The organism is Kitasatospora sp. YST-16, assembly GCF_026802215.1.
GTDB lineage: Bacteria > Actinomycetota > Actinomycetes > Streptomycetales > Streptomycetaceae > Kitasatospora > Kitasatospora cineracea.
The window spans coordinates 112,521-224,614 of sequence record NZ_CP113837.1 but is presented as its reverse complement, the minus strand read 5'-3'; the positions used below and the strand labels follow the sequence as shown (position 1 = coordinate 224,614).

Sequence of the window (112,094 nt, the reverse complement as noted above, 5' to 3'; positions counted from 1 at the left end):
CCGGCCGCAGCGGCACACCGCTGCGGCGTGGCACTTCGTCGAGGAGCTGTACGGGCGGTTGGTCTGAGCCGCCAGTCTGCCCGTCAGTCGGCTCCCGCGCCGGCCGGTGCCGAGGGCGCCGCATCGAGGAGGGACCACCTCAGCAATTGCGGTTGGACCTTGAAGCCGTCCGGCTGCTGGATGGCGGCGTTGACGAGTGGGTACCGGTCCACTGCGGCCCGGCAGCGTTCCTGCCACCACCTCTGGCGCTCTGGTCCAACCTCCAGGGTCTGCAGCGTCTGCTGCCAGGACATCAGCACGGCCGTGTTGTGCTGCGCTGCCGACCTGGCGTCGCGGTTGCTCGGGAAGCTGTCCAACGTCCGATGCCCGTAGGCAGCGCACTCGCACACGGGTGCGTGCGTCGCGGCGAAACGGCGTGCGAGGGTTTTGCCGAGGAACAGGGCCATCAACTCGGGAAACAGTACGGCCGGGGAGTCGGCGAACCCCGAACTCTTCGCAGGCTCACCGGGCGGGACGACGTGCCGGAAGCGTCCCGACAGCCCGTAGGCGGCGAACACTGCGCCTCGTGCCAGTGCTCCGAATGCCGCGAGATCGGCCCGCAGCACCGCAGTTCCCGGTACTTGGGCCAGTACCCGCGCCAGCCCGGCCAACGCGTCGGGAAAACTCGCCAGCGGGTCCAACTGGCCACCGAGCATGATGGCTTTCATACCCGGTGCCGCGCTCGCTTCTTCGATGAAGCTGCCGACCAGGTCGTCGTGCAGCCAGCCGACGTCGATTGGGAGGGTGAGTACGATCCGGGGGTCCTCCCGCGCCGCCACATCGCGTACAGCAGCTCGTACAGCGGCTGTGTCCCCGGCTCGGAGGTATCCAGTCGGCGCGAGCGCCGCCGTCGCGCCTGCGGCGAGCTGTTCCTGGACTGCTTGGCCGAGCGGATCCGCTGTGGGCAGCTCGTCAGTTCGCGAGAAGAATGGCTCGCTCGCCGTCGCGACGGTGTTCTCGTAAAACGCCGGGTCGGCGATGAGTACGCCTTCGTAGTCGTTGCCCCGTAGCTCCGACGCCTTTCTGAGGGCCTTCGGTCCACTGATCACGAGCCCGCTGCGGGCGGGGTCCAGCTGGTTCCGCACAAACCCCACTCGGGAGGCGTCCACCTGGATCAGCAGCCGGTCGGTGAGCAACTCCGGCCGACCAAAACGGTTTTGGTTGACAATGTGGGACCTCGAACGTCGGGAAGACCTACGAGGGCGGGGGAGTGGAACAGAGGAGTCGGACATGGCCTCGCCTTCAAATCGGCGGAAACACTCGACGACGTACTCGTGGTTCTACTGTACGGAGCTGACTGACACTCCGTGGTTCGTGGCTGCACCAATGACCATGGAAAAAACCGGAGTTGGTCGATGATCGGCTGGCTGCGGCCTGGACGACATCATGTTCTGCGAGGTGCAGGAGACGTCGTGCGGTTGGTGTTGTGACCTCATCGCTGTCCACCAGGCGCGATACGCCGGGTAGTGGTCAGTCCAGGCGACTCGACTCAAGATCGTTAAGGACGGCGAGGACCGGTCCCCAGCACATCATGACAGTGTCGTGATCGGGATCGATCCCGCGTTCCCGCTGTTGACGAAGGTGGACGAAGTTGCGGTACTCGCGGACGATTTTCATGAAGTCGTGAGCGTCGACCTGAATCCAACCCCGGGACCGGGCGGTGTCCAGTAGTAGTGCCAGGCCGGCCTTGGCCGCCAGCACCGGCCTTCCTCCGTTGGGATTCGGGAACCCCTGGGCCAGGCCCGGGTCGCGTTTGATCAGTACATCGAGCAGGAGACCTTCGGTGAAGCTTCCGATGCCGATGAGAGCGAAAACGTGTGCTCCGTTGTCCGCGCAGATACGGGTCTCGTTCACCCGCTGCATCAGCTGACGCGTGATTTCGTCACTGCTGGCCAGTCGTCGGACTCGCGCTTCCAAGTCCTCGGGCGGACTGAAGGTGGTCGACCGGCCGTCCTGGCCGAGTGCGCCCACCATCGGGCGGCCGCCAACGTAAGTGATCGACAGTTGCTCTGCGGCGAGGACCTGGTTGAGACCCTGCCGGAGTAGATCGGCGGACGCCATGCCGTCGTCGTACTCCAGCGGATCGCAGATACGGCCCAGGAGGCGGCTGACGGCGGCTTCGTCACCGGCCGAGTCCATGATCGTGTCGGTCAGCCAGGACACCCGCGCCGTGCCGTCGTACTCGACGGATACCGGCCATGCCGCTCGTTTCAGCAGCTCGGCGAGCTGGTAACCGGGGCGTTCGAAGGGGCCGTCCACGTCCACGACGAGTCGCGCGATGCGTTGGATGGTCATGGGGTCGAGCGGGGCCATCAGATGTGCTCCTTGTCTGCGAACTGTTGAGAGTGATCGAAGGCCTGGTTGAGGCGTTCGACGATGACCCGTCCTCGCTTCTGGAAGCCGAGTTCGGCCATGGCCTGACCGATCCGGGCGTCACGGTCGAGTTGGTAGCCGTCGCTGAGAATCCAGCCGGCGAGCGCCCGGAGATCCGTGTCGGAGTAGGTGCCGATGCTGCCACCGGGCGTCAACGGCGGTCTGTGTCCTCGCCGCGTCGACGCCTCTTCTGCCCGGCGCGGAGCGGGGACCGAGGCCTGAGGTGCTGTGCGGTTGGGCGGATCGTCGGCCGCACGGACGACGTCCTGCCAGACACCGACAAGTCGGGCCGTCTCGGCCTGGGGGGCGGCGAACCAGTCCGCGGCCCAGATCCGGTGGAACTGCCATCCGAGCCGTTCCAGGTGCGCCTGGCGGAGCCGGTCACGGTCTCGTGCGCTTGCTGTGCGGTGGTAGCGGTCGCCGTCCGTCTCCACGGCGAGCAGCATCTGGCCGGGCCGTTCGGGATGAGCCAGCGCGAAGTCGATGCGGTAGCCGGAGACACCCCATTGTGGGACGGCGGGAACGCCTGAGGACCGCAGCGCCTCCAGCACCTGCTGTTCGAAAGGGTTCAGCTCGTACGTTTCCTGGCGTCCACCCGACCGGGTGAGGTCCCCCTGGACAGAGCAGTACTCGAGGAAGAGGCGCAGCAGTTCAGGGCCGCGGTTCTTCGTTTCGGCACGCGGGCCGAAGTCGTGGTGGGAGAACGAGCTGACGACTGTCATGCAGTTGCGTGCACGTGTGATGGCGACGTTGAGCCGACGCTCTCCGCCTTCGTTGTTGAGCGGCCCGAAGCGTTGGGCAAGCCGGCCGTTGGCGGCCTTGGCGTATCCGATGCTGAGGATGATGGCGTCGCGTTCGTCACCCTGCACGCGTTCGAGGTTCTTGATGAAGAAGCGGCGGCCGGGGCCCGCCTCGGGGCTGAAGTAGTCCTGCAGGTCCGGCTGAGCTTCGAGGGCTCTGCGCAGGGCGAGATCGATGCGGTCGGCGTGCCGTTGGCCCATGGTGATGATGCCGAGACTGAGGTCGGGGGTGCGGGAGGCATGGTCGAGGGCCAACTCCACCACTCGCTCGACCTCTTGAGGTGCGGATCCGTCCTGGCCGGGCAGCGCGTGCCCGTCGACGACCTCCAGACGGATCGGACTTTCGACGGCGGTCCCGGGGAACGTGACGAGCTGGTCGCGGTAGATCTCGCGGTTGGAGAAGGCGATCAGCCTCTCGTCACTGCTCCGGTAGTGCCAGCGGAGGGTGTGGACGTGGGGCAGCCGACTGCTGAGCAAATCCAGGAGCGATTCGAAGACGCCAGGATCGTTCCCGTCCTCGTCGTCAGTGTCCTCCTGGCTGTCCGTGCCGCTCAGCACGCGGCTGAAGAACGAGGTGGGCGGCAACTGGTTCCGGTCGCCCGCGACGACGACCTGGCGACCCCGCATGATCGACGTCATGGCGTCGTGCGGCAAGATCTGGCTGGCCTCGTCGAAGACCACCACGTCGAACAGCCGGGTGGCCGGTAGTACCCGGCTGACCACGAGCGGCGACATGGCCCAACAGGGTTTGGCTGCCAACAGCACGTCGGGGGCCTTGGCGACCAGTTTGCGCAGGGGCAGGTGGCGCGTCTTGCGAGCGGCCTGGTCGCGGACTACGGCGTTCTGGTCACGGTGGGTATCGCGGGTCTTGCGCAGCCGGGCCGCCACGGAGTAGCGCACGCGACCGGCATTGGCGGTCATGTGGTCGCTGTCGGCGCGGCGGAACTGTGTGACGGCGTGGTCGTGTTCCCGCCCGGTGAAGGTGCGAACGTGCTGGGAATGCATCTTGATCTCGTCGAGAACGGATGACCACCAGGCGTACTGGAACCGATCGACCACCGCCTCTGGCACAGGGAGGCTCTGAGCCACCTCGTCAAGCAGCGGGCCAAGACCGGCAGCCTCCAGACGGTCGGTCAGTTGGTTGAGTTCGGGCATCTGGTACAGCGTTCCGCGGTCGGCGTCGAGTTCTCGTACGATCTCGGCTACCTCATCGGCAGGCTTCTTCGCCCAGTCGTCGACACCCGCACAGAGGGCCACTGCGGCGAGCCGGTCGCGAAGCTCGATGAAGTCCTTCAGGGCGGTGCCGAGCTCGGGGACTGCGGAAGGCGGTGCGCCGTTCACCGACACGTTCTGCCAACGGGTTCGTTGCTCCTGGGCCTGGAGCAGCCGAGTGTGGAGAACCTTGCGGTCGCGCAGTCCGTCCCGATGGATGGCCGCGGCCTCACGGACCAAGGAACGTCGCTGCCACCAGCCGATGGACTGCCCATGCTGCTTGCGCCAAGCCCGGTCAGCGGTAGCGGCGACGAGCCGGTCGAGCTGCGGTCCGAAGACCTCCGGGGTGAACTCTTCGAAGGTGCCGGACACGGCCTGCAAGAGATCCAGTAGCTGCTGCCAGCCGTGGACATCCTGTGCCTGGCACAACCCTGCTGCGGTGATGAGCGCCTCGATCTCCCGGCGGGTGTCCAGGAACGCCGTGCCCGCCAACTGGTCGAGTCGTTCCAGGACCGGACGGAGTTCCGCGACGTCCCGTACGCGGGTGCGAGCCCAGGGAGACTGGCCGCGCCGAATCTGCAGTCCCTTCCGGCTGACGAATTTGTGCAAGTCCTGCTCCACCTGTTGCCGTGAAGCCAGGTCCAGTTGCTTCAAGACACCGCCGCGCAGACGCCAGCGTGTCTGGCGCTCGGGCGGAATTCCCGATAGCGCAGCCATGACCTGGTAAGCGCTGACTCCCCAGGGGGACCGAGGCTGGTGGAACTCGGCGACGTGACGGCCGGTCTGACCACGGAAGTGCTCGAGTGAAGCGTGCAACTGCTCAGGGCGCGGCGGCGGCTCCTGGCCGGACCGGTCGAGGGTCTCAAGAAGCTGTTGGGCCAGTTGGCGACGGTTCAGCTTGTTCCCATGGAGATCGAGAACGAGTCCATCGAGGTCGACCTGGGCGAGTCGGTCGGTAACGGCCTCGATTGCGGCACGCTTCTCCGCGACGAAGAGGATGCGTTGTCCCTCAGCAGCCAACGCGGCGATGAGGTTGGCGATGGTCTGGCTCTTCCCCGTTCCGGGAGGACCCTCAATGACCACATGTCGGCCGGCTAGTACGGCGCGGATCGCCTGTTGCTGAGAGTCGTCGGCATCGTGGACGAGGAACTCCTGCCGTGGTGGGATCTCGCCCCCCGCGGGAGGATCCCCCACGTCCTCCAGCAACGAGTGCGCCGCCTTGCTGTCACCGGCGATGGCGGCGATGACGGGGTGTTCGGCGAGCAATGGGGCAGATTTCTTCAGGTCGTTGACCATGGGCAGCCGGTCGAAACTGAAGGCCCCGACCACAAGGCGTTCCTCGAACGACCCGGACAGCCCGCTCCGGCGAAGGGCCTTGGCGAGGAGGTCGTACACAGCACGTACCCGGGTACCCGGATCCGTCTGTTCCTCAAGCGTGGCGGACGCCTGGTCGGCCAGTTGGTCGAGGTCGGTGTCCAAGCCGTACTGGCGGTTCAGCGCGTACAGCAGGACCGGATTGATCTCCGGCTCGCCGTCGACCTGGAGGACGAAGTCACTCTCGGTGGCCGTGCGCGGCTGGATCGTCAGGGGAAGCAGTACGAGGGGGGCGCGTAGCGGGAGGACGATGGTTGTGCCACGTGTCTTCGGCGGGTCCACGTTCAGCAGCCCGCAGGCCAGGCGACCCGCCTCGACACCCTGTTCCTCGTCCAACTCCAGGATCCGGCGCCGCAGGTAGCGTGCGCGAAGGCAGGCGGATTTGTGATCGGACGGATCGGGGACGAGGCTCGCAAGCCGGACCTTTCGGCCAGTCAGTAGCGCGTGCTGCTGCTCGACGGAGGTGGCGGTCAGGTCGAGACTGCCAGTCTTCGTGTCCTTGAAGTGCAGCAGTGTGTTGCGCGGTCCGAGATCAATGAGTTCGTCGGCCCATCGCTGAGCCTGGGAGGCCACGGCCTCCTCACGCGCGCGAGTGGCGGTGCCGTTCACTTTGCTACCCCTCTGGTCCGATCCTCTTCGTGAGCCCGCCTGGTCGGTAGGCGAACGCACCAGAGTACGAGCTTTGTTGAGAGGAGGAGAGGAAATCGGAGCTTGATCGCAGATCACAGGGAGCGCATAGGAGTGTCGCTTGCGTGTAGCCGTGCGCCCCGTGCGCGGCGTCGCGAAACTGGTGTTTTGTGGGCAAACGCGGCCAGGGGTGGGCTCAACGGTGCACGCGCTGGCCGAGCCCACGTCGACTTCGCCACCCAACTGTGCATCCTGAAGGCGTCGTTCGCCTGGTGTGGCGACTCGATCGCCGCCCACGGTGCCCGCTGTCTGCAGTAGTCGGCCTCCTGTTACGGCAGGCCGGGACGGCCTCTCGACAGCTGTCGGGAGGCCGTCCGGACGGCGCGGTTCTGCCTGCGCCGGAAACGGTTGGCCGTGGTGTTCGAGCGGACCACCGGCGCTCCGGTGGTCGGTCAGGGACCCGGCAGCTCGAACCCGACGGCGGTCAGGGCTTCCTCGGCGGGTGAGGAAGGGAGCGTCGTCGGCCTGGTCGAACGCCTTCAGGTGGGGCCCCTGGTCGGTAACCGCGATGGTGGCCGGGAATCCGATCCGGGCAGCGGCGGCGCGTACCGCCGTGATGAGTGCGCCGGCGGGCGACCTAGGCAGTTTCGTTTGGATCAGCGGGCGGACCAGAGGAAGATGCCTGCGATGTGGAGTCCGGCCAGGTAGATGGTGGCGGTCTTCTCGTAGCGGGTAGCAATGCCGCGCCACTGTTTGAGGCGGTTGATGCACCGCTCGACGGTGTTGCGCTGCCTGTAGGCCTCGAGGTCGAAGGAGGGCGGCCTACCTCCACGGCTGCCGCGCCGCAGCCGGTTCGCCCGTTGGTCCGCTGGGACCGGGATCGCCATGCGGATCCCGCGTGCGCGCAGGTGCTCGCGAATGGCGCGTGAGGAGTACGCCTTGTCGGCCAGGACCACGTCGGGCCTGGTGCGCGGCCGTCCGCGCGGCCGGGGGACGCGCAGGCGGGCCATCACCGCGGTGAAGACGGGAGCGCAGCCGGCCTGGCCCGCGGTCAGCACGAAGGCCAACGGTCGGCACCGGCCGTCCGCGGCGAGGTGGATCTTCGTGGTCAGCCCGCCGCGGGAGCGTCCGATGGCGTGGTCGGCGGGCTCGCCGGACGGGGGCCCCTTTTACGGGCCCCGGCCGCGTGCTGGTGCGCGCGAACGATCGTGGAGTCCACCGACACCGCCCAGTCGAGGTCCTCAACGGCGTCCGCCTGGGCCATGAGAGCGGTGAACACCCGCTCCCACGTGCCGTCGACGGCCCACATCCGTAGCCGGTTGTAGACGCCCTGCCAGTTGCCGTACTTCTCCGGCAGGTACACCCACTGCGAACCGGTCTGGAACTTGAACGCGATCGCGTCGATCACCTCACGGTGATCACGCCACCGGCCACCGCGTCTCGGCGTCCGGTCCGGCAGCAACGGCTCAATCCGCGCCCACTGCGCGTCAGTCAACGACACACCCAGACCAACGAGCAGCAGATCTAAGTGGAACTACCTAACTGGGCGGTCCGGCGGCACCGGCGTTGTTCGCGATATTTCGGGAGCTCAGCTGCCAGACGGGTAACCGATTTCCGCGACGTCCCCGGCGAGGGCAGCAAGTTCCAGCTGCGGGTTCAATGCGTGCACGACTTCCTGGGTGAGCGGACGCAGGGCGTACACGTGGCGGACGGCGTCGAGGTCGACGTCCGCCTCGTAGTACTTCTCGGCGAAGCTTCGGTAAGCCTCGGGGCTGCCGTCCAGCAGCACGTCGAACAGCCAGGCGGCGCCACCATCGTCCTCGTGGCCGTCCGGGTCGGGTGCGGGGTTCCCGGTGCGCCAAGTCGAGTCAGTGGCCTCGCGCCAGAAGCACGTCGTGGCCTCCGGCACGCCGTCCTCGTCGCAGAAGGCGGGCTCCGCCAGCTGCGCCTGGAACGCCTCCGGTACCCCGTCGAACAGCCCGGGCCAAGCTTGCTCCGGGAACTGTAGGTAGGGGCTCAGTGCGGACTCGTGGTCGAACCCGGTGGCGAAGGCGCCCCCAGCGGAGAAGACGATCCGGTACGCGTTGCCGTAGCCGTCCCGCATCGAGGCCATCACCTCGCCGGGTGCCCAACGGGAGTCGCACGAGTAGTACCGGTTTGCCCAGATCGGGCTGAGGACGGCGTCCAGCATTGCCATGGCGCGGCAGCGGTCCAGGACCGCCGGGAGGTCTGGCAGTCGGCTGATCAGTTGGGAAACGGACATGCGGTCATCCAAGCACCTCCCTCCGATACCCGACCGCCCTGACCACTGTCCCGACCAGCTCGCCTCGGCGCCAACGGCTGCTGCTCACTCGCCTTCCATCTCACGCCCGCTGATCCAAACGAAACCACCTGGGCGACCGACGAGGCGAGGGTCGACTTCCGCAGGGCGTCGGAGCTCGTGGGGGTTCCTTCGCCGGAGTGGGGGAACGGGTGGGCGGGTGGTGAGTGGTGGTGACGGGCAGCGGCCGGGACCGGGTCACCGCAGGGGCGAAGCCGGGGTGGGGACCGCGCGGGTGACGACGGACTCCTCGGGGATCAGCAGGCCGCGGACGGCCGGGCCGATCTCGTTCTTCCAGCGGTCGTGCTGGTAGACGGCCGTGTACAGGGCCTCGCTCTGGGCCTCGTCCTCGAACCGGCGCATCCACACGTAGCCGTCCTCGTCCTGGGCGTCGACGAAGGAGGCGGTCACATCCATGCCCAGCGAAGCCTGGAACGGGATGACCACGTCCTCCATGTAGCGCACCCACTCCTCGCGGCGTCCGGGCCGGGCCCGGTAGTGGCGGATCTCGTAGTACATGCTGCTGCTCCGTGCTCCTCCCGAAGGCGGTCAGTCGGTGACGGTCAGGACGATCTTGCCGCGGGTGCGGCCGGTCTCGACGCGGGTGTGTGCCGCGGCGACCTGTTCCAGCGGGAAGGTCTCCTCCACCTCGACGTCCACTTCACCGGCGTCGATCAGGCCGGCGATCGTGGCCAGTGCCGCGCCGTCCGGCTCGACCAGGTACGGGGTGACCCGCACGCCGGCGGACTCGGCGGCCCGGGCCAGTTCCGGGGAGACGCCGGCCGGGACGGCCACCAGCAGGCCGCCCGGGCGCAGGACCTCCAGCGAGCGGGTGGCGGTCCGGTCGTGCGCGTCGCCCACCAGGTCGATGACGACGTCGACGTCGGCGGCGGCGTCCTCGAAGCGGGTGGTGGTGTAGTCGATGGTCTCGGCGGCGCCGAGTCCCCTGAGCCAGGGGTGGCGGGCGGCGCCGGCGACGGCGATCACGTGGGCGCCCAGGTGCCGGGCGAACTGGACCGCGAAGTGGCCCACCCCGCCCGCGGCGGCCGTGATCAGGACGCGCTGACCTGCCCGCACGCGGGCGGTGTCGACCACGGTCTGCCACGCGGTCAGCGCCGCCAGCGGCACGGCGGCCGCGTGCGCGTGGTCGAGGGTGGCCGGCTTGCGGGCCCACTGGCGGGCCGGTGCGGTCACGTACTCCGCGTAGGCGTTCGCGGCGCGCGGGAACCACGGCATCCCGTACACCTCGTCGCCGGGCGCGAGCGTGGTGACGCCGAAGCCGACCTCCTCGACGACGCCGGAGACGTCCCAGCCCAGGGCCGGCGGGAACGCCTGCAGCCTCGCCATGCCCTGGCCCTCGCGGGTCTTCCAGTCCACCGGGTTGACGCCGGCGGCGTGCACGCGCACCAGCACCTCGGTCGGCAGGGGCTCGGGGCGCGCGACCTCCTCGACGGCCAGCACCTCCGGTCCGCCGAACTCCCGCACGGTGACAGCCCGCATGGTGCGCTTGCTCATGTCGTCCTCGCTCATGTCCGTTCCGGTCCTCCTTCCGTCGGAGCTGCGGCCCCGACGGAAGAAAGACTGGCGTGCGTCCGCGGCGGCGGGTGAGTGGCCGGAAGGCCACCTGTCGTACCATTCCGGCCATGCCGCACCGTGTCGTCGTTCTCGCCCTGGACGGAGTCCTGCCACTGGACCTGGGCATCCCGGCCCGGGTGTTCAACGAGGCGTGCGAACCGGACGGGACCCGCCTGTACTCCGTCACCACCTGCTCCCTCGGGGGCCGGCCGGTCCGCACGCACGAGGACTACCGGATCGTCGTCGACCACGACGAGTCGGTGCTGGAGAGCGCGGACACCGTGGTGCTCGCCACCCAGGAGCCGGACGGGCACCTGCTGGCGACCGGCACGCTCCCCGGGGAACTCGCCGCGGCGCTGGGCCGGATCGGGCCGCGGACCCGCATCGTCAGCCTGTGCACCTCGGCCTTCCTGCTCGCGGCGGCCGGTCTGCTCGACGGTCGGCGGGCCACCACGCACTGGGCGCTGTGCGACGCGCTGGCACGGCTGTTCCCCGAGGTCGAGGTCGATCCGGACGTGCTGTTCGTCGACAACGGACGCATCCTGACGTCCGCGGGCGGAGCGGCCGGCATCGACCTGTGCCTGCACCTGGTCCGTCTGGACCACGGGGCGGCGGTGGCCTCGGCGGCCGCGCGGCGCTGCGTGGTGGCGCCGTGGCGCGAGGGCGGGCAGGCGCAGTTCATCGAGCACCCGGTCCCGCCGGACACCGACCGCTCCACGTCGGCGACGCGGCAGTGGGCGGTGGACCGGTTGGCCGAGCCGGTCACGCTGGAGGACATGGCCCGGCACGCGCACATGAGCGTGCGCACCTTCACCCGGCGGTTCCGCAGCGAAGTGGGCAGCAGCCCGCTGAAGTGGCTGGCGCAGCGGCGGCTGGCCCACGCACGCCTGCTGCTGGAGTCCACCGACCTGACCGTCGCGCGGGTCGCCGCCCTCTGCGGCTTCGGCGACCCTGTCGCCCTGCGCAAGCACTTCCACGCGTACGTGGGCCTGTCGCCCCTGGCCTACCGCCGCGCCCACCGTGCCCGGGAACCCGCGGCGGCACGGTGAGCGCGCGCGGGAACGCGGGAACGCGCGGGGCGCCCGTGGCGGAGGCCGCTCGGGGGCCTTTCAGGCGGGGGTCATCCGAGTTTCCACTGCTGGTTGCCCTGGCCGTTGCAGGCCCACAACTGGACCGGGGCGCCGTTCGCCGTCGACGCTCCGCTGACGTCCAGGCAGAGTCCGGACTGGGCGCCGGTGATGGTGCCGTTGGCGTTGCGGACCCACTGCTGGTTGGGCTGTCCGTTGCAGGGCCAGACGATCGCCTTGGTGCCGTTGGCGGTGCCCTTGTCGTTGGCGTCGAGGCACAGCCGGGTGCTGCCGGAGTACACCGTCAGCTGGCCCGAGGAGGTGGCGGTCCAGGTCTGGTTCGCCCCGCCGGAGCAGGAGTAGATCTGGGTCTGGGTGCCGCCGGTGGTACTGGAGTTGGGAACGTCCAGGCACTTTCCGGCGCCGACGGCGTGCAGCGGGCCGGTCGTGGTGCCGGTCCCGGTGCCGGTGCTGTAGCCCGCTGCGGCGATGTTGGCCTGGACGGCGTCGTCGGTGGCGTCGGACGGGTAGCCGCTGACCACGGCGCCCTCGTAGAAGGTCCCCAGGCTCTGGTTGGTGTTGCCGTTGCAGCAGTCGCCGCCGCTGCCGAGGATGACGGCGCCCTGCTGCTTCATCGGGCTGTAACCGGGCGGGAGCGCGCCGTTCCAGAGCGTGGTGAGGCCGCCGGACTGGGCGTCGCCTCCCTTCAGCGCGAAGCGGGTGGTGCCGTTGTTCTTCAGCATCGCGGTGACGTAGCGGCTGGTGAAGGCCCGCTGGTTCTGGTTCCAGGACTGGCTGCCGCCGGAGTACAGGCCGTACTCGAGGTCGGCCTGCACCCACGGGCCGGTCCCGGAGCAGCCGCCGAACCAGCAACTGGTGCCGAAGTAGATGGCGTTCATGGCGCCCGCACCGTCCGCCTTGCGGTCGGTCTCGCTGTTCCCGTAGTCGAAGCAGCAGCCGCCGTTGACGTGCGTCCCGCTGGTCACCATGTACGCGCCCTGGGGGGCGCTGCCCAGCGGCATCCCGGAGGAGGACCCGTCGTGCCAGTAGCTGTTCCCGGGGTTGATGTAGAGCGAGTACGCCTTGGCGCCGCCGAGGCTGAGGGCCTCGCTGGTCGCGCTGGCCGGGGTGTCGCTGCCGCCGGCGCCGCCGGGGCCCTGGTAGGCGAGGTCGTTGCCGTGTCCGGACTGGTCGAAGACGATCGTGACCACGCACGCGGTGCCGGCGCAGAAGGCGTCCTGGGCGGCCGCGTCGGCGACGCCCCCGGCGGCGAGGGGGGCGATGTTCTGGGTCCTGCCGTCCGAGGCCCGGCGGACCTGGTAGAGCGCGCCGCCGTACGCCGCGTAGAGCGCGCGGGTGGTGGAGTGCGCGGCGACGCAGGGCGTGCCGCCCGCCGCGTAGAGGTCGCAGGGGCCGCTGGTGGCGGCCTGCGCGGTGGTGGCGAGTCCTCCCGTTCCGGTCACGGTGCCGACGACCAGCAGGACCGTGGCGAACGCGCGGACCAGCGTGCGGAGTCGGGCGCGGAGCGGGGGCGGGGGCGGGGGTGCGGGCGTCGGGTGGTCCGGACGGCGGCTGTCACGCATGGGGGCTCCCTGCGGCTGGTCGGGTGGGCGTGGGACGGGGGGCGGGGGTGAGGGCGGCGGTGGGCCCGGGATGCGCGCCGGGCCGCCGCGGGGACCTCACAGGGTCCACTGCTGGTTGCTCTGGCCGTTGCAGGTCCACAGGTCGATCAGGGCGCCGTTGGCGGTGGACCTCCCGGTGACGTCGAGGCAGAGTCCGGACTGGACGCTGGTGATCGTGCCGTCGGCGTTCACCTTCCACTGCTGGTTCGTCTGGTTGTTGCAGGTCCAGATCTCCACCTTGGTGCCGGGCGCGGTCTGGTTGTCGTACGCGTCGAGGCACATCTGCGTGCCGCCGGAGGAGACGGTCAGCTGGTTGGAGGCGGTGTGCGTCCACTGCTGGTTGGCCTGGTTGTTGCAGTCCCAGATCTGCACCTGGGTGCCTGCGGTGGTGGTCGAGTTCGGCACGTCCAGGCACTTGTTCGCGCCCACGGCGCGCACCGGTCCGCTGGTGGCCGCTCCGCCGCTGGTGCCGCCGCTGACCCGGAACACGGTGGTGCCGTGGGCCGGGACGGCGGCGCTGATGGTGCCCGTGGTGGTCGAGGTCGCGCCGGACCACAGGTCGGTGAGGCCGTAGCTCGCGGCCCCGGTCTTGCCGATCGCGGCGGCGGAGGTGCTGATCGTCGCGGTCGACCCGGTCTCGTTGAACAGGACCACGGAGACGTCGCCGTTGGCCAGCGGCTTGGCCAGCACGTCGAGACCGCCGACGGAGGAGACCAGGGTGCCCTGCTTGCCCAGCGGGTCCTGGTCCACCGCGATCACCCGGGCGTTGGTGAGCGTGGACAGGGTGTTCGCACTGGCCGAGGCGATGTTGGTGCCGGCGATCAGCGGAGCGGCCATCTCCGCCCACAGGGTGAACTCCGAGCGGCTCTCGGTGTCGGTGAGCGGGCCGTTGCCGACCTCCAGCATGTCCGGGTCGTTCCAGTGGCCGGGACCGGCGTAGGCCGCCAGCTTCACGTTGCTGTGGAAGATCGACAGCATGCTGGAGTAACTCGCGTTGATGTCACCGGTGGTGCGCCAGCTGTTGCCGACGCCGGCGCCCCAGGTCCACACGCTGTCCTCGCCCCAGTTGCACAGGCTGAACAGGATGGGCCGCCCCGTCGCGGCCAGGGCGTCGCGCATCGTGGTGTAGCGGGTCTGCGCGGGGGCCTTGCTGCCGTTGGGGCAGGAGTTCAGCGCGCAGCCCGGCCCGGCGTAGCAGTTGTCGTACTTCAGGTAGTCCACGCCCCAGGCGGCGAAGGTCTGCGCGTCCGTGGTCTCGTGGCCCAGGCTGCCCGGGAAGCCGGCGCAGGTCTGCAGCCCGGCGTCCTCGTAGATGCCCAGCTTCAGCCCCAGCGAGTGGACGTAGTCGGCGGTGCCCTTGATCCCGTCCGGGAACTTGGCCGGATCGGGGACCAGGCGTCCGTCGGAGCCCCGGGTGCGGGTCATCCAGCAGTCGTCGATGTTGACGTACTGGTACCCGGCGCTCTGCATGCCGTTGTCGTGCATGGCCAGCGCCGTGCTCTTGATCAGCGACTCGGAGACGTTGCAGCCGTAGGCGTTCCAGTCGTTGAAGCCCATCGGCGGCGTGGCCGCCGTGCCGTTGCCCAGGGCCGCGGCCGGCGCGGCCGCGCCCAGGGAGAGCAGCGGGACCGCCAGCGACAGGAGCAGGGCCGAGAACGCGCAGGCGAGCGCCCTGCGCAGTCGTGCGCGCGCCGGTGGCCGGGTGGCGGGCGGGTTCGCGTGGAGCATGGGGTCGCCTCCTGGGGGAGTGGTGGGAGTGGTGGCTGTTCCGTGCGGCTCGGCACGCGTGCGCGGCTTCTTTTTGTGCATGACAAACGTGTGCCGGTGGATGGTCCCGTGGGTGCGGGGCGGGGCGGGGCGCCGGAAGGTCCGATCGGGGAGCGGAATTGCCGAGCGGGAAACGGGGGGAGGCTGCGCGCCGGTCATTCCGGTCGGATTCCCGGTCGGATTGCCGATCGGCCGGTGGCGGCGAATTCGAGCCGGATCTCCGGTGGGCGCCGGAAGAGGTGGGCGGGGCGACCGGCTCCTCGCCCGCTGCACGGCCGTGCGGCGCCTCGGGGCGGCCCGCAGAGTCTGCCGGTGGCCGGTTCCGGAGCTCAGGTCCGCATGTCGGCCCCCTTTCGGCGGTGGGTCCGGCGATTCACTGTTAGCGCTAACAATCAATCGCCAAAAAAGATCACCGAGGTGAATTCCCCGGCGTCGGCCAAGGGGAGCTTCCAGTACCCCGCGCGCAGTGTCAACCCTTCCTGCGCGCGGACGCGGACGCTCGCCGCCGAAGGCGCGGCCACGGGCGAGGCCGCGGCCGCGCGCGGGCGTACGGTGACCGGCTACGAAGCCCCGCGGGCGGCCAGTGCGGTTCGCGCCGACGCACGGAGCCAGGCGTGGGCGTGGTCGGTGTCGTAGCGCTGGTGCCACGAAAGGTACACCGGCGCCGGGGGAGTTCGAGCGACAGGGGCAGTACGGCCGGGCCGGGGCCGGCGGCCGCGGCGCGTGCGGTGATCTCGGGAACGGTGACCAGGAGGTCGGTGCCGCGAGCGAACTCCGGCGCGGCCGCTTCGGTGGGGACGGCCGCCACCGCGCGGCGGGCGAGGCCCAGGCGTGCGAGGACGTCGTCGAGGGCGTTGCCGAGGTTCCCGCGCCGCGAGACGGTGAGGTGCTCGGCCGCGGCGTTCTGCTGCGCGGTGACGGTCCGGGTCCCGGGTGAGGGGTGTCCCCGCCGCACGACGGCGACGAGGCGGGTCTCGCCCACCTGCTCGGCGCGGATGTCGGGCGCGCCCGGGCGGTTGGCGTTCGCCGCCAAGTCGACCTCGCCGCAGCGTAGTTCGGGGATTGCGGTGCTCGATTCCGCGACGAAGCGCAGTCGCACGCCCGGCGCCTGCCCGCGGACGGCGATCGCGTACGGCGTCGGGGTCATGGGGCGGCCGGCGCGTACCAGGATCCGGTCCCCGGTGGTGCGCCGGATCCGGCCCGGGCTCCGGCTCATCGCGGGGGCGGTCACGTGCAGCCGGGCGGCCGCCCGGCCACGCTGCCCTCCTCCAGCAGCGCGTCGAGCACGGTGAGCAGGTTCAAATCCAGTTGCGTGGGAGTAATCCCAGCCGTTCCTGACATGCATTTGATGGTAATGCCGGGGGTGGATAACGTCGTCACCACGGCGCCGGACAGAACGTCCTCCCGGCCCGGGATTCTCCAACCTCCTTCACCTGCAAGGGAGTTCCACCATGTCCGAATCGGTTCAGACGGCCGACATCGCTGTGACCGCCGACTCTGTGTCCGACGCCGATCTGCTCGACCTGACCGCCGATGCCGTGCGTGCGGCGGGCTCGGTGCTGCGGGAGCGTTTCGGGGAGGTGGCCGCTTACCGGACCCGTGAGGAGTTGATGGGTGCGCTCGCCGCCAACGACGACGCGGCCCTGGCCGTCCTGCGCCCCCGGCTGACGGGCCTGCGCCCGGGCGCGGGCTGGGTGGAGGACGAGCTGGACGGTGGGGCGCTGCCACCGGGTGAGTGGTGGGTCGTGGATCCGGCCGAGGGCAACGTCAACCACCTGCACGCCCTGCCCGAGTGGGCGGTGACCGCCACTCTCGTGCGGGACAACCGGCCGCAGCTCACCGCGGTCCACCTGCCGCTGACCGGCGAGACCTACACGGCGCTGGCCGGTGCGGGCGCCCGCCTCGACGGCCGCCCGCTGCACGTCTCCCCGACCGCGGACCTCGGCCTGGGCCTGGTCGCCACCAGCCAGGCCCGGCCCGACGAGGACGAGGACGTCGTGCGGCGCATCGGCTCCTCGATCACCGCGATGCTCCTTGACGCGCTCGTCGTGCGTGTCGCCGTGCCCGCGACCCTGCACCTGCTGAACGTGGCCGCCGGCCGGCTCGACGCCTTCTGGCAGTTCGCCGGCGCCCGCGCGGACCTGCTGCCCGGCGCGCTGCTCGTCACCGAGGCCGGCGGACGGATCACCGACACCGACGGCCGCCCCTGGACCCCGAAGAGCGAGAGCTTCCTGGCTGCCGCGCCCGGCGTCCACGCCCAGGCCGTCACCACGCTCTCCCGCTGACCACCCATCACCCACCCGCACCCACCTGCCCAAGGAACGGAACGCCATGACCACCATCGCAGTCCTCGGAAACGGCCGCGTCGGCGGCAACCTCGCCCAGGCCCTCACCCGCGCCGGTCACCACGTCACGGCGGTGGACCGCACGCCGGGCGCCGCCGCCGAGGCCGCCGCCGCGGCACGGATCGTCATCAACGCCACCCCCGGCGCCGGCTCGCTGGAGCGCCTCACCGCCCTGCGCGACGAACTGCGGGGCAAGATCCTCGTTGACGTCTCCAACGCCACCCTCGACGGACCGGACGGACTGCCCGCCGACCTGATCTACCCCGGCTCCAGCCTGGCCGAGCAACTCCAGGAAGCGCTCCCCGAAACGCACGTCGTCAAGACCCTCAACACCATGCTCTTCCCCGTGATGACCGCGCCCGCCGCCCTCGCCCAGGCGCCGACCGCCTTCCTGTCCGGCGAGGACCCGCAGGCCAAGCAGGCCGTCCGCGAACTGCTCACCGACCTCGGCTGGCAGCAGGAATGGATCACGGACCTCGGCGGGATCCGGACCGCCCGCGCCACCGAGGCCGCCATCCTGTTCGTCCCCCACGTCATCCGAGCCAGCGGCTTCACCCCCTTCGCCATCTCGATCACCCGCTGAGAACCCGGGACGGTGCACGGACAGGGCCGTGGCAGAGCCGTCCGGTGCTGTCGCCGGTGCTGTCGCCGGTTGCCGAGCAGGACCGGACGGTCGGGTGAACGTCCGTCAGGCATCCGACGGTCGAACGCCCGTCAGACGTCCGGCAGTTGACTCCCCGGCTGCTGGAGTCCGGCGCCGACCCGGGCGGCGGTCCCGCGCAGCCACTGGTGGGCGGCGTCCTGGGCGTGGGCGGGGTGCCACCACAGGGCCTCGGTGAGGGGGACGGGGTCGAACGGGCAGGGGAGGGTGCGGACGCCGCCGTGCGGGACGAGGAGGGTGGCGAGGCGTTCCTGGATCAGGGCGATCCGGCGGGTGCCGGCCACCATGGCGGGCAGCAGCTGGAAGGTCCCGACGGAGACCTCCACCCGCGGTTCGACGCCGAGCAGGGCGAGTTGGCGGGTGGCGGGGGTGTCGTGGGTGCGCTGGTAGACGGCCCAGGGGAGGCGGGACAGGTCGTCCAGGGACAGGGCGTCGGCGACCTCGGGGTGGTCGTCGGCGACCAGACAGACCCAGCGGTCGGTGTACAGGTCGAGGAAGGGGTAGCCGGTGATCACGCCGTGCGGCAGCAGGAGCCCGTCGGCGGCGCCGAGGAAGTCGGTGATGGAGTCGACCAGGGTGGGGCCGACCTGCTGGAAGCGCAGCCGGATGCCGGGGGCCTCGGCGTGCAGGGCGCGGGCGAGGCCGGTGCCGAAGACGGCGGCGGCGTAGTCGGAGGAGAGCAGGGTGAACTCGCGCTCGGCGGTGGCCGGGTCGAAGGACGCCTGGCAGGTGAAGACCCGTTCCAGCAGGTCGCAGGCGGGGCCGGTCATGGTGAGCAGCGCGGCGCCGAGCGGGGTCAGGGTGTAGCTGTTGCCGGAGCGGGTGAGCAGTTGGTCGCCGAAGTGCTTGCGCAGGCGGGCCAGGGCGGCGCTCATCGCGGGCTGGCTGAGCCCGACGCGCGCTCCGGCCCGGGTGACGTTGCGTTCCTCCAGCAGGGCGCGCAGGGCGGGGACCAGGTTGAGGTCGAGGGTCGCGAGGTTCATCGGGGGCCGCCCCGCCTTATCCGTCCGGTGGATGCCTGTCATCAGCACAATCGATTTCCATGATTGCCGTGCCGGGGCCAGATTAGTCGCAACGCATCGAGAGGAGACCTCGTGGCAACACCGGCGCGACCCTGCGGCCCCTTCGCCCTCGGCACCTTCGCCGACGGCGGCGGCGCGCCCTTCCCCGGCCTGGTCGCCGACGGCCGGGTCCTGGACCTCCGCGACCACCCCGCCCTCGGCCGCCCCGCCACCACCCGCGACCTGCTGGAGCGCTGGGACGAGGCGCTGCCCGTCCTGCACGGCCTGGCGGCCCGGACGGACGGCGCCCGGCGCCCCGTCGAGGAGCTGCGCACCCTCGCCCCGGTCGAGCCCCGGCAGTTGCTGCAGTCCGGCGCCAACTACCGGCAGCACGTGATCGACCTGGCGGTCGCGCACCGCCCCGCCGACGACCCGCGCCCCGTCGAGCAGGCCCGCGCCGAGATCGGCGCGATGATGGACCGCCGGGCCGCCGAGGACCAGCCGTACGTGTTCATCGGCCTGCCGTCCTCGATCACCGGCCCCTACGACGACGTGCTGCTGCCGCACTGGTGCACCAAGCCGGACTGGGAGTTGGAGCTCGCCGCCGTGATCGGCGCCCCCGCCTACCGGGTCACCCCCGAGCAGGCGCTCGGGCACGTCGCCGCGTACACCATCGCCAACGACCTGACCGCCCGCGAACTGGTCTTCCGCCGCGACATGCCGGAGATCGGCACCGACTGGCTGCGCTGCAAGAACGCCCCCGGCTTCACCCCGCTCGGCCCCTACCTGGTGCCCGCCGCGTTCGTCGGCGACCCCGCCGACCTGCGGGTCACGCTCAAGCTCAACGGCGAGACCATGCAGGACGAGTCCACCGCCGACATGCTCTTCGACGTGGCGCGGATGGTCTCCTACGCCTCGCAGACCACCCGGCTGCTGCCCGGCGACGTGGTCCTCACCGGCAGCCCGGCCGGCAACGGCATGCACTGGGGCCGCTTCCTCGCCGACGGCGACGTCATGGACGGCGCCATCACCGGCCTCGGCGCCCAACGCACCCGCTGCGTAAGGGAGTCGGCGTGAACGACCTGGACCGCACCGACCTGGACCGCTCCGACCTGGACCGCTCCGATCCCGAGGGCGCGATAGCCGCGGCCGCGAAGGCGTACTCCAACTGGGGCCGCTGGGGCGCCGACGACCGGCTCGGCACCCTCAACTTCCTCGGCGAGGACGAGCGCAGGGCCGCCGCCGGGCTGATCCGGCAGGGCGTCAGCTTCTCGCTCTCCCAGCGCTTCGACATGGACGGCCCGCAGCGCGGCTGGCGGCGGCGCACCAACCCCGTGCACACCATGCTCGACACCGGCACCGACGCGGCCGCCGGACTGCAGGGATTCCCGCACGGCATCGGCGGCGCGGACGACGTGATCGCGATGCCGCTGCAGTGCTCCACCCAGTGGGACGGCCTCGGCCACATCTTCGACCACGGCAGGGCGTGGAACGGCCGCGACGCCGCCACCACCGTCACCGCCGCGGGCGACCAGGTCACCGGCATCGAGCACATGGCCCACCAGATCGCCGGACGCGGCGTGCTCCTGGACGTCGGCCGGGCGGTCGGCACCGACGGCGAACTGCCCGACGGCTTCGCGGTCACCGAGGCGCACCTGCGCGCCACCGTCGAGGCCCAGGGCCCGAGTTCGGCCGTCGGCCGCGGCGACCTCGTCGTGGTCCGCACCGGGCAGCTCAGCCGGGCGCGGCGCGAGGGCTGGGGCGAGTACGCGGGCGGAGCGGCGCCCGGCCTGTCGTTCACCACCGCCGGGTGGCTGCACCGCAGCGAGATCGCCGCGATCGCCACCGACACCTGGGGCTTCGAGGTCCGCCCCAACGAGTTCGACCACGCCTTCCAGCCGCTGCACCAGGTCGCCATCCCCCACCTCGGCCTGCTGATCGGCGAGATGTGGGACCCGGACGCCCTCGCCGCGCACTGTGCCGCCGACGGCGTGTACGAGTTCTGGCTGACCGCCGCCCCGCTGCCGATCACCGGCGCGGTCGGCTCCCCGGTCAACCCGATCGCCGTCAAGTAGCCTCCCCGCCCGGCCGGTTCGGCCCGCCCGCCACCCGGACCGCCGTTGACCGGACCCATTCCTTCTCCTCCCCCCGTTCGCCGCGCGACGAGGCGCGGCCCACCCGCCAGGGAGCACCCCCCATGACCACCCCCAGCGTCCGTTCGGTCCTGGTGATCGGCGGCGGCACCGCCGGCAACGGCCTCACCGTGCTGCTGCGCCGGGCCGACATCGCCGTCGACCTGATCGAGGCCACACCCGACTGGAACGTCTCCGGCTCCGGAATCACCTTGCAGGGCAACGCACTTCGCGCTCTGCGCGAGATCGGCATCTGGCCGCAGGTCTGCGAGTCCGGCTTCGCGTTCGACTCGGTCGGCCTCACCGCGCCCGACGGCACCGTGCTGCACGTCGCCCGCGACGTGCGCACCGGCGGCGAGGACCTGCCCGCCACCGTCGGCATGCAGCGCCCCCGGCTGCAGGAGATCCTGATCGACGCGGTCCGGGCGTCCGGCGCGCACGTCCGGCTCGGCATCACCGCCACCGCCCTGCACGGCGACGCCGACGGCGTGAACGCCGAGTTCTCCGACGGGAGTTCGGGCCGCTACGACCTGGTGGTCGGCGCGGACGGCATCTCCTCCGCGACCCGCGCGATGATCGGCATCACCGAGCGCCCCGAGCCGACCGGTATGGCGATCTGGCGCACCCCCGCCCCGCGTCCCGCCGGCGTGGAGCGCACCGACCTGAGCTACGGCGGCCCCGCGTACATCGCCGGGTACTGCCCGACCGGCCCCGACACCGTCTACGCCTACCTGGTCGAGCCCAAGCGCGACCGCGCCACCATCGACCCCGCCGCCTACGCCGAGGAGATGCGCCGCCTCGCGGCCGGGTACGGCGGCCACTGGGAGCAGATCGCCGCGTCCATCACCGACCCGGCGCAGGTCAACTACACCTGGTTCGACCGGCACTTGGTCGAAGGCCCGTGGCACCGGGGCCGCGTGGTGCTGGTCGGCGACGCCGCCCACGCCTGCCCGCCCACCCTCGCCCAGGGCGCCGCGATGTCCCTGGAGGACGCCCTCGTCCTCGCCGAACTCCTCGCCGGGGACGAGGAGTTCAGCGAACAACTGCTGCTCGACTACCACGCCCGCCGGCTGCCGCGGGTGCGGATGGTGGTGGAGAACTCCTGCCGGTTGGGCCAGTGGCTGATGGACGGCGTCCGCGATGCCGACGTCCCCGGCCTGATGGCCCGCACCACCGCCGTCCTGAAGGAACTCCCTTGACCCACAAGACCGTCGATGTCCACGCCCACCTGCTGCTGCCCGAGGTCGAGGCCCTGGTCGCCGGACAGCCCGGCCTCGCGCACGCCAAGGCACTGGACGCCCGCCGCAACGGCCCCAAGGCGCTGTCCGTCAACGGCCCGATGGTCGCCGCCCGGATCCCGCTGCTCACCGACCCGGCCGCCCGGCTCGCCGCCATGGACGCCCAGGGTGTCGACGTGCAACTGGTCTCCCCGTCGCCCTCCCACTACCACTACTGGGCCCACGAGTTGACGGCCCGTCAGCTCTGGGTGGCGGCGCACACCGCCACCGCCGCGCACTGCGCCGCCGCCCCCGACCGGCTGCGCGGCCTCGGCCTGGCCCCGCTCCAGCACCCGCACCTGGCCGTCGAAGCCCTCGACCACGCGCTGTCCCTCGGCCTGCTCGGCGTCGAACTCTCCAGCCACGCACCCGGAGTGGAACTCTCCGACCCGGCCCTCGAACCGTTCTGGGCCCGGGCCGCCGAGACCGGCGCGGTGCTGTTCCTGCACCCCTTCGGCTGCACCCTCGACGAGCGCCTCGACCGCTGGTACCTGTCCAACACCGTCGGCCAGCCCACCGAGAACGCCGTCGCCCTCTCCCACCTGATCTTCTCCGGCGTCCTCGACCGCCACCCCGCCCTGAAGATCCTCGCCGCGCACGGCGGCGGCTACCTGCCCACCCACATCGGCCGCTCCGACCACGCCTGGCGCGCCCGCCCCGACGCCCGCGGCTGCGCGCACGAACCCAGCTCCTACCTACGCCGGCTGTACTTCGACTCGCTGGTCCACGACCCTTGCGTGCTGAGGGAGTTGGTCCGGGCCGCCGGAGCCGACCGGGTGCTGCTCGGCTCCGACTTCCCGTTCGACATGGGCACCGAGGACCCGCTCGCCGCCCTCGCCGCGGCCGAACTCCCCGATGCCGAGCTGGCCGCCGTCCGCGGCGCCAACGCCGTTGCCCTGCTGGGACTTTGACGCCCCCCACCGAGGAGGACCACCCATGAACCGCCTGCTCACCCACCTGCGGCACGTCGACCTCGCCGTGCCCGACTTCGAGAAGCAGCTCGACTTCTACTCCGGCGTCTGGGGCCTGACCGAGACCGCCTCCGACAGCGGGATCTCCTTCCTGGCCGCCGAGGGCTCGCCCGAGCAGTACGTGGTGCGCCTGCGCCGGGCGGAGGAGAAGCGCCTCGACCTGGTCTCCTACGGCGCCGCCACCCCCGCCGACGTCGACACCCTCGCCGAGCAACTCCTCGGCCAGGGCGTCCAGTTGATCACCCAGCCGGGCGGCGTCGACACCCCCGGCGGCGGCTACGGCTTCCGCTTCTTCGACTGCGACGGCCGCACGATCGAGGTCTCCGCCGACGTCGCCGCCCGGCAGCACCGCCGGATCGAGGCCCAGGAGTCGATCCCCGTCCGGCTCTCCCACGTCGTCCTCAACTCGCCCGACCTGGACCGCACCCGCCTCTGGTACGAGCAGCACCTCGGCTTCCGGCTCTCCGACACGCTCAGCTCCCCGCACCTGGGCGAGGTGATGCACTTCCTGCGGATCAGCAACCAGCACCACTCGATGGCTCTCGCCAAGGGCCCGCACACCTCGCTGCACCACGTCTCGTTCGAACTGCGCGGCCTGGACGAGTACATGTACGGCACCGGCCGGGTGCTGCGGGCGGGCGTCCGCAAGATCTGGGGCCCCGGCCGGCACCTGGCGGGCAACAACACCTTCTCGTACTTCCTCGACCCGCACGGCAACACGGTGGAGTACACCACCGAGCTGGAGTCGCTGGACGAGGACACCTGGCACCCGCACGTCTACGACTTCTCGCAGCCCGAGGTCACCGACCAGTGGGGCACCGCCAACCCGATGAGCGAGATCGTCGCCAAGGAGTCCTTCAACGACGTCGACCGCGGCGTCTTCGTCGCACCGCCCGTGTGACATAAAGGCTTTGACGCCCGATCACCGACCAACCCCGGGGACGCGGCACGGCACTCATCCAGCCCTGACACCGCGCCGCGTCCCCGGTCCGAGGGGACCACGCCATGCGCTTCGCCACCTACGAGCACGAGGGCCGCCGCCGCTGCGGCGCGCTCGCCGCCGACGACGACCGCCTGCACCCGCTGCCGGACGGCACCGACCTGCTCGACCTGATCCGCTCCGGCGCCGACGCCCTGCACGCCGCCGGCCGCACCGCCCTGGCCGGCCCGCCCGGCCCGGCCGTAGACGAGGTCCGGCTGCTGCCGCCCCTCCAGCCGCCCACCGTTCGCGACTTCGTCGCCTTCGAGGAGCACGTCGAAGGCGTGCGGCGCAGCGTCAGCGGCGTCGCGGGCGTCCCCGAACAGTGGTACGCCGCGCCGACGTTCTACTTCACCAACCCCTACGCGGTGATCGGCGCCCACGACGACGTGCCGGTGCCGCCCGGCTCGCAGGCCCTCGACTTCGAACTCGAGGTCGCCGCCGTCATCGGCCTCGAAGGCAGCGACCTCACCCCTGAGCAGGCCCGCGACCACATCATCGGCTACACCGTCTTCAACGACTGGTCGGCCCGCGACCTGCAAGCCGCCGAGATGCAGGTCGGCCTCGGCCCGTGCAAGGGCAAGGACACCGCCACCACCCTCGGCCCCTGGCTGGTCACCGCCGACGAACTCGAACCGCACCGCGACGAGGACGGCTTCCTGCGGCTCGCCCTCACCGCGAGCGTCAACGGCACGGTGGTCGGCACCGACCTGCTCTCCAACATGGGCTGGACCTTCGAGGACCTGGTCGCCTACGCCTCGCGCGGCACCACCGTCCGCCCCGGCGACGTGCTCGGCTCCGGCACCATGGGCAACGGCGGCTGCCTCGCCGAACTCTGGGGCCGCAACGGGGCTCAGCAGCCCGCACCACTGAAGGTCGGCGACACCGTCGTGCTCACCGTCCAAGGCATCGGCTCGACCGCCAACACCGTCGTCCCCGGCGCCGCACCGCAACCGATCCCCACCGCCCGCCCCCGCCCCCGGACCCGCCCCTGACGGCCGGACCCGACCACCGCCGGGCACGGCGGGCGTTCAGCGGTGACGGGCGTTCAGCGGTGGCCGGCGTTCAGCGGTGACGGGCCGGGCGGTGGGCCAGCACCAGCGCGAAACCGACCGCGCCCAGGGCGATCAGGGCGACGCCGCTGATCAGCAGGGAGACCGGCGGCCGCCCGCCGTCGGCCGGGGACGGCAGGCTCACGGCCGCGAGGGAAGGGGCCGTCCCGATGCGGGCGTCGGAGGCCGGGGGAGCGGCGGCGCCGCTCCGGGCGGGAGCGGGCGGGGCGTCGACGCCCAGCACCTCGGTGCGGGGGGCGGCGCGCTCGACGCCGACTCCGCCGCGGACGGCTGCGCGGCGGCCGGTGCCCCGGCGGCGGGCGCGGCCGGACGGGTGACCCGGAGGGTGGTGTGCGGGGCGGACCCGAAATCGTCCGCCGAGCCGGACCGCAGCCCGAGCCGGACGTCCACCTGCTGCGCGGCGGCGTCGCCGTCGGTGACGGAGAGCCGGAAGGTGTAGCGGGCGCTCCCGCCCGGTGCGAGGCCGGTGGCGGGCAGGGCGCCGCCACCGCGCAGCGAACGGTCGCAGCCGACCGCCAGCGGGAGGGACTCCCAGCCCGCGGCGGTCCTCACCTGCAGCAGCAACTCGTCGGCCCGCAGGGCCTCCTGCGGGCTCCGGGCGGCGTCGTTGCGGAGGGCGGGCAGCGGGGCGGCGCCGTCCAGGACGGCGGTGCCGGTGTTGCCGATCTCCGCGGTGAACTCGACCGGGGCGCCGCCCGCCACCAGCGTCCGCTCCGCGCCCGGCAGGAGCGCCAGCGAAGCGGCCGGCGCCGACCGCGCGGCGGACGGTGCCGCGGTCGCGGAGCCGGTGCCGGAGTCGGAGTCGGAGCCGGTGCCGGTCGCGGAGGGCGAGGGCGAGGCCGGGGTCTGGGCAGGCGCCGGGGTCGGGGCGGCGGTGGCGGTGGCGGGCGGCCGTTCGTCACAGGCCCAGGCGGAAGGGGCGCCACCGAGGACGAGGGTGGTGCCCAGCGCGGTGCCGGCACCGAGAACGGCGAGACGGGAGTGGACGGGCACGGGATCTCCCCAGGGACGGAAGCAGCGGGCAGCGCGTTCGGCACGCGCGCCCCCCGTCTCCCCGGTGCCGCCCGGAGAATGCCACCCGAACCGCCCCCGCCCGGTCCGGCGGGGCGGACTCCGGCCGGAACGCCGGTCCACCGCCGGGCGGATTCCGGCCGGAACGCCCGTTTGCCGCCGGGGCGGCCGGTGAGACGACCGCGGACAGCGATCCGTCAGCGAGAGGAGTCAGACCATGACCGGCACGACCACCGGGACGGGGACGGGGACGGCGCCGCAGGAGGACGTCGTCGACGTCCTGCTGGCGCAGCACCAGCGGATCCGGGACCTGTTCGCGGACGTCCGCGCCGCGCAGGGCGAGCACAAGCAGCAGGCGTTCGACGAACTGCGGGCGCTGCTGGCGGTCCACGAGACCGGCGAGGAGCTGGTGGTGCGGCCCGCGGCCGAACGCGCGGCCGGGAAGGGCGAGGCGAAGGCCCGCAACGAGGAGGAGGCCGAGGCCAACCGCGCCCTGCTGGAGCTGGAGAAGCTGGACGTGGCGAGCCCCGAGTTCGACGCCGAACTGACCGCCTTCCAGCAGGCGGTGGAGGCCCACGCGCAGTACGAGGAGACGGAGGAGTTCCCCGCGCTGCGGGCCTCCTGCGACGCCGGCCAGCGCCGGGCGATGGGCCGCCGCCTCCTGGCGGCCGAGCGGATCGCGCCGACCCACCCGCACCCGGGCACCGCCGGCAAACCGGCCCTGCAGTGGACGGTGGGCCCCTTCGCCTCCCTGCTGGACCGGGCCAAGGACGCCTTCGCCCACCACCGAGACTGACCCGCCCGACCTGTCCGACCCGCCCGGCCCGCCCGCCCCGCCCGACCTGTCCGACCCGCCCGACCTGTCCGACCCGTCCGGCCCGCCCGCCGCTGCCGCCCCGCCCTCCCGGCGGGGCGGCAGCGCCGATTGGACCCCCCGTTCGGGGGTAGCCGCCGTCCATGGTGACCGTGGGTGTGGAAGAGGAGTACCTGTTGCTGGACGCCGCCACCGGAGTGCCGGTGGCCCGGGCCGAACAGGTCCGGCAGACGGCCGACCGGCAACCTGGGATCGACCGCGGCGAGGTGCAACGCGAGCTGCTACAGGCGCAGTTGGAGGTCGCCACCCCGGTCTGCGAGACGCTCGACGAGGTCGGCGCCCACCTGTCCCGGCTGCGCGGCGCCCTCGCGGAAGCGGCCGCCTCGCACGGCTGCCGGCTGGCCGCCTGCGGCGCCGCCCCCTTCACCGACCGCCTGTCGGTACCGGTCAGCGACACCCCCCGGTACCGCACCATCCACGAGGACGCCCCGCAGCTGACGGACGAACAGCTGATCACCGGCATGCACGTGCACGTCGGCGTCCCGGACCGCGGAGCGGGCGTCGCGCTCCTCAACGGCCTGCGCCCCTGGCTGCCGCTGCTCGTCGCGCTGTCCGCCAACTCGCCGCTGTGGAACGGCACCGACACCGGCTTCGCCGACTGGCGGACCGTGGTCTTCAACCGGTGGCCGGTCAGCGGCGTCCCCCCGCACTTCGACGGCGCCGCCGACTACGACGCCCGGATCCACGCCCTGGTCGACACCGGACTGATCGGCGACGTGGGCCAGCTCTACTGGCAGGCCCGGCTCTCCGAGCGCTACCCCACCGTCGAGATCAGGGCCATGGACGTCCAACTCCGCGTCGACGAGGCCGTCATGCTGGCCGGCCTGGTCCGGGCGGTCGCCGCGACCCTGCTCGCCGACCCCGACCCCGTCCGCGCCGCCGCGTTCCACCCGGAGGCCCTGGCCGCCGCGGTCTGGTACGCCGCCCGCCACGGTTGCACCGAGCGGCTCCACGACCCCCGCACCGGCACCCTGGACTCCCCGCCCGCGGTCGTGGACCGAGTCCTCGACACCCTCGGCCCCGCCCTGCGCCGCCACGGCGACGCCCCGCTGGTCGAACCCCTCCTGAAACGCCTGCTCGCCGAGGGCAACGGCGCGGTCCGCCAGCTCCGCGAACTGCGCCGCGGCGGACGCGCCGGGCTGGTCGACCTGATCAGCAGCGTCACCGACGGCACCGACGACGCCGACCACCCCGGCCGCACCGCCGGGTGAACCGCCGGGCTCGCCGGTGAACCGGGACGGGCCTACCGCGCCCCGGCGGCCTCGTGCCGCTCCCACGCCGCCCGCCGCAGCCCGGCGTCCAGCAGGACGTCCACGGCGGTGCACGCCAGGGCCTCGGTCACGGACAGCAGGACCGACCGGGCCCGCGGGGAGGCCGCCGCGGCGGCGAACTCGGGGGTGTGGTCGGACCCGCTCTCGTCCATGACCGCGACGAACGGGTGGACGGCGGGCACCCGCGCACTGACGTTGCCGATGTCGGACGAGCCCAGCAGCACCCCCGGCCGCGGCGGGGTGAGGGCGATGCCCGCCCGGGCCAGGTGCGCCGCGAAGCGCTCGGACAGCACCGCGCTGTCGCGGAAGTGCTCGTAGCGCACGGTGGCCCGCTCCACCGTCACCGTCGTGCCGGTGGCCGTGGCGACGCCCCCGGCGCAGGTGCGCAGCTGCTCCGCCAGGCGGTCCAGCTCGGCGGTGGTGGCGGCCCGCAGCCCGAACAGGCCCTCGGCGAGGTCGGGCACGATGTTCGTCGCCGTGCCCCCGACCGTGACGATGCCCTGCACGTGCGAGGCCGCCGGGAGCCGCCGCCCCAGCGCGGACAGCACGTTGAACAGCTCGACCAGCGCGGCCAGCGCGTCGATGCCGTGGGTGGGGTCGCCCGTCGGGTGGGCGGCCCGGCCGTGGAAGGCGGCCCGGTACTGCTCCTGCGCGGTCAGCACCGCGTGCGTCCAGTCGTGGACGCCCGGGTGGAACATCAGCGCGGCGTCGACCCCGTCGAACACGCCCGCCTCCACCTCCAGGGCCTTGCCGCCGCCGCCCTCCTCCGCCGGGGTCCCGACCGCCAGCACCGTCCCGGCGTCCGCCGGCAGCACCTCGCGGGCGGCCAGCGCCGCGCCCAGACCGGCCGCCGCGATCAGGTTGTGCCCGCAGGCGTGCCCCAGTCCGGGCAGCGCGTCGTACTCCAGCAGCAGGGCCACCGCGGGGCGGCCCCGGCCCGCCGAGGCGGTGAAGGCGGTCGGCATCCCCGCCACGCCCCGGTGCACCTCGAAGCCCGCCTCCGCGAGCTCGCCCGTCAGCAGCGCGGCGGCCCGGTGCTCCGCGAAGGCGTACTCGGGGTCGGCGTGCAGGGCGAGGGCCGTCCCCCACAGGCGGTCCGCCCGGCGGCGCACCGCCTCCCGGACGCGTGCGTGCAGGTCGAGGTCGGTGTGAGGCACTTGGGCTCCCCGGGGTCGGCGCGTACCGTTCGCCCACCCGTCTGCCACGCAGCGCCGTCCCCACACCTGGGACCGCCCGCGGGCCCGCTCACAGGCACAGCACCACCAGGGCGGTGTCGTCGGTGAGCCCGGTGGGCGGGACGAGGTCGGCGAGCAGGGCGTCGGCCAGCGGGCCGGGCCCGGCGCGGCGGTGGCGGGCCAGCGAGCGGGCCAGCCGGCCGAGGCCGACGTCGATGTCCTCGCGGCGGCGCTCGACCAGGCCGTCGGTGTACAGGACGAGGACGGAGCCCTCGGCGAAGGCCGTCCGCGCCTGGGGGCGTCCGGCGAACTCGGGACGGGCGCCCAGCGGGGGGTCGGTGGCCCGGTCCAGGAAGGCCACCGCCCCGTCCGGGCCGCACAGGGCGGGCGGCGGGTGACCGGCGCTGCTGTAGGAGAGGGTGCGGTCGGACCGGTCGATGAAGACCGACACGGCGGTGGTGTTCTCCGCGCCGTCCACGGAACGGGCGTACCGGTCCAGCACCTCCAAGGCCTGGGCGGGGCCGATGGCGACCCGGGAGGCGGCCGACAGCGCGCTGCGCAGCTGCCCCATCACCCCGGCGGCGCGCAGCCCGTGCCCGACCACGTCGCCGACGGCCACCGCGCTGCGCCCGTCGTCGGGCAGGTCGACCAGGTCGTACCAGTCGCCGCAGACGTTCAGCGCACCGGCGGCGGGCCGGTAGCGGACGGCCGCCCGGTGGTGGTCCGGCGGGCGCAGCGCGGGCAGCATCGCCGCCTGCAGGTGCAGGGCCACCTCCCGTTCGCGGGCGTGGGCCCGGCGCAGGCGCTCGTTGACCTCCTGCAGCTCCCGGGCCCGGCTGTACAGCTCGGCCCCCAGGGTCCGGGTCCGGCCGCTGTCGCGGATGCCGCGGGCCCGGATCAGCTCGGTGACCTCCTCGACCCGGTGCACCAGGAGCACCACCTCCCCGTCCGGGCCGAGGACGGGCACGTTGACCGGGCTCCAGTAGCGCTCCTGCCACTCCCCGGGACGCCCGGGCACCTCCACGTCGTAGCGCTGCAGGGACATGGTGTCGCGCACCCCGGTGGCCGTGACGCGCCGCAGCGAGGCGTGCAGGTTGCGCACGCCGCCGGCCGTCGGGTCGCCGGGGTTGTCCGGGAAGACGTCGAACAGGAACTGGCCGACCACCTGCGCGCGGTCGCGCCCGGACAGCGACAGGTACGCCTCGTTCACCTCCGCGAACACCAGGTCGGGGGTGAGCAGGGCGACCGCGCCCGGCAGGGCCTGGAAGACGGCCCGGTAGTCGATGACGGGTCCGCTCACGATCCACCTGCCGTACGCCGCCGGTTCCCGGTCGGGAGTCCTTCCACGATAGGCACCACCACCCCGCCCGGCCCCCGCACCCGGCCCGGCGGCCCCTGGGGAGCCCGCCGCACGACCGACCGCCCGGCACCGGGGCCCGCCGCACCCGGACGAAGGCCGCCGCCCGGCCGGGGACGCCACCGCGCCGGACCGGACACCCCGCGCCCGGACGGCAGCCGCCGCCCCCGGCCGCGCCGCCACCGGGCCCCGGCACCCGGGGGCGCCCGGGCCCGTTCGAAGTCCGCCACCGCCTCGGCGCCGGGCAGCCCCACCGGCAGGCACAGGGCCAACGCGCCCGTCCCGGCAGCGAGTTCGCGCCCCCGGTGGGGAGCCGGCGCGGCCGCCCGGCGTCGCGCCGATCGCCGGGCCCGTCCTCACCCGCCGGGCAGGCTGTCGGCCGCGAGTCCGGACAGGTCCGGCCGTCCGCCGAGGCGTTGGACGGTCGACCCGGCGGCGGCCGCGGCCAGCCGGCCCGCGGCGGCCACGTCGGGGCCGCGGCGCAGCCCGGTGACCAGGCCCGCGACGAAGGCGTCCCCGGCCCCGGTCGGATCGGCCACCGGCACGTCCGCCAGCGGGAGCAGCAGGTCGCCGTCCGGCCACACCAGCAGGTCGCCCTCGTCGGGCACCGCGAGGGCGACCAGGGCCGGGCCCGCGGCGAGCAGCCGGCGCCCCAGCGCGCGGGTGTCCCGCAGCGAGCGGACGGGACCGTCCGCGAGCAGTTCCGCCTCGGCGGCGTCGGCGCGCAGGACGTCGACCAGGCCCAGCAACTCGCCGCGGACGGCCGGCTCGGGCGCGCCGTCCGCCACCACGCGCGCGCCGCCCCGCCGGGCGAGCCGGGCGGCGGCCAGCAGGGTCGCCGACGGCTGCTGGAGCTGGAGGGAGACGGTGTCGGCGTCCGCGAACGCCGGGCGGGCCCGTTCGAGGTCCTCGACGGTCACCAGGCCCTCCGGCGGGGCGTCCTCCAGCAGGCGGCGGCTGCCCGGCGCGTCGACCAGGTCCACCAGCAGGGCGGTCCGCCCGCGCCGGACGACCGCCGCCGTCTCGATCCCGTCCCGGCCCGCCGCGCGCAGCACCGCGTCGCCCGCCCGGTCCTCGCCCACCACGCCGACCAGGCGCACCGGCACGCCCAGCTGGGACAGGCCCACGGCCTGGTTGGCGCCCTTGCCGCCGAGCCCCTCCCAGCGCTCCCCGGCCCCGACCGACCCGCCGACCCGCGGCAGACCGTCCGTCCGCAGCACCAGGTCCCGTCCGATCTGGCCGACCACCACGACGCACGTGCCGCCCGGCCCGCCGGCCCGCAGGGTGGAGGTCTCCATCGCCGCTCCCGTCCCGTCCGTCGCCGCACGCTCCCCGCTCCGTGACCGGACAACGGGGCCCGGGGCCGCGCCTGCCCGCCCCGCCGAGCACCGAAACGCCGTCGGCCGAGCCGCCGGAACGCCTCCCGCCGGGTCGGGGCGAGAACGGGCCGCTCAGGCGTGCGTGCGCCGCTCCGCGCCGGGCATCCGCGCGGAGAGCCGGAAGAAGCAGCGGAAGGAACCCGCCATGACCGACCCCGACCGGAAGCAGAAGCAGAAGCAGGAGACACCCGACCTGCCGCCCGACGCCGGGACGGAGGTGCCCGACGCGGCCCCCGTCGCCGACGAGGAGGGCCGCGACCCCACCGAGGGCCCGACCTCCGAGCAGAACCGCACCGCCGCGGACACCACCAAGGCCGAGGGCGAGGACGAACCCCCCGACTGACCGCCCAGCCCGCCCGGCGCCCAGCCCGTCCGACACCCACTCACCCGACGCCCGCCCGCCCCGCGCGGGCGCGGCCCGAGGAGCAGAAGGAGCAGCGCATGACCGAGTACGAACGCTCCCGCACCATGCCGGCCCTCCCGGAACCGGTCTTCGACGAGGCGACCGGCCCCGGACGCCTCGACACCTGGATGCCCCGCGACCTGCACGTCCGGGTCGACGACCCGCCCGCGGCGACCGTGCACGAGGACCGCGGCGACACGGACGAGCGCGCGCTGCTGCGCACCCGGCGCGAACAGCTGCGGATGGAATGGGGCACCCGCGACGACGGCCGCTACGCCGGCTGGCTCCAGGTGGCCGGCCTGGACGGCGGGACCAGCCAGGTGACCGTCCACCTCTCCTTCTTCGACGAGGACTCCGCGCCCCCGCGGGAGACGGTCGAGCAGGAACTGGACGAGAGCCTCGCCCGGCTGGAGGAACAGGTCCGGCTCCGGGCCGACAACGGCGGCTGACTCCTCTCCGGCCCGAAGACCCCCGCCGTGCGGGACGGCCGCGCGGCCGTCCCGCACGGCCGGAGGGGTGAATCGGGCTAGGCCGCACGGGTGGCCGGGCCGCGTCGGACCGGTGGGAGGGGCGCCCCTCGACCACGCTGTCGGCACGAGCACCCCGAACCAAGGGCGCCGCCCCGCCCGGGACGGCACCCTTCCCGAGACCGAGGAGTCGACCATGTCCCGCACCCGAAAGTACTTCGCCGTCGTCGCGCTGGCCGCCACCGCCGTGCTGGGCACTGCCGGAGCGGCCTCCGCGTCCGCCGGCGCCCAGGGCGTGGCCGCCGGTTCGCCCGGCGTCCTCTCGGGCAACCTGATCCAGATCCCCGTGCACATCCCGGTCAACGTATGCGGCAACAGCATCGGCGTCATCAGCGCCCTCAACCCGGCCTTCGGCAACTCCTGCGCCAACATCGGCTGACCGGAACCCCCGGCCCCGCCAGGCCCCTCCCACCCCCCGGGAGGGGCCTACGCACGCGTGCGGCCACCGTCAACGCCCGCCCCACGGCCTGCCGGCCTCCCGCCCGCCCGGAATCTGCTGGCCGCCGCGCCGGGCGGCGGCCTAGCCTCGCGGCCATGAGCACGGACATCTACGGCTGCATCGAGATCCGGGACCCGGCCGCCGACGAGGACTGGTTCGAGTGGGAGCCGTGGCAGCGGTGCATGGACCTGGACCCGCTGTGCCGGGACAACGACTACGCGGCGTTCGCCCTGCTGTTCGGGGTGCGCAACTACCGGGGGTGGGAGCCGCTCGCCGGGCACCGCGGGCTGCCGGCCGACGCCTCGGCGGCGACGCGGGCGGAGTACGAGGAGCTCCGGCGCCTGGAGCCCGCCGTGCACGGTCTGACGTGGGTGAGTTGGGCGGAGTTGGCGCGGGTCGACCTGTCGGCGGTGCCCGCGGGCCTGAACGGGGTGGTCCTGGTGCAGGAGCAGGGCGGGTCCCCCGGGCGGTGGTACTGGGTCGGCGAGGAGTGGGGCTCGGAGGAACTGCTGCAACGGATGGGGCCCCGGGTCGGCGGTCGGAGCCCGGCGGAACTGCCGTTCGGCACATGGACGGTGGGCACCACGGAGGTGACGTACCGCCGCTACACCGTCGGGGACGCCATCGGCCCGGGCACCGACTGGGAGCACGTGTTCGCCGTCATGGCGGCGCTGGCCGGCCGTTTCGGCGCGGACGGCGTCAGGCTCGTCGTGTACTTCGACTGACGGTGCGTCACCTATGAGTGGCCCCCGGGCCCGGAACCCACCGACGGGCCGTCAATTCCCATACTTACCAAGGCTGATGAGCCCCGCGCGGTACCGTGCGGGGCTCCTGTGCGTGTCGTGTCCCCGCAGATTCCCGGCGCAGGGGGGTTGACCCGGGCCGTGTTGTACCCAAAGGTGGCTCCGAAATATAAAGGCATGGTTTCGAAATTTTCGAAACCTTCTGTCGTCGGGAGAGCCGCCATGCACCGACCAGCACCGCAGTTCACCACCGGACGCCGGGCCGCCCTCGGGCTGGGCCTGGGGCTGGGCCTCGCCGCCACCCCGCTCGGCCGGGCCCTCGGCCTGACCGCCGACGCCCAAGCCGCTGACGGCAACGGCAACGGCAACGGCAGCGGCAGCGGCGCTGCCCGGCCGACCGATTCGGGGAGTTGGATCTCCTTCACCCCGCGCGCCGGGTGCCTCCCGCTGGTCGAGGACGGCCGGGCCGCTCCGATCGTGGTCAGCGGGGCGGACCACCCGGGCGTGGTGCGGGTGGTCGGCGACCTCGCGGCCGACCTGGAACGCGTCACCGGCGTCCGCCCGCAGGTCGTCCGCGACACCGTGCCGCGCGGCCGCACCGCGGTGATCGTCGGCACGATCGGCCGCAGCCCGCTGATCGACCGGCTGGTCGCGGCCGGCCGGCTCGACGTGAGCGGCATCGCCGGCCGCTGGGAGACCTCGCTGCAGGCGGTCGTCGAGCACCCGCTGCCCGGCGTCGACCGGGCCCTGGTGATCGCGGGCAGCGACCAGCGCGGCAGCATCTACGGCGTGTACGACGCCTCCCGCGGCATGGGCGTCTCGCCCTGGTACTGGTGGGACGACGTCGTCCCGCAGCGCCGCGACGCGGTGTACGCGCTGCCCGGGCGGCACACCCAGGGCACCCCGGCGGTGAAGTACCGGGGCGTGTTCATCAACGACGAGAACCCGTCGCTCGGCACCTGGGCGCCCGCGTTCTTCGGCCCGGGCAAGGCGCCCGGCTTCCCCGGCGGCTTCAACGCCGACTTCTACGCCAAGGTCTTCGAGGTGCTGCTGCGGCTGCGCGCCAACTACCTGTGGCCCGCCGTCTGGGGCCGCGCCTTCGCCGAGGACGACCCGCTCAACCACGCCACCGCCACCGCGTACGGCATCGTGATGGGCACCTCGCACGAGGCCCCGATGATGCGCGGCATCGAGGAGTGGAACCGGCACGCCACGCCCGCCGTCCGCGACGCCGCGGGCAACGTCACCACCCCCGGCCACGACCCGTACGGCGGCACCGGCGAGTGGTCGTTCCGCCGCAACGCCGAGGCGGTGAAGGCGTACTGGCGGGACGGCGTGCGGCGGATGGTCGAGCAGGGCATCGAGGGCGTGGTCACCCTCGGCATGCGCGGCAACGGCGACGTCAGCCTGCCCGACGGCGACGGCATCGAGCTGATGTCGGAGATCATCGCCGCCCAGCGGAAGATCCTCGCCGAGGTCACCGGCCGCGACCCGGCCGCGATCCCGCAGGTCTGGACGCTCTACAAGGAGGTCCAGCGCTACTGGGACCGCGGCCTGCGGGTGCCGGACGACGTCACCGTGGTGCTCACCGACGACAACTGGGGCAACGTCCGCAAGCTCCCCGACCCCGCCGAGGGCGCCCGCCCGGGCGGCTACGGCCTCTACTACCACTTCGACTACGTCGGCGTCGGCCGCAACTACAAGTGGGTCGACACCACCTGCCTGCCCAACCTGTGGGAGCAGCTCGACCAGTCGTACGCCCACGGCAACCGCACGCTCTGGGTCGCCAACGTCGGCGACCTCAAGGGCAACGAACTGCCCACCCAGTTCTTCCTCGACTACGCCTGGCAGCCCGAACGCTGGCCGCTGGAGCGGCTGTCCGACTGGGAGACCGGCTACGCCCGGCAGAACTTCGGCGAGGCCCAGGCCCGGCAGATCGCCGAAGTCCTGTCCACCTACGGGCAGTTGCAGTCGATCCGCAAGCCCGAACTGCTCAACCGCAAGATCACCGTCGACCCGGCCAAGGACCCGGCCACCGACCCGTCCGCGATCCGCTACGACGATGCGGCCACCCCCTTCTCGCTCACCGACTACCGGGAGCTGGAGACGGTCACCGCCCGCTGGCAGGCCCTGGCCGCGGACGCCGAACGCCTCGCCCGCCGCCTGCCCGCCACCGTCCAGGACGCCTGGTACGAACTGGTCGGCTACGAGGTCGCCGCCACCGCCAACCTGTACGCGCTGCGCGCCGCCGAGTTCACCAACCTGCACTACGCGCCGCAGGGACGCGCCCTGGCCAACGACCTCGCCGCCGAGGCCGAGGCCAGGCTCGCCGACGACCTCGCGCTCGCCGAACGCTTCAACACCCGGATCGCGGGCGGCAAGTGGAACGGCTTCCAGACCCAGCCGCACATCGACTACGGCGACGTCGACCGGTACGGCCCCAACGCGCCCTGGCAGCAGCCCGAACGCGACAACGTCGCCCTGCCCGACGTGCTGTTCCCCGCCGTCGCCCGGATCGAACTGCCCGACACCGCCGAGCTGGGCGTCGCCGTCGACGGCTCCGCCGCCTGGTGGCCGCACGAGCAGACCCCCGCCGTGCTCCCGGAGTTCAGCCCCTACCAGAGCCAACCCGCCCAGTACGTCGAGGTGTTCAACCGCGGCCGGCGCCCCTTCGACTACCGCGTCACCACCGGCGCGCCCTGGCTCACCGCGGACCGGCCGAAGGGGCGGATCGACAAGCAGCAGCGGGTCGTCCTCACCGTCGACTGGGCCCGTGCCCCGTACGGCACCACCGAGGTGCCCGTCACCGTCACCGGACCGGACGGCGCGAACGTCGTCGTCACCGCCCGGGTCAACCGTCCGAAACTTTCGAAGAAAATCCCGGCCGGACACGTCGAGGCCAACGGCTACGTCGCCATCGACGCCGAGCACCACACCCGGGCCGTCGCGGCCGGCGGCGTCTCCTGGCGGACCGTCCCCGGCATCGGCCGCACCACCGCCGGCGTCACCCCCGTCCCGGTCACCGCGCCCCGGCAGACCCCCGGCGGCTCCGGCCCGCGCCTGGAGTACCAGGTGACCCTGTTCACCACCGGCCCGGTCACCGTCTGGGCCCACCTCTCCCCGCGCAACGACGCCCTCGCCACCGGCGGACCGGCCTACGCGGTCTCCTTCGACGACCAGCCCCCGCAGACCGTCGAGACCGTGTCCCAGAGCGGCGCCGACTCCGGCACCATGAACGCCCAGTGGGCCTACGGCACCTCCGACAACGTCCGCCGCAGCGCCACCCGCCACACCCTCACCACCCCCGGCACCCACCGTCTCACCTTCTGGATGGTCGACCCCACCGTCGTCCTGCAACGCCTGGTCATCGACACCGGCGGCCTGCGCCCCAGCCTCCTCGGCCCGCCCGAGAGCCACCGCGCCGGCTGACCGGCCCGGCTGACCGGCCCGGCGGGCCGGGAACGCGGCAGCGGCCCGCCGACGGGAGTCGGCGGGCCGCTGGGCGGACGGGACGGGAGCCGGTCAGGCGGCGGCGGGGGCGGAGAGGTCGAGGCCGCGGGTGGTGACCAGGTGGGCGGTGCCGTCGACCAGGCGGTAGGAGAGGCCGACCACGGCGGTGGTGCCCGCGGCGACCGCGGCGGCCAGGGCGTGCGAACGGTCCAGCAGGAGGGCGACGGTGTGCCGTATGTGCTCGTCGATGAAGTCGGAGTTGTCGGTGTAGCCGGCGGCGTTGGCGGCCAGCACGCTGGGGGTGACCCGCTCGATGACGTCGCGGACGAAGCCCTCGCCGCTGGAGCCCGCGGCGACGGCCTCCCGGGTGGCGCCGACCGCGCCGCAGGAGTCGTGGCCCAGCACGATCACCAGCGGGGTGCCGAGCAGGCTCACGCCGTACTCGATGCTGCCGAGCACCTCCGGGCCCAGCACGTGGCCCGCGGTGCGGACCACGAACAGGTCGCCGAGGCCCTGGTCGAAGATGATCTCGGCGGCGAGGCGGGAGTCGGAGCAGCCGAACAGCACCGCGAACGGCGCCTGGGACGGCGCGGTCTGGGCGCGGCGGGCGGCGTCCTGGTTGGGGTGGTGCGGGGAACCGGCGACGAACCTGCCGTTGCCCGCAAGCAGCATCTCGAAGGCGGCCTGGGGAGTGAGGTGCGCGGCGTCAGTCATGCCCGCAGACTACGTCCCCCGTCCACCCCGGGTCGCGCCCGGGCCATCCCCTGGACATCCCGGCACCAGGAGGAAAACATGATCAACCGGGCGATCACGGCCGAAATCGTTCGGATACCGGTGTCGGAGTGACGATAATCGCAGCCACTCCGGGGCGATGGTGCGAATACCCTCGCTCCCGGGCCGGCCGCCGGGAGGCGGTTGACCGGCCCTGACCAGGGCGGGAGCCGCGCCGGCGGCGGGGCGGCGGCCCGTCGGGCCCGGAGGGCGGCCGGAGAGCGGCTGGCGCGGCGCTGGAGGCGGGCCGGGGGCGTACGGAGGCGCCGCTCGGCGTGGACGGGGTGCCGCTCGGCGTGGAGGGGGCGCTGCCGGGCTCCCCGCCGGTGCCGGGGTCAGCACATGTAGTCGGCGCTGCCCTGGTAGCGGGTGCCGGACCAGTTGACGAAGTAGATGTCGTAGACGCCGTGCCGCATGCCGTTGCCCGCGATGTAGGTGGAGGTGCGGAACTGCTGGAACTGGCCGTCGCCGTAGTTGTTGTAGTAGCTGCTGGGGCAGCCCATGCCGCTCAGGTTGGTGGCGGGAGCGGCGGAGGCGGTGCCGGCCAGGCCGAGGGCGAGGCCGCCGGTGAGGGCGGTGACGGCGAGGGCTCGGGCGGCGCGGCGGAAGGTCATCGGAACTCCTGGGAACGTCGGTGGCGGGCCGCGGCGAAGAGGGCGGGGCGGCCGTGCCGGGGGACTCGGGCCCGTCCCGGCGCGAACGATCGTGCTGGGCCCGGCCGTCGCGGGTCAATGGTCTGGACCTCTTGGCCGGAAGCATGGCCGGATCGTGCCGCTCGGTTGGAGGAATGACGAACCGTCAGGTAATGGGCGGGGCAGTGGTGTTGCGGCCGCTCGGGGCGGTGCGGGTCAGGCGGGGTGAGGGGCGGCCGGTTCGCGGTAGAGGGACCAGGTGGCGGCGGTGAGGGCGGCGGAGGCGAGCAGGGCCCAAGTGGCCTGGCCGTGGAGGACGAGGGCCGAGCCGGGGACGACACCGGCCAGCATGGCGAGGGCGGCGAGCAGGCGTCGTCGGCGGCGGGGGGAGCGGGGTTCGGCGGCGAGGCCGGTGAGGGTCATGGTCAGGACGGTGGTGGTGAGGTCGGGGACGCCCAGGCTGCGGACCGTCGCGTTGCGCAGGCCCATGGCCAGGGCGAGCAGGGCGATCACCGGGTACTGGACGTCCCCGCCGGTGCCGGCGCCGAACACCACGGCCGCCGCGGCCAGGTGCAGCGCCGTCTCCGCGACCAGGGCGGGGCGCAGCCGCCCGGCGGTGAGGCGGCCGCCGAGGGCCGCGCCGAGCAGGAACGCGGCGAGCGAGGTGATCGACCCGAGGACGGAGAAGCCGGGCGCCCCGGCCAGGGCGAAGCCGACGACGACCACGTTGCCGGTCATGTTGGCGGCGAAGACGTGCCCGAGCCCGAGGTAGCTGACGGCGTCGATCAGCCCGCTGACCACCGTCAGCCCGTACAGGGCGAGCGCCAGCGGGTCGGCGTCGCCGGTGCCGGCCGCGGCGGCCTTCGGTGCGGACACGGCGCTCCTCCTGGACGGGTCCTGACGGTCTGCCAGCAGTGTGCCGGACCCGCCGCGGTGGCGGCAGGTCCGGCGGCGGCGTGTCAGCGGCGGCCGGCGCAGGGGCGGCCGGCGCGGGGGAGCGTCAGCAGCGGTCGGGGAAGTGGCGGGCCAGGTCGGCCGGTGTGGTGCGCGCTGGGCGGTCGGTGGTGGCGGCGGCGGGGCGGGTGACGGTGGCGGGATCGGTGGCGGCGGCGGGGAGGCCGATCGCGTGGTGGGCCTGGGTGAGGGTGGCGGTCCAGTCGCCGGTGAAGCGGATCGCCCGGTCGTCGATGTAGACCGCGGCGCCCAGCTTCTTGTTGGTCACCAGCAGGCAGTCGCCCTGCCAGTAGGCGCGCTCCGGGTCCTCGTCGACCAGCGTCTCCAGGCCGGAGTGCTCGCGCAGCCAGCCCGCCACGGCGGCGTGGAAGCGGCGCGGCCGGGCGGTCATGATGAACACCGACCGGACCTTCTTCAGCGCGTGCAGCGACTCGATCGCCCCCGGGACGGGCTTGCCGTAGATCCGGCCGTCCTGCCAGCCGTCGTCGTGCGCGACCAGCGTCTGGTCGAAGTCGATGCCGACGGCGTGCGAGGCGGGCGAGGCGGGGTCGAGCGGTACGACGGTCATGGGACCGGTCTCCTTCGGGTGCGAGTACGAGTGCGGGTGCGGGCGCCGCCGCGGGGGCGGCTTGCGGACGCGGGGTCGGCTCGTGGCCGGTTCGAAGGAGAGGAGTGGGGCGGGGCGGTCCGCTTACCGGGTTCGGCCGCAGAACGTGATCAATACACTCCATGGGGTGATGGGCGTGGGCAAGTGTGCTGGTGGGAGGCCCGGTCGGCGGCGGCATCCAGGGGCATCCGGCGGCATCCGGGGGCATCCGGGGGAGCGGCTGCCCCGGGCAGGCCGCTCACTCCGGGGTGAGGGCGATCAGCGCGATGTCGTCCGCCAGGTGGTGGCTCCAGTCCCGGACGTCCCGTTCCAGGAAGGACAGCACCGCGGCCGGGCCGCCCGCCCCGAAGGCCGAGAGGCGCTCGGCGGCCGGGTAGAACTCCCGGGACGCGTTGCGGGCCTCGGTCAGGCCGTCGGTGTACAGCAGCAGCGCCACCCCGGCGGGCAGCGGCACCCGCCCGGGCACCGGCACGTCGCCGCCCAGCGCGCCGAAGCCCAGCGGCAGCAGCGCCGGCGCCGCCACCTCCCGCACCCCCGCCGGGCCCAGCGCCAGCGGCGCCAGGTGCCCGCAGTTCACCACCTCCACGTACCCGTCCGCGGCCCGGTGCTGGAGCAGCAGCGCGGTGGCGAACAGCTCCTGGTCGTCGCGGGCCGCCGCGCTGCGCGCCGTGTGCCGGTCCAGCCGGGCCGCGAGCTCGCCGAGGTCCGCGGTCTCGTGCGCCTGGGAGCGGAAGCAGCCCAGCAGGTCGGTGACGGTCTGGACGGCCTGCAGGCCCTTGCCGCGGACGTCGCCGATCAGCAGCCGGGTGCCGTGCGGGGTCTGCACCGCCTCCAGGAAGTCCCCGCCGATGCCCGTGCCCGCCGTGGCCGGCTGGTAGCGGGAGGCCAGCCGCAGGCCGCCCAGCCGCTCCGGGATCGGGTGCAGCACCGCCGCCTGCAACGCCGACGCGCTGGCCCGGCTCGCCGCCAGCCGCTCGCTGCGCTGCCGCCGCCCCCACACCGCCAGCCCCGTCACCACCCCCACCGCCAGCGCCGCGCCCTGCGCCAGCGGACGCTGCGCCAGCTCCGCCCCCGCCAGCACCCGCACCAGCAGCCACTCCGCGGCCGCCGCCCCGACCACCCCCAGCACCACCACCGGCAGCCCCGCGATCAGCGCACCCACCGCGACCACCGCCGCCGCCACCCACAGCAGGTTCTCCGCCTGCCGCCCGCTCGCCCCCAGGCTCACCGCCGACGTGGCGGGCAGCGACTGCGCCGCCGCCGTCCCCAGCAGCACCGACACCGGGTGGAACGCCGCCGCCGTCCCCAGCCGGCCGCGCGGCAGCGCCGACAGGAACCACGCCATCTGCGGCACCTGCGCCATCATCACGCCCACCCCCGTCAGCAGCGCCGACAGCGTGCCCAGCAGCATCCCCGCCGCCCCGCGCATCGGCAGCACGTGGCACAGCGCCAGCCCGATCACCGCCAGCGGCAGCCCCAGCGAGCAGCCCGTCACCGGCGAGACCCGCCGCTCCCGCACCAGCAGGCAGCCCGCCGCCCCGCCCGCCCCGTACGCCGAGACCATCAGCGCGGTCGGCGCCGCGCCCAGGCCCGAGGCCGCCGTCAGCACCGGCAGCGCCAGCAGCAGCGCGAGCTGGGTGAAGCCCACCGCCACGCCCGTCGCCAGCGCCATCGAGGCGATCCGCGGCGGCACCGGGAACGGGCGCAGCCGCCAGCGCCGCGCCGTCACCGCGGCGGCGGCCGGCAGCAGTGCCAGCAGGGCCAGCGTCCGCGGGTCCGACCAGCCCCACACCGGGCCCACCTGCAGCGCCGTCACCGCCCCCGCCAGGGCCACCGCCAGCGCGGCCAGGAACACCCGGTCCAGCGGCACCGGCGGATCGCCCGCCTCCGGCAGCCGCCGCAGCGCCAGCACCAGCAGCCCCAGCGCGACCAGCGCGCCCAGGGCCGCGCTCACCCGCAGGCCCGGCATCGACGGGGCGCGCGGGATCAGGTTCGCCGCGCCGAAGAACGCCGCCGACATCACCGCCAGCCAGCCGCCCAGCACCTGCGGCATCCGGCCCGGGGGGTTCAGCGCCGCCACCGAGGCCAGGCACCCCGCGAAGGACGCCGACACCCCGACCAGCACCACCGCCCGGCCCAGCAGGTACGACCAGTCCGAGAACGCCACCGCCTCGACGGCCAGCCCCGCCACCAGCACCCCCAGCGACCAGGCCAGCACTCGGCGCCGCCCCCGGACGTCGCCCGCCCGGCCCGCCGCGAACAGCGACAGCACCATCAGCGCGCCGCCGCCCACCTTCATCCCCACCACCTGCTGCTCGCTCAGCCCGAACCGGACCCGCACCGCGGGCAGCGCCGCCCCCTGCAGCACCGGCGACACCACGTAGAACACCGCGGCCGCCGCCAGCAGCACCCCGACCGAACGGCCCACCCCCACCCGCCCCGGCACGGACGGGACGCCCGGCGGCACGGGCGCGGGGGAGGGGGCGGCCGTGGGGCTCGCGGCCATCGGGAACCTCGATCCGCTCGGAGGGGAGGGGCCACCCCACTGTGCCAGGTCGAGAACGGCAAACATCAACAAAACGGACAAAACTCCGACACGGGGAACGCCTGACCGCACAGGCCCGGCGGGACCGTGCGGAAGGTCCAACAGTCCGGTGCGGCCGTTCACGGCGCCGCCGAGCCGCTCCATACTGGCCGGATGGGTGCAGAGACCGAGCCGTTCCGTACCGTTCCCGCCGAGGTGCGGCCCTACCTGGCGGAGCTGGTGCGCCGCACGCGCGCGGTCTGCGGCCCCGGGCTGACCGGGGTGGTCGCGGTCGGCTCCCTCGCGCTCGGCGACTACCGGCACGGCCGCAGCGACGTCGACGTCACGGTCCTCGTGCAGGGACCGCCGCCGGCCGCGGTCCTGCGGGAACTGGCCGACGCCCTCGACCACCGGCGGCTGCCCTGCCCGGCGGCGGGGCTGGAACTGGTCGTCTACGCCGCGGACTTCGCCCGCCTCCCGTCCGGGGAGGCCGGCTACCTGCTGGACCTCAACACCGGCGCCCACCTGCCGGTCCGGGCCGCCTTCGGCCCGGACGGGCGACCGTCGTTCTGGTACGCCATCGACCGCTCCGTGGCCCACCAGGCCGGCATCGCGCTGTACGGCCCGCCCGCGGCCGAGCTGATCGCCACGCCCGGGCCGGCCGACCTGCACGCCGCGATCCGGGCCTCGGTGCGCGAACACGGCGACGGCGAGGGCCACCTCGCCGACAACCGGGTCCTCAACGGCTGTCGCTCCGTGGTCTACTGCCGCACCGGGCGCTGGCTCGCCAAACGCGAAGCGGCCCGGCAACTCGCCGCCACCGAAGAGCACTTCCGCCCCCTGCTCGAAGCCGCGGTCCACAGCTTCGAACGCCCCCGCACCGCCGCACTGCCCCTACCCGCCCCCCAGGTCCGGGAGTTCCTCACCTGGGCCCGGGCCCGCGTCGACGAGCACGCCCCGGCACCCGGCGCCTGACCGCGCGCCGCCGCCTTCGAGCGGGCCGGGGACAGCGGAGTGCCGGGGTCAGCGGACCACGTCGAAGACGTTCTTCTGGACGCCGTTGGAGTACGTGGCGAACTCGACCAGCTCCAGCTTCTGGGCGTCCTTGTCGGTGTCGCTGAACAGCCGCTTGCCCGCGCCCAGCAGCAGCGGGAAGACCAGCAGGTGGTAGCGGTCGACCAGGCCCGCGTCGGAGAGGGCGTGGTTCAGGCGGGCGCTGCCGTGGACGATGATCGGGCCGCCCTCGGTCTCCTTCAGGGCGGCGACCTCGTCCACCGAGCGCAGGATGCTGGTCGGGCCCCAGTCGGAGACCAGGGCGTCCGGGGCGAGGGTGGTCGACACCACGTACTTCGGCAGCTCCTTGTAGTGGGCGAACTCCGCCATGCCCGGCCACACCGGGCTGAACGCCTGGTAGCTGGCCCGGCCCAGCAGCATCGCCGCGGCCTGCTCCTGCTCCCGGCCCTTGATCTCGAACGCCTCCGGGACGAACTCGACGTCCTTGAACGTCCAGCCGGAGTTGCGGTAGCCCGGCTCGCCGCCGGGGGCCTCCATCACGCCGTCCAGGGAGACGAAGGCGGTGCTGATCAGGGTGCGCATCGGTGGTACCTCGTTCTTGTGCGAGAGGGGAGGAAGGGATCGGGGAGGAAGGGATCGGGGAGGGCGGGCGGGGTCAGGCGGGGAGCAGGGCGGAGAGCCAGTGCTGCCAGGCCGCCCCGGCGGCGGCCGGGTCGGGGGCCGGTTCGGCGAACAGGTGGTGGAAGAGCAGCAGCACGCCCGGCGGGTGCAGGAAGGCGTACAGGCCGTCGGCGGTGCGGACCTCGAAGCGCTCGCCGTCCGACCACACCAACTCGCCGTCCAGCGGCGGCAGTCCGGCCGGTTCGGCGTGCACCCGGGTGCCGGCCGGCGGGTCGGCGGGCAGGCCGAGGGCGGCGGTCAGCGCGGCCCGGACCACGCCGGCGGGGCGGTCGGCCGTCGGCTGCACGGCGAACACCGGGACGGCGGTGCGGCCCGCGAAGTGCGCCAGGTACTCGCGCAGCGTGTGCAGGTGGAACGGCCAGCCGCTGCGCAGCGCGTCGTACTCGTCCGCCCAGTCGTCGCCGAGCATGCCGCTGTGCACCACCCGCAGCACGGTGCTGCCGCCGTCGCGGCCCTCGACCAGGTACTCGAAGGCCATGAAGCGGCCGTCCGGGCCCGGCTCGGTGCGGGTGGCGAAGCGCTTGCCCGGCTCGTACGCGGTGACGGTCGAGGTCTCCCGGTGGCCGCCGGTCTCCATCGCGGCCGTCCCGCCGACCCGGGGGTCGACCTCGTTGCGGCCCATGAACCAGGAGTCGATGCCCGGGCCGGTGGCGATCGCCTCCCAGACCTGCTCCGGGTCGGCCGGCAGCGCCAGCTCGAATTCCAGCTCGAAGGGGTGCGGCACGGTCTCAACTCTCCTGGGGGGAAGGGGTTCCGGTGGGGGAGGGGGAATCCGCCGGGGCGGCGTCGGGGATCTGGTGCAGGCCGACCACCACCCGGTGGACGCGGCCCTGCGGGGCGGACTCGTCGTGGTAGCGGGACACCAGGGCGGTGACCGCCTGCGAGAGCTCGGCGGCGAACGCCGCCCGGTCGGCCGCCGAGGCGAACCGGACCCGGGCGTCGATCCCGAACGAAGCCACCCGCTGCCGGGCCCGGGCCGCGCCCGTCAGCAGCGACCCGACCTCCTGCACCATCCGGGCGCCGAGCGCCAGCAGCCAGCGCGCGGAGAGCTGGTCCGGCGAGCGGGACGGATCCGGACTGACCGCCGCCAGCGCCGCCGGCGAGATCACGTACGAGGCCGCGGTGGCCCGGTACACCCGCTCCGTCACGCTCCCCTTGCGGCGCTCCTCGGCCAGCTCGACCAGGCCGTGCCGCTCCAGCTCCTTCAGGTGGTAGTTGACCTTCTGCCGGGGCAGCCCGAGCCGGGCCGCCAGCATGGCGGCCGAGCCCGGCTCGGCCAGCGCGGCCAGCAGCCGGGCCCGCATCGGATCCAGCGAGGCCTCGGCGGCTGCGGGTTCTTCGATCACAGCGACGTCCAACACCCCTCCAGGATGGTACCGACAAATTTTTTTGTCAAGGAGGGAGAATTTTTCGGTGGCGGGGTCTCGGGGAGGGGGCGGGGAGGGGCGGGGAGGGGGAGGGTTGACGGGCGGTCAAGTCAGCGGCTGGGCACGGCGGACGACCCTCGGTGCGGCCGCGTGGTGCTGGAGCGCCCGCCCGGGCCGTACGGCCCGGCAGGATCGATCGGGCTCGGGTTCAGTCGGCTCGGGTTCAGTCGGCTCGGGTTCAGTCGGCGCGGGTTCAGCCGGCTCGGGTTCAGTCGGCGCGGGTTCAGCCGGCCTGGGCGAGGCGGGTGGCGGTCTCCAGGAGCAGGGCGTGGACGAAGGCCTGCGGCAGGTTGCCGCGCAGTTGGCGCTGGGCGATGTCGTACTCCTCGGCGTACAGGCCGGCCGGGCCGCAGGCGGCGCGGTTGCGTTCGTACCAGCGCAGGGCCTCGGGGAGGCGGCCCTGCTGGAGTTGGGCCAGCGAGACCAGGAACCCGCAGAGCAGGAAGGCGCCCTCGGCCTCGGCGAGCGGGCCGGGGCGGTGGCGGAAGCGGTAGCAGTGGTGGTCGTCGGCGAGGTCGGCGAGCACCGCCGCGAGGGTGGCCCGGGTGGGGCGGGCGTGGGCGGGGACGGCGCCGCGCAGGGCGGGCAGCAGCAGGGCGGCGTCGACCGCCGGGTCGTCCGGGGAGCGCTGCCAGCGCCCGCTCGGGTGCAGGGACTCGGCGAGCGCGGCGGCGGTGAGGCGTTCGGCGAGCGGCAGCCAGTCGGGGCGGCGCAGGGTGTCGGCGGCGGCGCGCAGGCCGGCCGCGCAGGTGAGGCGGCTGTGCGTCCAGTGGTCGGGGTGGATCTCCCAGATGCCGCAGTCGGGTTCGCGGTGCCGGGCGGCGATCGCCTCGGCCGCGACCACGGCGGCCCGCCGCCCGTCGGCGTCCAGCTGGTCGTGCCGGGCGGCGGCCGCCAGCAGCAGCAGGGCCTCGCCGAACCCGTCGAGCTGGAACTGCCGGTTCACCAGGTTGCCCGCCACGTCGAACCCGCCCGGGTAGCCGGGCAGTTCGAGCCGGTGCAGGTCCGGGACGGGCCCGCCGTCCAGGGTGTACGCGGGGGCCAGGTCCGGCCCGTCGGTGAGCAGCCGGGCGGTGACGAAGCGGGCCGAGCCGGCCAGCAGCGGGTGCGGCCCGCGGGCGGCGAGGGCCTGGCCGAGGTACGCCTGGTCGCGGATCCACACGTACCGGTAGTCGTAGTTGCGGCCCTGCTCGGCGCGTTCGGGCAGGCTGGTGGTGGCCGCGGCGACGCTGCCGCCGTCCGGCCCGGTCAGGCCGGTCAGGACGGCGTACGCGTGCCGGACGTCGCGGCGCCCCGGCAGCCCCGCCAGTTCGTCCGGGCCCGGGACGTCCGCCGCCCAGGCGGCCTCGGTGTCCCGCCAGGCGCGGTCCGGGTCCGGCGGGGCGGCGGGCGGGCGGTCGCCGAGTTCCAGCACCAGGTCGTGCCGGGCGCCCGCGGGCAGGCGCAGCACGGCGTGCAGCCCGCCGCAGCGGCCGGGCCGGGCGTCCGGCAGGCCGGTCAGCCGCCCGTGCAGCGGGCCGGTGCGCAGCGTCCAGCGCCCCGCCCCGTCCCGGGCGGTGGCGGTGGCGCCGGCGGTGCCGAAACCGGCGGCGAGGTGCAGCGACACCTCCAGTTCGGCGGGCCCGTCCACCGCCACCACGCGGCGCAGCAGCACCGCGCGGTGCGGGCCCGCCGGGCGGGCCAGCGCCTCGCGGCACTCGACCACCCCGCCCCGGGTGACCCACCGGCTGCGGTACACCAGCCCGCCGTCCTCGTACCGGCCGCCCGGCACGTACGCCCCGGTCGGGGTGACGCCGTACCAGCCCGGGCCGCCGATCAGCGCGGACAGCACCGCGTCGCTGTCCCAGCGCGGCACGCACAGCCAGCCGAGCACGCCGTCCGGGCCGAGCAGGGCGCCCCGGTGGCCGTCGGCGAGCAGCGCGTAGGCGCGCAGCACGTGCGGGACGGGCGGCGTGCAGGGGCGGTGGGACGCGGCGGGCATGGCGGTCTCCCGGGGATGGACGGCCGACTTCTCGATGGCGCGGCTTTCCGGCCCGGCCGGAGCGAAACACCGGCCCGCCCCGTTTCCGACCGGCGGGCACCGGGCACACGCGCGGCCACACGTGTGGCCACTCCCTCGGCCGCACGTGCCGGTCGGCCGCCCGGCGGCGGCCGCGACCCGACGGGAGGACCCGAGGATGCGACGGCAGGAACGTCCACTGCACGACATGGGCGGGGCGATCGGCCCCGCGGAGACCGGAGGGCGGCAACCGGACGCCGAGCGGGAGGTCGGCGGCGACGGGACGGAACGCGGCCCCGCGCCGATCGGCAAGGGCGGCACGGCGAACGTGGCGGGCAGCGACGAACAGCAGCCCGAGATCGCCGAAGGCCCGGTACCGGGCACCCTGCCGGACGAACGGCCCGGCGACGGCGACGGTGATGACACCGGCGACGGTAACGGCACCGACGGCGGCACCGGCGACGGCGACGGTAACGGCACCGGTGGTGTCACCCGGGAACTCGACCCGCCCGGCCCGCCGCGGGCCCCGTCCCGCCCGGTCCGCCCGGACGCGGTCGAGGACGCGCCCGCCGCCCTCGACCCCGAACGGGCCCGCCCGCCCGACCCGGCGGCGGCGCCCGAGGACGAGGGCCTCCCCGACCTCGCGGACGGCTCACCCACCGCCGACCGCGCCGCCGACCCGCAGCGCCCGCCCGTCCCCGGCGACCGTCCCGCCGCGGCCGAGTCCTTCGGGGTGACGGGGGACGAACAGGCCCGCGGCGAGTCCCTGGACCAACGCCTCGCCGCAGAACGCCCGGAGACCGGCGAACAGCCCTCCGGGACGGAGGACCGGTCGCCGCGGCCCGGACAGTCGGCCGAGGAGGCGGCGATCCGGGTCCGCCGGGAGGGCGAGAGCTGACAGCGCGTCAGTTCGGCTGTCTGCCGAGCGAGTGGACGGTCAACCGGCCGGGTGGTCGGTGCGGCGGAGGGTGGTGTGCGGGGCGGTGTGGAAGGCCGTGCGGTAGTGGGCGGCGAAGTGGCCGGGGTGGGCGAAGCCCCAGCGCATGGCGATGTCGGTGACGGTGGCGGTGGTGGGGGCGGCGGCGAGCAGGTCGCGGTGGGCGGCCTGCAGCCGGACGTGGCGGAGGTGGGCGAGGGGGGTGGTGCCGAGGTGGCGGCGGAAGGCGTACTGGAGGGCGCGGGGGGTGACGCACGCGGCGCGGGCGATGTCGGCGAGGGTGACGTCCCGGTCGGCGTGGGCGTCGATCCAGGCGAGGGCGCGGCGCAGGGTGGCGGGGGTCGCGTCGGTGCGGTCGGCGCGGACCGGGTCGGTGCGGGCGCTGTGCGGGAGGGCGGCCAGGGTCATCGCGGCGAGGTGCTGGGCGGCGGTCGAGACCAGCAGCCCGGCGGGCGGCTGGGACGCGTCGCCGAGGACGTGGTCGCGCAGGTGGGCGACGGCCGAGCCGAGGGCGCGCCCGGCCGCCGGGGTGAGCGGGCGGGTGCCGGTGAAGCGGACCGGCGCTCCGGTGCCGGAGGGGTCGAGCCCGGTCAGCAGGGCCGGGTCGAACATGGCGATGGTGTAGCGGGCGGAGCGGACCTCGCCCCGGTACGGGGTGCCGGGCGGGGCGAGCAGGAAGGTGTCGCCCGGACCGTAGACCTGTTCGCGGCCGCCGGTGCGGTCGACCAGGGTGCCGCTGTGCATGCTGATCAGGCAGACGCCGGGCAGGCCGTGCGCGTCGAAGGCCATGTCGTAGCCGAAGCTGAGGCGGTCCACGCTGAGCCGTTCCACGGCGTGGCGGCTGATCCGCACCCGGGCGTCCTCGACCGGCCCGCCGATCCGCATCGGCGTGTAGGCGGTGGACAGGAACTCCTCGGTGGCGTCGACGCTGCGGCTGTCGAAGCGAAGTGTCTCCATCGGCATGCTGTTGTCCGGCGGCCCCGTCCGGCGGGCCGCCGCCTCCTCCGGCGCCCGAGGGTACGTGGCGACGGCGCCCGGGGGAACCTGCCGCGCCGCCCCGGCCGCCCGCCGCGGCCGGTGTTTCGCTCCCGGGACGGCGGCGGCCGGAAGATTTCGTTCCCCGTGCTGCGCGGGCGGCGCCGGCTCGGCGACGGTCGGAGGGGAACCCCCTCGGGACGTTCGCCGAAGCACTCGGCAGGGATCCGACAGGGATCCGGTGAGGACCCGGCGAGGACCCGGCCCGTGTGCGGAGAGGGCTCGGCCCGCGCGCGGCGAAGGCCCGGCGGGGACGGACGGGGACGGACGGCGGGAGGAGAGCACGGTCATGCGCAGGAAGACGGTGACGGGACTGCGGGTCACCCACCGGCCGGGTCCGGACGGCAGCCGCGTCGTCGAGGTGACCGGCGAGGCCGACCTGGACACCGCCCCCGAGCTGGCCCGGGCGCTGCGCGAGGCGCTCCGGGGACGGCCGGCGCCGCGCACCCTGGTGGTGGACTGTTCGCGGCTGGGCTTCTGTTCGTCGTCCGGCCTCAACGAGCTGATCAAGGCCCGGCGGGCGGCGATCGAGGCGGGCATCGCGTTCCGGCTCGGCGCGCCGAGCGGCCAGGTGGTGCGGCTGCTCGAGGTGACCGGGACGGACGGGGTGTTCGAGGTGGTGGAACCCCAGCGGTAGCGGGAGGGGAGAGAGCGGGTGCGGCCGGCAACTTCCGTGCTGTGCAGGGGCATTGAAGGCGGCGGGTTTTCGGGGCGGGCCTCCGGGTAGGCGCGGCGACCAGCAACGAGGGGGGAACGGAAGGAAGCACCTCATGGACACCCGTCGTCACGCCGTCCCCATCCCCTCGGGGCCGGTCGGCATCGTGGGGCGGCCCGGACCGCGGTCGACGCGCTCGGCGCACCGGGTCGAGGAACGCGCCCCGCAGCCGGCCGCGCCGTCCCGGCAGCCGTGGGCGGTCGCCGGAACGGCCGTCCCGGCGGACGTGGAGCTGTACGCCGTCCTGGGGGAGGACTGACGCCATGGCGGCCGCCCAGCCGCTCCGGCCGAACCGGCCGACTCGACCGGCCCGACTGCCCGGGACGTCCCGGCGGGCCGCGCGGTCCTGCGAGGTCTGCGGGGCCGCGCCGCCCGCCGGGCGCCCGTACAGTGCGGTGCTCCCCGGGCGGGGGCAGGGTCCGGGCGGGGTCCGGCTGCTGGTCGCCTGCGGCGCCGAGCACCTGGCCGCGCTGCTCGCGGACCGGCGGCAACAGCCCTGCACGCCGGAGGAGTTGTGGATCGGCCAGCTCTGCGCCGTGCTCCGGCTGGCCGGCCGCGAACCGACGCCGGAGGAACTGCGGCAGGCCGGCGGCCCCGGTGTGGAACGGATCGACCGCGTCCTCCGGGCGGTGCGGCGGCGGCGCGGTCCGGCCGGGCCGGGGGCGCTGCTGGGGGTGGCGGGCGAAGGCTGAGGTGACGGCCGCGTTCACCAGCGCAGGGCGGTGAAGTCGACCGGACGGGGCCGGAGTTCAGCGGTGCGGGCGGCCAGGGCGTGCAGGCGGCGGGCGAACTCCTCGGCGGGCAGGTGGCGGCGGTTGCCGTGGCCGGGCAGCAGCCACTCGAAGCGCACCCGGGGAGCGGTGCGGGCCAGCGAGGCGGCGAGTTCGGTGACGGAGTACCAGGTCACCGATTCGGCGACGGCGAGGTCCCGGTTGCCGCGGGACCAGTAGAAACTGTCGCCGCTGAAGCAGTAGCGCCCGTCGGCGAGGTACAGCACGCTGCCCTCGGTGTGCCCGGGCAGCGGGTGCGCGCTCACCCCCTCGGCGACCTCGACCGGCTCGGTGCCCCGGACGACCCGGTCGGCGTCCGGGGCGGCGGCCAGATCGCCCTCGTGGATCCACAGGCGGGCGCCGAACCGGTCGGCGTAGGCGCGGCCGTGCGCGGCGTGGTCGCGGTGGGTGAGCAGGACGTCGGTGACCGGGCCGAGGGCGGCGTATTTCGCGGCCAGCGCGGAACTGAAACGCGGGGTGTCGACCATCAGCAGATTTCCGGCCGGCCGGCGCAGCAGGTAGGAATTCGCCCCGGCGGTGCGCGGCGAGTTGTGCCCGCACAGGTGCACGTGTTCGGTCAGCCGCAGCGGAAAAGGGTCGAGTTCCGGTGCCGGGACGTGCCCGTCGTGGCGGACCGACCGGGTGTGGCAGGCGAATGCGGCGGCGCGCAGCGCCTGCTCCTCCGCCCCGGTGCGCGGCCGGCGGACGACCGCGGAACGGCCGCCGACTTCGGCGATCAGGCCCGGCGCGAGCTGCCGGGCGGCGTCGCAGTTGGTGCAGCGCCGGTCGACGTGCCAACCGGCTTCGGGTGACTGCTCGTTCATGGTGCGCTCCTCGGCGGGGAAAGGGCGGCGGTCGGATTCCGCCATGGATATCACGTGGAACGGGAGGGAATCCATCGGCGGAATGCCGTTGACTTCCGCCGGAACCGCTGCTCCTGGATCGCGTTTCGGGGATTTTCCGGCGGCCCGGTTTTTGTGCGGTTGACATTTCCGGGAAAGGTGCTCCGGCCATTCGGGTTTGCGGCGGGCGGACCTGGTCAGCCGCAGGGTATGGAGTTCGCACCGCACTACCTGGAACCGTCCACCAGCCCCGGCCAGTGGGAGGGCGGCGGGTCGTGGACGCCCAGTTCGTGGGCGTCCGGGCCGTGGACCTCCGGGCCCGGGGCCGCCGGGCCGTGGGTGGTGCTCCGGGGCGGCGCCGGCGGACGGCGAACGGACGGCGAGGACGGCGTCCCCGGCGGCGCGGTGCTGCTCGACCGGGACGCCGTGCTGGTGGCGGACATCGCCTACAACGGCGACCCCGGCCGGGTCTACCCGCGGCCCGGCGCCCGGGAGGCCGTCGCCGAACTGCGGGCGCTCGGCGTCCGGTTGGGCGTGGTCACCGACCAGCCGGGGGTCGCCCGGGGATCCCTGACCCGGCCCGGCATCGAGCGCGTGCACCACCGGATCGAGGAGCTGTTCGGCCCGTTCGACGTGTGGGCGGTCTGCCCGCACCGGCCCGCCGACCGCTGCGGCTGCCGCAAGCCCGCCCCCGGGCTGGTGCTCGCCGCGGCCCGGGCGCTGCGGGTGCGGCCGGAGCGCACCACCCTGGTCGGCGGCACCGGCGCCGACCTCGTCGCCGCGGCCTCGGCCGGGGCGCACGGCCTGCTCGTCCGGCCCGACAACGCCCGCCCCGGCGAACTCGCCGTCGCGGGCCACCGCCGCGCCGCCGACCTGCCGGCCGCCGTCCGGCTGCTGTGCGCGGCGGGGACGGCCTGAGGGGGATGGGGATGGGGGATCGATTGGAAGAATGCCCTGGGGGTATGCGCGGAGCGCGGGCCCGTCGGCGCGGGTCGGAGGGGACGGGCGAGTCGTGGGCGACGTGGTGGACGAGCAGGGCCGAGGTGGAGTCATGAACGGGGCGCATGGTTACCGGATCACCGTTCCCGGGCGGCCTGGCGGGCACGCCCCGCAGGTGATGGCGGTGGTGTACCGCTCGGCGGAGACCACGGACGAGGGCCTCGTGGTCTACCTGGGCGAGGACGGACTGCGGGTGACGGTGCTCGGCACGGTCGCCTGCTTCCTGGAGCCCTACCCGCCCGGCCTGTGCCACCCCTACGGGTACGCCTATCCGCTGACCGCGAGCTGAGTGCGAGCCGCCCGCAGTGCGCGCAGACCACGGTGCGAGCAGACCACGGTGCGCGCAGACCACGGCCCGACCGGGAGCCGGTCGGGCCGTGGCATGTCGGGTGTCGGGTGTCGGGTGTCGGACCGGGGCGTCAGGCGTCAGGCGGCGGCCGGTTGGCCGGCGAACGCGGTGACCAGGGCCCGGTCGAAGGCCGGCAGGTCGTCCGGCTTGCGGCTGGAGACCAGCGTGTTGGGGCCGTTCGTGCAGACCACCACGGGGCGGTCGGTCCAGTGCGCGCCCGCGTTGCGCAGGTCGGTGTGGAGGCTGGGCCAGGAGGTCATCGCGCGGTCGCGGACGACGTCGGCCTCGATCAGCGTCCACGGCCCGTGGCAGATCACCGCGACGGGCTTGCCGCGGGCGAAGAACCCGGCGGCGAACTCCACCGCCTTCGGGTCGGTGCGCAGGAAGTCCGGGTTGGCGACGCCGCCGGGCAGCACCAGGGCGTCGAAGTCGGCGGCCGAGACGTCCGCGACGGCCGCGTCCACCATGAACGGGTCGGCCCGGTCCAGGTGGTGGAAGGCCCGGATCTCGCCCAGCTCGGTGGAGACCAGCCGGGGGGTGCCGCCGTGGTCCAGGACGGTCTGCCACGGCGAGGTCAGCTCGACCTGCTCGGTGCCCTCGGGCGCGACCAGGAAGGCCACGGTCATCCCCGCCAGCTCGTTCGGCCCGCCGCCGGTGGTGCCGCCGTTGCCGTTGCTGTCGCTCATGTCGGCTCTCCGTTCTCGGTTCTCGGTCCTCGGTCCCGGTGCTTCGGTGCCGTTCCTCCACGCACGTGCGCGGGAGGGGCCCCTCCGGCGCGTCTCGCCACGAACCGAATCGGCCAAACCGTGATGAAGGAGACAAAATGACCGCTCCGGCGGCCTAGGGTGGAGGCGGCGGGACGGACGGCGGAGGAGGCGGGACACGGTGGACGGCGAACAGTCCGGACTGGAGGCCACGGTCGACCGGCTGCGCACCGAGCTGGAGGGGCTGCGCACCGCGATGCGGACCCGGGCGGTGATCGAGCAGGCCAAGGGCGTGCTGGTCGGACGGCTCGGCTGCACACCCGAGGAGGCGTTCGAGCAACTGGTGAGCCGCTCCCAGGCCGAGAACCGCAAACTGGCGCAGCTCGCCGCCGACCTGCTCGCCAACGCCGCCCCGCCCCCGGCCGCACGCGACGTCCCGGCCGACCCGCCCGCAGAGCCGCCGCCCGCCGAGCCACCACCCGTTGCACCGGCGCAGAACGCACCGGCGCAGAACGCACCGGCGCAGGCCGAATCCGCCTCCGAGGGGGAGAACGAGGGCGAAAGGAAGCACGCGGACGCGGGCGCGGGCGAGAGCGTCGAAGGGCTGGCGACCCGCTTCCACCTGGCCGCCGCCGCGCTCACCACCGCCGCCGACCCCGACGAACTCGCCGAGCGCCTGTACCGCGCCGCCCTCGCCCCGCTCGGCGCCGGGGCGCTCGTCCTCGCCGTGCGCGAACCGGACGGCGCGCTGCGGCTGGTCGGCGCGTACGGGGTGGCATCCCGGCAGCTCAGCCAGTGGCAGCGGATCCCGCCGCGGACCCGGGTGCCGCTCACCGAGGCCGTCCGCACCGGCCGGCCGGTGTGGGTGGCCGACCGGCGCGAGTTCGCGGCCCGCTACCCCGAGCTGGCCGGTGACGACCTGGTCCCCGGCACCACCGTCTGCGCCCTCCCGCTGCACGCCCGCGGGCGGCTGCTCGGCGCGCTCAAGATCGGCTGGCCGGAGCCGCACCGCCCTGTTCCGGCCGTCGAGGCCCACCTGGCCGCGCTCGCCGACCTCGCCGCCGACACGCTGCTGCGCCTGCCCGGCGTCCTGCTGACCGAGGCGCCCCCCGCCGGGTTCGACCCGGCGGGCGCCCCGTGGTTCCGGGCCGTGCTGGACGGCCTGCTGGACCCGGTCCTGGTGCTGGGCGCCGTCCGCGACCGGGACGGCAAGGTCGCCGACCTGCAGGTCGAGCACGCCAACGCGCCCACCGTCGACCTGGCCGGACGGGACGCCGCCGAGCTGCGCGGCCGCCGCCTGACCGAGCTGTACCCGGGCATGGTCGCCTCCGGCACGTTCGACCGCCTGCGCACCGCCGCCGCCGACGGCATCCCCTACCGGGGCGAGGCGGAACGGTACGTCGAGACCGTCGCGGGCAGCACCCGGGCCAGCGCGATGACCGTGTGCGCCACCCCGTTCCAGGACGGCCTGCTCCTCACCTGGCGGTCCCACGACGAACGCGACCGGCGGATCGCCCAACTCGCCCAGACCGCCCGGCTGGCCCGGGTCGGCACCTGGGAGTGGCACCCCGGTGAGCGCCGGATCGCCTGCTCGGACGACGTCCCGCACCTGTTCGGCGCCCCCGGCGCCCCCGGCGCCCCCGGCGGCACCGACGGCCTCGACCCGCGCACCGCCCTCGGCGCGATCGCCCCCGCCGACCGCGAAGCCGTCCGCGCCGCCGCCCTGGCCCTGCTGGACGGCCGCACCCCCGTCACCGTCGACTTCGCGGTCCGCGCCGCCGACGGCTACCGCAACCTGCGCGCCCTCGGCGAGACCGCCGTCGCCGACGACGGCCGGCTGCTCTCGCTCAGCGGCGTCGTCCAGGACGTCACCTCCTGGCGGCGCGCCGAGCAGGCCCTCAGCGACACCCGCGACCGCCTCGCCGACCAGCGCCGCCGCACCGGCGACGAACAGCGCGCCGTCCGCGCCCTCCAGCAGGCCCTGATGCGCGCCCCCGCCGGCCGCCCCGTCCCCGGACTCGACAGCGCCGGCCGCTACCTGCCCGCCGAACGCGCCCACAAGGTCGGCGGCGACTGGTACGAACTGCTAGACCTCCCCGACGGGACCGTCCTGCTCGCCGTCGGCGACGTCTCCGGACACGGCCTGCCCGCCGCCGTCGCCATGTCCCAACTCCGGTACGCGCTACGGGGAATGGCCTACGACGACGCCGAACCCGGACGACTCCTCGACCGGCTCGACCGGATGCTCTGCCACCAGCGCGCCGACCACATCGCCGCCGTCACCGTCGCCCGCCTCGACCCCCGCACCGGCCACCTCGCCTGGGCCCGGGCCGGCCACCTGCCGCCCGTTCTGCTCCACGACGGCACCGCCCGCAGCCTCGAACCGCCGCCCGGCCTGATCCTCGGCGTCAACCCGCGCGCCCGCCGCTCCACCGCCGAACTCGACCTCGCCCCCGGCGACACCCTGCTGCTCTACACCGACGGCCTGATCGAACGGCGCGGCACCGCACCCGGCGCCGGCCCCGGCACGGACCCCGGCGGCGTCACCCGGCTGCTGCACGCCTGCACCGAGTACCGCGCCGCCCCCGACCCGGCCGGACTGGTCGACCACCTGCTGCGCCGCTTCGGCGCACCCAACCCCTTCGACGACATCTGCCTGCTCGCCGTCCGCCGCCGCCCCTGACCGGGTGGCCGGGGGCGGGAGGGCGGCGGCATGACGGGGTCACTCCACCTCGCTGGCGATCTCGATGCACGCGAGGTCGATCTGGTCGGCGAGCTGGCGGACCAGGTCGGCGAGGGCACTGGTGGTCTCCGGGTCGAGCCCGCTGTCGTCGCGGCCGGCCCACTCCTCCCACTCGCCGGGCAGTGCCCGCAGCAGCTCGACCACCTGGAAAGCCGGGATGGCCAGGCCGCCGGACTCTCCGCAGATCACCGGAACATTGAGCCGTCCCACGATGTCCACCTCCTCCTGCGTTCGGATCCTGCCGTCGCGTTTCACGTCCTGATTTCACGTCCTGCCTTCACCCGGCGTCTGCCCGGAGCGGTCGGACGGAAACGGCGGCGCGCCGCGGCCGCGGCGGCGGTGGCTGGTGTCGCACAGCGGGTAGCGGCGGCTGCGGCGGCAGGTGCAGACCGCGACGACCGGGCGGTCGCAGCGCAGCACGGTGCCGTCCGGCAGGAGCAGCTCCACCGGTCCGTCGATCAGCAGCGGACCGCGCTCGGTCAGCCGGACCCGGGGCACGGGCGGGGGCGGGGGCGTTGGTGGTCCGGTGGTGGGGGCCGGGTCAGTCGCGGACACCGCGGATCACCACCAACTCCTCGGTGCGGACGCCCGGTTCGATCAGGCCGACGCGTTCGAACCACGGCGCGCGGGCCGTCATCACCGGGCCGAAGCCCTGCAGTCGCCGGGCGGCGACCGAGGTCCGCAGCCCGGCGGCCCGCAACTGCCGCACCGTGGCGTCGGGACGGGCCAGCGAGGACTGCACGAGCAGCAGCACCCCGCCCGGCGCGAGCAGCGGCGGCACCCGGCGGCACAGCCGGTCCAAGAGCAGACGCCCGTCCGGCCCGGCGTCCCAGGCCCGGGCCGGGCCGGACGGCGGCGGTCCGGGCCTGGGCGAGGGCACGTACGGGGGATTGCTCAGCACCAGGTCGTACCGGTACCGGGCGCCGGGGCCGGGGGCGGAGGAGTCGGGCGCGGCGGGGTCGGTGGGGGTGGGTTCGGGCGTGGTGAGGTCGCCGTGTCGGACGCGCAGCGGGAGGCGGTGCAGGTGGGCGTTCAGCCAGGCGGTGGCGAGCGAGAGCCGCGACAGGTCCACGGCGGTCACCCGGCAGCCGCGTCGGGCGGCGGCCAGGGCGAGCGCGCCGCAGCCCGTGCCGATGTCCAGGCAACGCGCGTCGGGCCGCAGCGGCTCCCGGCCGAGCGCGTCCAGCAGCAGGGCGGTGTCCCCCTGGGCGGGGTACACACCGGGCGGTCGTAGCAGCAGCATGGGACCGCGTATGCCCGACGGGCCGCGGACGACACCCGAGCACGAGGGCGCGGGGTCAGTGCGGGGCGGCGGCGGTGGGCGTGGTGGCCGCGGTGCGGCGGGTGAGGTCGTCGACGACGGCGGCGAGGCGGCCGTGGCGGGCGAGGGCGGCACGTTGGTGGTCGGCGCCGCTGCCGGTGGTCAGCAGGCGGGCGGTCAGCTGCCGGGCGAGGCCGAGTTCGCGGGTGCGCAGCAGGGCGGGGGCGGTGAACTCGACCAGGTCGGGCAGGAGTTGGCGGACCGGTCGGAGCGCACCGGTGCGCGGGTCGGGCAGGCGGGCGTCGAGGCCGGCGGACGCGGCCCGGCGGTGGGCCAGCCGCAGCGGTACGTCGGGCAGCGGCCGGATCCGGACCCGCGGGTCGAGCAGGGTGTGGGCGAGGGCGCGCAGCAGGACGGCGAGCAGCAGGATGGTGTCCAACTCGGCGCAGCTGTCGGCGATCCGGACCTCCAGGGTGGGCAGGTGCTCGGACGGCCGGGCGTACCAGTACAGCATCCGGCGGTCGAGGATCACCCCGTCCTCGACCAGCCGGTCCAGGGCGGTGCGGTAGCCGGGCTCGTCCAGGACGGGGGCCGGGCCGAAGGTCGGCCAGCGGGCGTACCGTTCGGGCCGGACGGAGGCGGTGCCCCGGTCGGCGCCCTCGCAGAACGGGGAGTTGGCGCAGAACGCCTGGAACAGCGGCAGCCAGCCGCGCATCCGGGCGCTGAGCGCCAGCGCCTGACGGAGCGTCAGATCGCCCAAGTGGACGTGGCAGCCGCACAGTTCGGCCCCGACCTGGTCGGCGACGCCGTCGATCCGGTCGGCCAGCCGCAGGTAGCGGGGCTTCGGGGTGACGGTCAGCGGGTGGCGGCTGGGCAGCACGGGGGTGCCGGTGGCGGTGAGCCGGCAGCCGGCCCGCTCGGCGGCGGACAGCAACGCGCCCCGGGTGTCGGCGAGTTCGGCGCGCAGCTCGGCGGCGGTGGCGACCGGCCGGGTGCAGCCCTCCACCTGGGTGGCCAGGAACTCGTGCTGGGCGCGCGGTCCGAGCGCACGGGAGGCGTCCGAGACCACCGCCTCGGCGGCGGGCACCGTCACCCGGCTGCGCGGGCCGGTCAGCAGGAACTCCTCCTCGACGCCGAAGCGCAGCAGCGGCGGGGGCCGGTCGGTCGGCGGCGGTCCGGCGGAGGCGCTCACCGGTCGGCCCCCTCCGGGACCGGGCTGCCCGTCGCCGCCGGGCCCGGATCGAACTCGGGTAGCGGGGCGCGCAGCGATCCGAATCCGAATCCGAATCCGGATTCGGAGCCGTGGTCGTGGTCGTGGTCTTCGGAGTCGTGGTCGTGGCCGGGGCGCCAGGCGGCCATCAGGTGGTCGGCGAACCGGTCCTCGGCGCGGAGGTAGGCCAGGGCGCCGAAGGCGATCTCGGGTCCCGGGCAGTCGGGCAGGGTGAGTAGCGGGTCGATCACGGTGTGCCGCACCAGCTGCTCGTGGACGGCGTCGGCCAGGACGTGCTCCCGGTAGAAGAGCGTTCCGCGCGGCGTGGCGCCGAGCCGTTCGAACGCCTCGGCGAGCCGGGCCGCGCCCGGCGGGGAGGTGATCTCCACGGCCGCGAACTGTCCGACCAGCGCGGCCCGCAGGGCCCGGTGCAGGCCGAACAGCGACATCGTGTTGACGACGGCCAGCGCGGGCGCGGGCACCGCGTCCAGGTACGCGCCGTAGGCCGGGTCGAGGCCGAAGTCGGCCATCATCGCGGCGAACAGCTCGGCGTGGGCCCGCTCCGGCCGGCCCGCGCCGTACTCGTCGTACTGCACGGCGACCAGCGCCGCCTTCGCCGGGTTCGGCAGCCGGGGCACCGCCCACATCTGCGGGTCGGCCTCCTTCAAGTGGTACAGCGAACGGTGCGCCAGGTACTCGCGGGCCTGCTGCCGGGTGCCCGCCGTCAGCAGGTGGTGCGAGGGCCCGTCGCCGTCCGGCGGTTCGACCAGCAGCCCGGCCAGCACCTCCGCCAGCGGGGGCGGCTCGCTCACCTCCCGGCGCAGCGCGTCCAGGAACGCCCGCTCCAGCCGCCCGCGCAGCGCGAGCAGCGGCGGCGACCACTCCCAGGCCGGGTCGACGCCCGCGAAGCCGCGGTAGTGCAGCTCGTAGCAGACGTACAGGGTGAGTTGGACGTCCTCGCCCCACGGGTCCGCCGGGACCTCGGCCAGCATCGGCGCCAGGTGGGTGGGCGCGGGGTGGCGCAGCGAGGCGAGGACGGCGGCCGAGAGCGGGCCCCGGGCGGCGGGCAGCCCGGGGGCGTCGGTGGTCGGAGGGGTACCGGTGGTCGGACCGGTACCGGTGGTCGGAGGGGAGTCGGTGGTCGGGCGGGCGTCGGTGGTCGGGCGGGCGTCGGTCGGCATGGTGTCACCTCACTTCGGGCGCAGTTCCAGGACGCAGCACTTGGGGCCGCCGCCGGCCTTCCGCAGCTCCGGGAGACCGACCGGGACCGGGACGTACCCTGCCGCCCGCAGCTGCTCGGCCAGGCCCCGGGCGCCGTCCGGCAGCACCACGTGGCGGCCGTCGCTGATGGCGTTCAGGCCGAACGCGGCGGCGTCCGGGGCGCGGGCCAGGATCGCGTCCGGGTAGAGGCGGCGCAGCAGCCGGCGGGTCTCGGGGGCGAACGCGTCCGGGTAGTACATCACCCGGGAGTCGTCCAGGACGGCCAGCGCGGTGTCCAGGTGGTAGTAGCGCGGATCGGTCAGCCGCAGCGAGACCACCGGCCGCCCGAACACCCGCTCGGCCTCCCGGTGGGCGGCGGCGGTGGTGCGGAAGCCGGTGGCGGCGAGGATCCGCGGCCCGGCCGGCAGCAGGCCGCCCTCGCCCTCGTTCACCTCGGCGGCGGTCCGGACCTGCCGGAACCGGGCGGCGGTGAACCAGCGCCGGTGCGCCGCCGACTCGCCCGCCCGCTCCCGGTGCCGGAACCGGGCCACCAGCACCCGGCCGCCCACCACCGTCGCCCCGTTCGCGGTGAACACCATGTCGGGCAGGCCCGGCTCCGGCGCCAGCAGGTCGACCCGGTGGCCGAGCGAGCGCAGCACCGACGCCAGCCCCTCCCACTGCCGCAGCGCCGCCGCCCGGTCCACCGGGCGGTCCGGGTCCATCCACGGGTTGATCGCGTACTCCACCGCGAAGTGCTCGGGCGGGCACAGCAGGTAGCGCCGCCGCCGGACGGCCGGGTCGGCGGGCACGGGCGGGGCGGCGACGACGGGCGCGGGGGCGGGGGAGGCGTTCATGCGGCACGTCTGTCCGCCGCGGTCCGAGGCGAAACGGCTTCCGGGCTGGGCTGGACGGGAGGAGACGGGGCGGGAGGAGACGGGGCGGGAGGAGACGGGACGGGAGGAGACGGGGCGGGAGGAGACGGGGCGGGGCGGCGGGGTGGGACGGCGGGCAGTAGCGGGTAGCGTGCGGCGGTTCGGGCAGACGGTAGGGCCGGAGGTGATGCCCCGATGCCCGGACCTGGACTCGGACCTGGCACTGGACCCGGCCCCGGCCCCCGGCCCGGCCGGGGTTCCCGGCGGTACGTCGCGCCCGGGAGGGGACGACGGGCGCGGGTGCGGGCGCCGTTGGGCAGCCGTTCCGCCGTGGCGCGGGTGCCGCGCGGGCGTCCCGGGCCGGTGGCCGGGCGGCGGGGCGGGTGGGAGCGGGCGGCGGGGCGGGCCGGGCGGCTGCTGCTGGTGGCCGCGGCCGGGTACGCGGGCTACCTGGTGGTCAGCCGGCTGATCCTGCCGGTGGTGGCGGTGTTCGTCGCGCTGGTGCTCACGGCCGTGCTGCGGCCGCCTGTCGACCTGCTGGCCCGTCGGATGCCGCGCGCGCTGGCGGTGCTGCTGACGGTGCTGGGCGCGCTGGTGCTGATCGCCGGGCTGGGGGTGCTGGTCGCGGTGGTGGTCCGGGCGCAGGCGGGGCAGCTCGGCGGGCAGGTGCGCGGCGGGGTCGACCGGCTGGAGCACTGGCTGGAGGGGCCGCCGCTGCACGCCCGGTCCGGGACGCTGACGGACCTCCGGCAGCGGCTGGGCGAGCTGCTCAACACCCACCGGCAGGCCGTCCTGTCCACTGCTCTGACCAGCGCGGGGTGGGTGGTGGAGGCGGCGGCCGGGGCGGCGCTCGCGGTCTTCTGCGCCGTGTTCCTGACCCACTCGGGGGAGCGGATGTGGGGCTGGGCGACCGGCCTGCTGCCCGCCCGGAGCGCGGTGCTCTGGCGCCGGGCCGGGCACGCCGCGTGGCGGGCCTTCGCCGGGTACACCCGGGGGCTGTTCCTGGTCGCGGGCACCAACGCCGTCCTGGTCGGGGTGGCGCTGGCGGCCCTCGGCGTGCCGCTGGCGGTGCCGCTGGCGGGCCTGGAGTTCGTGGCGGCGCTGATCCCGCTGGTCGGTTCGCCGATCGCGCTGGCCGTCGCCTCGCTGGTCGCCCTCGCCACCCGCGGGCCGGTCACCGCCCTGCTGGTGCTGGCCCTGATCGTGCTGATCGGCCAGCTGGAGGGGCACGTCCTGCACCCGCTGGTGATGGGCTGGGCGGTCCGGCTGCACCCCGTCGCGGTCGCCCTGGCGGTGGCCGTCGGCGGCACCCTCGGCGGGATCGTCGGCGCGGCCGTCGCGGTACCGGTGCTGTCGGTGGGTTGGGCGGTGTTCCGCGAGCTGCACGAGCCGCGCGCGGGAGACGACGGGCGCGGGGGAGGGGAGAGGAGCGCGGGAGGGGACGGACGGAGAGCGGGCCGATGATCGGACCGTCATGAAGTGATCATCGGGAGGACCGCGTCACGTGCAACACCCTGAGCAGCACCGAGAGCAGCGCCCGGCAGGGTGGGCCGAGCACCGCCCGGAACTGGTGGTGGCGCATGGTGCGCAGGCGCAGGTCCAGCTCGACGTCCACCCGCAGTTCGGCCTCCAGGGCCGCCAGCAGTTGGCGTTCCCGGGGGGAGAGCGTCGCGCCGTCCACCGTCCTCACCACCAGTCGATCAATCGTCGGTCGTCAGTCGTCCACGACCGTGGCCGGGCCCGCGACCGTGGCCGCGCGCGCAGCCGGGTCCAGCAGCGTGCACAGGGCACACAGGGCACACAGGGCACACAGGGCCGTCCAGGACGCCGCGCGGACGCGGTAGCCCAGGCGGCGGGCACAGCAGATGCAGGTCAAGCAGGCAGAGCGGGCAGAACGGGCAGAGCGGGCGAGGCGGCCGTTCGTCGTACGCGTCCCGTTCACCGTTCACCGGTCCGCGGCCGGGCCAGCAGGCTGTCGTCCAGGCCGTCCAGCAGCCCGCCCACCGAGGGGTGCACCTCCAGGGCGCCCGCGTCGCGCAGCTCCGCGGCGGCGAAGCCGCCGGTCTCCACCCCGACGCACGGCGTCCCGGCCCGGTTCGCGGCCCGGACGTCCCACACGCTGTCGCCGACGAACACCGACCGGTCCGCCGCGGCGGACACCTGCGCCAGGCTGCTGCGCACCAGGTCGGGGGCCGGCTTGGAGGCGTCCACCGCGTCCGCGTCGGCCGTCGCGTGCACCGCGTCGTCGGCGTCCAGCACCCGGCGCAGCACGTCGAGTTCACGGCCCGAGGCGGAGGTCGACAGCACCACCCGCCACCCCCGCCCGGCGCACTCCCGCAGCAGGTCGCCCGCCCCCGGGAAGGCCCGCAGGCCGGGCCAGTGCTGGGCGTACAGCGCGAGGTGCGCGGCGCTGACCGAGTCGTCCTCGGAGCGGTCCCGGTCGTCCCCGAGCAGGTGGTCGAGCAACTGGTCGCTGCCCATGCCGATGGCCCGGTGCACCCGGGCGGCGTCCACCTCGTGGCCGTACTGCGCCAGCGCCTGCCACCAGGCGAGGGTGTGCAGGTAGGTGGTGTCCACCAGGGTGCCGTCCACGTCGAACAGTGCGGCCGCGACGTCCGCTGCCATGCCCCGTCGCCTCCTCCCGACCCGTCCCCCCGCCGGAACTCTTCCGGTGCGTGGCCCCGTCTACCCCGGCCGCCGCGCCGCACACCCCCGGTTTCCGGTCCGCCCCGGCCGGACAGACGCCCTGCGGACGGAAGGGGGCCACCACCGTGCCCGAGGACCGCCGGGGTCGCCACGAGACGCCGAACGAGCGTGCGGACCGGCGCTGGACCGAACTGCTCCAGGAGGTCCGGGTCGCCCAGACCGGCGCGCAGATCCTGTTCGGCTTCCTGCTGAGCGTGGTCTTCATGCCGCGCTTCACCACCCTCGACGCCTTCGAACGCGGCCTGTACGTGGTCACCGTCGTCCTCGGCGCCCTCGCCACCGGCGCACTGATCGCCCCCGTCGCCTACCACCGGCTGCTCGCCGGCCGCCGCCTCAAGCCCCAACTCGTCGACGCCACCGCCCGGGTGGTCACCCTCGGCGTCGTCCTGCTCGCCCTCACCGTCGGCTCCGCGCTGCTCATGCTGCTGCACCTGGCCACCGGCGGCAGCCCGTTCGCCTGGCTGATCGTCGCCGTCGTGATGGCCTGGTTCGCCCTGTGGTGGCTGCTGCTGCCCTGGCTGCTGCTGCACCGCAACGGCAACGGCAGTAACGGCGACGACCACGGTGACGGTGAGCCCTGAGCCCTGAGCACTGAGCCCTGAGCGCTGAGCGCTGAGTGCTGAGTGCTGAGCGCTGAACGCCGAAGCCGTCTCGTCCGGGCCCCGCTGCGGTCCGGTGCGGTTTCCGTTCCGCCCGGACCGGTCAGACGTCTGCCATGGCACCCACCGAACCCCGCACCGTCGTCGTCACCGGCGCGTCCGCCGGCGTCGGCCGCGCCGTGGCCCGCGCCTTCGCCGCCCGCGGCGACCGCGTCGCCCTGCTGGCCCGCGGCCGGGCCGGACTGGACGCCGCGTTGGAGGAGGCCCGCGACATGGGGGCCCGCGCGATGGCCGTCACCGTCGACCTCGCCGACCCGGACGCCGTCGAACGCGCCGCCGAGAGCGTCGAACGCGCCCTCGGCCCGATCGACGTCTGGGTCAACGCCGCCCTCGCCTCGGTCTTCGCCCCCTTCACCGAGATCACGCCCGCCGACTTCCGCCGCGTCACCGAGGTCTCCTACCTCGGCTACGTGTACGCCACCCGCGCCGCGCTGCGCCGGATGCTGCCGCGCGACCGCGGCTGCGTGGTCCAGGTCGGCTCCGCGATCGCCTACCGCGGCATCCCGCTGCAGAGCGCGTACAGCGGCGCCAAGCACGCCCTGCAGGGCTGGAACGAGGCCGTGCGCTGCGAACTGCTGCACCAGGGCACGGCGGTGCGCACCACGATGGTGCAGCTGCCCGCCGTCAACACCACGCAGTTCGACTGGGTGCGCTCCCGGCTGCCCCGCCAGGGCCGCCCCGTCGCGCCCGTCTACCAGCCCGAGCCGATCGCCCGCGCCATCGTGCACGCCGCCGACCACCCGGGCCGCCGCGAGTACCGGGTCGGCGGCTCCACCGTCGCCACCCTGCTGGCCAACGCGCTCGCCCCCGGCCTGCTCGACCGCTACCTCGCCCGCACCGGCTACGACGCCCAGCAGACCGACGCCCCGCGCCCGCCCGACCAGCCCGACAACCTGTGGGCCCCGCTCGACGAGCACCGCGACCACGGCTCCCACGGCCGCTTCGACGACGAGGCGCACGCCCGCTGCCTGCAAGCCTGGGCCGACCGCCACCGCGCCCCGCTGGCCGCCACCGCCACCGCCGCGCTGCTGCTGGCGGCCGGCGCGCTCGGCCGACGGCGCTGCCGCTGACCCGCCGCCGGCAGCCGGCAGCCGCGGGGTCAGACCAGCCGGGTGCCGAACGGGTCGCCGCCGGCCGGGGCCGGGGCCGCGGTCGGGGCCGGCGGGGTCGGGAAGCGGACGCTGCGCACGACCCGGACCAGTAGCGGGGCGTACACCTCGGGCCAGCTGTCGACGTCCGGGGTGCTGAGTTCGAGCAGCAGGACGCCCCGGAGTGCGGGCGGCATCGGCAGGTACGCCTTGGCGGAGAGCAGCGGCACGCTCTCCTCGGCGGTGAGCTGCCAGCCCGGCTGCTGTTCGAGGGTGATCACCACCGGGCCGGCCGGGGCGTCGAACCGGCGGAGCGTCGGCGACGGCCCGGCGTCCGGCGGGGTGAGGACCTCGACCAGCCCGGCGGCTGCGGTGGCCTGCGGGGTGTCGTCCCCGGTGCCGAGCGCGGTGACGGTGAGCGTCGCCGTGGACAGCCGGTCGCCGACCGTGCCGAGGCAGGTGCCGGACCAGATCGCGCCCGCCCCGTCGAGCGCGGCCGACCCGGCCGCGTACAGCTCGGTGAGCGCCTGCCGCCGGGCGGGCGGCAGGCCCTCGGCGGCCGGGCCGAGCCGGGCCAGGACCAGCTCGTAGGCGTCGTCCACGCCGTCGGCGGGCTCGAACGGCACGAAGTCGGGCGGGACGTCGAACTCCACCGTCGCCGCCCGGCCCGCGTGCGCGTCGCTCGTGCTGTCCGCGGTGTCTGCGGTGTCCGCGGTGTCCGCCGGGGTTGCTGCGTTCTCCGGGCTCTGCGGGGGTCGGGCGGTGCTGCCGGTCAACGGTCGTCCTCACGGGTCAGGGAGTGCGGCGGGGGAGGTGGTGGCGGCGGGGCGCCGGGGCCCGGCGGCGGGTCGTACGGGGGCGGCGGTCGGCGGCGGCCTCGACCAGCCGGTCGCGGTGGCGCCTGGCGGGCAGGTAGCCGACCAGGAACGCCAGCGCGACGGCGCCGAGGACTGCGGCCGCCGCCGGGGCGCTCGCCGCCAGGGCCAGCGCGGCGACGGCGAACACGCCGCCGATCACCAGCAGGCCCGCCGGGCGGTACTCCGCGTCGACCTGCTCGGGCGTGGCCCGGGGCATCCGGTCGGGCGCGGGCGGGAGCGGCCCGCAGCCGGGCGGCCACCCCGGGGGCGTCCAGGCGGCCGGGGCGCCGGTGTGCGGGCCGGTCCACGGCACCGGGGCGGGTGCGCCGGGCCGCAGGTCCGGGGCGCGCATCCAGGCCGCCCGAGCCCGGGCGGCCGGGTCCTGGTCCAGCACGGCCCGCACCCGCTTGTGGTGGGTGCGGCCGACCTGCCGGGCCTGTTCGAGCCGGTAGCCGTAGAGCCAGCACAGCCAGCGCAGCCGGCCCTCGTCGAAGGTGAAGGAGTTGACCAGTTCGTCGACGGTGCCCCGGCCGTCGAGCAGCAGGGCGGTGCGGGTCAGGTCCATCCGGCCACCCCGTGCGGGCATCCTGCCTGACGCATCGTCAACTCCCGTTCCCGGCGGCGGCCCTGTCCTTCTCGGAGCCGTCGTGCCAGGCGTTGTCCAGGCCCACCAGCAGCGGGCCGCCCAGCAGCAGTTCGCCCCACTGGCCGCCGTCGCGGGGCAGGAACTGGCGCAGGCCGCTCGCGTCCTTCGACCAGCCGTCCAGGGAGATGCCGGTGGCACCCAGGGCTACGCCGTTGCCGACCGCCTCCCGGGCGAACAGCGAGGCGGCGAGCTTGCCGGTCTTGCCGACCTCGCCGATCACCGGGACCATGCCCATCACGTCGACCGCGAAGCTCAGCGGCGGTACGTCCGCCCCCGCCGCCGCGGCCACGCCGTGCGCGGCCAGCGCGGCGCCGGACAGGCCCATCGAGACCGCGTTCAGTGCGGCCGCGCCGACCTCCAGCGGCGGGAACACCAGCCCGGCGCCGGCCAGCGCGATCGAGCCCAGGCCGACCAGGGTGCTCGCGTTGGAGAGCAGGTCGCCGACCGCCGCGATCGCGTTGGCGTGCGACCTGGCCCACTCCATGGCTTCCTTGGCGAGCTGGACGTGCGCCTGGGCGACCTTCTTCACGCTGTCCATCAGGTTGGCGAACCAGCCCGGACCGTCCGGCGCGTCCTCGCCGGCCCGGGCCACCACCCGGGCGGCCTGCCGGGCCAGTTGGTCGTGCTCGGCGCGCAGCGCCTCGGCCCGGGCCACGATGCCCTGCAAGTCGGCGTCGGCCGCCCGCAGTTCGGCGTCCGCCTTGCGCAACCTGCTCTCGGCGTCGGCGAGTTGCCGCTCGTCCTGGAACCACAGCCCGCCCAGCTTCAGGTCCGGGTTGTCGGCGGCCCGGGCGCGCCGGGCCTTCGCCGCCCGGGCCTGCTCCTCCTGGTCGGCGGCGGTGCGCTGCAGACCGGCGAGCTGGTCGCGCCAGCCCGCCAGCGCGGTGTACGCCGAGCTGAACGACGCCTGGGCGACGTCGAGTTGGCCCGGCAGCTTGGCGATCCGGGCGGAGAACGCGTCCGCCGCCTCGCCCTGCCAGGCCCCGCCGCCGCAGGACGCCCGGTTCACGCTGCTGCGGGCGTCCTCCAGCTCCTTCGCGGCCTGCTGGAGGTCGCGGACCAGCTCGTCGATGCCGGGCAGGCTGCCGGGCGCCGGGTCGAACCCGAGCGCGTCGAACCCCTCGCGGTCGGTCGGCGCGGCCCAGGCCGGGAACGGGAGGGTCGACATCAGACCGCCTCCCCCGCCATCACCCGGCGCACCGTCTCGTCGGTCTCCCGGTACGCCCGCACGGTCACGTCCAGGCCCTCGCTGATCGCGTGCAGCGTCTCGTTGAGCTGCTTCAGCCCGTACTTCCAGTCGTCGGCGAACGCCGCGCACGCGCCGTCCAGTTCGCGCTGCCCGGTCACCTGCGGCGACGTGCGGCCCAGCGCGTGCAGCGCACCGCCCATGCTGCCGGTCGCCTCGGCGAGCTCCTTTGACACCCGGCCGAGCTCGTCGACCTCCACCCGGAACGTCCCCTGGGCCACAGCTCCCCCTCGTCTCCCCGTCCCACCGCGTCCGGCCCCGTCGCCCGGCGCAATTCCGCGCAGCCTACCCGGAATTGCGGGGGACGGCGGATTCTGGGTGTTTCCTGGAAATCGGACCGGAAATCCCTTGGAGCCACTCTGACCGGCCGTTATCTCCAACTCGCTTGTGGTGGACGGGATTTGGTGGAGAGTGGGGAATGCGGGGGTGGACCGGCGGGGCGGGCTCCTCGGCGGTGCGGTGCGGGACAGGGCGGGCCGTCGCGGGAAATCCGCCGTCGAACGAGCGGCCGGACACTGCTTTGGCTGTAACAGGTCTGCACTTGACCGTTACTTGACCTGGGAGAGGGGTGGGTGGGCAGGTCAGGACAGGTCGAGGCCCAACTGCCCGGCCCCGTCCGGCAGGTCGCGGAAGCCGCCGTGCCGCCGCAGCCAGGCCCGGGTGCCCGCCGGGGCGGTGGACGGGACGCGGGCGGTGAGCCGGCCGACCCCTTCGGCGCGGGCTGCCCGCAGCAGCGGGCCGAGCAGCTGGGCGCCGACCCCGCGACCCCGGTGCGCGGGCACCAGCACGACGGTCAACTCCGCAGTGCTGCCCACCTGTTCGCCATCGTTACCGCCACCGCCGGGCCTGCCGCCGCTCTGTTCTCCGGTGTGCCGGAACCAGGCCGCGCCGATCGGCACTGGCTGCCAGCCGGACTCCTCGGTGGTGGAGAGGGCCACCAGGCCGAAGTCGCCGGGGCGCGGCCAGCCGTCCGCGCGGCGCGCGACCTGCCGGCTGTCGGCGCCGTCGGAGTTGTCTTCGGGGGTGTCGGGGGTGTCGGGGGCGGCTCCGGCGGTCAGCAGGTCGCGCAGCAGACCGGCGTCGGTGGCCAGGGCGAGCCGGAGGTGGACGTCCGCCGGGCCGGTCCCGGGCCAGTACTCCTGCTCGCGCCCGGCGGGGGTCAGCAGGCGGAGCCGCGGGCCGTGGAACATCCACACCCGGAAGTACGCCTCCTCCTGGTCCATCACCATCAGCTGGACGAACGCGGGTTGCTGCCAGGGGAGTTGCTCGACCCGGGCGACCAGGGCGGCGAGGTCCGCGTGGTTCAGCGCCCCGGCGTACACGTCGCACTCCGGGAACTTCCCGCCGCCCCACCGGGTGTCCGCCCCGGTGGTCTCGCGCAGCGCCCCGACCCACCCCGTCCTCCCGTCCCGGCCCCGGAGCGGTGCGTCGGACTCCAGCCAGCGGCTCAACTCCTCGGCGAGGGGGCGGTCGGCGGGCTCGACCGACAGCATGACGTTGGCGACGTGGCTCATGCCGCGAGCCAACCAGGGGCCGGGCCCCTCCGGCGAGCGGTTTTCGCCGCTGTCGGACGGGCCCGGCCCGGTGGGGCGTGGTCAGCGCTTGAAGGCGCCCTTGACCTTGTCGACGCCCTCGGCGACCCGGTCCTTGGCCTTGTCGACGCCCTGCTTGGCCTGGGCGCCGGCCTGGTCGGCCCGGCCCTCGTTCTCCAGCCGGTCGTTGTCGGTCGCGGCCCCGGCCTTCTCCTTCGCCGCGCCGACGGCCTCCTCGGCCTTGTGCTTCATGCGGTCGGATGCGTCACTCATGGTTCGGTCCTCCTCGATCGTGCGGTGGTGGTGCGGTCCGGTCGGTCAGTGGTCCGGTCGGTCAGTGGCCCGGTCGGTCAGTGGGTGAAGCGGTGGCGCGGGCGGCCGGGCGGGCGCTGGGCGGTGGGGGGCTGGTTGGCGGCGGGACGGTCGGCGGCCGGCAGGTCCGCCGGGACGCCGTCCGGATCGGTGGTGCGGTCCAGCACCAGGCGGGTGTCCTCCGGCGGGACCGTCCGGCGGTGGCGCCGCCACCGCAGGCCGCCGCCCATCAGGGCGAGCCCGGCGCAGAAGATCAGCGCGAGGGCCAGCCCGGCCAGGAACGCGCCCAGGGTGCTCATGGTGGCGATCTGGTGGCCGAGCACGGTGACGCCCGTCTCGGGCCCGCCGCCGAGGTTGTCGGCGATCAGCAGGCCCGCGAACGCGCCGGACGCGGCGAACAGCAGGAGTCCGAGCAGCAGCATGGTCCAAGTCCTTTCGCTGGCTCCGTTGCTTCGTGAGTTCGAGGTTTCGAGGTTTCGAGGCTTGAAGGCTTCGTGGCCCAGGGGTTCTCGTGCTCCTCGGGGCTCCGGTGCACCGTTGCCCCGGTTCGGGAGGCGTCTGCCCACTGCGCCCGGGCCGAATCAGCCGTCCCGCGGGGCGGCCCGCCGGGCCGGGCCGGGTCAGCCGTCGGGCCGGAGCGGGGGCCAGGCGTCCACCAGGTAGGGCGCGGCGCGCCGCTCGGCGAGGGACAGGCCGTGCCCGGGGGTGCCGTCCGCGCCGGGGGCGACGGTGCCGCCGGCCGGGTCGAGGACGCCGTCGAACAGCAGCGACTCGACCCGGACGTGGTCGTGGAACCACTCCAGGTGCCGGACCCCGGCGGCCAGGGCGGCCGCCGCGTGGGCGTGCGCGTGCGGGGAGCAGTGCGCGGAGAGCGGGACGCCGGCCGCCTCGGCGACGGCCGCGGCGCGCAGGAAGCCGGTCAGCCCGCCGCAGCGGGTCGCGTCCGCCTGCAGGCAGTCCACGCTGGGGGCGAGGCGGGCGAAGTAGCGCGGTTCGTCGCCGTACTCGCCCGCCGTGACGTCGGGGGAGACGGCGTCCCGGACGGTGGCCAGCCCGGCCAGGTCGTCGGAGGGCACCGGTTCCTCGAACCAGGACACCCCGTCCGCGGCGAACGCCGCCGCCAGCCGGATCGCCCGCTTCGCGGTGAACGCGCCGTTCGCGTCCACGTACAGCGCCGCGTCCGGGCCGATCGCGGCGCGGGCGGCGGAGATCCGTTCGAGGTCGCGTTCGGGGCGGGTGCCCCAGGACTCGCCGATCTTGATCTTGACGCGGGGGATGCCCTGCTCCTCGACCCAGCCGCGCAGCCGGTGCTCCAGCACCCGGTCCGGATAGGTGGTGAACCCGCCGCTGCCGTACACCTCGACCGGCCGGGGCCGCCCGCCCAGCAGCCGCACCAGCGGGATGTCCAGCAGCCGGGCGGAGAGGTCCCACAGCGCCAGGTCGACGGCGGACAGCGCGTACGTGCCCAGGCCCGGCCGGCCCGCGTTGCGCAGCGCCCGCCGCATCGCCTCGTACGCGCCGGCGGTGTCGAGCGCGTCGCGGCCGAGCACCACCGGGGCGAGCAGGCCGTGCAGCAGCGCGCCGGTGGCGGGCGCGCCGTACGTCCAGCCCAGGCCGGTGGCCGGGCCGCTGCCCACCGCGACCAGCACCAGGGTGGTGGCGTCCCAGGCGAGCGTGCCGTCGGCCTCGGGCCGGTCGGTCGGGACGGTGTACACCCGGACCGACAGGCGTTCGATCGGATGCTCTGACCACATGACGGTCACCTCACGACTGTCGCTTCGGGTGCTTCGCGTGCTCCGCGTGCTCCGGGCGATTCGCGTGCTCCGCGTGCTCCGGGCGATTCGCAGGCTTCGCAGGCTTCGCGTGCTCCGGGCGTTTCGGGCGCCCCGCGTGCTCCAGGCGCCCCGCGCGCTCCGGGGTCCGCAGGCCCGCGCGGGCCCCGGCGGCGAGCACGCCCGCCGCCCGGTCGACCAGGGCCATGATGGTGAGCGCCGGATTGGCGGCGCCCTGGGTCGGCAGCACGCTGCCGTCGGTGATCAGCAGGTTCGGCACCGCGAAGGAGCGCAGGTCCCGGTCGACCACGCCGTCCTCCGGCCGGGTGGCCATCCGGCAGCCGCCCACCAGGTGCGCGTACCGGTCGATGGTGATCACCTCGCTGGCGCCCGCCGCCGTCAGGATCGCCTCCATCACGCCGCGCGCCGCCGCGATCAGCTGCCGGTCGTTGTCGCACTGCGAGTAGGCAAAGTGCGCGACCGGCAGCCCGTGCCGGTCCTTCTCCTCCGCCAGGGTGACCCGGTTGCCGGGCTGCGGGAGCAGCTCGGCCATCGCGCCGAGCGTCGCCCAGTGCACGTAGTCGGACAGGTAGTGCCGCAGGTCGGCGCCCCAGTGGCCCTGGGCGACCACGTGCTCGGCCCAGGTGATCGGCAGCGGCGAGATGTTCTGGATGGTGAACCCGCGCCGGTACGGCTTGGCCGGGTCGGTCTCGTAGAACGCCTCGGTGGACACCTCCGGCGGCGGCGCCTTGTACGCCCGGACCTCCTGCTCGAACCGGCCCGAGGTCTGCGGCGCGCCCTGCACCATCACGTACCGGCCGACCTGGTCGAAGTCGTTGCACAGGCCGTCCGGGAAGCGGGCGTTCGCCGAGTTGAGCAGCAGCCGGGGCGTCTCGATCGCGTACCCGGCGACCGCCACCGTCCGGGCCCGCTGGAGGTGCTCGCGCCCGCCGCGCAGGTAGCGCACGCCGCGGGCCAGGCCGTCCGGGCCGAGCTCGACCGCGGCGGCCATCGCGTCGGAGCGGACCTCCACGCCGTGCGCCAGCGCGTCCGGCAGGTGGGTGATCAGCGGCGACGCCTTGGCGTTGACCTTGCAGCCCTGGAGGCAGAACCCCCGGTACACGCAGTGCGGACGCCGCCCGAACCGGCCGTTGGTGATCGCCACCGGCCCGACCCGGGCCTCCAGACCGAGCGCCGCCGCCCCGCGCAGGAACACCTCGCCGTTGCCGCCCACCGGGTGCGGCGCGTGCGGGTACGCGTGCGGCTCGCCCCACGGCCAGTACTGCCCGGCCACCGGCAGCTCCGCCTCCAGCCGCTGGTAGGAGCCGCGCAGGTCGCCGTACGCCAGCGGCCAGTCCGCGCCCACCCCGTCCCGGCTGAGCGTCTCGAAGTCGGAGGGGTGGAAGCGCGGCGCGTACCCGGCGAAGTGCACCATCGAACCGCCCACCCCGCGCCCGGAGTTGTTCGACCCCATCGGCACCGGGTCGGAGCCGGACAGCACCCGCGGCTCGGTCCAGTACAGCTGGTGCGAGCCGTACTCGTCGCTCACCCAGTCCCGCAGCGGCTCCCAGAACGGACCCGCCTCCAGCACCACCACCGACCAGCCCGCCCGGGCCATCCGCTGCGCCAGCACGGTGCCGCCCGCGCCGCAGCCGACGATCACCAGGTCGACCTCGTCCTCGTCCCGGTGGCGGCGCATCCGCTCGACCAGCTGCCGGTCGAAGCCCAGGCCGTCGCGCGGCAGCAGCCAGGCGGAGGCGTTGCGCCGGCGCACCGCGCGCTGGCGGCGGGCCGACTGGTGCAGGGTGGCGAGCGCGGCCTTCGCCCCGCTGTGCCGCCCGGGGTCGGTGACGGCGGGCAGCGGCGGCGGGTCGGGCGGCTCGGACGGAGGGGACGGCACAGCGGGGTCGGACGGGTCGGCGTCCGGCTGCCGCTCGGGGTGCGCGTCGGCGACCTCCCACGGCTCGCGGCGTCCGAGGCCCAGCCGGGCGTATCCGGACGGGAAGGCCGGGCCGCCGAAGCCGATCTCGTCCCAGGCCGCCGGGTGGCTGTAGTAGGCGGTGCAGGCGTAGCGGGTCCACAGGCTCCATACGTGCTTGGCCGGCCAGCCGTGCCAGCGCACCGCCCGGCGCACCTTCTCGATCAGGCCGTCCTGCTGGCGCACCGTCAGCTCGGCGAAGGCGGGGCGGCCGGGCAGTGCCCTGGCGTCCTCGTCCAGCGCCCGCATGCTCTCTGGCCAGGCCCGGTCGTCGGGCGGCAGGTCGGCGTAGTGCCAGCCGTCGGTCTCGCGCTCGGCCAGCCGGGCGTCGATCATCGGCAGCAGGTCGACCGGGGGGTGGTCCAGCAGCCGCTCCAGCAGGGCCCGGGCGGTGGCCTCCTCGGCGGGCGCGAACAGCCGCAGCGGCGGGCGCGGGCCCGCCACCCGGCCCGTCACCACGGCCGCCGTCGCCGGGTCCCAGTGCGGGCGGCGGGCCAGCGAGTCGTAGCCGGGGAACCGGCCCTCGTACGGCGGCCGCCCCTCCTGCCCCGGCCGCTCCCGCGCACTCACGACCCTCCCTCGCGCCGCAGCACCGCCGCGACCAGGCCCATCCCGCCGACCATGCCCAGCAGCAGCGGGGCGAACACCGGCGGGCCGGTCTCCAGGTTGAACCGGGCCATCCGCCAGCCGCCCGGCTTCTCCGCGACGCCGCGCACGTGCAGCCAGAACCCCTGCAGCCCGTTCGCGGCGATCGCCGCCGAGACCAGCGGCAGCAGCGTCCGGGCCGCCTTGGCGTCCACTGCGCCCGCGATGCCCGCGGCCGCGCCGACCGGGCCCAGCACCACCGGCCACCACATCATCCGGTTGCCGAACCCGGCCCGGTCGTGCTCCAGGTAGATCTCGGCGGCGGCCACCACCGAGCCCACGCCGGTGGCCAGAGCCAGCGAGCGCTGGAACCGGCCCTCGCGGACGGCTTCGAGCGGCCGCACCACCGCGGACGGCCGCACCGCCGTCAGCGGCCGCACCACCGCCAGCGGCCGCACCGCCGCCCTCGGCCCGGTCACGACCTGCTCCGGTGCGGCAGCAGCTCGGCCAGCTTGGTCCGCAGCCCGCGCTTGACCACGGCCACCCGGTCGCTGTCGCCGCGCAGCACCGACTCGGCGGCGTCCTTGATCTGCGACCAGTCGGCGTGCGGCGGGATCGGCGGCACCGCCGGGTCGGTGCGCACGTCCAGCACGCACGGCCGGTCCGCGCCCAGCGCCCACTCCCAGGCCGCCCGGACCTTGCCCGGCTCCTCGACCCGCAGCCCGCGCAGGCCCACCGACTCGGCGAAGTCCGCGTACCGGACGTCCGGCAGCTGCTGCGAGGGCAGGAAGCTCGGCGCGCCCTCCATGGCCCGCATCTCCCAGGTGACCTGGTTCAGGTCGTGGTTGTTCAGCACGCACACCACCAGCCGCGGGTCGCTCCAGCGCTCCCGGTAGCGGGCGATGGTGACCAGCTCGGCGAGCCCGTTCATCTGCATCGCGCCGTCGCCGACCAGCGCCACCACCGGCCGGTCCGGGTGCGCGAACTTCGCGCCGATCGCGTACGGCACGCCCGGGCCCATCGTCGCCAGCGTGCCCGACAGCGAGCCGCGCATCGTGCCGCGCATCCGCAGGTGCCGGGCGTACCAGTTGGCGGCCGACCCGGAGTCCGCCGCCAGGATCGCGTCCTCGGGCAGCAGCGCGTCCAGCGCGTGCACCAGGTACTCCGGGTTGATCGGATCGGCCGCGACCTTCGCCCGCTCCTCCATCACGCCCCACCAGCGCTCGGTGTTCTTCTCCACCTGCTTGCGCCAGCTCCGGTCCTTCTTGCGGTGCAGCATCGGCAGCAGCCGGTCCAGCGTCGCGGCCGCGTCCCCCACCAGGTTCACCTCGTACGGGTAGCGCAGCCCCACCATGAACGGGTCGGCGTCGATCTGCACCGCCCGCGCCTGGTCGAACTCCGGCAGGAACTGGGTGTACGGGAAGCTGGAGCCGACGGTCAGCAGCGTGTCGCAGTCCCGCATCAGCTCGTACGAGGGCCGGGTGCCCAGCAGCCCGATCGACCCCGTCACGTACGGCAGGGTGTCCGGCAGCACGTCCTTGCCGAGCAGCGCCTTCGCCACCCCCGCCCCCAGCAGCTCGGCCACCTGCTCGACCTGCTGCCGCGCCCCGCGGGCGCCCTGGCCGACCAGCATCGCCACCTTGCCGCCCGCGTTCAGCACCTCGGCGGCCCGCAGCAGCTCGCCGTCGTCCGGCACGGGGTGCGAGTGCGGCATGCCCAGGCTGGACGGCACCATCTTGAACGCGTGCTCCGGCGCCTGCTCGGGCAGCTCCTGCACGTCCGCCGGGATGATCACCGCGGTCACGGTGCGGTACGTCGCGGCCGTCCGGAACGCCCGGTCCAGCACGTTCGGCAGCTGCTGCGGGACGGTCACCATCTGGCAGTACGCCGAGGCCACGTCCTTGTACAGGCTCAGCAGGTCCACCTCCTGCTGGTACGAGCCGCCCATCGCGCTGCGGTTGGTCTGCCCGACGATCGCCACCACCGGCACGTGGTCGAGCTTCGCGTCGTACAGCCCGTTCAGCAGGTGGATCGCGCCCGGGCCGGAGGTCGCCGCGCACACGCCGACCTGCCCCGAGAACTTGGCGAACCCCACCGCCTCGAACGCCGCCATCTCCTCGTGCCTGGCCTGCACGAACGCGGGCCGGTCGTCGGCCCGCCCCCACGCCGCCAGCAGCCCGTTGATCCCGTCCCCCGGGTACCCGAACACCTGCTCCACGCCCCACTCCCGCAAGCGGGCGAGCACCTGATCCGCCACAGTCCTGGACACGGGACGTCCCTCCTTCTCGCTCCTGCACGCGTCTGCGCGCCTACGCGTCCGCACGCCTTCGCGCACGGCGGCACCACTGCCGTGCGTCTGACCGCCCCCGCCGGAACGGAAACACGGCGGGGCGGCAAGGAGGGGAGGAACAATGGGGCGGGGGAGCGGTCAGAGCTCCCTGATCCGGGCCTTGAGCAGGCAGAACACGTTGCCCTCCGGGTCGGCCAGGACGTGCCAGGGCTCCTCGCCGGTCTGCCCGATGTCGGCCGGGCGGGCCCCCAGGGCGAGCAGCCGCTCCAGCTCGGCGCCCTGGTCGCGGTCGGTCGGGTTGACGTCGAAGTGCAGCCGGGCCCCGACCGGCCCCGGATCGGCGCAGGCGCTCAGGAACAGCGTCGGCTGCGCACCGCCGAAGCCCTCGCGCGGACCGACCTCGACACTGCCGTCCGCCTCCCGGCCGACCACCACGAAATCCAGCACCTCGCACCAGAACCGGGCCAGCGCCTCGGGTTCACGGCACTCGAGCACGAGCTCACTGATCCGACACGCCATCGACCGAACCTGCTTCCGGGGAGGAGGAGTTGACGACCCGTCCGCACCCGGTGACCCGGCGGTCGCCCCGGCGCGCACCCGCCGCCGACCGTACCCGGGGCCCCGGACGGACGCGACGGATTTTCCCACCGCCCGACCCCGGCGTGTCGCCCCTCCGCGGCGTGTCGCCCGACCACGGCGTGTCGCCCCTCCGCGGCCGGACCCGGCCGTCGACGGCGGCGGCCTGGTGCAGCCGTAACGGCCTGGCCCGGTCAGGACGGCGGCGGCGGGCCGAGCCGTACGGCCGTGCGGACCAGTGCGGCGAGGGGCAGCGAGCGGCTGTGCGGCGGCCAGGCGATGTGGGTGACGATGGGCGGCGCGTCGGTGAGCGGCACCGCGGCGTGCTCGGCCCACAGCCAGGCCCGGGCAGAGGCCGGGAAGACGGCCATGGTGCGTCCGAGGGCGATCAGTTGGGCCAGTTGCGTCTGGTCGCGGACCTCGGGGCCCGGGCCGGGCGGGTAGGTGCCGCGGCGGGGCCAGCGGGCCATCGGGAGGTCCGGGAGGTCGCCCACGTCGGCCATGGACAGGCTCGCGCGGGCGGCCAGCGGGTGCCGGGCGGGCAGGACGGCGATCTGACCCTCGGTCAGCAACTGCTCGCTGTCGAACCCGGCCAGGGAGTTGTACGGCGAGTGCATCAGCGCCACGTCGGCGCGGCCGTCGCGCAGCATGTCCTCCTGCTCGCAGGTGCCGCTCGGCAGCACCTCGACCTCGGCGGCGCCCGGCTCGGCCGCGTAGGCGTCGAGCAGCCTGCGCAGCAGCTCGTGGGAGGCCGCGGCCTTCACCGTCAGCACCAGGCGGTCGCGGCGGCCCCCGCGCCGTCGGTGCCGCCGGCCCGGCAGGTGCGGCGCGCGGCGGCGGCGGTCGCGGCGAGGGCCGCGCGGCCCTCGCGCAGCAGCACCTCCCCGGCGCCGGTCAGCGCGACGCCGCGGCGGTTGCGCTCCAACAGGCGTACGCCGAGCCGCCGTTCGAGCTGCTGGATGGCCCGGGACAGCGGCGGCTGCGCCATGCCGAGGCGCTCGGCGGCCCGTCCGAAGTGCAGTTCCTCGGCCACGGCCGTGAAGTACGTCAGCTCGCGGGTCTCCAGGGTGTCCACGGCCACAGCGTACGCCGCCGGTGATACCCGCCGGGTATGACAGGGCACCGTACCGGTGTTGGAAGCGCCGCCCCTCCGCGGGCGAGGATCGGCGGCATGAGCGAAGCAGTCATGAACGACACCACGAGGATCGCGCTGGTCACCGGCGCCAACAAGGGAATCGGGTACGAGATCGCGGCCGGACTCGGCGCCCTCGGCCACCGGGTGGGCGTGGGGGCCCGCGACGCGGACCGGCGCGAGGCCGCCGTCCGCAAGCTGCGCGAGGCCGGGATCGACGCGTTCGGGGTACCGCTGGACGTGACCGGCGACCGGAGCGTCGCCGAGGCCGCGGAACTGGTCGAACGGCAGGCCGGACGCCTGGACGTGCTGGTCAACAACGCCGGCATCTCCGGGCCGCCGACCGGCCGGGGCTGGGAGCAGGACCCGACCGCGCTCGACCTCGACGTGGTCCGGGCCGTCGTGGAGACCAACGTCATCGGCGTCATCCGGGTCACCAACGCGATGCTGCCGCTGCTGCGGCGCTCGGCGTCACCGCGGATCGTCAACCTCTCCAGCACCGTCGGCTCCCTGACCCTGCAGGCGGACCCCGGCACCGACGTCGGCCCGGTCATGGCCGCCTACGCGCCGACCAAGACCTTCCTCAACGCCGTCACCGTGCACTACGCCCGGCAGTTCGCCGGCACGGGCATCCTGGTCAACGCCGCCTGCCCCGGCCTGGTCGCCACCGACTTCACCGGCTTCCACGGCTCCCGGACCGCCGCGCAGGGCGCGGCCGCCGCGATCCGGCTCGCCACCCTGCCCGACGACGGCCCGACCGGCTCGTTCTCCGACGACGCCGGCGTCATCCCCTGGTGACGGGCCCCGGCCCCCGGTCTGGCCCCGGCTCTGTGACGGGCCCGTCGCGAACCGCCGGTCAGAGTCCGTAGCGGCGGTTGGACTCCTCGCACTGGGCCAGGCGGCGCAGGTTGAGCAGGACCGGCTCGAACAGGGCGGCGGAGGCGACGGCGTACTCCGTCTGCTCCCGTGGGGTGGGGAGCTGCTCCATCCGGTCCAGGTCGTGGGCGGCGGCCTGCTCCATGGTGCGGGCGTACGGGAGCAGGTCGTCGGCGTCCAGGGGGTAGCCGAGGCGGTGCAGGGTGGCGAGGGTGGTGACCAGGGCGCGGTGGGCGGGGGAGAGCGCGCCGAGCTCGCGGGCCGCCGACCAACCGAGCCGGGCCAGCAGCTCGTCGACCAGCAGGTCGGCGGCGGCGCGGTGCGGGTCGACGGCGGCCTCCCGGGACGGGTCCGCGGCCCCCGCCGCCCGCCGGCAGCCTCCCGGGACGGGTCCGCGGCCTCCGCCGGGGCGCCGGGGGCCTCCCCGGCGGGGTGCGGCAGGGCCCAGAGCGCCGCGCCGAGCCGCACGGTCAGGCCGAGCGAGTCGTCGTCGACGTGCGCCAGCACCTCCCGCACGGTGGCCACCGGGATCCGCCCGACCTGGATCATCGCCCGCACCAGCCGCAGCCGCCGCAGGTGGGACTCGTCGTACTCGGCCTGGGTGGCGTTGATCCGGCGGCCGGGCGGGAGCAGTCCCTCGCGCAGGTAGTACTTGACCGTGGCGAGCGGGACGCCGCTCCGCTCGCCGAGATCCGCCAGGCGCATCCCCTTGTGCCCTCCGTTGACGAGTGCCACTATCCGAAGCACTTGGTGAGTGGGGCTATCCAATCACGGGCGGCCCGACGGAGACGAGGGGGACACCATGCCTGCGAAACCGATACCCGGCCGGACCACCGCCGCAGCCGACGGCAAGGTCGTCCTCTTCCTGATCGGCATGCGGATCAACCACTTCCGAGCCCCGCACCACTGGCTGCCGGTCTTCCTCGCCATGCCCCGGATGCTCCGCGAACTCTCCCGCGACCCCGACAGCGGCCTGCTCGGCTACCAGCTGCTCACCGGCTCGCCCCGCACCTACTACGTCGTCCAGTACTGGGAGTCCGAGGAGAAACTGCTCGCCTACGCCGCCGCCCCCGGCAAACTGCACCGCAAGGCCTGGGCGATGATCAACCGCTTCGAACGCAACTCCCGCCAGCACGTGGGCATCTGGCACGAGACGTACATCGTCCCGCCCGGCAACTACGAAGCCATCTACGGCGACATGCCCCCCTACGGCCTCGCCGCCGCCACCGGCACCCTCCCCCTCGAACACCGCGGCCGCACCGCCCGCGACCGCCTCGCCCACGGCAAGCAACACCCCCGGCAACAACCCTGACCCCGCCCCACGACCGGCCGACAGGCCGACCGGCCGGGCCCGGTGCGCGGCGGTCGGCGAGGGCGCCGTCACAGGCGGTGGCTAGGCTCCTGCCATGTCCGACGACCCCGGTTTCACCTGCTCCTGCTGCGGTGCGCACCACGCAGAGACCCCCATGAACTACTCGGCCACGGCTCCCGCCGTCTGGGACCCCGGCTTCGAGGCGGACGGCGACAGCATGCTGTCGTCCGACCAGTGCGTCATCAAGGGGCAGCACTTCTTCATCAGGGGCTTGATCGAGATACCGGTGATCGGCAGCGCGGACGTCTTCTCCTGGGGCGTCTGGGTCTCGCTGAGCAGGGACAACTTCGCCCGCGCGCTCGACAGGTGGAACACGGAGGGCCGGGAGTCCGAGCCGCCCTACTTCGGCTGGCTCAGCACCGAACTCACGCCCTACTCGCCCGGCACCCTCAACCTGAAGACCAACGCCCACACCCGGCCGCTCGGCAGGCGCCCCTTCATCGAACTCGAGCCCACCGACCACCCGCTCGCCGTGGAACAGCGCACCGGCATCACCCGCGCCCGGGTGCGCGAGATCGCCACGGCCGTCCTGCACCCGTCCTGACCCCGCGCCGGGCCCGGGCCAAAACGCTTGGCTCCGGGTCGGGTCGGGTGGCTACGCTCGCGGCATCGAATCGGACGGGGGGCTGGAGCTGCTGGGCCCGGTCCGGGGTGGCTGTGTTGTGGGGAGGACCGGATGGACGTGCCCGAGCCGTTGACCGAGGAGGAGCTCGCCGGGATCGAGGAGCTCCTCGCGGCCACCACTCCCGGGCCCTGGTACGTCCGGTCGCTCGACGACGACCATGCGATGTGCCTGGTCGCCGTCAGCACGGTGCCGGACACCGGGCTCGGTGAGCGCTGGCCGGACTTCGACCACCACGAGATCGTGGCGGCCACGCTCGTCCAGCAGCCGCGCTACGTCGACGTGGTCGACGAACGCTGGGACGAGAACGCCGCGTTCATCGCCGGCGCCCGGCAGGACGTCCCCCGGCTGGTCGCGGAGGTCCGGCGCCTCAACCGGCTGCTGGCGGCGGGCCGGGCGGCCGGGGCGGAGTGACGCCGCACGCCCCCGGCGGGGCCGGAGGCGTGCGGGGGTGGCCGGGTGCGGGTCAGGGGCACCTGGGGATGGCGTTGTTGTGGAACGCGGCGGCGCCGTCGACGTAGGGGGCGAAGACCCAGCCGCCGACCTGCTGGTAGGGCGCGCCGCCGTAGATCTCCTGGAAGGCGTGGTACCAGACGTCGCCGAAGGTGCCGACGTTGCCGCCGACGGTCCAGCAGTTCACGGCGACCGAGTCGCCAGGGTGCAGGTCGGGCACGCCGACCTTGGCGGAGCCCGCGTTGGGCGACGAGTAGACGCCGGCGCTGTAGGTGGTGCCGAGGGCGATCACGACGCTGCCCGAGGCCGGGGCGCTGCCGGCGCCGATGGCGGCGGTGGTCGCCGCGACGAGTACGGCGGTGGACGCGGCGACGCGCTTGAGCACCTTGCCCATGGCTTGTTCCCCCTTGGAGTCGTGCGGCCTGCCTGAGGTATCCATGACAACAGGGGTGGGGAGGGGGTGCCATCCGGTTTCAGGACAACGTCGCGCCGGGCCGGGCCCGGCCTGCCGGGGTGGCCTGCGCGGCCCGGGCGGCGGCCCGGGTGTCGGCGGTGGCCAGGGCGAAGTAGACCGGGGGGAGGGCCAGTTCGATCGCCAGCAGGACGAGCTGGAACCAGTTCGGGCGCCCGGCGACGGCCAGCGAGAGGATCCGGCCGAGGGCGCCGAGCAGGAAGAGGCCGGCCAGGGCGCGGACCGGGGCGGGCGGGATCGGGCGTTGGCGGGCCGTCCAGAGCCAGGCCAGGCCGTAGCCCGCGAAGACCGCGCCGAGGAAGCGGTTGAGCGAGTCGACGGTGGGCCCGGCGTCGGTGGCGCCGGGGACGATCGCGTTGCCCGCCAGCAGGTGCAGCAGGCCGATGGCCGCGCAGGCGAAGCCCATCGCGTATGAGAGGAACCGCAGTGTTCTGGCCATCGCCCGTCAACTCCACTCCACTGTGCCGCCCACCCGGGGCGGTCTGGTTGACACGTGTCTACTAGCGGGTGCGACTCCAGGGTGGGCGCGCGGGCCGGAGCCTGTCAAGTAGACACGCGTCCAGTAGGATCGGGGCATGTCGACCGCCCCGCGCCGCCGCCTCACCCCCGACCAGCGGCGGGCCCAACTGCTCGCCGTCGGAGCGGAGTTGTTCGCCGCGCACCCGTACGAGGCGGTGCTGATGGAGGAGGTCGCCGAGCGGGCTGGCGTCTCGCGGGCCCTGCTCTACCGGCACTTCCCGGGCAAGCACGAACTGTTCGCCGCCGTCTACCGGCAGGCCGCCGACCGGCTGCTCGCCGCCACCCGCCTCGACCCGGCGGCGACCCTGGTGCAGCAGCTCGCCCAGGGGCTGGACGCGCACCTCGACTACTTCGTGGCCAACCGCCACGCCGTGCTCGCCGCCAACCGGGTCCTCGCGGGCGACCCCGTGGTGCAGACGATCATGGCGGAGGAGCTGGACGCGCTGCGCGCCCGACTGCTGGCCGTCCTCCCGCTGGCGGGCGAGGACGCCCGCGCCACCGTCTCGACCGTGCTGAAGAGCTGGCTGGTGTTCGTCCAGGTGCTCTGCGTCGACTGGCTCACCGAACCGACCTGCAGCCGCTCCGAGTTGCGCGACGTCTGCATCGGCGCGGTGCTCGGCGCCCTGCGCCCGCTGCTGCCGGTCGACCCGGCCCCCGGGTGGGACGGCTCCTGGGACGGCTCGTAGACGGACGGACTGACGGACGGACGGCCCGGCCGTCGAGGAAAGCCCGCCGAGGACCGGCTGCTGAGGGCCGCCCGCCGAGGCGCGGCTGCTGGGACCGCCCGCCGGGGCGCGGAGCGGGTCAGGACAGGGCGGCGACCGCGGCGAGCAGCCCGGCCAGGCCGACCAGCAGCCAGGTGACGTAGTCGCCCAGCAGCCCGGAGTGCAGGCGGCGCAGCGCCCGGACGGCGTGCCGGGCCCAGGCGGGGGCGGGCAGCGGGCGGTGCAGCGCGGTGGCGGCGAGGGCCGCGGCCAGCGCGGTGGAGAGCAGGCCGAGCAGGATGCCGGAGGCCGTCCAGTCGGCCGGGGGAGCGGGCAGCGGAGGGGCGGCCGCACCGTCCAGGACGGCGCCGAGGTACCCGGAGCGGTCGGTGAACCGGGCCGCCGCAGCCGCGATCACGCGTCCGACGGCGGGCACCAGGCCGACCGCGAGGCAGCTGGCCAGCAGCAGGGCCGGGACGGCGACCATCGGGCGGGGCAGCGACCGCTGCGGCCCGCGGACCTCCGGCTCCTCGCCCTCGCCGCTGGTCTCCGGCTCGCCCGGGCGCTCCGCCGGGTGCCGCCCCCAGCCGCCGAACACCCGGGCGCAGGCCCGCAGCACGGCGGCGCCGGTCACGGCGGAGACCAGCACGTACAGGGCGGGCAGCCACCAGGCCCACGCGCCGGCCGCGTGCTCGGCGACCGCTTTGCCCAGCCCCGTCCCGAACGGCGGCAGCCCGGCCAGCGCCAGCCCGCCCGCCGCGAACAGGCAGGCCACCAGCGGGAGTCGGCGCCCGCGGCCGAACAGCCCGTGCTCGTCGACCGAGCCGAAGCGGTCCAGCAGCACCCCGCACAGCCCGAACAGCGCGGCCTTGGCGCCCGCGTGCGCGGCCAGGTAGACGGCAGTGCCCGCCACCGACTCCGGCGTCAGCAGCGCGAACCCGACCAGGAACAGTCCGACGTGCCCGATCGTGGAGAACGCCAGCAGCCGTTTCAGGTGCCGCTGCTGCCAGCACATCAGGGCGCCGGTCAGCGCGGTCGCCGCCCCCACCGCCAGCAGCACCGGGCGCACCGCGTCCGCCGGGACGCCGCCCGGCCCGCCGAACACCGTCCACCGGATCCGGGCCGCGCCGTACGCGCCGAGCTCCACCATGATGCCCGACAGCAGCATGCACACCGGGCTGGGCGCGACGGCGTGCGCGTCCGGCAGCCAGAAGTGGAACGGCACGGCGGCGGCCTTCACCAGCGGCCCGGCCAGCACCAGCACGAACGCGCAGCGCACCAGGGCGTCCGGCGGCCGGGCGTCCAGCGTGTGGCCGAGCTGGGCCAGGCCGAGCTCGCCGGTGCGCGCGTACAGCAGGCCGATGCCGAGCAGCGAGGCGTACGCCGCAAGGGAGTTGACGATGCCGAAGGCGAGCGCGCCCTGCAGCGGGCGCGGGTCCTCGATCCGGTAGCCGGTCAGCGCGTACGCCACCGCGCCCATCAGCTCGAAGAACACGAAGGCGTCGAACAGGTCGCCGGTGAGGGCGAACCCGGTCATCCCGGCCGAGAAGAGCAGCAGCAGCGCCGGGTACACGCCGCCCTTGTCGCCCGCCGGTTCGTCGAAGTACCGCCAGGAGTAGGCGAGTACGGCCAGCACCAGGACCGCGGCGAGCAGCGCGGCCAGCACGCCGATCCGGTCGGCGGCCAGCACGATGCCCACCGACTCCCCGCCCACCGGTGTCCAACCGCCCAGCCAGGACACCGAGACGCCGTCCCCGGTGCGCACCCACAGCGCGCCCAGGCAGAGCACCTGCGCGGCCGAGCAGCAGGTGGCGACGGTGTCGCGGGCCGTCCGCGGCAGCCACCGCCCGGTCACCGCCAGCAGCACCGCCCCCAGCAGCGGCAGCACCACGCCCAGCGGCAGCAGGTCCGCGGCGGACGGCAGCGCGACGGCGAGCGGCGACAGCCCCCCGGACGGCAGCCCCCCGGATGGCAGGCTCCCGGACACTGGGCCCGCGGGCGGCAGGCTCCCGGCGAGCGGCAGGACCGCGGACGGCAGCGCGGCGGACAGCGGCACCCCGTCAGCCCCGCAGGCCGGTCAGCAGCTGCGGGTCGACGGTGCCGTGGCGCTTGCGCAGCTGGATCACCAGCGCCAGCAGCAGCGCGGTGACGGTCGCGCCGACCACCACGTCGGTGAGCGCCAGCGCCTGCACCACCGGATCGACCACCGGCGCGTCGGTCGGCAGGTCGGAGAAGACCGGTGCGGTCGCCCCGGAACGGTAGCCGACCGTCAGCAGCAGCACGTACGTGGAGGACTGCGCCACCGCCAGGCACCCCACCGCGTGGATCAGGTTCCGGCTGGTCACCAGCCCGTAGCAGCCCGCCAGCAGGACCCACCCCGCCACCAGGTACGGCAGCACGCCCATTCAGTCCCCGTTCCTCTCCTCGGTCTCCACCGCCTGCTCCAGGAAGTGCGCCAGCAGCACGATCACCCCGCACGCCACCTCCACCCCCACCGCCGCGTTGACCAGCGCCACCAGGCCGCTGGAGGCGAGGGTGTTGAACGTCCCCAGCGGCAGCACGTTCTGCAGGTACGCCCCGCCCGCCGCCAGCCCCGCGAACCCCAGCGCCGCGAACGCCCCCGCCGCCACCCCGTCCGCGACGTCCAGCACCGCCAGCGGGCGCAGCCGCCGCAGCGCCCGGTAGTCGGCGGCGACGTACGCCAGGTGCAGGCCGGTGGCCAGCACCACCCCGCCCTGGAAGCCGCCGCCCGGGCTGAGCGCGCCGTGCGCCACCACGTACGCGCCGGTCAGCAGCGCGAACGGCAGCAGGGTCGCGCCGAGCACCCGGGTGCCGGACAGCAGTTGTCCGGGCGCGGGCCGGTGGCGCCGCTCGTCGCGGGCCAGCCGCAGCAGCAGCGTGGCGCCGAGCACCGACGCGAACAGGATCGACTCCTCGCCGAGGGTGTCGAACGCCCGCTGGTCGAAGTTGACGGAGGACACCGCGTTGGCCGTGCGGTGCGCCAGCGCGGCCGCCACCGCCCGTTCCCCGTACGGGTGTTGGTCGCCGCCGAAGGCCGGCAGGCGCAGCGCGGCGGCACCGAACGCGACGGCCAGGCCGACCGCCGCCGGGACGAACAGCGCGAGCCGGACGCCCGGCCTCACCGCGCCGCCCGCCCGCGCCCGGCCCGGCGGCCGCCGTCCCCGCGGTCCTTGCAGTCCTCGCCGTCCCCGCCGTCCTCGCCGTCCTTGCTGGGCCCGTCGTCCCCACCAGGGGCTTTGCGGGCGGGTTCGCGGCGCACCTTGCGGACGGTCAGCAGGATCAGCAGCGGGGTGATCGCGGTGCCGACGCCGAGTTGGGACAGCGCCACGTCCGGTGCCTGCAGGACGGTGAACAGGAAGGCCAGGGCGAGGCCGAGCCCGGACAGCACGACCGCCTGCCGGGCCGGGTCGCGGGTCAGCACCGCGAGGGTGGCGAACGCGGCGGTCAGCAGCAGGGCGACCGCGATCAGCCCGGTCACTCCGACCGTCCCGGGTCGAGGCGGACGGTCAGCCGCCCGATCGCCATCGTGGTGACCGGCCCGGCGGCCAGCACCAGCGCCCCGATCAGCAGCAGCTTCCCCGCCGCCCGCCCCGGCCCGGTCTGCACGGCCACCGCCACCGCCGTCAACGGCACCCCCAGGGTGCTCGCCGCCGCCAGCGCGTGCAGCCGCAGGTAGCGCCCGGGTAGCCGGGCGAACGCCGCGGCGGCGAGCAGCAGCGCCCCCGACCCGGCCGCCAGCACACCCAGCGCGACGGCGTGGCGCGACATCAGCCCTCGCCCGGCGCGGGGAGCGCGGATCGCTTCAACAGGGCTGATGGCAACGGTGGTTGACGCATCATCAGCCCTCTTCCGGTCGGGACGGCCGGGACGGCCGGGACGGTCGAGGCGGCCCGGACGGTCCGGACGGCTCGGAGGACCGGGCGTGGTCCTGGTGCGGTTCGCCCGCCAGCAGCCGGGTGAACACCAGCGTCCCGGCGGGGGCGAGGGTGGCGAGCACCAGGGCGAGGTCCGTGTAGGAGGGGCGGTCCAGTCCCTGGGCGAGCAGCAGGAACAGCGCCACCAGCACCGTCCCGGCCAGCGTCAGGGCGGCGAGCCGCTCCTCCGCCGCGCCGACCGCGCAGCGGTACAGGCACGGGGCGAGGGCGGCGCAGTCCACCGTCGCGGCGATCAACCAGCCGTTCACCGGGCCCCGTCCTTCCCGGGCGCCAACGCCCGTTCCAGCAGGCCGGGTTCGGGGACGAGCAGGTGTACCCGGGGTGGGCGGTCGGCGACGGCGTAGCCGCCGGGGGTCGCCGAGTAGAGGATCAACGCCCAGGCGGGGCCGGTGCGTTCGGGGAGCGGGAGGTCGCGCAGCACGGGCCGGGCCAGGCCCGGTCGGGCGGTGACCGCGGCCAGCCGCCAGGTGTCCGCGAGCACCGACAGCGGCCAGGCCCACAGGGCCGCCACCAGCCGCGCGCCCCGCCGAGCCGGGCGCCGGACGCGCGCCGCGCCGGGCCGGCCGCGGCCGCGCCCAGCAGCGCGGCCAGCGCGCCGACCAGCAGTTCGAGGGCGTCGACGGTCGAGATCAGCACCGTGTACAGGCCGCAGAGCACGGCCCACCACAGGGCCGCCTCCGCCACCGCCGTCCACCGCACCCGCCGCTCCCGTCCGCCGCCGGGCCCCTCCGGCCCCGGGTCCGCCCCGGGCCGGGCCCCGGCCGATCCCGCAGGACGCTAGCGGTGCCCGGCCCCGGCGGGTCGGGCACCGCGCCGCCGCCCGGAGCGGGCGTCATCCGTTCGGCTCAACGGGGTCGGGATCCGTTCGGCTCAACGGTGCCGGGCCGGTTGCCGCGGCGGGCAGGGGGCCCCGCGGTCACGGGGCCGGCTGCGGCTGCGGGGTGGGCTCGGGGTGCGGTTCGGGCCGGAACGGGGGCCGTGGCGGTCCGGCGGCTCCGGGTCCGGGTGGGGCTGCCCGGGCGGCTCGGGGTCCGGGGCGGGGTCAGGCCGGCCGGGCCCCGGCGGGCCCGGGTTCGGGGGCTGCGGGTCGTGCGGGACCGGCGGGGCGATCGGCGGGTCCGGGTCCGGCAGCGGCGGGCTGGGGGCGAGCGGGTCGGGCGGGTCGGTCGGCCGGGGCGGGACGTCGGGCGGATCGGGCGGCCGGACGTCCGGGTCGGTGGGCATCGGAATGGTGTCCGCGAACGCCGCGAGGGCCGCGGGTGCCGCGGGGGCCGTGGTGGTCATCGGCGTCACCGTCCCAGCGCGTGCGCGAGCTGGGACTTGTTCATCTTCGAGCGCCCCTCGATGCCGCGCTGCCGCGCCTCGTTGTACAGCTGGTCGTACGTCGGGCCCTGGGCCCCGCGGTGCGAGCGCTTGCCGCCCCGGTGCCCGGAAGAGACGTCGTGGGTGGAGCTGCGGCTCGCGGTGCGGCTCTCGCCGTGCCGGGCGCGTTCCTTGTTCACGGTGCGGGCGGCGATCTCCTCGGCGCGCTTCTCGCTCGTCCCGCGCTCCAGCTGGCTCTCCTTGATGTGCTCGTACTGGCGCTCCCGCTTGGGGCTCGATCCGGCGGGCATGGTGGGACTCCTTTCGTCGCCGGACGGGTCACCCGGCGCGCATACCCGGATGAAGGCGGCCGAACCGGGTGAATCGGGTTTGCCCTCGGCGAACGGGGTAGGAGTAGGGCGCCACGCCGAGCGCGCACCGCCCGACGCGGCCGACCCGAAGAGGTCCGTCCCATCACGGCACGCGAGCCGTGAGCTGGGAGCCGTCGCCTGAAGAAGCCGGGTTCCACGGTTCTCCGCCCGCCGCGCCGTCGTGCGGCCCACCGAGTCCCGGACGGGGCATCCCACCGTCCGGAGCCCGGCACACCGCCGTTCCGGCGCCAGGCGGGTCCCGCCGTCCCCGGAGATGACTCCCCGTGACCACCACCTCCACGCTCCGCAGTACCCCCGTACCCTCCTCCGCCCCCGGGGCGGACGAGGTCGACCCGATGCACCGGCCCACCCGCCGGGAGATGCGGGCCATGGGCAAGTACGAGGCCCGCCGGCTCAGCGACGCGCTGTTCGTCCGGCTGGCCGAGCTGCCGCCCGAGGACCCCGCCCACAGCTACGTTCGGGGCACCCTGATCGAACTCAACATGCCGCTGGTGCGGTTCGTCGCCGCCCGGTTCCGGCACCGCCCCGAGGAACTCGACGACATCATCCAGGTCGGCACCGTCGGACTGATCAAGGCCGTCGACGGCTTCGACCCGCAGCGCGGCGTCGAGTTCGTCACGTACGCGATCCCCACCGTCTCCGGCGAGATCAAGCGGTTCTTCCGCGACACCTCGTGGCCGCTGCGCGTCCCGCGCAGCGTGCAGGAGCGCTACCTGGCGGCCGCCCACGCCTCCGACCGGCTCGAACAGGCCCTCGGACGGCTGCCCGACACCGCCGAGATCGCCGAGGAACTGCACGTCACCGAGGACCAGGCCGCCGAAGGGATCGACGCCGGCCGGCTGTGCCGCTGCGACTCGCTCGACTCGCTGCGCGACGACGACTCCGACGACACCGGCAGCGCCCTGATCAACCGGCTCGGCAGCTGCGACCCCGAACTCGAGGTCGCCGAACTCCGGGTGATGGCCAAGCCGTTCATCAGTCGCCTGCCCGAACGGGAACGCACCGTGCTGCTGCTGCGGTTCTGGGGCGGACTCACCCAGAGCGAGATCGCCACCGAGATCGGCGTCTCCCAGATGCACGTCTCCCGGATCCTCTCCGCCACCCTCGCCGGGCTGCGCGCCCAGGTCGAGGGCGCGGCCGGCGGCCCGGACGAGGAGAGTGGACGGGACGCAGGGCACGGCGGGTCCGATTGAGCCGCGGGCCACTGGGTAGCCGCCCACAGGTGGCCGCCCCAGGGGCGACGAGTCGACGCCGAACGGCAGGAGGTGTGCGAACCGTGGACGCACAGCCGGGCGCGGGCCCCGTCGGCCCGCTCACCGCCACCCCGCTCACCGTCGTGCTGCGCCATCCGCCCGACGCGCTGGTGGTGCGGCCCGAGGGCGAACTCGACCACGACAGCGTCGAGCCGCTGCGCGAAGTCCTCGAACGCGCCGTCGCCGACCCGCCCGGCCGGCTGGTGGTGGACTGCGGCGGCCTCGAGTTCTGCGACTCCACCGGCCTCAACCTGCTGCTGCGCGCCCACGCCGCCGCCCGGCGGGTCGGCCTGCCCCTGCTGCTGGCCGCGCCCGGGACGGCGTTCCTCCGCCTGCTGGAGATCACCGGCGCGGACGAGGTGCTCGACCTCCGCCCCACCGTCGAGGACGCGCTCACGGCGCCACCCGCCCCACCGGCGGGGCCACCCGGCGGGGCGGACGACGCACCGGGTGCGCCCACTACGGCTGACGCGCCCGGCGAGGCCGACGCGCCCGGCGCGGCCGATGCGTCCGATGCGTCCGGGGAGTCGTGATGGCGGCGCGTCCCGCAGAACCGACGGGTCCTACCGGCTCCACGGGCTCCACGGGCTCCACGGACCCCGCCGATCGGCCGGCCCCGGGCCGGGCGGAGCGGCGCCGCCTGCCGCTGGCCACCGCGCCCGGGGCGGTGGCCCGGAGCCGGGAGTTCACCCGCAGCGCGCTGCGGGCCTGGGGGTGGCTGCCCGGGGCGGACGACCGGACCCGGACCGCGGCCGAGGACGTGCTGCTGATGACCAGCGAACTGGTGACCAACGCCTGCCAGCACGCGGCCGGCCCCTACACGCTGGAACTGACCAGGTACGGACCGCTGTTGCGGGTCGAGGTCCGGGACGCCGACGACCGCCCGCCCACGCTGCGCCTGCGCCGGGAGCCCGCCCGGCCCGGCGGCCACGGGCTGCTGGTGGTCGACCGGCTGTCCGCCGCCTGGGGCAGCGAGCCGGTCGAGGGCGGCGGCAAGACGGTGTGGCTGGAGATCGTCCGTCCTCCGGCGGAACCCTGAACGCGGAAGTGCCACAGTGGAGACAAGGAGCGGCCCGCCCCCTTGGACCGCGCCGTGTTCTCGGAGCCGAGGTGATGGTCGCGTGGGCAACACACCCGATCCCGGACGGCCGCACCCGCCGCACCCCGACGAGCCGGGCGGGAGGGCGGAGCACGCCAGGGTGGAGGACCCCCGCCGCCGCACCCCCGACGTCTCCCTCGTGCCTGCCGGGACCGGCGGCGCCACCGGGCCGGACGGCGCCGCGCTGCGCCGCCTGCTGGCCGGGCTGACCGCCGTCCGGGACGGCGACCTCACGCTGCGGCTGCCGGACGCGCCGGGCGTGCTGGGCGAGATCTCCGAGGTGTACAACGACATGGCGGAGCGGCTGGCCCGGCTGAACGCCGAGGTGACCCGGGTGGCCCGCGAGGTCGGCACCGAGGGCATGCTGGGCGGCCAGGCGGAGGTGCCGCAGGCGCGGGGGGCGTGGCGGGAGCTGGCCGACTCGGTGAACGCGATGGCCGGCAACCTCACCTCGCAGGTCCGCAACATCGCGCAGGTGACCACGGCGGTGGCCCGCGGCGACCTGACCCGGAAGATCGACGTGGACGCCCGGGGCGAGATCCTGGAGCTCAAGGACACCGTCAACACGATGGTGGAGCAGCTGAGTTCGTTCGCCGCCGAGGTCACGCGCGTTGCCCGCGAGGTCGGCACCGAGGGCATCCTGGGCGGGCAGGCGGACGTCCGGGGCGTCTCCGGGACGTGGCGGGACCTGACCGACAGCGTCAACTTCATGGCGGGCAACCTGACCGCGCAGGTCCGCTCGATCGCCCAGGTCGCCACCGCGGTGGCCCGCGGCGACCTGACCCGGAAGACCGACGTGGTGGCGCGCGGCGAGATCCTGGAGCTGAAGAGCACCGTCAACACGATGGTGGAGCAGCTGAGTTCGTTCGCGGGCGAGGTCACGCGGGTGGCCCGCGAGGTCGGCACCGAGGGCATCCTGGGCGGGCAGGCGGACGTCCGGGGCGTCTCCGGGACGTGGCGGGACCTGACCGACAACGTCAACGTGATGGCCTCCAACCTGACCGGCCAGGTCCGTTCGATCGCGCAGGTCGCCACCGCGGTGGCCCGCGGCGACCTGTCGCAGCGCGTCACCATCGAGTCGGAGGGCGAAGTCGCCGCGCTGGCCGGGGCGTTGAACACCATGGTGGACACCCTGTCGGCGTTCGCCGCCGAGGTGACCAGGGTCGCCCGCGAGGTCGGCACCGACGGCACGCTCGGCGGGCAGGCCCAGGTCCCGAACGTCGCGGGCACATGGAAGGACCTCACCGACAGCGTCAACTTCATGGCGCACAACCTCACTTCGCAGGTCCGCAACATCGCGCAGGTGACCACGGCGGTGGCCCGCGGCGACCTGACCCGGAAGATCGACGTGGACGCCCGGGGCGAGATCCTGGAGCTGAAGAACACCATCAACACCATGGTGGAGCAGCTCGGTTCGTTCGCCGCCGAGGTCACCCGGGTCGCCCGCGAGGTCGGCACCGAGGGACGGCTCGGCGGGCAGGCCGAGGTGGAGGGCGTCTCCGGCACCTGGAAGCGCCTGACCGAGAACGTCAACGAGCTCGCCGGGAACCTCACCCGGCAGGTCCGGGCGATCGCCGAGGTGACCAGCGCCGTCACCGCCGGCGACCTGACCCGCTCGGTCACCGTGGACGCCTCAGGCGAGGTCGCCGACCTCAAGGACAACGTCAACGTCATGGTGGAGTCGCTGCGCGAGACCACCCGGGCCAACCACGAACAGGACTGGCTCAAGACCCACCTGGCCCGGATCACCTCCCTCATCCAGGGCCGGCGCGAACCGGCGGCCGTGGCCGAACTGCTGGTCGACGAGCTGTGCCCGCTGCTGGACGCCCAGTACGGCACCTGCTACCTGGCCGAGGAGGCCGAGGGCGGCACCGTGCTGGTCCGCGCCGCCGCCTACGGCCACCACGGCCACCCCGGCCCGGACGCCCCGCGCGGCTTCGGCCTCGGCGAGTCGCTGGTCGGCCAGGCCGGGCGCAGCCGCCGCCCCATCGCGGTCGGCGAACTCCCGCCCGGCTACGCCGAGATCGGCTCCGGCCTGGGCTCCGCCTCCCCCCGCGAACTGCTGATCCAGCCGATCACCATGGAGGACCGGCTGCTCGGCGTGCTGGAGGTCGCCACCCTGCACCACTTCACCGACCTGCACCGGGACTTCCTGGAACGCCTGGCCCAGGCCATCGGCACCACCCTGGCCACCCTGCTGGCCAACGCCCGGACCGACGAACTGCTCCGCGAGTCCCGCCGCCTGACCTCCGAACTGCGGGCCCGCTCCGAGCAGTTGGTCGACGGGCAGGAGGAGCTGCGGCGCTCCAACGCGGAACTCGGCGAGAAGGCCGAACTGCTGGCCGAGCAGAACCGCGACATCGAGGCGAAGAACCTCCAGATCGAACAGGCCCGCCGCGAACTCGAGGAACGGGCCCGCCAGTTGACCCGCACCTCGATGTACAAGTCCGAGTTCCTGGCCAACATGAGCCACGAACTGCGCACCCCGCTCAACAGCCTGCTGATCCTGGCCCAGCTGCTCGCCCAGAACGCCGAGGGCAACCTCACCGGCAAACAGGTCGAGTACGCCGAGGTGATCCGCTCGGCCGGCTCCGACCTGCTCCAGCTGATCAACGACATCCTCGACCTGTCGAAGGTCGAGGCGGGCAAACTCGACGTCACCGTCGAACCGTTCGAGCTGCGCGAACTCCTCGACTACGTGGACACCACCTTCCGCCCGCTCGCCGCCGAGAAGGGCCTCGACTTCCGGATCACCACCGCCCCCGGCACCCCCGAACAGCTGCACACCGACCAGGCCCGGCTGCGGCAGATCCTGCGCAACCTGCTCTCCAACGCGGTCAAGTTCACCGACCGGGGCTTCGTCGAACTCGCCGTCGAACCCGCCCGCGCCGGTGAACTCCCCACCGAAGGACGGGACTTGGAGGCCGTCGCGTTCCGGGTCCAGGACTCCGGGATCGGCATCGGCGCCGACCACCTGGAATCCATCTTCGGCGCCTTCCAGCAGGCCGACGGCACCACCAGCCGCAAGTACGGCGGCACCGGCCTCGGACTGTCGATCAGCCGCGAACTCGCCCGGCTGCTCGGCGGCGCCGTCAGCGCCGAATCCGTTCCCGGCGAAGGCAGTTGCTTCACCCTGCTGCTACCCGCCGCCTACCCCGAACCCGCGGCGGAGGGGACAGCCGAACAGCGGACCGGGGGCGGCACGGGCCCGGCGCACCGGATCCTGGTGGTCGAACCCGACCCGCCCGGACTGCTCACCCTGCTCGCCCGCAGCGGCGTCACCGGCCGCGACCCCGCCACCACCGTCGACAGCGCCGGCGACCCCGACAGCGCCCTCGCCGCCCTCGACCGGGCCCCGCACGACCTGGTCGTCCTCGACCTCGGCCTGCCCGCCGACGGCGCCCGCACCCTGCTCGCCGCCCTCGAACAGCGCGCCGACCCCGTCCCCGTCCTCGGCCACACCGGCGGCGCCGAACCGCCCTCCCCGGCCGCCGACCGGCTCGACGTCACCACCGGCCTGGACGAACTGCGCACCCGCATCGCCGGGGCGATCACCCCCGCCCCGCCCGACGCAGCACCCGACACCGGCACCGGCACCCGGGGCGGACGGCTCGCCGGACGCACCGTCCTGGTCATCGACGACGACCCGCGCAACGTCTACGCCCTCAGCACCGCCCTCGAACTCGAGGGCGCCACCGCCCTGCACGCCGCCAACGGCCGCACCGGCATCGCCCTGCTGCGCGCCCACCCCGAGACCGACCTGGTGCTGATGGACCTGATGATGCCCGAACTCGACGGCTACGCCGCCACCGCCGCCATCCGCGAGGGCACCGACCGGGCCACCGTCCCGATCGTCGCCGTCACCGCCAAGGCGATGCCCGACGACCGCGCCCGCAGCCTCGCCGCCGGCGCCGACGACCACCTCACCAAACCCGTCGACGCCGCCGAACTGATCGCCACCGTGCAGCGCTGGGTGGAGAGTTGACCCGATGAGCAGCATCGGCGAACCGCCCCCGCCACCCGGGCCGCCCCCGTCCCCCGGGCCGGCCGGCGGGGTGCGCCACCTGCTGGCGCTGCGGCTGCGCCGGGCCCAGGAGGAGACCGAGGAACTGCGGGCCGCGCTCGCCGTCCGCCCGCTCACCGCACTGGCCACCGGCGTGCTCGCCGAACGGCTCGGCTGCGGACCGGCCGCGGCCGGCGCCCAACTGCTCGCGCTCGCCGCCCGCGCCCGCCTCGGCCCGCAGGAACTCGCCGCCGACATCCTCACCACGCTGCCCGCCGACCCCGCCGACCCCGCCGACACCCCCGGCCCGGCCGCCGCGTCCCCGCAGCCCCCGCGGGCCCCGGCCGGGCAGGCGGTGCCCGTCCTGGAGAGCGCCCTCGCCCGGACCGCCGACATGCTCGGCGCCCCCGCCGCCGTGCTCTGGACCGTCCGGCCCGGCGGCGTCCTGCAGCCCGTCGCCGCACCCGGCTTCACCGAAGCCGAACGGGCCCCCTGGCAGCACGTCCCGCCCGGCGTCCCCACCCCCGCCCAGCAGGCCCTGGCCCGCCGCACCCCGCTCGGCCCGACCGGCCCCGTCACCGCCACCCTCGGCGCCGCCCGCGCCCCCTACCGCCTCGCCGTGCCGCTGCACCGCGCCGACGGCCCCTCCGCCGTCCTCGAACTCGCCTGGACCACCCGCCCGCCCGACCCCACCCCCGCCGAACACCGCCGCCTGCACGCCGCTGCCGAGGTCGGCGCCCTCACCCTCTCCCTCCCCGCCCGCCCCGCCACCGCACCGGACGACCCCGACACCGCCGCCCTCGACGCCGCCCTCACCCCCGCCCTGCTGCTCAGCCCCGAACCCGCCACCGGCACCCCCGTCGACTTCCGGATCACCCGGGTCAACGCCGCCTTCACCGACCTCGCCGACCGCCCCCCGCACCGCGTCGAGGGCCGAACCCTCACCGAGACCTACCCCCGGGCCTGCGCCGAGGGCCTGCTCGACCTGCTGCTACGGGTGCACGCCACCGGCCGCCCGCACCACGCCGACACCCTCGCCCTGACCTTCCTCACCGGCCAGACCCCCGCCCCCGCCCTGCTCGAGTTCGCCGCCGCCCGCCTGGCCGGCCCGCCCGGCCGCCTGCTGGTCAGCTGGCGCCCCACCGGCGACGACGACCGCACCGACCGGCTGCTGCGCACCGCCCAGCGCCTCAGCCACCTGGCCGGCTTCGAGGAGGACCTGCGCACCGGCGAGATCCACTGGACGCCGCGCACCGCCGACCTGCTCGGCCTGCCCGCCGGCACCGCCCCCGTCCCGCTCGCCGCCCTGCCCGCCCACGTCCACCCCGACGACGAGCAGGCCGTCCGACGGGTCGTCAACGCGGCCGTCGAGAACGGGCGTCCGGACTCCACGGTGTTCCGGATGCGGGACCTCGGCAGCTACACCCACTACGTCCGGCTGGTCGCCGAACCCGTCCCCGACCCCACCGGACGCACCGCCGCCGTCCGCGGCGCCTTCCAGGACGTCTCCGCCCAGCACTGGACCGAGACCGCGCTCGCCGCCACCACCGAGAGCCTCGCCTCCACCCGGCAGGAAGCCGCCGAACGCCACCTGCTCGCGCTGCGCCTGCAACAGGCCATCCTGCCGCCCGCCCCGCCCCCGCTGGAGAGCGCCGGCCTGCGCGCCGCCGTCCGCTACCGGCCCTCCTCCCAGCAGGACCGGGTCGGCGGCGACTGGTACGACACCACCCTGCTGCCCGACCGCACCGCCCTGCTGGTCGTCGGCGACATGGCCGGACACGGCGTCGAGGCCGCCACCGGCATGGTCGCCCTGCGCAACGCGCTGCGCGGCCTCGCCTACACCGGCGCCGGACCCGGCCGCCTGCTCGGCTGGCTCAACCAGGCCGCCGCCGACCTCACCGGCGCCGCCACCGCCACCGCCGTCTGCGCCCGCTACCACCCCGACACCCGCACCCTGCACTGGGCCCGGGCCGGCCACCTCCCGCCCGTCCTGCTGCGCGACGGCACCGCCCGCCCGCTCCCGATGCCGCACGGCATCCTGCTCGGCGCCGCCGACGACCCCGAGTACCAGGAGCACCGCCTCGCCATGCGCCCCGGCGACATCCTGCTGCTCTACACCGACGGCCTGGTCGAACGCCGCGACCAGTCCGTCGAACAACCGCTCGACCACCTCACCCGCACCCTCGCCGAACCCGCCGCCGACCTCGACGCCCTGCTCGACCGCGCCCTGGCCACCAGCACCGCCGACACCGACGACGACACCTGCCTGATCGCCGTCGAAGTCCTCGCCGAACCCGCCGCCGACCCCCCGCCCGCGCCGGACCCGTTCCGGTAGGGACCGTTCCCGTGGGGACCGTCCCGCCGGAGCCGTTCCCGCCGGAGCCGTTCCCGCAGGAACCGGGCGAAAGCGTTTGACCCGGGGCGAACCGGTCAGACGCCCGGCAGGCCCGCAGCGGAAGCGGCGAAGGACGAAGACGGAGGAGAACGCATGAGCATGGTCCAGAAGACCGTCGAGGTGGACGTCCCCCTGCACACCGCCTACAACCAGTGGACGCAGTTCGAGGACTTCCCCCAGTTCATGGACGGCGTCGAGCAGGTGGTGCAGATCGACGAGCGGCACAACCACTGGCGGACGAAGATCGCCGGCGTGTCCCGGGAGTTCGACACCGAGATCGTCGACCAGCTGCCCGACCAGAAGATCGCCTGGCGGACCGTCGGCGGCGACGTCCAGCAGATGGGCGTGGTCAGCTTCGCCCGGCTCGACGACGCCCGCTGCGAGGTGCGGCTGGCGATGGACTACGACCCCCAGGGCATGGCCGAACACGCCGCCGACACCATGGGCATGATCGACCGCCGGGTCAGCGGCGACCTCGACCGCTTCAAGTCCTTCGTCGAGGAACGCGGCCTGGAGAGCGGCGGCTGGCGCGGACGGATCACCCCTGCCTGATCCCCGCCGACCGCACCCGCGCCGCCCCGCACCGTTCAGCGGGGCGGCGCGCACCTGCCCGCGGACAACCGGGTGGTCGGGCCGGGACGGCGCGGAGTACGCTCCACAGCGGTCCGGAGCGGCGCTCCGCCACCGCCGTTCCGCGCGCTCCCGCCGTCGACGAGAGGTCCGTCCGCTCCATGACACCGCCCCCGCCCGACCTCCGGCTCGCCCGGGAGGTCCTCGCGGCCCAGCCGTTCAGCGTCCTGGTCGGTGCGCGGCTGGAGGTCTTCGAGCCGGGCCGCGCGGTCCTGGCCCTCGACATCCGCGACGACCTCAAGCAGCAGAACGGCTTCGTCCACGGCGGCGTCCTGGCCTACGCCGCCGACAACGCGATCACCTTCGCGGCCGGCACCGTGCTCGGCCCCGCCGTCCTCACCGGCGGCGTGACCATCAGCTACGTGCGGCCCGCGGTCGGCGCCACCCTGGAGGCCGAGGCCACCGTGGCCTCCGGCGGACGGCGGCAGGCGACCTGCCGGTGCGACCTGTTCACCGTCGCGCCGGACGGGGCCCGGACGCTCTGCGCGGTGGCGCAGGGCACGGTGCTCACCGCCGGGTGAGGCCCGTCCCGCCCGGCGCCGCGCCGTTCGGTGCCGTCCCGTTCGGTGCCGTCCCGTTCGGTGCCGTCCTGTTCGGTGTCGCCTCCAGCCCCTGCCGGGCCGCGTCCCCCGTGCGGGGGACCCGGATCGGCGGCCGGACGGAGGCCCCGGGTCGGCCCGGCCGACAGGCTCGACCCATGACCGACACACCCCTCGGAACGGCCCCCGCCGCCGTCCCCGCAACCGTCCCCGCCCGGGCCGGCGCCCGGCGCGAAGCCCTGCGCCGCCGCCTCGGCCTCGCCGCCATGGTCGCCTGCCTCCCCTACCTCACCCTCAAACTGCTGTGGGTCCTCGGCGCCGACGTCGGCGTGGTCGACCTGCACGGGACGGGCCGCGGCACCTGGGTCGCCGTCAACCTGGTCACCTTCCTGATGGACGCCACCGCCGCACTGATCGCCTACCTGCTCACCCGCCCCGGCGGGCCCCGGGTGCGGACCTGGCTGCTCGCCCTGCCGATGTGGATGGCGTCCGGGCTGCTGTCCGTCATCATGCTCGCCGTGCCGCTCGGCGCGGCCCAGCCGCTGTTCGGCGGACCCAACCCGTTCCGCGACCAGGACGGGTTCCTCGAACCGTGGGTCTACGGCGTCGTCTACGGCGGCTTCATCGTCGAAGGCGCCGTCCTGATGGGCGCGTTCGGCCTGTACCTCCACGACCGCCACGGCCCGCTCCTGCACGCCCCCGCCACCGCGTTCGCCCGCCGCCTCCCGGCGCCCGCCCGCACCGCCGCCCTGGCCGCGGCCGGACTGCTGGCCGCCACGGGCGCGGTGCACCTCGCCTGGGCCTGCGGGGCGCGGTTCGGACTGACCGCCGAACGCCTCGCCGAACTGGACGGCACCGCCCGCCTCACCCAGGGCGTCCAGGGGGTGCTCGCCCTCGCCGCCGCCGTCGGCACCGTCGTCGCGGTCCGCGGCCTCACCCGGGCCCGGGTGCGCCTGCCGCTCGCCGCGGCCTGCGTGGGCAGCGCCGCCGCCTTCGGCTGGGGCGGCCTGCTGGGCGACCTCGGCGCACTCGCCCGGAACGCCCAGCACCCCTCCTCCGCCTTCATGATCGCCGTGTACGCGGCGGAGACCGCGGCGGGACTGCTGGCACTCGGCGCCGGGCTGACGGGGCTGCCGGCCGCGAACCGGTCCACGGTCGGTGAGGCCAGTGAGGCCGGTGAGGCTGATGAGGCCGGCGGGGCTGCCGGTGCGGGTGCGGGCGAGGGCGCGGGCCGGCCGTGAGCGACCGCCGGGACGGCCGACCGGGCGGCCGACGCGACCGCCCCGGCCCCGCCGTGCTCCCCGGCCGGCGCGGCCTTCGCGCGCTGCTCGGCCTCCGTGCGCTGCTCGGCCGCCGGGCCCGGCTGCGCTGGATGCACCTGCTGCTCGGGGCCGCCCTGCTGATGCCCTTCCAGCTGCTGACGTCCGTCGCGGTGGCCGTCGTCGGCCCGGGCGCCGGGCCGTCCGCACTGCTGCCGCAGCTGCTGGCCCTGGCGCTCGCGCTCCCGCTGGTCGCCGCCGCCGGACTGCTGCCCGTCGCGCGCTCCCTCGAAGGGGCGATGGCCCGCACCCTGTGCGGGGCGGACGGCGAGATCCTCACCGCACCGGCCGACAGCTGGTCGGCCCGCCGCCGGACGTCGCTCTGGTTCACCCTGCACACCCTGCTCGGCGGGATCACCGGCGCACTGTCCCTGGCCCTGCCGCCCGCCGGGGTGCTGCTCCTGCTGCACCCTCTGCTCGGACGGCACGCCGTGCAACCGCCGGCCCCGATCCAGCCGCTCACCCAACACCCCTGGTTCTCCACGGCGTTGGGCCTGGGACTGTTCGTCCTGCCGGTGCTGTTCTCCGGCGCGGCGGGCCGCGGGCTGGCCCGGCTCGCCCCCCGGTTGCTCGGCCCGACCCCCGCCGACCTGCTCGCCGCCGCCCGGGAACGCGCCGACCGGATGGCCGAACGCAACCGGGTCGCCCGCGAACTGCACGACTCGGTCGGCCACGCGCTCAGCGTGGTCGGCATCCAGGCCGCGGCCGCCGCCCGGCTGCTGCGCACCGACCCCGACTTCGCGGCCGCGGCCCTCACCGCCATCGAGGAGACCGCGCACGACGCCGTCGCCGAACTCGACCACGTGCTCGGGCTGTTGCGCGACGAGGAGGACCGCACCGCGCCGCACACCCTCGCCGACCTGCCCGCCCTGCTGGACCGCGCCCGCGCCGTCGGCGCCGCGGTGGACTACGCCGAGGACGGACTCGAACCCGCGGCGCTGCCCGGGACCCTGTCCCGGGAGGCGTACCGCATCGTCCAGGAGGGCCTCGGCAACGCGCTCAAGCACGCGGACGGCGCGCCCGTCCAGGTACGCCTGACCGTCCGGGAGGACACCTTGCAGATCACCGTGGTCAACCCGCTGCGCCCGCGCACCCGGAGCCGCACCCGCCCCCGGAGCCGGAGCCGGACCGGCGGCGGCAGCGGACTGACCGGGATGCACGAACGGGTCCGGCTGCTGCGCGGCACCCTCGAAGCCGGGCCGGTCGGATCGGTCGGACCTGACGGGTCCGAGGGGTCCGACGGGGCCGACGGGGCCGACCGGTGGCGGCTCGCCGCCGGCCTGCCGCTGCGGAACCCGGCATGAGCACCCGGATCCTCGTCGTCGACGACGAACAGCTGATCCGGGCCGGCTTCCGCGCGATCCTCCAGGCCGAACCCGACCTCGAAGTCGTCGGCGAGGCGGCCGACGGCCTCGAAGCCACCGAACTGGCCCGGCAGTTGCGCCCCGACGTGGTGCTGATGGACGTGCGGATGCCCCGGCTCTCGGGCATCGACGCCACCGCGCACCTGGTCCGCAGCCTGCCGGACGCCCCGCGCGTCCTGGTCGTCACCACCTTCGAGAACGACGCGTACGTCTACCAGGCGCTGCGCGCCGGAGCCCAGGGCTTCCTGCTCAAACGCTCCCGCGCCGACGCGCTCGTGCACGCGGTGCGCCTGGTGGCCCGCGGGGACTCGCTGCTCTTCCCCGCCGCCGTCCGCGAACTCGCCCTCCGGCACGCGCCGGTCGCCCCCGACCGCTCGCGGATCGACCGGCTGTCCGCCCGCGAGGGCGAGGTGCTCCGCCTGATGGCCGCCGGACTGGCGAACGCCGAGATCGCCGACCGGATGCAGCTCGGGGCCGAGACCGTCAAGACCCACGTGGCCCGGCTCCTCGCCAAACTCGAGGTCCGCGACCGCACCCAGGCGGTCATCGCCGCCTACGAGAGCGGCTTCGTCACCGCCGGATCCGGCCCGCCCCCGTTCTAGGCCCGCTCTCTCGGCGCGGGCGGGCGGTGTTTGCCGTCCGGCGGGGGTGGACAGCCGCGAAGGCATGGACAGGTACCGTGCTCCCGCCGACTGTCTGGACGCACCCACGGGCTGGACGTTCCTCGACCCGGTGGCGGAGCGGATCGCCGGAGTGGTCCAGCGACTCCCGCTCGGACCGGCCCGGGACGTGCTGCACGGGGTGTGGCTCGGACACCCGCTGCACCCGGCACTCGCGCAGACCCCGATCGGCTGCTGGACGGCCGCGAGCCTGCTGGACGCCACCGGGGGCGACCCCCGGGCCGTCCGCCGGCTCACCGCCGCCGGGTTGGTCACCCTGCCCCCGGTGCTGCTGGCCGGCTGGGTCGACTGGTCCCGGCTGCCGCCCGCCCACCGCCGCACCGGACTGGTGCACGCCGCCGGAGCGGTCGCCGCCGCCCTGCTGCAGGGCACCTCGCTGCACGCCCGCTGCCACGGCCACCCCACCCGCGGACGGCTGCTCGGCCTGGCCGGCACCGGCGCCGTCGGCCTGGCCGCCGCGCTGGGCGGCCACCTGGCGTACCGGCAGGCCGCCGGGGCCGCGCACGCCGAAGCCGAACCCCGGCTGGCCCCGTCCGACTGGCACTCGCTCGGGGCGACCGCCGACATTCCCGCCGACACCCCCGTCCGCCGCCGGCTCGGCGACGTCCCCGTCGTGGTGGTCCGCGGCCCGGACGACAGCTGGACGGTGCTCGCCGACCGCTGCACCCACATGGCGGCCTCCCTCGCCGGCGGCGAAGTCGTCGACGGCTGCCTCGAGTGCCCCCTGCACCACTCCCGCTTCCGGCTCTCCGACGGACGCCCGGCCCGCGGCCCGGCCACCGCCGCCCAGCCCCGCTTCGAGACCCGCGTCCTGGCCGACCACCTAGAGGCCCGCCCCCGCCCCGGCCCCTGAGCCCCGCGCCGCCCCCGCCCTGCTCTGCGCCGCCCTGCGCCGCCTTGCTCCGTCCTGCCCCGCCTGCCCTTGCCCTGCACCGCCTCATCCCCGCCCACGCTGTCCAGTTCCGCCTCGCCCTGTCCCGTCCCGTTCCGGACAGGAGCGGTCGGGACGGGACGGGAACGGTCGGGAGCGGTCGATACCGGTGTTGCCGCCACCCGGCGGGCGGGACGGACAGTACGCTCGGCGTCCCGGTCGGAGCAGGGCGCAGGGGTGAGGACCTCGTACGCCTCCGGCCGGGCGGACGCCGAGACGTACCGGGAGGCGCCGTGGACCGTCGCAGTTTCGTGGGGTTCGGCGCGGCCTCGCTCGCCGTGCTGGCCGTGCCCGGCGGGGCCGCCGAGCCGGGGCGGCTGGGGGCGCTGCTGGGCGGCACCCGGGTGGACGCGGAGTTCGTGGCCTGGCTGGAGTCGGGCGGCCACGGACTGGCCGCGCTGCCCGCCGAGCAGCGCGGCCGCACCTCGCACCTGCTGGACGCCCAACTCGCCACCGTCCAGGCGCTGATCGCCACCGGCCGGTACGACGAGCGCACCGGGCGGCGGCTGCACCGGCTGGCCGCCTCGCTGGCCACCACCAGCGGCTGGCACCGCTTCGACCAGGGCCGCCACCCCGCCGCCGAACGCCTCTGGGAGCTGGCCCTGCAGTGCGCCCACCGGGCCGGCGACCGCGAGCGCGGCGCGGGCGTCCTCGCCGACGCCGCCTACCAGGCCACCTGGCTCGGACGGCCGGGCACCGCCACCGCCCGGCTCGACTACGCCCTCGCCGCCGCCCGCCACCCCACCGCCCGCGCCCTGCTGCTGCTCCGCCGGGCCCGCGCCCACGCCGCCCTCGGCGACCCGGTCGCCTGCCTGCGCGACCTGACCGCCGCCGAACGCGCCCTCGCCGCCGTGAGCCCCGACCCGGCCCCCGCCTGGTGCGCCTGGATGGGCCCCGCGGACCTCGCCGTCGACACCGGCGGCTGCCTGCTCGACCTGGGCCGCCCGGTCGCCGCCCGGACCCGGATCGCCGAGGGGCTCGCCCAGCTGCCGCCCGCCCGCGCCAAGACCCGCGGCATCTTCCTCGCCTACCAGGCCCGCACCCACCTGCGCACCGGCGAGATCGACCGGGCCGTGGCCGCCGGTACCGAGTCCCTCGACCTGGCCGCCCGGATCGGCGCCCCGCGCTGCACCGCCCTGGTCCGCGACCTGGCCCCGGCGTTCGCCCGGCACCGCCACCTGGCCGGCGTCCCCGAACTGCTGGACCGGCTCACCCCCGGCCGGACCGTCCCCGGCCGGACCGCCCGGACGCCCGGACCAGGCCGGACGCCCAGGCCCGACCGGACGCCCAGGCCCGACCGGGCGTCGAAGCCCGACCGGCGGAACCACGGCACCTGAGGCCCGTCCCCGAGCCGCCCCCGGCTGGTGTGGTCCGGTTCCGGCCGGGCAGACGCGTCCGTGGCACGCCCGGACCCGCCGGGCGGGCAGCCGGACGACGGAGGCAGAGATGTCCGCACCGCAAAGCCGCACCGTCGGAGCCGGGGGCGACCCGGCGGTCATCGAGACCGACGTACCGGCCAGGCTGGACCGGCTCCCGTGGTCGCCCTGGCACTGGCGGATCCTGATCGGCCTGGGCACCGTCTGGATCCTGGACGGCCTGGAAGTCACCATCGTCGGCAACCTGGCCGCCCGCCTCGCCGAGCCCGGCAGCGGCATCGCGATCAGCACCGCCCAGGTCACCACCGTCGCCGCCGCGATCTACGTGGCGGGCGCCTGCTGCGGCGCGCTGTTCTTCGGCTGGCTGACCGACCGGCTGGGCCGCAAGAAGCTGTTCATGCTGACCCTGGCCGTCTACCTGCTGGCGACGGGCGTCACCGCGCTGTCCTGGACGCCCTGGTTCTTCTTCGTCTGCCGGTTCTTCACCGGTTTCGGCATCGGCGGCGAGTACGCGGCCATCAACTCGGCGATCGACGAGCTGATCCCGGCCCGGGTGCGCGGCCGGGTCGACCTGGTCGTCAACGGCAGCTTCTGGATCGGCGCGGCGCTCGGCGCGTTCGCCTCCATCGCGCTGCTGAACACCTCGCTGTTCGCCACCGACGTCGGCTGGCGGCTGGCGTTCGGGATCGGCGTGGTGCTCGGCCTGGTCATCCTGCTAGTGCGCCGGCACGTCCCGGAGAGCCCGCGCTGGCTGTTCACGCACGGCAAGGGCGAGGAGGCGGAGGAGATCGTCCGCGACGCGGAGGCGATCGTCGAGCGGGAGACCGGCAAGCCGCTGCCGCCGGTGGACGAGCCGCCGATCCGGATCCGCGAGCGCGGCCCGATCGGCTTCGTCACCATCGCCCGCACCCTGGTCACCACCTACCCGCGCCGTACGGTCCTCGGGCTGTCGCTGTTCATCGGGCAGTCCTTCCTCTACAACTCGGTCACCTTCGGGTACGCGGCGATCCTCACCACGTTCTTCGACGTCCCGGCGGGCGACACCGGCTACTACTTCGCGGTGATCGCGGTCGGCAACTTCCTCGGGCCGGTGCTGCTCGGCCACTTCTTCGACTCGGTCGGCCGCAAGCCGATGATCGCGGGCAGCTACATCGGCTCCGGCGTCCTGCTGTTCGGCACCGCCTGGCTGTTCCAGAACGGTTCGCTGAGCGCCGTCGGGATGACGGCCTGCTGGACGGTCGTGCTGTTCTTCGCCTCCGCCGGGGCGAGCGCCGCGTACCTGACCGTCAGCGAGATCTTCCCGCTGGAGACGCGCGCCCTGTGCATCGCGTTCTTCTACGCGGTCGGCACGGCGGCGGGCGGCATCTCCGGGCCGCTGCTCTTCAACGGCCTGGTCAGCAGCGGGGCGGTCGGCGACGCCACGCTGGCGTTCTGCATCGGCGCGGCGCTGATGACGGCCGCGGGCCTGGTGGAGGCGTTCCTCGGGGTGCGGGCCGAGCGCCGCAGCCTGGAGTCGCTGGCCGCCCCGCTCAGCCAGGTCGAACCGGCCGACGCCACGCCCTCCTGACATGTTTCCCCTGTGGGCCCTGCGACGGGCCGTCCGGTGGGCCGCGTGGTGGGCCGTTCCGCGGATCGCACGGTGGATCGTCCGGCGGGAGCGCCCCGGCCGGGGGGAAGGGGCGCTCCCGCATCGGACCCGACGCGGCGTCAGGAGAAGACGAACCAGTTGAGGTTGACGAAGTCGGCGGGCTGGCCGCTGCTGAAGGTCAGGTAGACCGTCTGGGAGCCGGTGATCCGGCTCAGGTCGGCGGGGACGGTCCGCCAGGTCTGCCAGCCGCCGGTGTTGGCGACGGCGAAGCTGCCGACGGGGGTGGCGGTGGGGCTGCCCAGGCGGACCTGGACCAGGCCGCTGACGCCGGCGGCCGCGCCGGAGGCGACCCGGGCGTCGATCCGGGTGGCGCCGGTGGAGCCGAAGTCCAGGGTGTAGCGCAGCCAGTCGCCGTTGGCGAGCCAGCCGACGTCCGTGCCGCCGCCGGTGTCGGAGCACGCCTCGGTCTGGGTGCCGGACTGCGCGGTGTACGACTCGGCCTGCACGGTGGCGAACGCGCTGGTGCCGCCGCTCGGCGGCGGGGTGGTGCTGCCGCCCCCGCCGCTGCCGGCCAGGCCGCCGACGGTGATCACCCAGCGGGCGGGGCTGCCGGACTGCACCTTGCCCTCGAAGTCGACGCCCGCCGGGTGGACGTCGTCGTACGGGAAGGCGTAGCCGAGGCCGTCGGGCGTGGTGGAGTGCAGGATCCGGGCGTAGTGGTTGGTGCGGGCCTGGGTGTAGAACGCGGCCGGGTTCTCGTTGGTGGGCTGGACGGGGTCGCTGAGCAGCGTGGTGCGGTTGAACGCGGCGGCCAGGCGGGCGCTCAGGTTGCCCATCAGGTCGTTGCCGGTGGTGAACGGCGCGTCGCTGCAGGAGAAGATCGCCAGCGTGGACGGCTTGGCGAACGACCCGGCGCCGGGGAAGTTCAGGGTGCCGCCGCTGACCCGGCCGGTGAACGTCCCCCAGGTGTACTGGGTGTCGATCCGCAGGTCGGTGCCGGCGTACTTGCTCCACACCTGGTCGACGTAGGGCTCGAAGTAGCCGCTGAACAGGGCGCTGTTGCCGCGGATCGCCAGGTTGGGGGCGAGCACCCGCAGGTCGGCGCCGGAGCGGTTGACCACCAGCCGGCTCCAGTCCGAGCCGTCGGCGGCGGACTGGGCGCGCAGCGCGGCGGCGACCTTCGCCAGGCCGTCGGAGGGCAGGCCGCGCACCGTCTGGGTGGCGCCGCCGGAGACCTCCAGCTGGAAGGCGATCGGCAGGCAGACCATGTCGACGAAGGTGATGTTCCCGTACAACTGGTCGTTGTTGAAGGTGAATTCGCAGAAGTCGTGCCGGACGTCGATGTTCGGGTCGGTCGGGTTGACCACCGAGGGCAGGGCCAGTCCGCCGCCGCGGTTCATCAGGAAGGTCAGCTTGGCGCCGACCGAGAAGTAGATCCGCCCGCTGTCCAGGTGCGGCAGGGTGACCCGGCGCGGCGCGGCCCCGGAGGCGTTCAGCGCGATCGCGCAGTCCGCGCCCAGCGGCGTCTGGTCGTTGGCCGGGTTCGGCGGGTGGTACAGGCTGGCGCCGTCGGACTGCAGGAACGCCCAACTGCCGCCGGCCGCCGGGTCGCGGCCGACCACGTACGCGTAGACGGTGTTGCTGCCGGTGGTGTTGGCGAGGTCGAGCGGCAGGGTCGCGGGGGTCTGCGCCTGGGCCTCGCCGCCGCCGAGCGCCAGCAGTCCGGCGGGCAGGGCGAGCGCGGTGGCGGCCAGCAGGGTGCGGCGGGAGAGTTTCGCCGGGTGACGGTGCGTCATGGGGTGGGGGAGTCCTCTCGGGGCGGGACGGTGGGGGCAAGAGGGGCGCGGCCGGCCGAGGTGGGTGCAAGGGGACGGCCGGCCGCGCGGGGGAGGGGCCGGTGGGGACGGCCCGTGGCTCGCGGGGTGCGGCGCCGGTGGCTGACGGTTCCTGATGGCTACTGACGGCTCCTGGCGGTTCCTGGCGGTGCGTCAGTGCCGGTGCGTCAGCCGAAGTACCACTTCTGCGCGCCGGTCCCGTTGCAGGTCCACAGCTGCAGGTGGGTGCCGTCGGCCGAGGAGCCGTTCGGGGAGTCCAGGCACTTGCCGGAGCCGGGGTTCAGGAAGTCGTTGCCGGAGCGGTGCGTCCACTGCTGGGCGCTGGTGCCGTTGCAGGTGTAGAGCTGGATGACCGCGCCGTCGTTGTGCGAGGCGGCGGCGACGTCCAGGCACTTGCCGAGGGCGCGGACGGTGCCGTCGGTGCCGACCGTCCACTGCTGGGCGGCGTTGCCGGTGCAGTTGTGCAGCTGGATGGGGGTGCTGTCGGCGCTGGAGGCGCCCGCCACGTCCATGCACATGCCGCCGGGGCCGGTGATCTGCCCGGTGTAGCTGCCGCCGGTGCTGCCGCCCCAGGTGGTGGTGTGGACGTAGTCGACGGTCATGGTCTGCGGGTAGGTGGAGGAGCCGTCGGGGCTGCCCGGCCAGTCGCCGCCGACCGCGAGGTTGAGGATCACGAAGAACGGGTGGTCGAAGACCCAGCGGTTGCCGCCCAGGTCGGCGGGGGTGCGGGTCTGGTAGGCGGTGCCGTCCACCGACCAGGTGATGGCGGTGGGGCTCCAGTCGACGGCGAAGGTGTGGAAGGCGTCGGCGAAGGACTGCCCGGCGGGCAGGCTGTACGGGGCGCCGATGCCGCCCGCGCCGGAGTAGCCGGGGCCGTGGATGGTGCCGTGCACGGTGCCCGGTTCGCGGCCGATGTTCTCCATCACGTCGATCTCGCCGCTGTTCGGCCAGCCCGCGGTGCCGAGGTCGTTGCCGAGCATCCAGAACGCGGGCCAGATGCCCTGCCCGCGCGGGATCTTGATCCGGGACTCGAAGTGCCCGTACGCCTGGGTGAAGGTGCGGGAGGTGTTCAGCCGGGCCGAGGTGTACTGGCAGGTGCCGTACCAACAGGACAGGCCCGGGTCGGTGTTGCGCTTGGCGGTGATCACCAGGTGGCCCTGGCCGTCCAGCGCGGCGTTCGCCGCGCCCGCCGTGTAGTACTGCAGCTCGTGGTTGCCGTTGCCCGAACCGCCGGTCTCCAGCGTCCACTTGGCGGGGTCGACGGCAGAGCCGGCCGGGCCGTCGAAGTCGTCGCCCCAGTTGCTGGCGGCCACCGGTGCGGCGGCGAGCGGGGTGGTGGCGGCGGCGGATCCGGTGGGGGCGGAGCCGAACGGGGCGGCGGCCACCAGGGCGGTGGCGACGAGGAGCACGAATCCGCCGAGGGACCAACGGCGGGTGCGTGGGGCAGCAGCCATGGGGGACATCCTTTGCTGTCCGATTCTGTCTGAGAGCGCTCTCTGCGGCGGGGCGCCTCCGCCGGTAGCCATGAATGGTACGGACCGGGAATCGGCATGACAATGTCAAAGAACGGCCGATTTTTCGGACCTTTGGCCGCAACTCCCCTTCAGAACTTGAAAGCTGATGTCGGAGCGGCTGTCGAGACATGTGAGAGCGCTCTCTGTGCGGGCGGCCCGCCAGGCTGTCCGTCAGCGGCTGTCCGTCGGCGGCAGCCGCCCCGGTCGGTCCGGTCGCCCGGCCGGTCCGGTCGCCCGGCCGGTCCGGTCGCCCGGCCGGTCCGGTCGCCCGGCCGGGGCGGCGCACTGCCGGGCGGAGCGTCAATCGGCCTGCCCGCCACGGGGGGAGAGCTCGGCGGACAGGAACGCCACCGCGTCGGCGATCAGTCCCGAGGTGTCGGGGTACTCGCCGAAGCAGTGCCCGGCCCCCTCGACCGGCACCAGGACGGAGCGGGCGCCCGCCGCGAGCAGGCGCTCGTGCAGGGCCTCGGACTGGGACAGCGGCACCAGGTCGTCCTGCACGCCGTGCACCAGCAGGAACGGCGGCGCGGCGGGGGTGACGTGCGAGACGGGGCTGGCCCGGTCGGCCTCCGCGACGAGTTCGGACGAGCAGCCGCCCAGCAGTTGGGTGACCGGGGAGTCCGGCCCGTGGTGGCCCAGGGCGGCCAGGTCGGTGGGCGGGTACCAGCAGACCGCGGCCGTGACCGCGTCGGTGGTCAGCGCCGCGAGCGCGGCCAGCGTTCCGCCCGCGGACTCGCCCCACACCCCGAGCCGGCCGGTGTCCAGGCCGAGCTCGCCGGCGTACTCCCGCAGGTAGCGCAACGCGGCCGTCACGTCGTCGAGTTGGGCCGGGTAGTGGGCCTCGCCGGAGAGCCGGTAGTCGACCGTGGCGACCGCGATGCCCGCCGCCACCAGCGCCTCGAACACCGAGCCGGGCCGCAGCGTGCTCGGCAGGTAGCGGCGGTCGCCCTCGCGGAACGCACCGCCGTGCAGCCACACCGCCACCGGGAACGGCCCCTCCCCGGCCGGTACGTGCAGGTCCAGCAGCAGCGGGCGGAAACCGGTGCGCAGCGCGTAGCTGACACCGTGCCGGGAGAGGCCGCCGTACGGCGAGGGGACGGGGGCGACCGGAGGCAGAGAGAGATCCATGACGGCCCCGAGCACCCGCCTCCCACCGTTCATTCCCGTCCGGCGGGACGTCTCACAGGCCGAACAGCCGGGCCGCGTTGTCGTGGCAGACCGCGCGCAGCCAGGCGGGGCCGAGGTCGAGGCGTTCCAGGGCGCGGAGCTGGTGCAGGTAGGGGTAGGGGATGTTGGGGAAGTCGGTGCCGAGCAGGACGCGGTCGCCGCGGTCGGCGAGGCGGGGGAGCAGTGCGCGGGGGAAGGGCATGAAGTCCTCGGTGAAGTCGGTGAACGCCATGGTGGTGTCCAGGTGCACCCGCGGGTACCGGT

107 protein-coding genes and 3 pseudogenes (2 of these 110 cut by a window edge) are annotated in these 112,094 nt (G+C 74.8%); 46 read left to right on the top strand and 64 right to left on the bottom strand.

The window, feature by feature from the left end; all coding sequences use genetic code 11:
• Positions 1-67 carry the final stretch of a hypothetical protein gene (locus OU787_RS01090; protein WP_268658204.1) on the top strand. 545 nt of this gene lie to the left of the window's left edge, so the window shows 67 of its 612 coding nt (coding positions 546-612); its start codon lies off the left edge, out of view; it ends in the stop codon at positions 65-67.
• 16 nt (positions 68-83) lie between these two features.
• Here the strand turns inward: OU787_RS01090 and OU787_RS01085 are convergent, their stop codons facing one another.
• From OU787_RS01085 to OU787_RS01055, 7 genes are all read right to left on the bottom strand, one after another.
• Positions 84-1,175: a hypothetical protein gene (locus tag OU787_RS01085; protein ID WP_268658203.1), complete on the bottom strand. Its 1,092-nt coding sequence runs from the start codon at positions 1,173-1,175 to the stop codon at positions 84-86.
• Between the two features lie 334 nt (positions 1,176-1,509).
• Positions 1,510-2,352, bottom strand: a complete 843-nt coding sequence (locus tag OU787_RS01080; protein ID WP_268658202.1) for a hypothetical protein — start codon at positions 2,350-2,352, stop codon at positions 1,510-1,512.
• Positions 2,352-6,407 carry an AAA domain-containing protein gene (locus tag OU787_RS01075; protein WP_268658201.1) on the bottom strand — a complete coding sequence of 1,352 codons (4,056 nt, stop codon included), beginning with the start codon at positions 6,405-6,407 and terminating at the stop codon, positions 2,352-2,354. The genes OU787_RS01080 and OU787_RS01075 overlap by 1 nt, the downstream gene beginning before the upstream one ends.
• Before the next feature lie 674 nt (positions 6,408-7,081).
• Positions 7,082-7,944, bottom strand: a protein-coding gene (locus tag OU787_RS01070; protein ID WP_442788618.1) for an IS5 family transposase whose coding sequence is annotated in 2 segments (ribosomal slippage) — positions 7,082-7,570 and positions 7,573-7,944 — 861 coding nt in all. Because the reading frame shifts where the segments join, the coding sequence is not laid out codon by codon here.
• 69 nt (positions 7,945-8,013) lie between these two features.
• Complete coding sequence (locus OU787_RS01065; protein WP_268658200.1) at positions 8,014-8,688, bottom strand: hypothetical protein; 675 nt, start codon at positions 8,686-8,688, stop codon at positions 8,014-8,016.
• A 255-nt stretch (positions 8,689-8,943) separates the two neighbouring features.
• A complete protein-coding gene (locus tag OU787_RS01060; protein ID WP_268658199.1) occupies positions 8,944-9,264 on the bottom strand; it encodes an NIPSNAP family protein in 321 nt (106 codons plus the stop codon).
• A gap of 30 nt (positions 9,265-9,294) precedes the next feature.
• On the bottom strand, positions 9,295-10,260 hold the full coding sequence (locus tag OU787_RS01055) for an NADP-dependent oxidoreductase (protein WP_268661778.1): 966 nt from the start codon (positions 10,258-10,260) through the stop codon (positions 9,295-9,297).
• Positions 10,261-10,388: 128 nt separating this feature from the next.
• On the opposite strand from OU787_RS01055, the gene OU787_RS01050 reads away from it, so the two are divergent.
• Positions 10,389-11,369, top strand: coding sequence for a GlxA family transcriptional regulator (locus OU787_RS01050; RefSeq protein ID WP_268658198.1), 981 nt, complete (start codon positions 10,389-10,391; stop codon positions 11,367-11,369).
• 71 nt (positions 11,370-11,440) lie between these two features.
• Here OU787_RS01050 and OU787_RS01045 read toward each other — a convergent pair whose 3' ends face one another.
• The 3 genes and pseudogenes from OU787_RS01045 to OU787_RS01035 all read right to left on the bottom strand — a co-directional run bounded on the left by OU787_RS01045 (position 11,441) and on the right by OU787_RS01035 (position 16,117).
• The gene (locus OU787_RS01045; protein WP_268658197.1) at positions 11,441-12,970 is read right to left on the bottom strand and encodes an arabinofuranosidase catalytic domain-containing protein; all 1,530 of its coding nucleotides are present in this window, start codon (positions 12,968-12,970) and stop codon (positions 11,441-11,443) included.
• Between the two features lie 96 nt (positions 12,971-13,066).
• The gene (locus tag OU787_RS01040) at positions 13,067-14,737 is read right to left on the bottom strand and encodes a glycoside hydrolase family 27 protein (protein ID WP_268658196.1); all 1,671 of its coding nucleotides are present in this window, start codon (positions 14,735-14,737) and stop codon (positions 13,067-13,069) included.
• A gap of 599 nt (positions 14,738-15,336) precedes the next feature.
• Positions 15,337-16,117: pseudogene (locus tag OU787_RS01035) on the bottom strand (LysR family transcriptional regulator).
• Between the two features lie 110 nt (positions 16,118-16,227).
• Between OU787_RS01035 and OU787_RS01030 the strand changes: the two are divergent.
• Together OU787_RS01030 and OU787_RS01025 are read left to right on the top strand one after the other, a co-directional pair.
• Positions 16,228-17,061 (top strand): inositol monophosphatase family protein, encoded by an 834-nt coding sequence (locus OU787_RS01030; protein WP_030462562.1) that lies wholly within the window; start codon positions 16,228-16,230, stop codon positions 17,059-17,061.
• 46 nt (positions 17,062-17,107) lie between these two features.
• Entirely contained in the window at positions 17,108-17,704 is a 597-nt protein-coding gene (locus OU787_RS01025) for an NADPH-dependent F420 reductase (protein ID WP_442788397.1), read from the top strand.
• A gap of 131 nt (positions 17,705-17,835) precedes the next feature.
• Here the strand turns inward: OU787_RS01025 and OU787_RS01020 are convergent, their stop codons facing one another.
• On the bottom strand, positions 17,836-18,765 hold the full coding sequence (locus OU787_RS01020; RefSeq protein WP_268658195.1) for a LysR family transcriptional regulator: 930 nt from the start codon (positions 18,763-18,765) through the stop codon (positions 17,836-17,838).
• A 111-nt stretch (positions 18,766-18,876) separates the two neighbouring features.
• Here OU787_RS01020 and OU787_RS01015 point away from each other — a divergent pair, with 111 nt between their 5' ends.
• From OU787_RS01015 to OU787_RS00990, 6 genes are all read left to right on the top strand, one after another.
• Positions 18,877-19,860 carry a fumarylacetoacetate hydrolase family protein gene (locus tag OU787_RS01015; protein WP_268658194.1) on the top strand — a complete coding sequence of 328 codons (984 nt, stop codon included), beginning with the start codon at positions 18,877-18,879 and terminating at the stop codon, positions 19,858-19,860.
• Positions 19,857-20,858 (top strand): cyclase family protein, encoded by a 1,002-nt coding sequence (locus OU787_RS01010; RefSeq protein WP_268658193.1) that lies wholly within the window; start codon positions 19,857-19,859, stop codon positions 20,856-20,858. The genes OU787_RS01015 and OU787_RS01010 overlap by 4 nt, the downstream gene beginning before the upstream one ends.
• 122 nt (positions 20,859-20,980) lie before the next feature.
• Positions 20,981-22,114, top strand: a complete 1,134-nt coding sequence (locus OU787_RS01005; RefSeq protein ID WP_268658192.1) for an FAD-dependent oxidoreductase — start codon at positions 20,981-20,983, stop codon at positions 22,112-22,114.
• A complete protein-coding gene (locus OU787_RS01000) occupies positions 22,111-23,103 on the top strand; it encodes an amidohydrolase family protein (RefSeq protein WP_268658191.1) in 993 nt (330 codons plus the stop codon). The genes OU787_RS01005 and OU787_RS01000 overlap by 4 nt, the downstream gene beginning before the upstream one ends.
• A 25-nt stretch (positions 23,104-23,128) precedes the next feature.
• Positions 23,129-24,064: a VOC family protein gene (locus OU787_RS00995; protein WP_030462569.1), complete on the top strand. Its 936-nt coding sequence runs from the start codon at positions 23,129-23,131 to the stop codon at positions 24,062-24,064.
• 104 nt (positions 24,065-24,168) lie between these two features.
• Positions 24,169-25,137: a fumarylacetoacetate hydrolase family protein gene (locus tag OU787_RS00990; RefSeq protein ID WP_268658190.1), complete on the top strand. Its 969-nt coding sequence runs from the start codon at positions 24,169-24,171 to the stop codon at positions 25,135-25,137.
• 70 nt (positions 25,138-25,207) lie between these two features.
• On the opposite strand, the gene OU787_RS00985 is transcribed toward OU787_RS00990, so the two are convergent.
• Positions 25,208-25,339, bottom strand: a complete 132-nt coding sequence (locus OU787_RS00985; RefSeq protein ID WP_268658189.1) for a hypothetical protein — start codon at positions 25,337-25,339, stop codon at positions 25,208-25,210.
• A complete protein-coding gene (locus OU787_RS00980) occupies positions 25,336-26,208 on the bottom strand; it encodes a hypothetical protein (RefSeq protein WP_268658188.1) in 873 nt (290 codons plus the stop codon). The genes OU787_RS00985 and OU787_RS00980 overlap by 4 nt, the downstream gene beginning before the upstream one ends.
• Before the next feature lie 235 nt (positions 26,209-26,443).
• Here OU787_RS00980 and OU787_RS00975 point away from each other — a divergent pair, with 235 nt between their 5' ends.
• Together OU787_RS00975 and OU787_RS00970 are read left to right on the top strand one after the other, a co-directional pair.
• Positions 26,444-27,022, top strand: a complete 579-nt coding sequence (locus OU787_RS00975; RefSeq protein WP_268658187.1) for a hemerythrin domain-containing protein — start codon at positions 26,444-26,446, stop codon at positions 27,020-27,022.
• Positions 27,023-27,183: 161 nt separating this feature from the next.
• Positions 27,184-28,311 (top strand): carboxylate-amine ligase, encoded by a 1,128-nt coding sequence (locus OU787_RS00970; protein ID WP_268658186.1) that lies wholly within the window; start codon positions 27,184-27,186, stop codon positions 28,309-28,311.
• Between the two features lie 32 nt (positions 28,312-28,343).
• On the opposite strand, the gene OU787_RS00965 is transcribed toward OU787_RS00970, so the two are convergent.
• The 3 genes from OU787_RS00965 to OU787_RS00955 form a co-directional block, all read right to left on the bottom strand.
• Positions 28,344-29,528: an amidohydrolase gene (locus OU787_RS00965; protein WP_268658185.1), complete on the bottom strand. Its 1,185-nt coding sequence runs from the start codon at positions 29,526-29,528 to the stop codon at positions 28,344-28,346.
• Between the two features lie 88 nt (positions 29,529-29,616).
• Complete coding sequence (locus tag OU787_RS00960; RefSeq protein WP_268658184.1) at positions 29,617-30,846, bottom strand: PP2C family protein-serine/threonine phosphatase; 1,230 nt, start codon at positions 30,844-30,846, stop codon at positions 29,617-29,619.
• Between the two features lie 413 nt (positions 30,847-31,259).
• On the bottom strand, positions 31,260-32,201 hold the full coding sequence (locus tag OU787_RS00955; RefSeq protein WP_268658183.1) for a PfkB family carbohydrate kinase: 942 nt from the start codon (positions 32,199-32,201) through the stop codon (positions 31,260-31,262).
• A 226-nt stretch (positions 32,202-32,427) separates the two neighbouring features.
• On the opposite strand from OU787_RS00955, the gene OU787_RS00950 reads away from it, so the two are divergent.
• From OU787_RS00950 to OU787_RS00930, 5 genes are all read left to right on the top strand, one after another.
• Positions 32,428-32,625, top strand: a complete 198-nt coding sequence (locus OU787_RS00950) for a hypothetical protein (RefSeq protein WP_030462577.1) — start codon at positions 32,428-32,430, stop codon at positions 32,623-32,625.
• 98 nt (positions 32,626-32,723) lie between these two features.
• A complete protein-coding gene (locus tag OU787_RS00945) occupies positions 32,724-33,134 on the top strand; it encodes an SRPBCC family protein (protein ID WP_030462578.1) in 411 nt (136 codons plus the stop codon).
• A gap of 214 nt (positions 33,135-33,348) precedes the next feature.
• Complete coding sequence (locus tag OU787_RS00940; protein WP_030462579.1) at positions 33,349-33,591, top strand: chaplin; 243 nt, start codon at positions 33,349-33,351, stop codon at positions 33,589-33,591.
• A 155-nt stretch (positions 33,592-33,746) separates the two neighbouring features.
• Entirely contained in the window at positions 33,747-34,376 is a 630-nt protein-coding gene (locus OU787_RS00935) for a hypothetical protein (protein WP_268658182.1), read from the top strand.
• Positions 34,377-34,616: 240 nt separating this feature from the next.
• Positions 34,617-37,823 carry a glycosyl hydrolase 115 family protein gene (locus tag OU787_RS00930; protein WP_268658181.1) on the top strand — a complete coding sequence of 1,069 codons (3,207 nt, stop codon included), beginning with the start codon at positions 34,617-34,619 and terminating at the stop codon, positions 37,821-37,823.
• Positions 37,824-37,916: 93 nt separating this feature from the next.
• Here the strand turns inward: OU787_RS00930 and OU787_RS00925 are convergent, their stop codons facing one another.
• From OU787_RS00925 to OU787_RS00905, 5 genes are all read right to left on the bottom strand, one after another.
• Positions 37,917-38,558 (bottom strand): carbonic anhydrase, encoded by a 642-nt coding sequence (locus OU787_RS00925; protein ID WP_268658180.1) that lies wholly within the window; start codon positions 38,556-38,558, stop codon positions 37,917-37,919.
• 392 nt (positions 38,559-38,950) lie between these two features.
• Positions 38,951-39,229: a hypothetical protein gene (locus OU787_RS00920; RefSeq protein WP_030462582.1), complete on the bottom strand. Its 279-nt coding sequence runs from the start codon at positions 39,227-39,229 to the stop codon at positions 38,951-38,953.
• A gap of 234 nt (positions 39,230-39,463) precedes the next feature.
• Entirely contained in the window at positions 39,464-40,123 is a 660-nt protein-coding gene (locus OU787_RS00915; protein ID WP_442788395.1) for a YoaK family protein, read from the bottom strand.
• A 124-nt stretch (positions 40,124-40,247) separates the two neighbouring features.
• Positions 40,248-40,769: a hypothetical protein gene (locus OU787_RS00910; RefSeq protein ID WP_268658179.1), complete on the bottom strand. Its 522-nt coding sequence runs from the start codon at positions 40,767-40,769 to the stop codon at positions 40,248-40,250.
• A 277-nt stretch (positions 40,770-41,046) separates the two neighbouring features.
• Complete coding sequence (locus OU787_RS00905) at positions 41,047-43,314, bottom strand: SpoIIE family protein phosphatase (protein ID WP_268658178.1); 2,268 nt, start codon at positions 43,312-43,314, stop codon at positions 41,047-41,049.
• Between the two features lie 192 nt (positions 43,315-43,506).
• Between OU787_RS00905 and OU787_RS00900 the strand changes: the two genes are divergently transcribed.
• The gene (locus OU787_RS00900) at positions 43,507-44,307 is read left to right on the top strand and encodes an aminoglycoside adenylyltransferase domain-containing protein (protein WP_268658177.1); all 801 of its coding nucleotides are present in this window, start codon (positions 43,507-43,509) and stop codon (positions 44,305-44,307) included.
• Between the two features lie 48 nt (positions 44,308-44,355).
• Here the strand turns inward: OU787_RS00900 and OU787_RS00895 are convergent, their stop codons facing one another.
• The 4 genes from OU787_RS00895 to OU787_RS00880 form a co-directional block, all read right to left on the bottom strand.
• Complete coding sequence (locus OU787_RS00895; RefSeq protein ID WP_268658176.1) at positions 44,356-44,928, bottom strand: dihydrofolate reductase family protein; 573 nt, start codon at positions 44,926-44,928, stop codon at positions 44,356-44,358.
• Positions 44,929-45,001: 73 nt separating this feature from the next.
• On the bottom strand, positions 45,002-45,751 hold the full coding sequence (locus OU787_RS00890; protein WP_268658175.1) for an SRPBCC family protein: 750 nt from the start codon (positions 45,749-45,751) through the stop codon (positions 45,002-45,004).
• Positions 45,752-45,755: 4 nt separating this feature from the next.
• Positions 45,756-46,388: an ArsR/SmtB family transcription factor gene (locus OU787_RS00885; protein ID WP_268658174.1), complete on the bottom strand. Its 633-nt coding sequence runs from the start codon at positions 46,386-46,388 to the stop codon at positions 45,756-45,758.
• Between the two features lie 289 nt (positions 46,389-46,677).
• Positions 46,678-48,435 carry a glycoside hydrolase family 15 protein gene (locus OU787_RS00880; RefSeq protein ID WP_268658173.1) on the bottom strand — a complete coding sequence of 586 codons (1,758 nt, stop codon included), beginning with the start codon at positions 48,433-48,435 and terminating at the stop codon, positions 46,678-46,680.
• A gap of 196 nt (positions 48,436-48,631) precedes the next feature.
• Between OU787_RS00880 and OU787_RS00875 the strand changes: the two genes are divergently transcribed.
• The gene (locus OU787_RS00875; RefSeq protein WP_268658172.1) at positions 48,632-49,351 is read left to right on the top strand and encodes a hypothetical protein; all 720 of its coding nucleotides are present in this window, start codon (positions 48,632-48,634) and stop codon (positions 49,349-49,351) included.
• 39 nt (positions 49,352-49,390) lie between these two features.
• Here OU787_RS00875 and OU787_RS00870 read toward each other — a convergent pair whose 3' ends face one another.
• Positions 49,391-50,347, bottom strand: a complete 957-nt coding sequence (locus OU787_RS00870) for a helix-turn-helix transcriptional regulator (RefSeq protein WP_268658171.1) — start codon at positions 50,345-50,347, stop codon at positions 49,391-49,393.
• Between the two features lie 367 nt (positions 50,348-50,714).
• Between OU787_RS00870 and OU787_RS00865 the strand changes: the two genes are divergently transcribed.
• From OU787_RS00865 to OU787_RS00855, 3 genes are all read left to right on the top strand, one after another.
• Positions 50,715-51,062 (top strand): STAS domain-containing protein, encoded by a 348-nt coding sequence (locus OU787_RS00865; RefSeq protein ID WP_268658170.1) that lies wholly within the window; start codon positions 50,715-50,717, stop codon positions 51,060-51,062.
• A gap of 133 nt (positions 51,063-51,195) precedes the next feature.
• Entirely contained in the window at positions 51,196-51,399 is a 204-nt protein-coding gene (locus tag OU787_RS00860) for a hypothetical protein (protein ID WP_268658169.1), read from the top strand.
• A gap of 4 nt (positions 51,400-51,403) precedes the next feature.
• Entirely contained in the window at positions 51,404-51,832 is a 429-nt protein-coding gene (locus OU787_RS00855) for a hypothetical protein (protein ID WP_268658168.1), read from the top strand.
• Between the two features lie 14 nt (positions 51,833-51,846).
• Here the strand turns inward: OU787_RS00855 and OU787_RS00850 are convergent, their stop codons facing one another.
• Positions 51,847-52,734 carry an MBL fold metallo-hydrolase gene (locus OU787_RS00850; protein ID WP_268658167.1) on the bottom strand — a complete coding sequence of 296 codons (888 nt, stop codon included), beginning with the start codon at positions 52,732-52,734 and terminating at the stop codon, positions 51,847-51,849.
• 228 nt (positions 52,735-52,962) lie between these two features.
• On the opposite strand from OU787_RS00850, the gene OU787_RS00845 reads away from it, so the two are divergent.
• Positions 52,963-53,670 (top strand): D-glycero-alpha-D-manno-heptose-1,7-bisphosphate 7-phosphatase, encoded by a 708-nt coding sequence (locus OU787_RS00845; protein WP_081967372.1) that lies wholly within the window; start codon positions 52,963-52,965, stop codon positions 53,668-53,670.
• Positions 53,671-53,803: 133 nt separating this feature from the next.
• Positions 53,804-54,040 carry a DUF6296 family protein gene (locus tag OU787_RS00840; RefSeq protein ID WP_157852605.1) on the top strand — a complete coding sequence of 79 codons (237 nt, stop codon included), beginning with the start codon at positions 53,804-53,806 and terminating at the stop codon, positions 54,038-54,040.
• 137 nt (positions 54,041-54,177) lie between these two features.
• Here OU787_RS00840 and OU787_RS00835 read toward each other — a convergent pair whose 3' ends face one another.
• Positions 54,178-54,726 (bottom strand): type 1 glutamine amidotransferase domain-containing protein, encoded by a 549-nt coding sequence (locus tag OU787_RS00835; RefSeq protein WP_030464363.1) that lies wholly within the window; start codon positions 54,724-54,726, stop codon positions 54,178-54,180.
• A gap of 259 nt (positions 54,727-54,985) precedes the next feature.
• Here OU787_RS00835 and OU787_RS00830 point away from each other — a divergent pair, with 259 nt between their 5' ends.
• The gene (locus tag OU787_RS00830; protein WP_268658166.1) at positions 54,986-57,487 is read left to right on the top strand and encodes a SpoIIE family protein phosphatase; all 2,502 of its coding nucleotides are present in this window, start codon (positions 54,986-54,988) and stop codon (positions 57,485-57,487) included.
• A gap of 39 nt (positions 57,488-57,526) precedes the next feature.
• Here the strand turns inward: OU787_RS00830 and OU787_RS00825 are convergent, their stop codons facing one another.
• From OU787_RS00825 to ddaH, 6 genes are read right to left on the bottom strand one after another with little or no spacing between them, the layout of a single operon-like run.
• Entirely contained in the window at positions 57,527-57,766 is a 240-nt protein-coding gene (locus OU787_RS00825; protein ID WP_268658165.1) for a DUF6213 family protein, read from the bottom strand.
• Positions 57,767-57,811: 45 nt separating this feature from the next.
• Positions 57,812-58,102 carry a CDGSH iron-sulfur domain-containing protein gene (locus OU787_RS00820; protein WP_327059344.1) on the bottom strand — a complete coding sequence of 97 codons (291 nt, stop codon included), beginning with the start codon at positions 58,100-58,102 and terminating at the stop codon, positions 57,812-57,814.
• A complete protein-coding gene (locus tag OU787_RS00815; protein ID WP_268658164.1) occupies positions 58,089-58,790 on the bottom strand; it encodes a methyltransferase in 702 nt (233 codons plus the stop codon). Before OU787_RS00815 ends, OU787_RS00820 begins: the two co-directional genes overlap by 14 nt.
• A 55-nt stretch (positions 58,791-58,845) precedes the next feature.
• On the bottom strand, positions 58,846-60,000 hold the full coding sequence (locus OU787_RS00810) for a carboxylate-amine ligase (RefSeq protein ID WP_268658163.1): 1,155 nt from the start codon (positions 59,998-60,000) through the stop codon (positions 58,846-58,848).
• Positions 59,997-61,199: an iron-containing redox enzyme family protein gene (locus OU787_RS00805; RefSeq protein WP_268658162.1), complete on the bottom strand. Its 1,203-nt coding sequence runs from the start codon at positions 61,197-61,199 to the stop codon at positions 59,997-59,999. The genes OU787_RS00810 and OU787_RS00805 overlap by 4 nt, the downstream gene beginning before the upstream one ends.
• 9 nt (positions 61,200-61,208) lie before the next feature.
• Positions 61,209-62,072, bottom strand: coding sequence for a dimethylargininase (ddaH, locus tag OU787_RS00800; RefSeq protein WP_268658161.1), 864 nt, complete (start codon positions 62,070-62,072; stop codon positions 61,209-61,211).
• 330 nt (positions 62,073-62,402) lie between these two features.
• Between ddaH and OU787_RS00795 the strand changes: the two genes are divergently transcribed.
• Entirely contained in the window at positions 62,403-63,554 is a 1,152-nt protein-coding gene (locus OU787_RS00795) for an AI-2E family transporter (RefSeq protein WP_268658160.1), read from the top strand.
• A 19-nt stretch (positions 63,555-63,573) separates the two neighbouring features.
• Here OU787_RS00795 and OU787_RS00790 read toward each other — a convergent pair whose 3' ends face one another.
• Both OU787_RS00790 and OU787_RS00785 read right to left on the bottom strand, forming a co-directional pair.
• The gene (locus OU787_RS00790) at positions 63,574-63,780 is read right to left on the bottom strand and encodes a hypothetical protein (RefSeq protein ID WP_268658159.1); all 207 of its coding nucleotides are present in this window, start codon (positions 63,778-63,780) and stop codon (positions 63,574-63,576) included.
• A gap of 248 nt (positions 63,781-64,028) precedes the next feature.
• Entirely contained in the window at positions 64,029-64,715 is a 687-nt protein-coding gene (locus OU787_RS00785) for an HAD family hydrolase (RefSeq protein WP_030462039.1), read from the bottom strand.
• Between the two features lie 146 nt (positions 64,716-64,861).
• Between OU787_RS00785 and OU787_RS00780 the strand changes: the two genes are divergently transcribed.
• Positions 64,862-65,377, top strand: a complete 516-nt coding sequence (locus tag OU787_RS00780; RefSeq protein WP_268658158.1) for a DUF6328 family protein — start codon at positions 64,862-64,864, stop codon at positions 65,375-65,377.
• A gap of 134 nt (positions 65,378-65,511) precedes the next feature.
• Entirely contained in the window at positions 65,512-66,525 is a 1,014-nt protein-coding gene (locus OU787_RS00775) for an SDR family oxidoreductase (protein ID WP_268658157.1), read from the top strand.
• Positions 66,526-66,554: 29 nt separating this feature from the next.
• Here the strand turns inward: OU787_RS00775 and OU787_RS00770 are convergent, their stop codons facing one another.
• The 13 genes and pseudogenes from OU787_RS00770 to OU787_RS00710 form a co-directional block, all read right to left on the bottom strand.
• Positions 66,555-67,319, bottom strand: a complete 765-nt coding sequence (locus OU787_RS00770; RefSeq protein ID WP_268658156.1) for a hypothetical protein — start codon at positions 67,317-67,319, stop codon at positions 66,555-66,557.
• 16 nt (positions 67,320-67,335) lie between these two features.
• Positions 67,336-67,965 carry a hypothetical protein gene (locus OU787_RS00765; RefSeq protein ID WP_268658155.1) on the bottom strand — a complete coding sequence of 210 codons (630 nt, stop codon included), beginning with the start codon at positions 67,963-67,965 and terminating at the stop codon, positions 67,336-67,338.
• A 37-nt stretch (positions 67,966-68,002) separates the two neighbouring features.
• Positions 68,003-69,214, bottom strand: a complete 1,212-nt coding sequence (locus OU787_RS00760; protein ID WP_030462044.1) for a putative T7SS-secreted protein — start codon at positions 69,212-69,214, stop codon at positions 68,003-68,005.
• Positions 69,214-69,513: a WXG100 family type VII secretion target gene (locus tag OU787_RS00755; protein ID WP_268658154.1), complete on the bottom strand. Its 300-nt coding sequence runs from the start codon at positions 69,511-69,513 to the stop codon at positions 69,214-69,216. Before OU787_RS00755 ends, OU787_RS00760 begins: the two co-directional genes overlap by 1 nt.
• A gap of 360 nt (positions 69,514-69,873) precedes the next feature.
• Positions 69,874-70,806, bottom strand: coding sequence for a GNAT family N-acetyltransferase (locus OU787_RS00750; RefSeq protein ID WP_268658153.1), 933 nt, complete (start codon positions 70,804-70,806; stop codon positions 69,874-69,876).
• An 81-nt stretch (positions 70,807-70,887) separates the two neighbouring features.
• Complete coding sequence (locus tag OU787_RS00745; protein ID WP_030462046.1) at positions 70,888-71,097, bottom strand: CsbD family protein; 210 nt, start codon at positions 71,095-71,097, stop codon at positions 70,888-70,890.
• A 77-nt stretch (positions 71,098-71,174) separates the two neighbouring features.
• Complete coding sequence (locus tag OU787_RS34505; protein WP_063759683.1) at positions 71,175-71,558, bottom strand: hypothetical protein; 384 nt, start codon at positions 71,556-71,558, stop codon at positions 71,175-71,177.
• A gap of 198 nt (positions 71,559-71,756) precedes the next feature.
• A complete protein-coding gene (locus OU787_RS00735; RefSeq protein ID WP_268658152.1) occupies positions 71,757-72,890 on the bottom strand; it encodes an enolase C-terminal domain-like protein in 1,134 nt (377 codons plus the stop codon).
• A 10-nt stretch (positions 72,891-72,900) separates the two neighbouring features.
• A complete protein-coding gene (locus OU787_RS00730; protein ID WP_268658151.1) occupies positions 72,901-75,456 on the bottom strand; it encodes a GMC family oxidoreductase in 2,556 nt (851 codons plus the stop codon).
• The gene (locus OU787_RS00725; RefSeq protein ID WP_268658150.1) at positions 75,453-75,950 is read right to left on the bottom strand and encodes a hypothetical protein; all 498 of its coding nucleotides are present in this window, start codon (positions 75,948-75,950) and stop codon (positions 75,453-75,455) included. Before OU787_RS00725 ends, OU787_RS00730 begins: the two co-directional genes overlap by 4 nt.
• The gene (locus OU787_RS00720) at positions 75,947-77,740 is read right to left on the bottom strand and encodes a thiamine pyrophosphate-requiring protein (protein WP_268658149.1); all 1,794 of its coding nucleotides are present in this window, start codon (positions 77,738-77,740) and stop codon (positions 75,947-75,949) included. Before OU787_RS00720 ends, OU787_RS00725 begins: the two co-directional genes overlap by 4 nt.
• Positions 77,741-77,899: 159 nt before the next feature.
• Entirely contained in the window at positions 77,900-78,280 is a 381-nt protein-coding gene (locus OU787_RS00715; RefSeq protein ID WP_030915110.1) for a VOC family protein, read from the bottom strand.
• 251 nt (positions 78,281-78,531) lie between these two features.
• A pseudogene (locus OU787_RS00710) lies at positions 78,532-79,412 on the bottom strand (LysR family transcriptional regulator).
• Between the two features lie 96 nt (positions 79,413-79,508).
• Here OU787_RS00710 and OU787_RS00705 point away from each other — a divergent pair.
• The gene (locus tag OU787_RS00705; protein ID WP_268658148.1) at positions 79,509-80,267 is read left to right on the top strand and encodes an SDR family oxidoreductase; all 759 of its coding nucleotides are present in this window, start codon (positions 79,509-79,511) and stop codon (positions 80,265-80,267) included.
• Between the two features lie 58 nt (positions 80,268-80,325).
• Here the strand turns inward: OU787_RS00705 and OU787_RS00700 are convergent.
• A pseudogene (locus OU787_RS00700) lies at positions 80,326-81,050 on the bottom strand (MerR family transcriptional regulator).
• A gap of 97 nt (positions 81,051-81,147) precedes the next feature.
• On the opposite strand from OU787_RS00700, the gene OU787_RS00695 reads away from it, so the two are divergent.
• The 3 genes from OU787_RS00695 to OU787_RS00685 all read left to right on the top strand — a co-directional run bounded on the left by OU787_RS00695 (position 81,148) and on the right by OU787_RS00685 (position 82,753).
• Positions 81,148-81,657, top strand: coding sequence for a DUF4188 domain-containing protein (locus tag OU787_RS00695; RefSeq protein WP_268658147.1), 510 nt, complete (start codon positions 81,148-81,150; stop codon positions 81,655-81,657).
• 154 nt (positions 81,658-81,811) lie between these two features.
• Positions 81,812-82,261, top strand: a complete 450-nt coding sequence (locus OU787_RS00690; RefSeq protein WP_268661775.1) for a DUF2199 domain-containing protein — start codon at positions 81,812-81,814, stop codon at positions 82,259-82,261.
• 132 nt (positions 82,262-82,393) lie between these two features.
• Positions 82,394-82,753 (top strand): hypothetical protein, encoded by a 360-nt coding sequence (locus OU787_RS00685; RefSeq protein WP_268658146.1) that lies wholly within the window; start codon positions 82,394-82,396, stop codon positions 82,751-82,753.
• A gap of 52 nt (positions 82,754-82,805) precedes the next feature.
• Here the strand turns inward: OU787_RS00685 and OU787_RS00680 are convergent, their stop codons facing one another.
• The gene (locus OU787_RS00680; RefSeq protein WP_268658145.1) at positions 82,806-83,186 is read right to left on the bottom strand and encodes a hypothetical protein; all 381 of its coding nucleotides are present in this window, start codon (positions 83,184-83,186) and stop codon (positions 82,806-82,808) included.
• Positions 83,187-83,265: 79 nt separating this feature from the next.
• Positions 83,266-83,703 carry a DUF4345 domain-containing protein gene (locus OU787_RS00675; RefSeq protein WP_268658144.1) on the bottom strand — a complete coding sequence of 146 codons (438 nt, stop codon included), beginning with the start codon at positions 83,701-83,703 and terminating at the stop codon, positions 83,266-83,268.
• A gap of 136 nt (positions 83,704-83,839) precedes the next feature.
• Between OU787_RS00675 and OU787_RS00670 the strand changes: the two genes are divergently transcribed.
• Positions 83,840-84,469: a TetR/AcrR family transcriptional regulator gene (locus tag OU787_RS00670; protein ID WP_268658143.1), complete on the top strand. Its 630-nt coding sequence runs from the start codon at positions 83,840-83,842 to the stop codon at positions 84,467-84,469.
• Between the two features lie 118 nt (positions 84,470-84,587).
• Here the strand turns inward: OU787_RS00670 and OU787_RS00665 are convergent, their stop codons facing one another.
• The 8 genes from OU787_RS00665 to OU787_RS00630 all read right to left on the bottom strand — a co-directional run bounded on the left by OU787_RS00665 (position 84,588) and on the right by OU787_RS00630 (position 90,056).
• Positions 84,588-86,411, bottom strand: a complete 1,824-nt coding sequence (locus tag OU787_RS00665) for a complex I subunit 5 family protein (protein ID WP_268661774.1) — start codon at positions 86,409-86,411, stop codon at positions 84,588-84,590.
• Between the two features lie 136 nt (positions 86,412-86,547).
• Positions 86,548-86,892, bottom strand: coding sequence for a sodium:proton antiporter (locus OU787_RS00660; RefSeq protein ID WP_030462070.1), 345 nt, complete (start codon positions 86,890-86,892; stop codon positions 86,548-86,550).
• Positions 86,893-87,630, bottom strand: a complete 738-nt coding sequence (locus OU787_RS00655) for an MnhB domain-containing protein (protein WP_442788394.1) — start codon at positions 87,628-87,630, stop codon at positions 86,893-86,895.
• Entirely contained in the window at positions 87,627-87,986 is a 360-nt protein-coding gene (locus OU787_RS34720; RefSeq protein ID WP_030462072.1) for a Na(+)/H(+) antiporter subunit B, read from the bottom strand. The genes OU787_RS00655 and OU787_RS34720 overlap by 4 nt, the downstream gene beginning before the upstream one ends.
• On the bottom strand, positions 87,983-88,276 hold the full coding sequence (locus tag OU787_RS00645; protein WP_030915147.1) for a cation:proton antiporter: 294 nt from the start codon (positions 88,274-88,276) through the stop codon (positions 87,983-87,985). Before OU787_RS00645 ends, OU787_RS34720 begins: the two co-directional genes overlap by 4 nt.
• A gap of 70 nt (positions 88,277-88,346) precedes the next feature.
• On the bottom strand, positions 88,347-88,691 hold the full coding sequence (locus OU787_RS00640) for a monovalent cation/H+ antiporter complex subunit F (RefSeq protein ID WP_268658142.1): 345 nt from the start codon (positions 88,689-88,691) through the stop codon (positions 88,347-88,349).
• The gene (locus OU787_RS00635) at positions 88,688-88,954 is read right to left on the bottom strand and encodes a hypothetical protein (protein WP_268661977.1); all 267 of its coding nucleotides are present in this window, start codon (positions 88,952-88,954) and stop codon (positions 88,688-88,690) included. The genes OU787_RS00640 and OU787_RS00635 overlap by 4 nt, the downstream gene beginning before the upstream one ends.
• Positions 88,955-89,732: 778 nt before the next feature.
• Complete coding sequence (locus OU787_RS00630) at positions 89,733-90,056, bottom strand: hypothetical protein (protein WP_030462077.1); 324 nt, start codon at positions 90,054-90,056, stop codon at positions 89,733-89,735.
• Positions 90,057-90,400: 344 nt separating this feature from the next.
• Between OU787_RS00630 and OU787_RS00625 the strand changes: the two genes are divergently transcribed.
• From OU787_RS00625 to OU787_RS00565, 13 genes are all read left to right on the top strand, one after another.
• Positions 90,401-91,330 (top strand): SigB/SigF/SigG family RNA polymerase sigma factor, encoded by a 930-nt coding sequence (locus OU787_RS00625; protein ID WP_268658141.1) that lies wholly within the window; start codon positions 90,401-90,403, stop codon positions 91,328-91,330.
• Between the two features lie 83 nt (positions 91,331-91,413).
• Positions 91,414-91,923 (top strand): STAS domain-containing protein, encoded by a 510-nt coding sequence (locus OU787_RS00620; protein WP_268658140.1) that lies wholly within the window; start codon positions 91,414-91,416, stop codon positions 91,921-91,923.
• 134 nt (positions 91,924-92,057) lie between these two features.
• Positions 92,058-92,429, top strand: a complete 372-nt coding sequence (locus tag OU787_RS00615) for an ATP-binding protein (RefSeq protein ID WP_268658139.1) — start codon at positions 92,058-92,060, stop codon at positions 92,427-92,429.
• Positions 92,430-92,628: 199 nt separating this feature from the next.
• Positions 92,629-96,474: a HAMP domain-containing protein gene (locus tag OU787_RS00610; RefSeq protein WP_268661772.1), complete on the top strand. Its 3,846-nt coding sequence runs from the start codon at positions 92,629-92,631 to the stop codon at positions 96,472-96,474.
• 4 nt (positions 96,475-96,478) lie between these two features.
• Positions 96,479-98,827 carry a SpoIIE family protein phosphatase gene (locus OU787_RS00605; RefSeq protein ID WP_268658138.1) on the top strand — a complete coding sequence of 783 codons (2,349 nt, stop codon included), beginning with the start codon at positions 96,479-96,481 and terminating at the stop codon, positions 98,825-98,827.
• Between the two features lie 153 nt (positions 98,828-98,980).
• Entirely contained in the window at positions 98,981-99,439 is a 459-nt protein-coding gene (locus tag OU787_RS00600; RefSeq protein WP_030461037.1) for an SRPBCC family protein, read from the top strand.
• 179 nt (positions 99,440-99,618) lie between these two features.
• Entirely contained in the window at positions 99,619-100,038 is a 420-nt protein-coding gene (locus OU787_RS00595; RefSeq protein WP_030461038.1) for a PaaI family thioesterase, read from the top strand.
• 176 nt (positions 100,039-100,214) lie between these two features.
• The gene (locus OU787_RS00590) at positions 100,215-101,297 is read left to right on the top strand and encodes a hypothetical protein (RefSeq protein ID WP_268658137.1); all 1,083 of its coding nucleotides are present in this window, start codon (positions 100,215-100,217) and stop codon (positions 101,295-101,297) included.
• Positions 101,294-102,679 (top strand): sensor histidine kinase, encoded by a 1,386-nt coding sequence (locus OU787_RS00585; protein WP_268658136.1) that lies wholly within the window; start codon positions 101,294-101,296, stop codon positions 102,677-102,679. The genes OU787_RS00590 and OU787_RS00585 overlap by 4 nt, the downstream gene beginning before the upstream one ends.
• Positions 102,676-103,341 carry a response regulator transcription factor gene (locus OU787_RS00580; protein WP_030461041.1) on the top strand — a complete coding sequence of 222 codons (666 nt, stop codon included), beginning with the start codon at positions 102,676-102,678 and terminating at the stop codon, positions 103,339-103,341. Before OU787_RS00585 ends, OU787_RS00580 begins: the two co-directional genes overlap by 4 nt.
• A 64-nt stretch (positions 103,342-103,405) precedes the next feature.
• Complete coding sequence (locus OU787_RS00575) at positions 103,406-104,272, top strand: Rieske 2Fe-2S domain-containing protein (protein ID WP_268658135.1); 867 nt, start codon at positions 103,406-103,408, stop codon at positions 104,270-104,272.
• Between the two features lie 311 nt (positions 104,273-104,583).
• Positions 104,584-105,687 carry an XRE family transcriptional regulator gene (locus tag OU787_RS00570; RefSeq protein ID WP_268658134.1) on the top strand — a complete coding sequence of 368 codons (1,104 nt, stop codon included), beginning with the start codon at positions 104,584-104,586 and terminating at the stop codon, positions 105,685-105,687.
• Between the two features lie 109 nt (positions 105,688-105,796).
• Positions 105,797-107,293 carry an MFS transporter gene (locus OU787_RS00565; protein ID WP_268658133.1) on the top strand — a complete coding sequence of 499 codons (1,497 nt, stop codon included), beginning with the start codon at positions 105,797-105,799 and terminating at the stop codon, positions 107,291-107,293.
• 140 nt (positions 107,294-107,433) lie between these two features.
• Here OU787_RS00565 and OU787_RS00560 read toward each other — a convergent pair whose 3' ends face one another.
• The 4 genes from OU787_RS00560 to OU787_RS00545 form a co-directional block, all read right to left on the bottom strand.
• Positions 107,434-109,110, bottom strand: a complete 1,677-nt coding sequence (locus OU787_RS00560; protein WP_268658132.1) for a glycoside hydrolase family 64 protein — start codon at positions 109,108-109,110, stop codon at positions 107,434-107,436.
• A gap of 206 nt (positions 109,111-109,316) precedes the next feature.
• Entirely contained in the window at positions 109,317-110,603 is a 1,287-nt protein-coding gene (locus tag OU787_RS00555; protein ID WP_268658131.1) for a ricin-type beta-trefoil lectin domain protein, read from the bottom strand.
• Between the two features lie 360 nt (positions 110,604-110,963).
• Positions 110,964-111,791, bottom strand: coding sequence for an alpha/beta hydrolase (locus OU787_RS00550; RefSeq protein ID WP_268658130.1), 828 nt, complete (start codon positions 111,789-111,791; stop codon positions 110,964-110,966).
• A 52-nt stretch (positions 111,792-111,843) separates the two neighbouring features.
• Positions 111,844-112,094, bottom strand: partial view of an amidohydrolase family protein gene (locus OU787_RS00545; RefSeq protein WP_268658129.1) — the end only. Its footprint extends 649 nt past the window's final position; 251 of the gene's 900 nt are visible here — the last part of the coding sequence; its start codon lies beyond the right edge, outside the window; its stop codon occupies positions 111,844-111,846.

Excerpts from the sequence above, each read along its gene's own strand:
- OU787_RS01005 (WP_268658192.1), top strand. The coding sequence starts at position 20,981 with ATGACCACCCCCAGCGTCCGTTCGGTCCTGGTGATCGGCGGCGGCACC.
- OU787_RS00670 (WP_268658143.1), top strand. The coding sequence starts at position 83,840 with ATGTCGACCGCCCCGCGCCGCCGCCTCACCCCCGACCAGCGGCGGGCC.
- OU787_RS00935 (WP_268658182.1), top strand. The coding sequence starts at position 33,747 with ATGAGCACGGACATCTACGGCTGCATCGAGATCCGGGACCCGGCCGCC.
- OU787_RS00920 (WP_030462582.1), bottom strand. The coding sequence starts at position 39,229 with ATGACCTTCCGCCGCGCCGCCCGAGCCCTCGCCGTCACCGCCCTCACC.
- OU787_RS00945 (WP_030462578.1), top strand. The coding sequence starts at position 32,724 with ATGACCGAGTACGAACGCTCCCGCACCATGCCGGCCCTCCCGGAACCG.
- OU787_RS00930 (WP_268658181.1), top strand. The coding sequence starts at position 34,617 with ATGCACCGACCAGCACCGCAGTTCACCACCGGACGCCGGGCCGCCCTC.
- OU787_RS00760 (WP_030462044.1), bottom strand. The coding sequence starts at position 69,214 with ATGTCGACCCTCCCGTTCCCGGCCTGGGCCGCGCCGACCGACCGCGAG.
- OU787_RS00685 (WP_268658146.1), top strand. The coding sequence starts at position 82,394 with ATGGACGTGCCCGAGCCGTTGACCGAGGAGGAGCTCGCCGGGATCGAG.
- OU787_RS00575 (WP_268658135.1), top strand. The coding sequence starts at position 103,406 with ATGGACAGGTACCGTGCTCCCGCCGACTGTCTGGACGCACCCACGGGC.
- OU787_RS34505 (WP_063759683.1), bottom strand. The coding sequence starts at position 71,558 with ATGCTGCTGCTCGGACTCCTGCTGTTCGCCGCGTCCGGCGCGTTCGCG.
- OU787_RS01060 (WP_268658199.1), bottom strand. The coding sequence starts at position 9,264 with ATGTACTACGAGATCCGCCACTACCGGGCCCGGCCCGGACGCCGCGAG.
- OU787_RS00925 (WP_268658180.1), bottom strand. The coding sequence starts at position 38,558 with ATGACTGACGCCGCGCACCTCACTCCCCAGGCCGCCTTCGAGATGCTG.
- OU787_RS00715 (WP_030915110.1), bottom strand. The coding sequence starts at position 78,280 with ATGGCGTGTCGGATCAGTGAGCTCGTGCTCGAGTGCCGTGAACCCGAG.
- OU787_RS00690 (WP_268661775.1), top strand. The coding sequence starts at position 81,812 with ATGAACTACTCGGCCACGGCTCCCGCCGTCTGGGACCCCGGCTTCGAG.
- OU787_RS00680 (WP_268658145.1), bottom strand. The coding sequence starts at position 83,186 with ATGGGCAAGGTGCTCAAGCGCGTCGCCGCGTCCACCGCCGTACTCGTC.
- OU787_RS00870 (WP_268658171.1), bottom strand. The coding sequence starts at position 50,347 with ATGGAGACACTTCGCTTCGACAGCCGCAGCGTCGACGCCACCGAGGAG.
- OU787_RS00735 (WP_268658152.1), bottom strand. The coding sequence starts at position 72,890 with ATGTGGTCAGAGCATCCGATCGAACGCCTGTCGGTCCGGGTGTACACC.
- OU787_RS00605 (WP_268658138.1), top strand. The coding sequence starts at position 96,479 with ATGAGCAGCATCGGCGAACCGCCCCCGCCACCCGGGCCGCCCCCGTCC.
- OU787_RS00955 (WP_268658183.1), bottom strand. The coding sequence starts at position 32,201 with ATGGAGACCTCCACCCTGCGGGCCGGCGGGCCGGGCGGCACGTGCGTC.
- OU787_RS00950 (WP_030462577.1), top strand. The coding sequence starts at position 32,428 with ATGACCGACCCCGACCGGAAGCAGAAGCAGAAGCAGGAGACACCCGAC.
- OU787_RS01020 (WP_268658195.1), bottom strand. The coding sequence starts at position 18,765 with ATGAACCTCGCGACCCTCGACCTCAACCTGGTCCCCGCCCTGCGCGCC.
- OU787_RS00895 (WP_268658176.1), bottom strand. The coding sequence starts at position 44,928 with ATGCGCACCCTGATCAGCACCGCCTTCGTCTCCCTGGACGGCGTGATG.
- OU787_RS01045 (WP_268658197.1), bottom strand. The coding sequence starts at position 12,970 with ATGCGTGACAGCCGCCGTCCGGACCACCCGACGCCCGCACCCCCGCCC.
- OU787_RS00995 (WP_030462569.1), top strand. The coding sequence starts at position 23,129 with ATGAACCGCCTGCTCACCCACCTGCGGCACGTCGACCTCGCCGTGCCC.
- ddaH (WP_268658161.1), bottom strand. The coding sequence starts at position 62,072 with ATGAACGCCTCCCCCGCCCCCGCGCCCGTCGTCGCCGCCCCGCCCGTG.
- OU787_RS00660 (WP_030462070.1), bottom strand. The coding sequence starts at position 86,892 with ATGGGCGTGCTGCCGTACCTGGTGGCGGGGTGGGTCCTGCTGGCGGGC.
- OU787_RS00970 (WP_268658186.1), top strand. The coding sequence starts at position 27,184 with ATGGTGACCGTGGGTGTGGAAGAGGAGTACCTGTTGCTGGACGCCGCC.
- OU787_RS00900 (WP_268658177.1), top strand. The coding sequence starts at position 43,507 with ATGGGTGCAGAGACCGAGCCGTTCCGTACCGTTCCCGCCGAGGTGCGG.
- OU787_RS00805 (WP_268658162.1), bottom strand. The coding sequence starts at position 61,199 with ATGCCGACCGACGCCCGCCCGACCACCGACGCCCGCCCGACCACCGAC.
- OU787_RS00580 (WP_030461041.1), top strand. The coding sequence starts at position 102,676 with ATGAGCACCCGGATCCTCGTCGTCGACGACGAACAGCTGATCCGGGCC.
- OU787_RS00835 (WP_030464363.1), bottom strand. The coding sequence starts at position 54,726 with ATGACCGTGGCCTTCCTGGTCGCGCCCGAGGGCACCGAGCAGGTCGAG.
- OU787_RS01040 (WP_268658196.1), bottom strand. The coding sequence starts at position 14,737 with ATGCTCCACGCGAACCCGCCCGCCACCCGGCCACCGGCGCGCGCACGA.
- OU787_RS00845 (WP_081967372.1), top strand. The coding sequence starts at position 52,963 with ATGGAGTTCGCACCGCACTACCTGGAACCGTCCACCAGCCCCGGCCAG.
- OU787_RS00875 (WP_268658172.1), top strand. The coding sequence starts at position 48,632 with ATGCGACGGCAGGAACGTCCACTGCACGACATGGGCGGGGCGATCGGC.
- OU787_RS00905 (WP_268658178.1), bottom strand. The coding sequence starts at position 43,314 with ATGGCCGCGAGCCCCACGGCCGCCCCCTCCCCCGCGCCCGTGCCGCCG.
- OU787_RS00815 (WP_268658164.1), bottom strand. The coding sequence starts at position 58,790 with ATGCTGCTGCTACGACCGCCCGGTGTGTACCCCGCCCAGGGGGACACC.
- OU787_RS00600 (WP_030461037.1), top strand. The coding sequence starts at position 98,981 with ATGAGCATGGTCCAGAAGACCGTCGAGGTGGACGTCCCCCTGCACACC.
- OU787_RS00775 (WP_268658157.1), top strand. The coding sequence starts at position 65,512 with ATGGCACCCACCGAACCCCGCACCGTCGTCGTCACCGGCGCGTCCGCC.
- OU787_RS00940 (WP_030462579.1), top strand. The coding sequence starts at position 33,349 with ATGTCCCGCACCCGAAAGTACTTCGCCGTCGTCGCGCTGGCCGCCACC.
- OU787_RS00595 (WP_030461038.1), top strand. The coding sequence starts at position 99,619 with ATGACACCGCCCCCGCCCGACCTCCGGCTCGCCCGGGAGGTCCTCGCG.
- OU787_RS00880 (WP_268658173.1), bottom strand. The coding sequence starts at position 48,435 with ATGCCCGCCGCGTCCCACCGCCCCTGCACGCCGCCCGTCCCGCACGTG.
- OU787_RS00990 (WP_268658190.1), top strand. The coding sequence starts at position 24,169 with ATGCGCTTCGCCACCTACGAGCACGAGGGCCGCCGCCGCTGCGGCGCG.
- OU787_RS00850 (WP_268658167.1), bottom strand. The coding sequence starts at position 52,734 with ATGAACGAGCAGTCACCCGAAGCCGGTTGGCACGTCGACCGGCGCTGC.
- OU787_RS01065 (WP_268658200.1), bottom strand. The coding sequence starts at position 8,688 with ATGTCCGTTTCCCAACTGATCAGCCGACTGCCAGACCTCCCGGCGGTC.
- OU787_RS00590 (WP_268658137.1), top strand. The coding sequence starts at position 100,215 with ATGACCGACACACCCCTCGGAACGGCCCCCGCCGCCGTCCCCGCAACC.
- OU787_RS00555 (WP_268658131.1), bottom strand. The coding sequence starts at position 110,603 with ATGGCTGCTGCCCCACGCACCCGCCGTTGGTCCCTCGGCGGATTCGTG.
- OU787_RS00785 (WP_030462039.1), bottom strand. The coding sequence starts at position 64,715 with ATGGCAGCGGACGTCGCGGCCGCACTGTTCGACGTGGACGGCACCCTG.
- OU787_RS00630 (WP_030462077.1), bottom strand. The coding sequence starts at position 90,056 with ATGCCCGCCGGATCGAGCCCCAAGCGGGAGCGCCAGTACGAGCACATC.
- OU787_RS00860 (WP_268658169.1), top strand. The coding sequence starts at position 51,196 with ATGGACACCCGTCGTCACGCCGTCCCCATCCCCTCGGGGCCGGTCGGC.
- OU787_RS00840 (WP_157852605.1), top strand. The coding sequence starts at position 53,804 with ATGAACGGGGCGCATGGTTACCGGATCACCGTTCCCGGGCGGCCTGGC.
- OU787_RS00855 (WP_268658168.1), top strand. The coding sequence starts at position 51,404 with ATGGCGGCCGCCCAGCCGCTCCGGCCGAACCGGCCGACTCGACCGGCC.
- OU787_RS00675 (WP_268658144.1), bottom strand. The coding sequence starts at position 83,703 with ATGGCCAGAACACTGCGGTTCCTCTCATACGCGATGGGCTTCGCCTGC.
- OU787_RS00565 (WP_268658133.1), top strand. The coding sequence starts at position 105,797 with ATGTCCGCACCGCAAAGCCGCACCGTCGGAGCCGGGGGCGACCCGGCG.
- OU787_RS00765 (WP_268658155.1), bottom strand. The coding sequence starts at position 67,965 with ATGGACCTGACCCGCACCGCCCTGCTGCTCGACGGCCGGGGCACCGTC.
- OU787_RS01030 (WP_030462562.1), top strand. The coding sequence starts at position 16,228 with ATGTCCGAATCGGTTCAGACGGCCGACATCGCTGTGACCGCCGACTCT.
- OU787_RS01025 (WP_442788397.1), top strand. The coding sequence starts at position 17,108 with ATGACCACCATCGCAGTCCTCGGAAACGGCCGCGTCGGCGGCAACCTC.
- OU787_RS01050 (WP_268658198.1), top strand. The coding sequence starts at position 10,389 with ATGCCGCACCGTGTCGTCGTTCTCGCCCTGGACGGAGTCCTGCCACTG.
- OU787_RS00865 (WP_268658170.1), top strand. The coding sequence starts at position 50,715 with ATGCGCAGGAAGACGGTGACGGGACTGCGGGTCACCCACCGGCCGGGT.
- OU787_RS00975 (WP_268658187.1), top strand. The coding sequence starts at position 26,444 with ATGACCGGCACGACCACCGGGACGGGGACGGGGACGGCGCCGCAGGAG.
- OU787_RS00705 (WP_268658148.1), top strand. The coding sequence starts at position 79,509 with ATGAGCGAAGCAGTCATGAACGACACCACGAGGATCGCGCTGGTCACC.
- OU787_RS01055 (WP_268661778.1), bottom strand. The coding sequence starts at position 10,260 with ATGAGCAAGCGCACCATGCGGGCTGTCACCGTGCGGGAGTTCGGCGGA.
- OU787_RS00745 (WP_030462046.1), bottom strand. The coding sequence starts at position 71,097 with ATGAGTGACGCATCCGACCGCATGAAGCACAAGGCCGAGGAGGCCGTC.
- OU787_RS00550 (WP_268658130.1), bottom strand. The coding sequence starts at position 111,791 with ATGGATCTCTCTCTGCCTCCGGTCGCCCCCGTCCCCTCGCCGTACGGC.
- OU787_RS00695 (WP_268658147.1), top strand. The coding sequence starts at position 81,148 with ATGCCTGCGAAACCGATACCCGGCCGGACCACCGCCGCAGCCGACGGC.
- OU787_RS01080 (WP_268658202.1), bottom strand. The coding sequence starts at position 2,352 with ATGGCCCCGCTCGACCCCATGACCATCCAACGCATCGCGCGACTCGTC.
- OU787_RS00560 (WP_268658132.1), bottom strand. The coding sequence starts at position 109,110 with ATGACGCACCGTCACCCGGCGAAACTCTCCCGCCGCACCCTGCTGGCC.
- OU787_RS00910 (WP_268658179.1), bottom strand. The coding sequence starts at position 40,769 with ATGACCGTCGTACCGCTCGACCCCGCCTCGCCCGCCTCGCACGCCGTC.
- OU787_RS00750 (WP_268658153.1), bottom strand. The coding sequence starts at position 70,806 with ATGAGCCACGTCGCCAACGTCATGCTGTCGGTCGAGCCCGCCGACCGC.
- OU787_RS00645 (WP_030915147.1), bottom strand. The coding sequence starts at position 88,276 with ATGTCGCGCCACGCCGTCGCGCTGGGTGTGCTGGCGGCCGGGTCGGGG.